The sequence below is a fragment of the Polaribacter sp. OB-PA-B3 genome, from assembly GCF_054589375.1.
The window spans coordinates 1-115343 of the sequence record NZ_BAAIIX010000005.1 but is presented as its reverse complement, the minus strand read 5'-3'; the positions used below and the strand labels follow the sequence as shown (position 1 = coordinate 115343).

108 protein-coding genes and 1 pseudogene (1 of these 109 running past the window's edge) are annotated in these 115343 nt (G+C 28.9%); 51 read left to right on the top strand and 58 right to left on the bottom strand.

Annotated features, from left to right (window positions below; translation table 11 throughout):
* Both bshC and rlmF read left to right on the top strand, forming a co-directional pair.
* On the top strand, window positions 1-826 hold the 3' portion of the coding sequence (gene bshC, locus ACYPV9_RS10635) for a bacillithiol biosynthesis cysteine-adding enzyme BshC (protein WP_459743579.1). 767 nt of this gene lie to the left of the window's left edge; only the last 826 of its 1593 coding nucleotides appear in the window; its start codon lies off the left edge, out of view; the stop codon is at window positions 824-826.
* Between the two features lie 70 nt (window positions 827-896).
* The gene (gene rlmF, locus ACYPV9_RS10630) at window positions 897-1754 is read left to right on the top strand and encodes a 23S rRNA (adenine(1618)-N(6))-methyltransferase RlmF (RefSeq protein WP_459743577.1); all 858 of its coding nucleotides are present in this window, start codon (window positions 897-899) and stop codon (window positions 1752-1754) included.
* 11 nt (window positions 1755-1765) lie between these two features.
* Here the strand turns inward: rlmF and ACYPV9_RS10625 are convergent, their stop codons facing one another.
* From ACYPV9_RS10625 to argS, 4 genes are all read right to left on the bottom strand, one after another.
* Entirely contained in the window at window positions 1766-2365 is a 600-nt protein-coding gene (locus ACYPV9_RS10625; RefSeq protein WP_459743575.1) for a hypothetical protein, read from the bottom strand.
* 107 nt (window positions 2366-2472) lie between these two features.
* Window positions 2473-2847, bottom strand: coding sequence for a LysM peptidoglycan-binding domain-containing protein (locus ACYPV9_RS10620; RefSeq protein ID WP_299061440.1), 375 nt, complete (start codon window positions 2845-2847; stop codon window positions 2473-2475).
* Between the two features lie 122 nt (window positions 2848-2969).
* Window positions 2970-4358, bottom strand: coding sequence for a dihydrolipoyl dehydrogenase (gene lpdA / locus ACYPV9_RS10615; RefSeq protein ID WP_459743573.1), 1389 nt, complete (start codon window positions 4356-4358; stop codon window positions 2970-2972).
* A 130-nt stretch (window positions 4359-4488) separates the two neighbouring features.
* On the bottom strand, window positions 4489-6264 hold the full coding sequence (gene argS / locus ACYPV9_RS10610) for an arginine--tRNA ligase (protein ID WP_459743571.1): 1776 nt from the start codon (window positions 6262-6264) through the stop codon (window positions 4489-4491).
* Window positions 6265-6351: 87 nt separating this feature from the next.
* Between argS and ACYPV9_RS10605 the strand changes: the two genes are divergently transcribed.
* Together ACYPV9_RS10605 and ACYPV9_RS10600 are read left to right on the top strand one after the other, a co-directional pair.
* Window positions 6352-6876 (top strand): YkgJ family cysteine cluster protein, encoded by a 525-nt coding sequence (locus ACYPV9_RS10605; RefSeq protein ID WP_079738533.1) that lies wholly within the window; start codon window positions 6352-6354, stop codon window positions 6874-6876.
* Between the two features lie 60 nt (window positions 6877-6936).
* A complete protein-coding gene (locus ACYPV9_RS10600) occupies window positions 6937-7767 on the top strand; it encodes a sterol desaturase family protein (RefSeq protein WP_299061428.1) in 831 nt (276 codons plus the stop codon).
* Window positions 7768-7792: 25 nt separating this feature from the next.
* Here ACYPV9_RS10600 and ACYPV9_RS10595 read toward each other — a convergent pair whose 3' ends face one another.
* Entirely contained in the window at window positions 7793-9052 is a 1260-nt protein-coding gene (locus ACYPV9_RS10595) for an exo-beta-N-acetylmuramidase NamZ family protein (protein WP_459743568.1), read from the bottom strand.
* Window positions 9053-9056: 4 nt separating this feature from the next.
* On the opposite strand from ACYPV9_RS10595, the gene ACYPV9_RS10590 reads away from it, so the two are divergent.
* From ACYPV9_RS10590 to ACYPV9_RS10580, 3 genes are all read left to right on the top strand, one after another.
* The gene (locus ACYPV9_RS10590; RefSeq protein WP_299061798.1) at window positions 9057-10292 is read left to right on the top strand and encodes an ABC transporter permease; all 1236 of its coding nucleotides are present in this window, start codon (window positions 9057-9059) and stop codon (window positions 10290-10292) included.
* A 74-nt stretch (window positions 10293-10366) separates the two neighbouring features.
* On the top strand, window positions 10367-11725 hold the full coding sequence (locus ACYPV9_RS10585; RefSeq protein WP_459743566.1) for a pyridoxal-phosphate dependent enzyme: 1359 nt from the start codon (window positions 10367-10369) through the stop codon (window positions 11723-11725).
* A 226-nt stretch (window positions 11726-11951) separates the two neighbouring features.
* The gene (locus ACYPV9_RS10580; protein ID WP_459743564.1) at window positions 11952-13250 is read left to right on the top strand and encodes a dipeptidase; all 1299 of its coding nucleotides are present in this window, start codon (window positions 11952-11954) and stop codon (window positions 13248-13250) included.
* A gap of 278 nt (window positions 13251-13528) precedes the next feature.
* Here ACYPV9_RS10580 and lipA read toward each other — a convergent pair whose 3' ends face one another.
* From lipA to ACYPV9_RS10555, 5 genes are read right to left on the bottom strand one after another with little or no spacing between them, the layout of a single operon-like run.
* The gene (gene lipA / locus ACYPV9_RS10575; protein WP_299061418.1) at window positions 13529-14398 is read right to left on the bottom strand and encodes a lipoyl synthase; all 870 of its coding nucleotides are present in this window, start codon (window positions 14396-14398) and stop codon (window positions 13529-13531) included.
* A 39-nt stretch (window positions 14399-14437) separates the two neighbouring features.
* The gene (locus ACYPV9_RS10570; protein ID WP_459743561.1) at window positions 14438-15658 is read right to left on the bottom strand and encodes an NRAMP family divalent metal transporter; all 1221 of its coding nucleotides are present in this window, start codon (window positions 15656-15658) and stop codon (window positions 14438-14440) included.
* Between the two features lie 2 nt (window positions 15659-15660).
* Complete coding sequence (locus ACYPV9_RS10565; protein ID WP_299061413.1) at window positions 15661-16224, bottom strand: RNA polymerase sigma factor; 564 nt, start codon at window positions 16222-16224, stop codon at window positions 15661-15663.
* On the bottom strand, window positions 16215-17321 hold the full coding sequence (locus tag ACYPV9_RS10560) for a glycosyltransferase (protein ID WP_459743559.1): 1107 nt from the start codon (window positions 17319-17321) through the stop codon (window positions 16215-16217). The genes ACYPV9_RS10565 and ACYPV9_RS10560 overlap by 10 nt, the downstream gene beginning before the upstream one ends.
* 13 nt (window positions 17322-17334) lie before the next feature.
* On the bottom strand, window positions 17335-17538 hold the full coding sequence (locus ACYPV9_RS10555) for a membrane or secreted protein (protein ID WP_077808957.1): 204 nt from the start codon (window positions 17536-17538) through the stop codon (window positions 17335-17337).
* Window positions 17539-17604: 66 nt separating this feature from the next.
* Between ACYPV9_RS10555 and ACYPV9_RS10550 the strand changes: the two genes are divergently transcribed.
* From ACYPV9_RS10550 to ACYPV9_RS10515, 8 genes are all read left to right on the top strand, one after another.
* A complete protein-coding gene (locus ACYPV9_RS10550) occupies window positions 17605-18207 on the top strand; it encodes an RNA polymerase sigma factor (protein ID WP_299061407.1) in 603 nt (200 codons plus the stop codon).
* A gap of 61 nt (window positions 18208-18268) precedes the next feature.
* Complete coding sequence (locus tag ACYPV9_RS10545; RefSeq protein WP_459743556.1) at window positions 18269-18583, top strand: hypothetical protein; 315 nt, start codon at window positions 18269-18271, stop codon at window positions 18581-18583.
* Between the two features lie 5 nt (window positions 18584-18588).
* Window positions 18589-19074: a hypothetical protein gene (locus tag ACYPV9_RS10540; protein WP_459743554.1), complete on the top strand. Its 486-nt coding sequence runs from the start codon at window positions 18589-18591 to the stop codon at window positions 19072-19074.
* Window positions 19075-19234: 160 nt separating this feature from the next.
* A complete protein-coding gene (locus tag ACYPV9_RS10535; protein ID WP_299061399.1) occupies window positions 19235-19528 on the top strand; it encodes an EF-hand domain-containing protein in 294 nt (97 codons plus the stop codon).
* Window positions 19529-19558: 30 nt separating this feature from the next.
* Complete coding sequence (locus ACYPV9_RS10530) at window positions 19559-20341, top strand: YHYH protein (protein WP_299061397.1); 783 nt, start codon at window positions 19559-19561, stop codon at window positions 20339-20341.
* 12 nt (window positions 20342-20353) lie between these two features.
* Window positions 20354-20977 carry a toxin-antitoxin system YwqK family antitoxin gene (locus tag ACYPV9_RS10525; RefSeq protein WP_459743551.1) on the top strand — a complete coding sequence of 208 codons (624 nt, stop codon included), beginning with the start codon at window positions 20354-20356 and terminating at the stop codon, window positions 20975-20977.
* Window positions 20946-21638 (top strand): SCO family protein, encoded by a 693-nt coding sequence (locus ACYPV9_RS10520; RefSeq protein ID WP_459743549.1) that lies wholly within the window; start codon window positions 20946-20948, stop codon window positions 21636-21638. Before ACYPV9_RS10525 ends, ACYPV9_RS10520 begins: the two co-directional genes overlap by 32 nt.
* A 6-nt stretch (window positions 21639-21644) precedes the next feature.
* On the top strand, window positions 21645-21773 hold the full coding sequence (locus tag ACYPV9_RS10515; RefSeq protein WP_459743547.1) for a hypothetical protein: 129 nt from the start codon (window positions 21645-21647) through the stop codon (window positions 21771-21773).
* 62 nt (window positions 21774-21835) lie between these two features.
* Here ACYPV9_RS10515 and murB read toward each other — a convergent pair whose 3' ends face one another.
* Entirely contained in the window at window positions 21836-22846 is a 1011-nt protein-coding gene (murB, locus tag ACYPV9_RS10510) for a UDP-N-acetylmuramate dehydrogenase (RefSeq protein WP_459743545.1), read from the bottom strand.
* Window positions 22847-24037: a pyridoxal phosphate-dependent aminotransferase gene (locus ACYPV9_RS10505; RefSeq protein WP_299061379.1), complete on the bottom strand. Its 1191-nt coding sequence runs from the start codon at window positions 24035-24037 to the stop codon at window positions 22847-22849.
* A gap of 154 nt (window positions 24038-24191) precedes the next feature.
* Between ACYPV9_RS10505 and ACYPV9_RS10500 the strand changes: the two genes are divergently transcribed.
* On the top strand, window positions 24192-25532 hold the full coding sequence (locus ACYPV9_RS10500; RefSeq protein WP_299061376.1) for an aspartyl protease family protein: 1341 nt from the start codon (window positions 24192-24194) through the stop codon (window positions 25530-25532).
* Here the strand turns inward: ACYPV9_RS10500 and ACYPV9_RS10495 are convergent.
* A complete protein-coding gene (locus ACYPV9_RS10495; protein WP_299061374.1) occupies window positions 25529-25933 on the bottom strand; it encodes a DUF1573 domain-containing protein in 405 nt (134 codons plus the stop codon). The genes ACYPV9_RS10500 and ACYPV9_RS10495 overlap by 4 nt on opposite strands.
* Before the next feature lie 123 nt (window positions 25934-26056).
* Between ACYPV9_RS10495 and ACYPV9_RS10490 the strand changes: the two genes are divergently transcribed.
* On the top strand, window positions 26057-28693 hold the full coding sequence (locus tag ACYPV9_RS10490; RefSeq protein WP_459743542.1) for a valine--tRNA ligase: 2637 nt from the start codon (window positions 26057-26059) through the stop codon (window positions 28691-28693).
* A 156-nt stretch (window positions 28694-28849) separates the two neighbouring features.
* Window positions 28850-29719, top strand: a complete 870-nt coding sequence (locus ACYPV9_RS10485; protein WP_299061368.1) for an OmpA family protein — start codon at window positions 28850-28852, stop codon at window positions 29717-29719.
* A 53-nt stretch (window positions 29720-29772) separates the two neighbouring features.
* Here the strand turns inward: ACYPV9_RS10485 and ACYPV9_RS10480 are convergent, their stop codons facing one another.
* Window positions 29773-30222 (bottom strand): DUF4199 domain-containing protein, encoded by a 450-nt coding sequence (locus tag ACYPV9_RS10480; protein WP_299061365.1) that lies wholly within the window; start codon window positions 30220-30222, stop codon window positions 29773-29775.
* 70 nt (window positions 30223-30292) lie between these two features.
* Window positions 30293-30460, bottom strand: coding sequence for a lmo0937 family membrane protein (locus tag ACYPV9_RS10475; RefSeq protein WP_459743539.1), 168 nt, complete (start codon window positions 30458-30460; stop codon window positions 30293-30295).
* Window positions 30461-30562: 102 nt separating this feature from the next.
* Here ACYPV9_RS10475 and kdsB point away from each other — a divergent pair, with 102 nt between their 5' ends.
* From kdsB to ACYPV9_RS10450, 5 genes are all read left to right on the top strand, one after another.
* A complete protein-coding gene (gene kdsB, locus ACYPV9_RS10470) occupies window positions 30563-31294 on the top strand; it encodes a 3-deoxy-manno-octulosonate cytidylyltransferase (protein WP_299061360.1) in 732 nt (243 codons plus the stop codon).
* A 1-nt stretch (window position 31295) separates the two neighbouring features.
* Complete coding sequence (locus tag ACYPV9_RS10465) at window positions 31296-31988, top strand: HAD family hydrolase (RefSeq protein ID WP_299061357.1); 693 nt, start codon at window positions 31296-31298, stop codon at window positions 31986-31988.
* On the top strand, window positions 31985-32611 hold the full coding sequence (locus ACYPV9_RS10460; protein WP_299061354.1) for a chloramphenicol acetyltransferase: 627 nt from the start codon (window positions 31985-31987) through the stop codon (window positions 32609-32611). Before ACYPV9_RS10465 ends, ACYPV9_RS10460 begins: the two co-directional genes overlap by 4 nt.
* 26 nt (window positions 32612-32637) lie before the next feature.
* Complete coding sequence (locus ACYPV9_RS10455) at window positions 32638-32898, top strand: hypothetical protein (protein ID WP_299061351.1); 261 nt, start codon at window positions 32638-32640, stop codon at window positions 32896-32898.
* A 125-nt stretch (window positions 32899-33023) separates the two neighbouring features.
* Window positions 33024-33221, top strand: coding sequence for a hypothetical protein (locus ACYPV9_RS10450; RefSeq protein ID WP_077808976.1), 198 nt, complete (start codon window positions 33024-33026; stop codon window positions 33219-33221).
* Window positions 33222-33269: 48 nt separating this feature from the next.
* On the opposite strand, the gene ACYPV9_RS10445 is transcribed toward ACYPV9_RS10450, so the two are convergent.
* The 4 genes from ACYPV9_RS10445 to ACYPV9_RS10430 are packed head-to-tail and all read right to left on the bottom strand — an operon-like array spanning window position 33270 to window position 36353.
* On the bottom strand, window positions 33270-33725 hold the full coding sequence (locus ACYPV9_RS10445) for a hypothetical protein (RefSeq protein ID WP_299061349.1): 456 nt from the start codon (window positions 33723-33725) through the stop codon (window positions 33270-33272).
* Window positions 33726-33727: 2 nt separating this feature from the next.
* A complete protein-coding gene (locus tag ACYPV9_RS10440; RefSeq protein WP_459743535.1) occupies window positions 33728-34270 on the bottom strand; it encodes a hypothetical protein in 543 nt (180 codons plus the stop codon).
* A 34-nt stretch (window positions 34271-34304) separates the two neighbouring features.
* Window positions 34305-34853 (bottom strand): RNA polymerase sigma factor, encoded by a 549-nt coding sequence (locus tag ACYPV9_RS10435; RefSeq protein ID WP_459743533.1) that lies wholly within the window; start codon window positions 34851-34853, stop codon window positions 34305-34307.
* A 51-nt stretch (window positions 34854-34904) separates the two neighbouring features.
* Window positions 34905-36353, bottom strand: coding sequence for a nicotinate-nucleotide adenylyltransferase (locus ACYPV9_RS10430; RefSeq protein ID WP_077808980.1), 1449 nt, complete (start codon window positions 36351-36353; stop codon window positions 34905-34907).
* 77 nt (window positions 36354-36430) lie between these two features.
* On the opposite strand from ACYPV9_RS10430, the gene ACYPV9_RS10425 reads away from it, so the two are divergent.
* The 5 genes from ACYPV9_RS10425 to ACYPV9_RS10405 all read left to right on the top strand — a co-directional run bounded on the left by ACYPV9_RS10425 (window position 36431) and on the right by ACYPV9_RS10405 (window position 40506).
* Window positions 36431-37213: an MBL fold metallo-hydrolase gene (locus tag ACYPV9_RS10425; RefSeq protein WP_459743530.1), complete on the top strand. Its 783-nt coding sequence runs from the start codon at window positions 36431-36433 to the stop codon at window positions 37211-37213.
* 107 nt (window positions 37214-37320) lie between these two features.
* The gene (locus ACYPV9_RS10420) at window positions 37321-37674 is read left to right on the top strand and encodes a hypothetical protein (protein WP_299061343.1); all 354 of its coding nucleotides are present in this window, start codon (window positions 37321-37323) and stop codon (window positions 37672-37674) included.
* Window positions 37675-38481, top strand: coding sequence for a cell envelope biogenesis protein OmpA (locus ACYPV9_RS10415; protein ID WP_299061340.1), 807 nt, complete (start codon window positions 37675-37677; stop codon window positions 38479-38481).
* A gap of 6 nt (window positions 38482-38487) precedes the next feature.
* Window positions 38488-38973 carry a Rab family GTPase gene (locus tag ACYPV9_RS10410; RefSeq protein ID WP_459743527.1) on the top strand — a complete coding sequence of 162 codons (486 nt, stop codon included), beginning with the start codon at window positions 38488-38490 and terminating at the stop codon, window positions 38971-38973.
* Window positions 38974-38979: 6 nt separating this feature from the next.
* Entirely contained in the window at window positions 38980-40506 is a 1527-nt protein-coding gene (locus ACYPV9_RS10405) for an ATP-binding protein (protein WP_459743525.1), read from the top strand.
* Between the two features lie 2 nt (window positions 40507-40508).
* Here ACYPV9_RS10405 and ACYPV9_RS10400 read toward each other — a convergent pair whose 3' ends face one another.
* On the bottom strand, window positions 40509-41747 hold the full coding sequence (locus ACYPV9_RS10400; protein ID WP_459743523.1) for a DEAD/DEAH box helicase: 1239 nt from the start codon (window positions 41745-41747) through the stop codon (window positions 40509-40511).
* Between the two features lie 124 nt (window positions 41748-41871).
* Here ACYPV9_RS10400 and ACYPV9_RS10395 point away from each other — a divergent pair, with 124 nt between their 5' ends.
* Entirely contained in the window at window positions 41872-42531 is a 660-nt protein-coding gene (locus tag ACYPV9_RS10395; protein ID WP_459743521.1) for a class I SAM-dependent methyltransferase, read from the top strand.
* Here the strand turns inward: ACYPV9_RS10395 and ACYPV9_RS10390 are convergent.
* From ACYPV9_RS10390 to ACYPV9_RS10350, 9 genes are all read right to left on the bottom strand, one after another.
* Window positions 42528-42911, bottom strand: coding sequence for a VOC family protein (locus tag ACYPV9_RS10390; protein WP_459743519.1), 384 nt, complete (start codon window positions 42909-42911; stop codon window positions 42528-42530). The two genes, ACYPV9_RS10395 and ACYPV9_RS10390, sit on opposite strands and share 4 nt — an antisense overlap.
* A 20-nt stretch (window positions 42912-42931) precedes the next feature.
* The gene (locus ACYPV9_RS10385) at window positions 42932-43573 is read right to left on the bottom strand and encodes an alpha/beta hydrolase (RefSeq protein ID WP_459743517.1); all 642 of its coding nucleotides are present in this window, start codon (window positions 43571-43573) and stop codon (window positions 42932-42934) included.
* Window positions 43574-43586: 13 nt separating this feature from the next.
* Window positions 43587-43913 (bottom strand): hypothetical protein, encoded by a 327-nt coding sequence (locus tag ACYPV9_RS10380; protein WP_299061319.1) that lies wholly within the window; start codon window positions 43911-43913, stop codon window positions 43587-43589.
* Complete coding sequence (locus ACYPV9_RS10375; protein WP_459743514.1) at window positions 43913-45172, bottom strand: dihydroorotase; 1260 nt, start codon at window positions 45170-45172, stop codon at window positions 43913-43915. Before ACYPV9_RS10375 ends, ACYPV9_RS10380 begins: the two co-directional genes overlap by 1 nt.
* Window positions 45169-47106, bottom strand: coding sequence for a BatA domain-containing protein (locus ACYPV9_RS10370; protein WP_459743512.1), 1938 nt, complete (start codon window positions 47104-47106; stop codon window positions 45169-45171). Before ACYPV9_RS10370 ends, ACYPV9_RS10375 begins: the two co-directional genes overlap by 4 nt.
* A gap of 78 nt (window positions 47107-47184) precedes the next feature.
* Complete coding sequence (locus tag ACYPV9_RS10365) at window positions 47185-47949, bottom strand: TIGR02757 family protein (protein WP_459743510.1); 765 nt, start codon at window positions 47947-47949, stop codon at window positions 47185-47187.
* Between the two features lies 1 nt (window position 47950).
* The gene (locus ACYPV9_RS10360) at window positions 47951-48496 is read right to left on the bottom strand and encodes a CPBP family intramembrane glutamic endopeptidase (RefSeq protein ID WP_459743508.1); all 546 of its coding nucleotides are present in this window, start codon (window positions 48494-48496) and stop codon (window positions 47951-47953) included.
* A gap of 48 nt (window positions 48497-48544) precedes the next feature.
* On the bottom strand, window positions 48545-49204 hold the full coding sequence (locus tag ACYPV9_RS10355; protein ID WP_459743506.1) for an ABC transporter ATP-binding protein: 660 nt from the start codon (window positions 49202-49204) through the stop codon (window positions 48545-48547).
* Window positions 49205-49302: 98 nt separating this feature from the next.
* The gene (locus tag ACYPV9_RS10350; RefSeq protein ID WP_459743504.1) at window positions 49303-51792 is read right to left on the bottom strand and encodes a DUF5916 domain-containing protein; all 2490 of its coding nucleotides are present in this window, start codon (window positions 51790-51792) and stop codon (window positions 49303-49305) included.
* 227 nt (window positions 51793-52019) lie between these two features.
* On the opposite strand from ACYPV9_RS10350, the gene sucC (ACYPV9_RS10345) reads away from it, so the two are divergent.
* From sucC (ACYPV9_RS10345) to ACYPV9_RS10330, 4 genes and pseudogenes are all read left to right on the top strand, one after another.
* Window positions 52020-53216 carry an ADP-forming succinate--CoA ligase subunit beta gene (gene sucC / locus ACYPV9_RS10345; protein ID WP_459743502.1) on the top strand — a complete coding sequence of 399 codons (1197 nt, stop codon included), beginning with the start codon at window positions 52020-52022 and terminating at the stop codon, window positions 53214-53216.
* A 319-nt stretch (window positions 53217-53535) separates the two neighbouring features.
* Window positions 53536-54441, top strand: a complete 906-nt coding sequence (locus tag ACYPV9_RS10340) for a hypothetical protein (protein WP_299061296.1) — start codon at window positions 53536-53538, stop codon at window positions 54439-54441.
* Window positions 54442-54656: 215 nt separating this feature from the next.
* Window positions 54657-54832: pseudogene (sucC, locus tag ACYPV9_RS10335) on the top strand (succinate--CoA ligase subunit beta); the annotation flags it as partial.
* Window positions 54833-54943: 111 nt separating this feature from the next.
* On the top strand, window positions 54944-55408 hold the full coding sequence (locus ACYPV9_RS10330) for a hypothetical protein (RefSeq protein WP_459743500.1): 465 nt from the start codon (window positions 54944-54946) through the stop codon (window positions 55406-55408).
* 82 nt (window positions 55409-55490) lie between these two features.
* On the opposite strand, the gene ACYPV9_RS10325 is transcribed toward ACYPV9_RS10330, so the two are convergent.
* The 6 genes from ACYPV9_RS10325 to ACYPV9_RS10300 form a co-directional block, all read right to left on the bottom strand.
* Complete coding sequence (locus ACYPV9_RS10325; RefSeq protein ID WP_459743498.1) at window positions 55491-56720, bottom strand: porin family protein; 1230 nt, start codon at window positions 56718-56720, stop codon at window positions 55491-55493.
* A gap of 23 nt (window positions 56721-56743) precedes the next feature.
* The gene (uvrB, locus tag ACYPV9_RS10320; protein ID WP_459743496.1) at window positions 56744-58732 is read right to left on the bottom strand and encodes an excinuclease ABC subunit UvrB; all 1989 of its coding nucleotides are present in this window, start codon (window positions 58730-58732) and stop codon (window positions 56744-56746) included.
* A gap of 30 nt (window positions 58733-58762) precedes the next feature.
* On the bottom strand, window positions 58763-61663 hold the full coding sequence (locus ACYPV9_RS10315; RefSeq protein ID WP_459743494.1) for a T9SS type B sorting domain-containing protein: 2901 nt from the start codon (window positions 61661-61663) through the stop codon (window positions 58763-58765).
* Window positions 61664-61706: 43 nt separating this feature from the next.
* Window positions 61707-62552 (bottom strand): ABC transporter permease, encoded by an 846-nt coding sequence (locus ACYPV9_RS10310; RefSeq protein WP_459743492.1) that lies wholly within the window; start codon window positions 62550-62552, stop codon window positions 61707-61709.
* Window positions 62553-62611: 59 nt separating this feature from the next.
* Window positions 62612-63511 (bottom strand): ABC transporter ATP-binding protein, encoded by a 900-nt coding sequence (locus ACYPV9_RS10305; RefSeq protein ID WP_299061281.1) that lies wholly within the window; start codon window positions 63509-63511, stop codon window positions 62612-62614.
* 123 nt (window positions 63512-63634) lie between these two features.
* Window positions 63635-64126, bottom strand: coding sequence for an IS1096 element passenger TnpR family protein (locus ACYPV9_RS10300; protein ID WP_299061276.1), 492 nt, complete (start codon window positions 64124-64126; stop codon window positions 63635-63637).
* 71 nt (window positions 64127-64197) lie between these two features.
* Between ACYPV9_RS10300 and ACYPV9_RS10295 the strand changes: the two genes are divergently transcribed.
* Window positions 64198-64620, top strand: a complete 423-nt coding sequence (locus ACYPV9_RS10295; RefSeq protein WP_299061274.1) for a PaaI family thioesterase — start codon at window positions 64198-64200, stop codon at window positions 64618-64620.
* 7 nt (window positions 64621-64627) lie between these two features.
* Window positions 64628-65695 (top strand): chorismate-binding protein, encoded by a 1068-nt coding sequence (locus tag ACYPV9_RS10290; RefSeq protein ID WP_459743489.1) that lies wholly within the window; start codon window positions 64628-64630, stop codon window positions 65693-65695.
* A gap of 170 nt (window positions 65696-65865) precedes the next feature.
* On the opposite strand, the gene ACYPV9_RS10285 is transcribed toward ACYPV9_RS10290, so the two are convergent.
* Complete coding sequence (locus ACYPV9_RS10285; RefSeq protein WP_459743487.1) at window positions 65866-66234, bottom strand: PUR family DNA/RNA-binding protein; 369 nt, start codon at window positions 66232-66234, stop codon at window positions 65866-65868.
* Window positions 66235-66311: 77 nt separating this feature from the next.
* Complete coding sequence (locus ACYPV9_RS10280) at window positions 66312-68066, bottom strand: ABC transporter ATP-binding protein (protein WP_459743485.1); 1755 nt, start codon at window positions 68064-68066, stop codon at window positions 66312-66314.
* Between the two features lie 270 nt (window positions 68067-68336).
* Here ACYPV9_RS10280 and nusB point away from each other — a divergent pair, with 270 nt between their 5' ends.
* The 8 genes from nusB (at window position 68337) to ACYPV9_RS10240 (ending at window position 74828) form a co-directional block, all read left to right on the top strand.
* Window positions 68337-69275, top strand: a complete 939-nt coding sequence (gene nusB, locus ACYPV9_RS10275) for a transcription antitermination factor NusB (protein WP_299061265.1) — start codon at window positions 68337-68339, stop codon at window positions 69273-69275.
* A 50-nt stretch (window positions 69276-69325) separates the two neighbouring features.
* Window positions 69326-69787, top strand: a complete 462-nt coding sequence (locus tag ACYPV9_RS10270; protein ID WP_077809009.1) for a DUF1573 domain-containing protein — start codon at window positions 69326-69328, stop codon at window positions 69785-69787.
* A 5-nt stretch (window positions 69788-69792) separates the two neighbouring features.
* The gene (gene yajC, locus ACYPV9_RS10265) at window positions 69793-70110 is read left to right on the top strand and encodes a preprotein translocase subunit YajC (RefSeq protein ID WP_459743482.1); all 318 of its coding nucleotides are present in this window, start codon (window positions 69793-69795) and stop codon (window positions 70108-70110) included.
* A 104-nt stretch (window positions 70111-70214) separates the two neighbouring features.
* Window positions 70215-71153, top strand: a complete 939-nt coding sequence (locus ACYPV9_RS10260; protein ID WP_299061255.1) for a YbbR-like domain-containing protein — start codon at window positions 70215-70217, stop codon at window positions 71151-71153.
* Between the two features lies 1 nt (window position 71154).
* Window positions 71155-71751, top strand: coding sequence for a dephospho-CoA kinase (gene coaE / locus ACYPV9_RS10255; RefSeq protein WP_459743480.1), 597 nt, complete (start codon window positions 71155-71157; stop codon window positions 71749-71751).
* Between the two features lie 103 nt (window positions 71752-71854).
* A complete protein-coding gene (locus ACYPV9_RS10250) occupies window positions 71855-73423 on the top strand; it encodes a sensor histidine kinase (protein WP_299061251.1) in 1569 nt (522 codons plus the stop codon).
* Window positions 73424-73438: 15 nt separating this feature from the next.
* Complete coding sequence (locus tag ACYPV9_RS10245; protein ID WP_299061248.1) at window positions 73439-74140, top strand: response regulator transcription factor; 702 nt, start codon at window positions 73439-73441, stop codon at window positions 74138-74140.
* Window positions 74141-74210: 70 nt separating this feature from the next.
* Window positions 74211-74828 (top strand): L-threonylcarbamoyladenylate synthase, encoded by a 618-nt coding sequence (locus ACYPV9_RS10240; RefSeq protein ID WP_459743477.1) that lies wholly within the window; start codon window positions 74211-74213, stop codon window positions 74826-74828.
* A 2-nt stretch (window positions 74829-74830) separates the two neighbouring features.
* Here the strand turns inward: ACYPV9_RS10240 and ACYPV9_RS10235 are convergent, their stop codons facing one another.
* Both ACYPV9_RS10235 and ACYPV9_RS10230 read right to left on the bottom strand, forming a co-directional pair.
* Window positions 74831-75829: a glycosyltransferase family 2 protein gene (locus ACYPV9_RS10235; RefSeq protein ID WP_299061242.1), complete on the bottom strand. Its 999-nt coding sequence runs from the start codon at window positions 75827-75829 to the stop codon at window positions 74831-74833.
* A 69-nt stretch (window positions 75830-75898) separates the two neighbouring features.
* Window positions 75899-76342, bottom strand: coding sequence for a type I restriction enzyme HsdR N-terminal domain-containing protein (locus ACYPV9_RS10230; RefSeq protein WP_459743760.1), 444 nt, complete (start codon window positions 76340-76342; stop codon window positions 75899-75901).
* A gap of 26 nt (window positions 76343-76368) precedes the next feature.
* On the opposite strand from ACYPV9_RS10230, the gene ACYPV9_RS10225 reads away from it, so the two are divergent.
* The 3 genes from ACYPV9_RS10225 to ACYPV9_RS10215 are packed head-to-tail and all read left to right on the top strand — an operon-like array spanning window position 76369 to window position 78325.
* Complete coding sequence (locus ACYPV9_RS10225) at window positions 76369-76857, top strand: AAA family ATPase (protein ID WP_459743475.1); 489 nt, start codon at window positions 76369-76371, stop codon at window positions 76855-76857.
* Window positions 76858-77859: a DNA polymerase III subunit delta gene (holA, locus tag ACYPV9_RS10220; RefSeq protein WP_459743473.1), complete on the top strand. Its 1002-nt coding sequence runs from the start codon at window positions 76858-76860 to the stop codon at window positions 77857-77859.
* Between the two features lie 13 nt (window positions 77860-77872).
* Window positions 77873-78325: a DUF1569 domain-containing protein gene (locus ACYPV9_RS10215; protein ID WP_299061233.1), complete on the top strand. Its 453-nt coding sequence runs from the start codon at window positions 77873-77875 to the stop codon at window positions 78323-78325.
* A gap of 49 nt (window positions 78326-78374) precedes the next feature.
* On the opposite strand, the gene ACYPV9_RS10210 is transcribed toward ACYPV9_RS10215, so the two are convergent.
* From ACYPV9_RS10210 to ACYPV9_RS10185, 6 genes are all read right to left on the bottom strand, one after another.
* Window positions 78375-80150 carry an AMP-dependent synthetase/ligase gene (locus ACYPV9_RS10210; RefSeq protein WP_459743470.1) on the bottom strand — a complete coding sequence of 592 codons (1776 nt, stop codon included), beginning with the start codon at window positions 80148-80150 and terminating at the stop codon, window positions 78375-78377.
* A gap of 358 nt (window positions 80151-80508) precedes the next feature.
* Window positions 80509-81303, bottom strand: coding sequence for a pentapeptide repeat-containing protein (locus ACYPV9_RS10205; RefSeq protein WP_459743468.1), 795 nt, complete (start codon window positions 81301-81303; stop codon window positions 80509-80511).
* 213 nt (window positions 81304-81516) lie between these two features.
* Window positions 81517-82344 (bottom strand): helix-turn-helix domain-containing protein, encoded by an 828-nt coding sequence (locus ACYPV9_RS10200; RefSeq protein ID WP_459743466.1) that lies wholly within the window; start codon window positions 82342-82344, stop codon window positions 81517-81519.
* Window positions 82345-82401: 57 nt separating this feature from the next.
* A complete protein-coding gene (gene purL / locus ACYPV9_RS10195) occupies window positions 82402-86079 on the bottom strand; it encodes a phosphoribosylformylglycinamidine synthase (protein WP_459743464.1) in 3678 nt (1225 codons plus the stop codon).
* Window positions 86080-86240: 161 nt separating this feature from the next.
* Window positions 86241-88445: an endonuclease gene (locus ACYPV9_RS10190; RefSeq protein WP_459743462.1), complete on the bottom strand. Its 2205-nt coding sequence runs from the start codon at window positions 88443-88445 to the stop codon at window positions 86241-86243.
* Window positions 88446-88514: 69 nt separating this feature from the next.
* Window positions 88515-89732 (bottom strand): RsmB/NOP family class I SAM-dependent RNA methyltransferase, encoded by a 1218-nt coding sequence (locus tag ACYPV9_RS10185; protein WP_299061217.1) that lies wholly within the window; start codon window positions 89730-89732, stop codon window positions 88515-88517.
* Between the two features lie 564 nt (window positions 89733-90296).
* Between ACYPV9_RS10185 and ACYPV9_RS10180 the strand changes: the two genes are divergently transcribed.
* Window positions 90297-93386: a hypothetical protein gene (locus ACYPV9_RS10180; RefSeq protein WP_459743460.1), complete on the top strand. Its 3090-nt coding sequence runs from the start codon at window positions 90297-90299 to the stop codon at window positions 93384-93386.
* A 68-nt stretch (window positions 93387-93454) separates the two neighbouring features.
* Window positions 93455-95551 carry an ATP-dependent DNA helicase RecG gene (gene recG, locus ACYPV9_RS10175; protein ID WP_459743458.1) on the top strand — a complete coding sequence of 699 codons (2097 nt, stop codon included), beginning with the start codon at window positions 93455-93457 and terminating at the stop codon, window positions 95549-95551.
* Between the two features lie 16 nt (window positions 95552-95567).
* Here the strand turns inward: recG and ACYPV9_RS10170 are convergent, their stop codons facing one another.
* The 11 genes from ACYPV9_RS10170 to ACYPV9_RS10120 all read right to left on the bottom strand — a co-directional run bounded on the left by ACYPV9_RS10170 (window position 95568) and on the right by ACYPV9_RS10120 (window position 105180).
* Window positions 95568-96359, bottom strand: a complete 792-nt coding sequence (locus ACYPV9_RS10170; RefSeq protein ID WP_299061211.1) for an anti-sigma factor — start codon at window positions 96357-96359, stop codon at window positions 95568-95570.
* Between the two features lie 2 nt (window positions 96360-96361).
* The gene (locus tag ACYPV9_RS10165; protein WP_077809030.1) at window positions 96362-96892 is read right to left on the bottom strand and encodes an RNA polymerase sigma factor; all 531 of its coding nucleotides are present in this window, start codon (window positions 96890-96892) and stop codon (window positions 96362-96364) included.
* 148 nt (window positions 96893-97040) lie between these two features.
* A complete protein-coding gene (locus tag ACYPV9_RS10160) occupies window positions 97041-98285 on the bottom strand; it encodes a hypothetical protein (RefSeq protein ID WP_459743455.1) in 1245 nt (414 codons plus the stop codon).
* 3 nt (window positions 98286-98288) lie between these two features.
* Window positions 98289-98612 (bottom strand): hypothetical protein, encoded by a 324-nt coding sequence (locus tag ACYPV9_RS10155; protein WP_459743453.1) that lies wholly within the window; start codon window positions 98610-98612, stop codon window positions 98289-98291.
* A complete protein-coding gene (locus ACYPV9_RS10150; RefSeq protein WP_459743451.1) occupies window positions 98575-98892 on the bottom strand; it encodes a hypothetical protein in 318 nt (105 codons plus the stop codon). Before ACYPV9_RS10150 ends, ACYPV9_RS10155 begins: the two co-directional genes overlap by 38 nt.
* A gap of 97 nt (window positions 98893-98989) precedes the next feature.
* Window positions 98990-100084: a 3'-5' exonuclease gene (locus tag ACYPV9_RS10145; RefSeq protein ID WP_459743449.1), complete on the bottom strand. Its 1095-nt coding sequence runs from the start codon at window positions 100082-100084 to the stop codon at window positions 98990-98992.
* A gap of 24 nt (window positions 100085-100108) precedes the next feature.
* Window positions 100109-100777 (bottom strand): YggS family pyridoxal phosphate-dependent enzyme, encoded by a 669-nt coding sequence (locus ACYPV9_RS10140; RefSeq protein ID WP_299061203.1) that lies wholly within the window; start codon window positions 100775-100777, stop codon window positions 100109-100111.
* A gap of 3 nt (window positions 100778-100780) precedes the next feature.
* On the bottom strand, window positions 100781-102019 hold the full coding sequence (locus ACYPV9_RS10135) for a DUF1015 domain-containing protein (protein ID WP_299061200.1): 1239 nt from the start codon (window positions 102017-102019) through the stop codon (window positions 100781-100783).
* Between the two features lie 3 nt (window positions 102020-102022).
* On the bottom strand, window positions 102023-102973 hold the full coding sequence (locus ACYPV9_RS10130) for a D-2-hydroxyacid dehydrogenase (RefSeq protein ID WP_459743446.1): 951 nt from the start codon (window positions 102971-102973) through the stop codon (window positions 102023-102025).
* Between the two features lie 53 nt (window positions 102974-103026).
* A complete protein-coding gene (gene serC / locus ACYPV9_RS10125; protein ID WP_459743444.1) occupies window positions 103027-104094 on the bottom strand; it encodes a 3-phosphoserine/phosphohydroxythreonine transaminase in 1068 nt (355 codons plus the stop codon).
* A 24-nt stretch (window positions 104095-104118) separates the two neighbouring features.
* Complete coding sequence (locus ACYPV9_RS10120) at window positions 104119-105180, bottom strand: acyl-CoA reductase (protein ID WP_459743442.1); 1062 nt, start codon at window positions 105178-105180, stop codon at window positions 104119-104121.
* 69 nt (window positions 105181-105249) lie between these two features.
* Here ACYPV9_RS10120 and ACYPV9_RS10115 point away from each other — a divergent pair, with 69 nt between their 5' ends.
* On the top strand, window positions 105250-105600 hold the full coding sequence (locus ACYPV9_RS10115) for a 4Fe-4S dicluster domain-containing protein (RefSeq protein ID WP_299061191.1): 351 nt from the start codon (window positions 105250-105252) through the stop codon (window positions 105598-105600).
* A 51-nt stretch (window positions 105601-105651) separates the two neighbouring features.
* On the opposite strand, the gene ACYPV9_RS10110 is transcribed toward ACYPV9_RS10115, so the two are convergent.
* Complete coding sequence (locus ACYPV9_RS10110; protein WP_459743440.1) at window positions 105652-107154, bottom strand: carboxypeptidase-like regulatory domain-containing protein; 1503 nt, start codon at window positions 107152-107154, stop codon at window positions 105652-105654.
* Window positions 107155-107304: 150 nt separating this feature from the next.
* Between ACYPV9_RS10110 and ychF the strand changes: the two genes are divergently transcribed.
* Window positions 107305-108396 (top strand): redox-regulated ATPase YchF, encoded by a 1092-nt coding sequence (ychF, locus tag ACYPV9_RS10105; RefSeq protein ID WP_299061185.1) that lies wholly within the window; start codon window positions 107305-107307, stop codon window positions 108394-108396.
* A 41-nt stretch (window positions 108397-108437) separates the two neighbouring features.
* Here ychF and ACYPV9_RS10100 read toward each other — a convergent pair whose 3' ends face one another.
* Window positions 108438-109013 carry an aspartyl/asparaginyl beta-hydroxylase domain-containing protein gene (locus tag ACYPV9_RS10100; protein WP_299061182.1) on the bottom strand — a complete coding sequence of 192 codons (576 nt, stop codon included), beginning with the start codon at window positions 109011-109013 and terminating at the stop codon, window positions 108438-108440.
* A 455-nt stretch (window positions 109014-109468) separates the two neighbouring features.
* Here ACYPV9_RS10100 and ACYPV9_RS10095 point away from each other — a divergent pair.
* A partial coding sequence (locus ACYPV9_RS10095; RefSeq protein WP_459743437.1) for a beta strand repeat-containing protein occupies window positions 109469-115343 on the top strand: 5875 nt, incomplete at its 3' end.

The window sequence follows — 115343 nt, the reverse complement described above, 5'->3', positions numbered from 1 at the left end:
TTCGAAAACAATAGAAAAATTAGAAGAAAATTATAAAATACAAGTTAACCCTAGAGAGATTAATTTATTTTATTTAGGTGATAATTTTAGAGAACGTATCGTTTTTGAAGATGGAATTTATAAGGTAAACAACACAGAAATTACATTTACTAAATCAGAAATTCTAAAAGAAGTAGAACAAAACCCGAGTGCATTTTCACCAAATGTAATTATGAGACCTTTATATCAAGAAGTTATTTTACCAAATATTTGTTATTTGGGTGGTGGAGGTGAAATGGCATATTGGTTCGAATTGAAAAAATATTTTAAGAAGGTAAATGTTCCTTTTCCTATTTTATTATTAAGAAATTCTGTACAAGTTATTTCAGAAAAACAACAGCGTAAATTAGATAAATTAGATATTTCTATTGAAGAACTTTTTTTAGATCAGCATGAATTATTATCCAAAAAAGTAATTCAAAATGCAGATTTAGAAGTAAATTTTAATGAAAAAATAAATTATTTAGAGCAACAATTTAAAGAGTTAAAAGTTGTAGCAGAAAAAACGGATGTTACTTTTATTAATGCTGTAAAAGCACAAGAAAAGAAACAAATTAAAGGTTTAGAAAATTTGCAAAAAAGGTTGATAAGAGCAGAAAAAAGAAGACAAAAAGATTTAGTAGATCGAATAACTTTTCTTCAAAATGAAATTTTACCAAATCAAAGTTTAGAAGAAAGACAGCGAAATTTTTCTGAATATTATTTAGAATATGGCAAAGAATTTATAATAGCATTAAAAAAATCTTTAAAACCTTTAGACTTACAATTTACAGTTTTAGAACTTTAATTTAGTATGAAATTTATAGTTCTAAAAGTAAGGCATAAAACTATTAGTTGTTTTAAAAATATCGATATTTATGAGTAAAGAAAAAGGTTTACATCCTAGAAATAAATTTAATACAGGTTATAATTTTGATGTACTTGTTCAAAATAATCCTAATTTAAAGGAGTTTGTAGCAACTAATAATTATGGGAATTTAAGTATTGATTTTTCAAATCCGAAGGCTGTAAAAGAACTTAATAAAGCACTTTTGTTTTCTTATAAAGATTTGTCTGTTTGGGATTTTCCAGATGAAAACTTATGTCCGCCAATTCCTGGTCGTTTAGATTACATTCATCATTTATCTGATTTGCTTTCATCCGAAGAAAATATTAAAATATTAGATATCGGAACGGGAGCAACTTGTATTTATCCTATTTTAGGTGTAGCAGAATATAATTGGACATTTATTGGCTCTGATATTGATTTAGATTCTTTAGACTATGCACAAGATATTATTTACGATAATAAGTTAGAAGAGAAGATAACTTTACGTCAGCAATTTAACGAGCAAAATATTTTAAAAGGAATTATTGAAGATGAGGATTATTTTACAGCAACAATGTGCAATCCTCCTTTTTATAAATCTGCAGAAGAAGCACAAGGTGCAAACCGAAGAAAAACTAAGAATTTAGGAAATAATGCAGTTAGAAATTTTTCTGGTAATAATAACGAACTTTGGTATGTTGGCGGAGAAAAAGCTTTTTTACACAATTATTTATATGAAAGTTCTTTATTTAAAACCAAAAGTAAATGGTTTACAAGCTTAGTTTCTAAAAAAGAAAATATTGATAGTTTAGAGAAGTCTTCTAAAAAATTGGGTGCGGTTGAGTTTAAGGTAATACCAATGAATCAAGGTAATAAGGTAACTAGAATTGCTTGTTGGCGGTTTTAATTAAAGCTTGTTTAATTGTAAACTAAATCTTTAATATTATATTTTTTACATAAATAGTGTAATATTGTATACACCAACATATGTACAAATACCAAGCATAAAAAAGCGTATAACGGAACTCCGAAAAGTTGATAAGGCCAATAATAGGTCCAAACTCCTAACTGAATCGTAATTACTTCACCGAAAGCAGGAAGTATTAAAGCTAAAATTAGCGCTAAAACAATTTTATTTTTTTGGCTTTTGTTTTTAAGTAACGGAATTAATTTCAATTCTAATTTGTACAAAAAATAGAAAGCATACATCCAAGCAAAAGGTAACCAAAGCGGCAATTCTCTGCTAACTTCATGATATTCCCAATAACCATTTGCAACGCCCCAAGTTTCACCAACAATACCACCAAAACAAGTTAAAAGCATTCCTATAAGTAGCAACCAATTTTTATGGTTAGGCTTAATAATTTCTTTATAAACATTGTGCGTAAGTTTTGCTATTAAAATTAAGGCAATTATTAAGTCGTATTCTTTTAAATAACCAATAAAAACACCTGCAATTATTAGTTTTAAAATACCTTTAATAACTTCAATAAAAAACTTTTTTTTGTCTGTAATCATGTGCATAATAAAATGTAAATGTACAGTATTTGTTAAGTTGTTTAAACTTATTTCATAAAAAAACCGAAGCTATTAACTTCGGTTCGAATATATTTTGTGATACTATTTTATAAATTAGGAATTACTAATTCTTGACCAGGATGAATTACATCTGGACTCTTTAAGATATTAGTATTTGCTTCAAAAATAGCAGTATATTTAGATGATTTACCATAATATTGCTTTGCGATTTTACCAAGAGTCTCTCCACTTTTTACAGTATGGCTTGCAAAGATAGAAGTATCTTCTACAGAAATATCTGCCATAATATCTGTAGGGTTTTCACCACCAACTTTCTTTATTTCATCCCAAAGTAAATTTTTTTCATATTGGTTTTTTGCAGTACCTACAACATGTAATACGCCGTTTTCTTCTTTTACATCTCCATTTTTAATTGCTAATTCTTCTCCTAGATTTAATACACTTTGATATTTTGCTCTCATTTTAATTTTTTGATTTTTAATTATAGCCTAAATGTACAAAAAAACCAAAGCTAAAAGCTTTGGTTTTTCGATTAAACTACAAATTTTATAGTTAAATGATAATAATGTATAAGTGATTAACTTTATAAATGTATTACTTCGTCATAAGCATCTGCAACAGCTTCCATAACAGCTTCACTCATTGTTGGGTGAGGGTGAATTGCTTTTAAAACTTCATGACCAGTAGTCTCTAATTTTCTACCAAGTACAGCTTCTGCAATCATATCAGTAACACCAGCACCAATCATGTGGCAACCTAACCATTCACCATATTTTGCATCAAAAATTACTTTTACAAAACCATCTGGTGTACCAGCAGCTTTCGCTTTTCCTGACGCTGAAAATGGAAATTTACCAACTTTAAGCTCGTAACCAGCTTCTTTAGCTTTTGCTTCTGTCATACCAACAGATGCAATTTCTGGAGTTGCGTACGTACAACCAGGTACGTTACCGTAATCGATAGCTTCTGTATGTAAACCTGCTAATTTCTCAACACAAGTAATTCCTTCTGCAGAAGCAACGTGCGCCAAAGCTTGTCCAGGAACAACATCTCCAATTGCATAATAACCAGGTATGTTAGTTTGGTAAAAATCATTTACTAAGATTTTATCTCTATCAACAATAATACCTACATCTTCTAAACCAATGTTTTCGATGTTAGATTTAATTCCAACCGCAGATAATAAAATATCTGCTTTTAAAGTTTCTTCTCCTTTTTTAGTTTTTACAGTTGCAACAACACCATCACCAGAAGTATCAACAGACTCTACAGAAGAATTTGTCATTACTTTAATTCCAGATTTTTTAACAGAACGTTCAAATTGTTTAGAAATGTCGATATCTTCTACAGGAACTAAGTTTGGTTGAAACTCTACAATAGTAACTTCTGTTCCCATTGAGTTGTAAAAATGAGCAAACTCAACACCAATTGCACCAGAACCTACAACAATCATAGATTTTGGTTGCGTTGGCAACGTCATTGCTTGTCTATAACCAATTACTTTTTTACCATCTTGAGGTAAGTTTGGTAATTCTCTAGAACGTGCACCAGTTGCAATAATAATATTGTCTGCACTATATTCTGTTACAGTACCATCTTCTGCAGTTACATCAACTTTTTTACCAGTTTTAATTTTACCGAAACCATTAATAATATCAATTTTGTTTTTCTTCATTAAAAAAGCAACACCTTTGCTCATTCCGTCTGCAACACCACGACTTCTTTTAATTACAGCGTCAAAATCTTTATCAATTGCTTCTGCTTTTAAACCATATTCATCAACATGCTTTAAGTAATCATAAACTTGAGCAGACTTTAATAAGGCTTTTGTTGGGATACATCCCCAATTTAAACAAATTCCACCTAAGCTTTCTTTTTCTACAATGGCAACTTTAAAGCCTAATTGAGAAGCTCTAATTCCCGTAACATATCCTCCAGGTCCACTTCCAATAATTATGATGTCGTATTTCATTTTTTTAATATTTACTAGTTGTTTGTTTTATTTTGGGCGTTTTAACAGGCTTTCCGTTATATCTTTTTTATCGTACCTCAAAAAAAGGATGCCACTTCAATCCTTAACGCGTGCTAATTTACTAACTTTTTTACATTCTTTCAGGAACCTGAATTCCTAATAAAGAAAATGCCGATTTTATAGTTTCTGCTACTTTTTTAGATAATTGAACTCTAAATGTTTTTTTATCTAAATCTTGCTCTCCTAAAATGTGTACATTTTGATAAAAAGAATTAAACTCCTTCACCAAATCATATGTATAATTAGCAATAATTGCTGGCGAATAATTAGCAGCAGCTTGCTGTATAGTTTCTGGATATAATTCTAATTGTTTTAATAATTCTTTTTCCTTTTCATGTAAATCTACAGTTACAGGTTTCGAATAATCAAAATTTGCTTTTCTAATTATAGACTGAATTCTGGCATATGTATATTGAATAAAAGGACCAGTATTTCCTTGAAAATCTACAGAAGACTTCGGGTCGAATAAAATTCTCTTTTTAGGATCTACTTTTAATATGAAATATTTTAAAGCGCCTAAACCAATCGTTTTATACAACTCTTCTTTTTCTTCATCAGAATACCCTTCTAACTTGCCTAGTTCTTCAGAAATAGCTCTCGCAGTATCTGTCATTTCTATCATTAATTCATCAGCATCTACAACAGTTCCTTCTCTAGATTTCATTTTACCAGAGGGTAAATCTACCATTCCGTAACTTAAATGATGTAATTGTTTTGCCCAATCGAAACCTAGTTTCTTTAAGATTAAGAATAAAACCTGAAAATGGTAATCTTGCTCGTTACCAACTGTATAAACCATACCGCCAACATCTTCATAGTCTTTAACACGTTGTATGGCTGTACCAATATCTTGTGTCATGTAAACCGCTGTTCCGTCAGAACGTAAAACAATTTTTTCGTCTAAACCATCATCAGTTAAATCACACCAAACAGAACCATCTTCTTTTCTAAAGAAAACACCTTTTTCTAAGCCTTGTGCAACTACATCTTTCCCTAATAAATAAGTGTTACTTTCATAATAAAGATTATCAAAGTTAACTCCCATGTTTTTATAAGTAACATCAAAACCAGCGTAAACCCAAGCATTCATGGTTTCCCATAAAGCAACAACATCTTTATCCCCAGCTTCCCATTTTAAAAGCATTTGTTGTGCTTCTAAAAATAACGGAGCTTCTTTTTTGGCCTCATCTTCAGTTTTGCCAGCAGCCATTAAATCTGCAATCTCTTTTTTATATTCTTGATCGAATTTTACATAATAATTACCAACTAATTTATCCCCTTTTAAACCTGTAGATTCAGGAGTTTCTCCGTTTCCGAATTTTTCCCAAGCCAGCATCGATTTACAGATATGAATTCCTCTATCGTTAATTATCTGCGTTTTATAAACTTTCTTACCAGAAGCTTTTATAATTTCTGCAACAGAATATCCTAATAAATTATTACGAACATGGCCTAAGTGAAGAGGTTTGTTTGTATTTGGAGAAGAATATTCTACCATAATAGCTTTCTCATTAGCCTTTGGCGATTCTAAACCATAAGAAGTGTTTTCTAATATTGCATTAAAAAAGTTTGTGTAAAAAGAATCGTCTATAACTAAATTTAAAAATCCTTTTACAACATTAAAATTGGTTATTTCAGTAACGTTTTCTACTAGATATCTACCTAAATCTTCTCCTATTTGTACCGGATTTCCTTTTTTGTAACGTAGCAACGGAAAAACAACTACTGTAATGTCTCCTTCAAATTCTTTTCTTGTTGCTTGAAATTCTACAGACGGAATTTCGATATTATATAATGCTAAGAAACCTTCTTTAACTTTAGTTTCTATGGTGTTTTGAATATTCATTTATTAATAAAATTGAAATACAAAATTAAGGATTTTTATTTGTTTTTCTGAGTGATTTTTCCCGAAGAATAATTGTAATTTTGTAACATGGAAAAAATGCTGAAACAACTCCCAAAATTAGCCAAAGAAGCAAAAAAAGAAAACGAAAAATATTTTGCGAGATTAAAGAAACGAACGCCAAAAAGATTAGATTATTTAATGCAAGAATTGCACGATAAAGAGTTTGAAAAGACAGACTGTTTAACTTGTGGTAATTGTTGCAAAACTACCAGCCCAATTTTTACGGATGTTGACATAGAACGAATTGCCAAATATCTAAAAATGAAGGTGGCAGCATTTACATCACAGTATTTAGAAAGAGATGAAGATGATTTTATGGTTTTAAAATCTGCGCCTTGTACTTTTTTTGATGAAAGTGATAATACATGTTTTATTTATAGTGTAAGGCCTAAGGCATGCGCAGAATATCCACATACAAATCGTAAAAAGTTTATCGGTATAACAGATTTAACCATTGCCAACACAGCAATTTGTCCTGCAACTTATAATATTGTAGAAAACTTAAAAAAACGTTTGCCTTTAGAAGGTAATAAGAAAATTAAAAGATCTTAAACTCTTTAAACATCAAAACTTGCATAATTTATTTTGACTATTTTAGTAGAAAATAAATTTATGCAAACTATTTTTACTTATTTTGAAACAATACCATCTTCTCATAGAAGTTTAATTCTAGTTTCTGGTATTACTTTTTTTTGGCTTTTAGAAGGTGCATTGCCATTATTTAATTTCAATTACAAAAAATGGAAACATGCGATACCAAACTTGTTTTTTACTTTTACAACAATAATTATAAATTTTTCGTTGGCATTTTTATTGCTTAAAACTGCAGATTGGGTAACTGTAAATAATTTCGGACTTATTAATTGGTTGCCAGAAATGCCACTTTGGTTATATGTTACTTTAGGAATATTATTTTTAGATTTTTTTGGCGCTTATTTAGCTCATTTTGTAGAACACAAAGTTGCTGTTTTATGGATGGTCCATTTAGTGCATCATACAGATCATAGTGTAGATACTACAACAGCCAATAGACATCATCCAATAGAAAGTGTTATTCGTTTTATTTTTACTTTATTGGGTGTTTTTGTTATTGGTACGCCAATAGCTATTGTGTTTATGTATCAATCAATGTCTTTAGTTTTTACTCAATTTACACACGCAAATATTAAAATGTCGTCAAAATTAGATACTTTTTTAAGTTATTTTATAGTTTCTCCTGATATGCATAAAGTGCATCATCATTATAAATTGCCTTATACAGATTCTAATTACGGAAACATCTTTTCTATTTGGGACAGAATTTTTGGTACTTATATGAAATTTGATAGAGATAAAATTGTGTATGGTGTAGATACTTTTCCGGATGCAATAAAAAACTCTTCGTTAAAAGAATTGTTAAAACAGCCTTTTCAAGGTTATAGAAAACCAACTGGGGTTGAATAAGTAAATTAGATTAGTAGTAGTTTAATTATTTGTAAATTAAATACTTATATCTAATAACTTTAAAATTCTCCAAATCTGCTTCCCAAGTTTTTCTAATTTCCTCAACAGATAAACCTAGTTCTAATTGTTGTTGTAGTTTTTTTGTGCCTGCATGAATTGTAAAAGTATTACCAAAGAATTTTTCTGTTTTTGGTGTTTTTTTATATGCATCTATTAAAAAAGATAAATCTATTTTATTTAAAAACGGTATTTCTTCTAAATTGACTCCGTTACAAAGTTTATCTTTATATTTTGGATATTTGGCTCCAAAATTAGCTACTGGTACATAGCTAAAATCACTTTTAGGAAAAAAAGGAGCACCATATCTTTGAAACTGAAACTCTGTTCCACGTCCGGCATTTATGGTTGTTCCTTCAAAAAAGCCTAAACTAGGGTATAAGTTTATACTTTTGTCATTAGGTAAATTAGGAGAAGGCCTAATAGCTATAGAATACTTAGAATTATGTATGTAATTTTTATTCGGAATAACTTTTAAATCGCATTGTATTCCGTTAATTAACCATTTTTCTCCATTAATCATTTGTCCGTATTCGCCAATTGTCATTCCATAAACAACAGGTACAGGATGTTTACCAACAAAACTGCTATGTTCCATTTCTAAAACAGGGCCATCTATGTAATGTCCGTTAGGATTTGGTCTATCTAAAATTATAACAGGTATTTGAGCTTCAGCACAAGCCTCCATAACATAATGCAATGTAGAAATGTAAGTGTAAAAACGCACACCAACATCTTGAATATCGAAAACAACAACATCTATATTTTCTAATTGTTTTGCAGAAGGTTTTTTACTTTTACCGTATAAAGACACAATTGGCAAACCTGTTTTGGTGTCTAAACCATCTTTAATTACTTCTGCAGCATCTGCTTTTCCTCTAAAACCGTGTTCTGGTGCAAATACTTTTTTTACATTTATATCTTTATAATTGTGTAGAAAATCTACTAAATGTTGTGTTACTTTTTTAGAACCCATAACATTTGGAGCAATTTCGGCTCTTTGCAATACGTTTAAAACAGAAGTTTGATTTGCCACAATGGCCACGTTTTTTCCTTTTAAAAGATTTAAATATAATTCGGTTCTTTCTGCACCTGTTTTAATTTCAGAAATAGTTTTGATCTCACTATTCTGAATAACTTTAGTTTTCTGAGCACAAGAAATCAGGTTAAAATTCAGTAAAAGAACTAAGAATAAATATGTACTTTTGAAAGGTTTAAAATCTGTCATCAATTTGAATTACGAGTTATATATAGCCAAACGTATTATTACAGGGAAAAAGTATAAAAATAGCATTTCATCCCCAATAATAAAAATTGCAATTGCAGCAATTGCGTTAGGAATCATTATTATGTTAATTGCAGTGGCAACAGCTGCAGGTTTACAAACAAAAATTCGCGATAAAATGGCTGGTTTTAAAGGTCATGTGCAGATTGTAAATTATGACAATAATAATTCTGACGTTTCAACAACGCCAATAGATATTGAACAAGAATTTTACCCGAAATTTAAAAATATCGAAGGTATAAAAAACGTACAAGTTTTTGCAAGTAAAGGCGGTCTTTTAAGAACAGATACAGCTTTTGAAGGTGTTGTTTTTAAAGGAGTATCTTCTGATTATGATTGGTCTATATTTAACGAATATTTAGTAGAAGGTAAACTGCCAGATTTTACGTTGCCAAGAACAAAAGGCGTTTTATTATCCCAAACAATAGTAAATAGACTTCAATTAAAATTAAATGATACTATTTCTGCATCATTTTTAAAAACGCTGCAAAACAAACTACCATCTAATAGAAAATACCATATTGTAGGTATTTACAATTCTGGTTTTATGCAGTTTGATCAAAATATGATGATTGGAGATATTAGAGAGGTTCAGAAATTAAATAAATGGACAGAAAACCAAGTTGGTGGTTTCGAAGTCGTTTTAAATAGTTTTGATAATATTGAAGAAAAAGGTGAAGAAATTTATAGCGAAGTAAGTTTAACACTTAATGCAAAAACTATAATAGATTCGTATCCAGCTGTATTCGATTGGATTAAACTATTCGACAATAATGTGTGGTTTATTATTGCAATAATGATATTAATTGCAGGTATAAATATGATTACAGCTTTACTTGTATTAATATTAGAGCGCGTGCAAATGATTGGTATTTTAAAAGCTTTAGGAAGTAGTAATTCTAGTATAAGAAAGATTTTTTTATACAATGCATCTTATTTAATTTTAAAAGGTCTTTTTTGGGGGAATTTAATTGGTTTATCAATTATTGGTATGCAGCATTTTTTTAAACTAATTACATTAAATCCAGAAACTTACTATGTTTCTATTATGCCAGTTCATATAAGTGTTGGTGCAGTTTTAGCATTAAATATTGGCACATTAATTTTATGTTTTTTAATGTTGATCATTCCTTCATACATCATCACAAAAATAAATCCTTCGAAATCTATAAAGTTCGCTTAAAAATTAGGTTAAGGTTTCTTAAAACATACTTTTAGGCATAAAAATATTTTATCTTTGCATTAGAAATTTAAGAAATGAAATACGCAAAGAATATATTAGAAACTATTGGTAACACACCACTAGTTCAATTAAACAGTGTTACAAAAGAAATAGACGCCTTAGTTTTAGCAAAAGTAGAAACCTTTAATCCTGGTAACTCTGTTAAAGATAGAATGGCTTTAAAGATGATTGAGGATGCGGAAGCAGATGGACGTTTAAAACCAGGCGGAACAATAATAGAAGGTACTTCTGGTAACACAGGTATGGGATTAGCTTTAGCAGCAATTATAAAAGGTTACAAATGTATTTTTGTGATTTCTGATAAACAATCTAAAGAAAAAATGGATATTTTACGTGCAGTTGGTGCAGAAGTTATAGTATGTCCAACCAATGTAGAACCAGAAGACCCAAGATCTTATTATTCAGTTTCTAAAAGATTAGGAACAGAGACACCAAATTCTTGGTATGTAAATCAGTACGATAATCCTAGTAATGCAACAGCACATTACGAGCAAACTGGACCAGAAATTTGGGAACAAACTGATGGAAAGATAACTCATTTTGTAGTTGGTGTTGGTACCGGAGGAACTATTTCTGGTACAGCTAAATATTTAAAAGAGAAAAACCCGAATATTAAAATTTGGGGTATAGATACTTATGGTTCTGTATTTAAAAAATATCATGAAACTGGTATTTTTGATGAGAATGAAATTTATCCTTATATAACAGAAGGTATTGGTGAAGATATTTTGCCTAAAAATGTAGACTTTTCATTAATTGATGGTTTTACAAAAGTAACCGATAAAGACGCTGCTGTTTACACTAGAAAAATAGCAAAAGAAGAAGGTATTTTTGTCGGAAACTCTGCAGGATCTGCAATTAAAGGGATGTTACAATTAAAAGAGCATTTTACAAAAGATGATGTTGTAGTTGTTTTATTTCACGATCATGGTAGTAGATATGTAGGTAAAATGTTTAATGATGATTGGATGCGAGAAAGAGGTTTCTTAGAAGATGAAATTAAAACTGCTGCAGATTTAATTAAAAATCATTCGGATAAACCATTGGTTACTGCACAAACAGAAGAGTTAGTTTCTCATGCAATTGAAAGAATGCGAGGTTTTAAAATTTCTCAAATTCCTGTTAAAGATGTAAATGGTTTTGTAGGGTCTATAGATGAATCTGTTTTATTACATAATTTTATTTCAGATAAAGATATTGCAGATAAACCTATTAAAGATATTATGGGTAAATCTTATCCTATTGTTCAAAAATCTGCAAAATTAGAGGAGATTTCTAAATTGATAAATAAAGAGAATCAAGCAGTATTAGTAGCGTTAGAAAATGGGAATCATCATATCATTACAAAGTATGATATTATAAGTGCTATCTAAAATAGTATCAACATTTATTAAAAAGAGCTTTCTAATTAGAAAGCTTTTTTTTTTTTGATAATATTTAAAAAATTAGGTTTTTAAACAGTTTTATTGAGTTATTTATGTTTAAAGTTAAATTTTACTGATTATAAATTAATGGAAGTAGTTTTTTGTAGAAAAATTAACATATGTTTTTTTGAAGAATTATCTATCTTTAAACACTAACTAACTTAATTCAATAAAAATGAAAAATTTAAAATTCTTATTTATTCTTGCAGCAATAGTTGCTTGCAAAGAAAATAAAAAAGAGGAAACTAAAACTGATGATATGTTGTCTAAAGCTACAGAAATCCATAAAAAAGTAATGACTTTAGATACACATGTTGATATAAATGTAGCCAACTTTACAGATTCTATAAATTATACTCAAAAATTAAAAAACCAAGTAAACTTGCCAAATATGGAAGAAGGAGGTTTAGATGTTGCATTTTTTATTGTGTATACAGGTCAAGGAGATTTAACAGAAGAAGGTTATGATAAAGCATATAAAAATGCAATGAGTAAGTTCAACGCAATTCATAAATTAACCAAAGAAATTGCTCCAGAAAGAATTGGTTTAGCTGTAAATTCTAAAGAAGCTAGAGAAATTTATGCATCAGGAAAAAAGGTAGCTATGATTGGTGTAGAAAATGCTTATCCTTTGGGTACAGATGTTTCTAGGGTAAAAGAATTTTACGATTTGGGTGCAAGATACATGAGTCTTTCTCATAATGGTCATAGTCAATTATGTGATTCTAATACCGGAGAAAAAGACAATGTTTGGTTGCACAATGGTGTAAGCGATTTAGGAAAAGAAGTAATTAAAGAAATGAACAAATGGGGAATTATGATTGATGTTTCTCATCCTTCAAAAAAATCAATGAAAGATATGATTGCTTTATCTAAAGCACCAATTATTGCTTCTCACTCTTCTGCAAGAGCATTATGTAATCATAGCAGAAATTTAGATGATGAACAATTACAATGGATGAAAGAGAATGGAGGAGTTGTGCAAACAGTTGCTTTTAGTTCTTATGTAAATACAGAAAAAGATAAAATTTATAAAGAAGAATTAAATAAAGTAATAAAAGAATTAGCGGTAGCAAAAGGAGAAGAAATGATGACTTGGGCAGAGGCAAGAAAATTAAGTTCAGAAAAAAGAGATGCTTTTATTGCTACTTACAGAAAATTATCTGCAGAAGCAAAAGAGAAAATGAAGTCTTCTGATGTTACACCAGTAAATGTTTCAGATTTTGTAGATCATATAGATTACTTAATAAGTAAAATAGGAATTGATCACGTAGGTATTAGTTCAGATTTTGACGGTGGAGGAGGAGTTAATGGTTGGAATGATGCTTCTGAAACTTTAAATGTAACTTTAGAGTTGGTAAAAAGAGGCTATACAGAAGCACAAATAGCGCAATTATGGAACGGAAATTTACTAAGAGTTTTAGATGAGGTTGAAAAAGTAGCAAAAGAAATACAAGCTAAACAAACCATATAATTTATTTATTATGTAAACTAAAAAACCATCTCAATAAAGAGATGGTTTTTTTTAACTAACTAATTCAAATAATTTACACAATGAAAACAGTTTACTACGTTGCTTTCATTTATTTAATTGCAACTACTGTGCCAAACTTTAAATAAGTATTTAAAAATGTTAATAAAATGTCATTTTTGTATTTTTGGTAATGAAAAAACGATTCTTTTTAAAGAATCGTTTTAGTTTTTTTGTTATTATTATGAAATAAATAATTATTTGATTAAAGTTCTACTAAATTAATTAGCGTGTTTATGTGCTTTATAAGAAGATCTTACCAATGCACCACTTTCTACAAACATAAAGCCCATTTCTAAACCTAAAGTTTCGTATTTTTTAAACTGTTCTGGCGTAATAAATTCTTTAACAGGTAAATGTTTTTTTGTAGGTTGTAAATACTGTCCAATTGTAATGATGTCGCAATTTACTTCACGCAGATCTTTCATTGTTTGTATTACTTCCTCTTCGGTTTCACCTAAACCAAGCATTAAACCTGTTTTAGTTCTCATTCCGTTTTCTTTTAAATACTTTAAAACACCTAAGCTTCGATCATATTTTGCCTGAATTCTAACTTCTCTAGTTAATCTTCTAACGGTTTCCATGTTATGAGACACAACTTCTGGTGCAACATCTATAATTCGATCTATTTGTTTCGTGTTTCCTTGAAAATCTGGAATTAAAGTTTCTAAAGTTGTCTTAGGGTTTGCTCTTCTAATTGCATCTACAGTTTCTGCCCAAATAATCGAACCTCCATCTTTTAAATCATCTCTATCTACAGATGTTATTACAGCGTGTTTGATACTCATTATTTTTATAGAACGAGCAACTTTTTCTGGTTCATCCCATTCTACAGTTTCTGGTCTTCCGGTTTTTACACCACAAAAGCCACAAGAACGTGTGCAAATATTACCTAAAATCATAAAAGTTGCAGTTCCTTCTCCCCAACATTCTCCCATGTTTGGACAACTACCACTTGTGCAAATTGTATTTAATTTATATTTATCAACTAAACCTCTTAGTTCTGTATATTTTTTACCAACAGGTAATTTTACACGAAGCCATTTTGGTTTTTTTGGTCTTTCTGGTACTATTACAGATTCTATTGCCATTTCTATTGAATTTGAATTGCAAATTTACGAAGAAAAGATTTAAATACTCGTTAAAAACCAAATACTAAAACCTATTAAAAAAGCAAAACCGATAAAACTTAAAATCTTTAAAACCAAACCGGGTCTGTGTTCTTTTGGAGTATGATTACTAGTTATTAATTTATAGTTTAAAATAGCGTAAAAAGGAGCTGTTAAAAACGAAAGTATGGTAGCAATTTTAACTAGTAATCCCATATTATCCATAAAAAAATGTAAAATCAAAAAAGTACCTATAAATAAGAAGATTATCCAAAACCAATAACCAAGTTTAAACTTTTTATTAAATAGAAGTTTAGATGTTCTATCCATGGCTCTAGGTGATGCATCTAATGTTGTTATGGTTGTGCTAAACATAGTTGTAAAAGCAGCTATAGCAATAAAAATGTAAGAAAACTCTCCGAGGTTTTTTGTGTATAATTCAATTAATTGAGTTGCGAATACACCTCCTTTGTTAGAAAATGTTGTTCCGGATTTATACATAACCAAAGCACCTAAAAGTACGAAACAAATTCCTAAAAATAGCGCACTGATATAGCCAACATTAAAATCGAAAACAGCATCTTTTTTCTTAGTTTTCATAAAAGAAGTTTCATCTTTTTCTACAGACCAAATCGAATGCCAAATAGATACGTCTAAAGGTGCTGGCATCCAACCTAAAAAAGCAATTAAAAATGTAAGTTCTACTGCGCCAGAAGGTATAATTTGTGTTACATCAAAAGCTTCTTTTGTGTTGTAAATAGCTACACATACTGCAATAATGGTACTAAAAGTAAGAATTACAATAATGTATTTCATAACATTATCTAGCAACTTATACTTACCAATAAGTAAGAAAATTATACTTATTAGCATTAAAAAAGTAGACCATAAAACTAAATTATCTGAAATTCCGAATAATTGAGAAGCCAAACCAGCGGTAACAATTGTAACAGCTGCTTGTATGGTAAACATAGTTGTAAAGTTGATAATGTAATATGCAACTAAAATACCTTTACCTAATTTTTTGTAACCTTCTAAAAGTGTTTCACCTGTTGCTGCTGCATATCTTGGTCCGAATTGAAAAAACGGATATTTAAAAATATGTACTAAAAATAGTGCCCAAATTAAACCAAAACCAAATTCTGCACCTGCTCTAGTAGATTGTACTAAATGAGAAACACCAATGGCAGCTCCTGCAAATAGTAAACCGGGTCCTAAAGATTGTAAAAATGATCTTTTCACACTTAAGATTTCTTAATAATTTCTGCCAAAAGTTTTTTTGCACGCAAAAGTTTAACTTTTACATTATTCATTGGTTCGTTAATTTGTATAGAGATTTCTTTATAACTTAATTCCTGAAAATAACGTAATTGTATAACTTCTTGATATTTAGGTTTTAATTGCTTGATGTCTCGTAAAAGATTTGCTAAATTTTGTTCTCTAATAATTTTGTCTTCTGGGGTTGGGTTTTCATCAGCAACTAAATATACCTTATCTTCTTGTTCTTTAGAGGTTTCTGTAATTATAGAGCTGTTTTTTTTACGAAGTAGATCTATGTGTATATTTTTAGAAATAGTAATTAACCAAGTCTTAAAAATATACTTTTCATCAAAAGATTTTATTTTATCAAAAGCTTTAGAAAACGTTTGTATTGCAATATCTTCTGCATCATTTTCACTCTTTGTCCTTTTTAATAAAAAATTAAAAACATCAGACCAATATAGATTTAGTAAAAAACTAAAAGCAGATTGATCTCCGTTTTTAGCTTTTAAAATATTTGCTTCTAATTTTTTAATATCTATTTCCAATGATTTGGTTTTGATAACAAGTTAGCTATAAAAATACTAAATTGAAAGAATAATAAACCAATTTCTAAAAAAGGAAGGAAATAAATTATTTGCGGCTCGTTTAATTTTTTTGCTGATAGACCAATTACTAAGAATTGAACAAAGTAATAAGAAAGTAAAATAGATAAAATAAGAATCCAGTTAGGAAATAAAATAAGTAGAATTACTCCACTCGCAAATAAAGATACTTTGGATATAAAAAAAAGGCTTAATAAAAATTGATGTTTTTTCTTATAATAATTTGCTGTAGAAATATGCCTTCTTTTTTGCTGAAACCATTTTTTAAAACTAGTTGGTGCTAAAGATTCTGTAAAACTATTTTTAGTAATACAGATTTTGGTGTTTTCTTTATTTGCCGCATCTTGAATAAATAAATCGTCATCACCAGAATTAATATGCATGTGTTTTATGAATCCTTTTACTTTAAAAAATTCTGCTTTAGTATAAGCTAAATTTCTACCAACCGCCATGTATGGTGTTTTTAGTTTAGCATAACTTAGGTATTGTATAGCAGTTAATAGAGTTTCGAAGCGAACAAATAAATTTACAAGAGATTTTTCTTTCTTATACTTGCCATATCCTATAACAATAGTTTTTGTATCGTTAAAATTCTTAGACATTTCTGTAATCCAGTTTTTAGAAACCGGTTTACAATCTGCATCAATAAATAATAAATGCTCGTAATTTGCCGCTTTAATACCAAGTGTTAAAGCATATTTTTTATTTCCCCAAAAAGCTTCAATATTTTCGACTTCTATACATTTAATTCTCTCATCTTTTTTTTGAAATTCTTCCATTATTTCAGAAGTAGTATCAGAAGATGCATCATTAATAAGTACAACCTCAAAATTAGAATATGTTTGTTCTAAAATTGATGGTAAAAATTTTTGAAGGTTTTTTGCTTCGTTTTTAGCACAAATTATAACAGAAACAGGTATTTCTTTAATAGTATTTGTTTGTTCTCTATCTTTAAAAAGAAAAGAAGTAAAAAATAAATAATATACAATTTGAAGTACTGCAAAAACTACAAAACTGTAGAATAGTACAGATATAATCATTTAAAGAATTAGATTAGTTATGTTGAGGTTCTGCACAATCTGCATATTGTTCAGGCGTTTTTCCGCAAAAGCCACAAGATTCACCAGATTTATTTAACATTGGGTTTTGGCTAGCACATGTACCTGCGAATTTACCATCTTTTTTTGCCCAAATTTTAATTGCAATTCCTGCAACACCAAGTCCTAATAAAGCTAAAGTAATAAGTAATAATTTCATAAATAATATTTCTAATGCAAAGATACAAAATCTTACTATTTCCTTTAGCTTATTAACATTTTTTGTATGTTTACTTTTTCAGAAACTAATTTGGAAGAACAAGACTTTATAAAGTTACTTATTAAAGGCAATCAAACTGCATTTAGTCAACTTATTGACCAATTTCAGCAGAAGGTTTTTGGCACTTGTATTTCTTTTGTACCCAATAAAGAAGATGCAGAAGATATTGTACAAGAAGTTTTTTTAGAAGTTTTTAAATCGATTTCTAAATTTAAAGGAGATTCTAAATTATCTACTTGGATTTATAAAATTGCCACAAATAAATGTTTGGAATTTATCAGAAAAAAGAACGCTAAAAAACGTTTTGCTTTTTTACAAACTATTTTAGGAAATGAAATTCCTGTAGATAAAACCAGCTATTTTACAGAAATTAATCATCCAGGAATTATTTTAGAGAATAAAGAAAAATCTGATATTATTTTTAGAGCGATAAATACTTTGTCAGAAAGCCAAAGAGTTGTTTTTACGTTGGCAAAAATAGATGGTAAAAGCTATCAAGAAATTGTCGAAATTACGGGTAAAACGTTATCGTCTGTAGAATCTACAATGTTTAGAGCAAAGAAAGCATTACAAGAAAAATTAGAAAATTTTTATAAAGCAGAAAATTAGTGCAAGTTTTTTTTAAGACTTGCATCTAAATACATATGTAAGTTCGTAAAATTTAAGTGAATTGGAAAATAAAGAACACATAAAAAATAAGGTTAAAGACACATTTAATGTTTTAGAAAGCATTAATAAGGTAGAAGTAAACCCTTTTTTGAAGCATAAAATATTACAAAAGTTAAATAATGTTGAGGAAAAGAAAAAAGAAATTAATTGGTTTACTCCAAAATTACAATTGGCGGCTCTTGTAATTGTATTGCTTATGAATGCAATTGCAATTTATTATGTTTTTAGTAGTACTGAAGTAACAATAACATCCGATATTAATAGCTTTGCACAAGAATATTCTTTACAAGAAACATCTAATTCACTATTAAATTAAAAGAAATGAAAACAAAATTATTACCAATTCTTTTAGGTCTTTTATTAATTATGAATGGAGTTTTAATCTATCTATTGATTAAAAAACCGCATGAAAACAGAAGACCAAATCCAAACAGATCTTTTTTAACGGAACAATTACAGTTTTCTGATAATCAGAAAGAACAATTTATAAGTTTAGATAAAATCCATAGAAGTTTTATGCAAGAAATAGATAAAGAAATAAGGCAAGAAAAAGAGGTGCTATTTAGTTCTTATTCTGATAAAAATATAAATCCAGAAAATAATATTGCAAAAATAGGGACTTTAGAAGCTAAAAAGGAAGCAGAAATACATCGTTTTTTCTCTGCTGTTAGAAAATTATGCAAAGAAAATCAAGTTGATATGTTCGATGAAATTATTAAACAAGCATTAAAAGGAGGAGAAAGAAGACAGCCAAATGATAGGAGAATGCCTCCACCAAGAGATCGAAAAGTTCATCCGCCAAGATAATTTTAATATTTAAAACTCATTAGCAAAAAACCTTATTTCTTGTTAGAAATAAGGTTTTTTGTTAAAGTAAAGTTAAAGAAAATTTTATGAAACAAGTTTTTTTTAAAGCTTGCATCTAAACTCTTATAGACTAAAAACAATTTTAAAAATTAAATTATTTATGAAACGTTACAAAATTATTTTAGGAGCATTAATAGCTGTATCAAGTATAATTATTTCTTGCAAATCTTCAGAAGAAACTTCTAAAGGAATAAGACGAGGAGAAAGAAAAAGTATCTCTGCAATCTTTTCAGAAATGGATGTAAATAATGATGGGAAATTATCTAAAAACGAAACAAAAGGACCCTTAGCGAAAGATTTCTCTAAAATAGACACTAATAATGATGGTTTCATTTCTAAAGAAGAATTAGAAAATGCACCAAAACCAGAAAGAAATAGAAGACCAAGAAACTAAAAATAGATGTATCAACTAAAATTAAACCCAATGAAAAATTTAAAAAACATATTATTTTCAACATTCATAATACTAATTGTATTTTCATGTTCTAAAGATGAAGTTACTAATGAAGTAGTAGATGATGAAGAAACTATTGAAGTAGGAATAACAGAATTAAGTAGTGCTTTTGAAGCCTTTAATTCAGATGCAGTTACGGTAACTTTATCAGATGATGGAACAGAAATAGATATCGAAACAACAGGTTTTCCAAACCATAAATCTATTTATTGGGAAACAACAAATGCGCTTTATGAAGATGAGCCAAATGTTAAAAAAACTACTCAAGATACTTATATAGGTGGAGGAAGAGGAGAAGCATCAAGCTTTACTGTAGATGCAACACCAAATTTAACAGGTAATACAGTTGCAACAGAATTAGGTACTATTGGTATTGCAGTAAGTGGATCTGCTATTTTTAATGATCAAGAAGGGTCAGGTGATTTAGATGGTGCAGCAGCGAGTTTAGATTGGGCAGGAGCTCATAAAGGTCCAGGAGTATATCACTATCATTTAGAACCTAGGCCATTTTCTAACGATGACGATAAGTTAGTAGGTATTTTGCTAGATGGTGTTTTTATCTATGGAAGAAAGTGTAGTACAACAGGAACATACCCTACAGATTTAGACGCTTCTGGAGGTCATACAACAACAACAATATATGATACTACTCCTATTTATCATTATCATATTATTAATGAAGTGTATCCTGCTGCTAATTATGCTTATGAACCAGCATATGTTCTTTTTGCAGGACCATTTCAAGGATACTAAAATTTAGAAAGTATGAAATCAATTTTTTTCTTAATAATTATTTCCTTTACTTTTTTTGGTTGTAAAAAAAATATATCAAACAAAACTGCAGATATATCAATTACAAAAGAACAGTCTATTGTTATAGATACTGTTGAAGTGTTAAAAAAAGAATTGATACTTAATGGAAATAAAGGAAAATGGTATTACAAAGGAAAACCATTTAACGGTTATTCTTTAAAATTTTATCCTAACGGAGTTTTAGAAGAAAAATGGGGGTTTTACAACGGCAAAAGAGAAGGTATTGCAAAACGTTGGACTAGAAACGAAAAACTTCAAGTTGAATCATTTTACAAGCATAATCGTTTAGTTGGTACTTATAAAACTTGGTGGGAAAATGGTGTGTTGTCAAGCGAATCTTTTTACGAAAACGGGTTAAAACAAGGTGTTGAAAAAGAATGGTTTTCTAATGGACAACTGTCTAAATTAAGAAATTTTTTAGATGGAAAAGAAAATGGTTTTCAAAAAGCTTGGTTAGAAAATGGGAAATTATATGTTAATTATGAAGCTAAAAATGGACGTATTTTTGGTATGAGAAGAGCAAATTCATGTTATAAATTAGAAGATGAAATTATTATCAGAAAGAAAAAATTATAGAATTTTATTGCTGTTTTTACTTGTTATTACAACAAGTTGTAAGAAACAGATAAAAAAAGAGAATAGTAAAGTTGTTGAGACTAGCAGGGTCGAGTATTTGCCTTTTTATAAAGACGAATCCTTTACACCTCTATGGTTAAAACCTGGTAGCAAAGAGGAAAAGGAGTTTCATAAAATTCCAGATTTTAAGTTAATTAATCAATTAGGAGACACAGTAACTCAAAAAACATTTGAAGGTAAAATTTACGTAACCGATTTCTTTTTTGCTACGTGTCCTGGGATTTGCCCAAAAATGACAGAGAACATGCTCTATGTTCAAGATGCATTTAAGAACGATTCAGAGGTCTTAATTTTATCTCATTCTGTAACTCCAAGTATAGATAATGTTGAAGTTCTTAAAAATTATGCTGTAAATAATGGCATAATAGATAATAAATGGCATTTAGTTACTGGCGACAAGCAAGAAATTTACAATTTAGGTAGAAACCATTATTTTGTAGAAAATGATTTAGGAGAGGAAAAAAGTATCGACGACTTTTTGCACACAGAAAACTTTTTACTGATCGATAAAAACAAACATATTAGAGGAATTTACAACGGTTTAAGAAAAAGTTCGGTAAGACAATTAATTACAGATATTGAAGCTCTTAAAAAGGAATAAAATAAAATGATAAATAGAATTTTAACAATAATATTTCTTGGTGTTTTATGCTTTAGTTCTAATAGTACAGATGGAAACGTTAACCATGCTCATAAAAAAGAATTACAAAATGTACCAAGACCCAATAGAAGATAGTAAATTAAGTTTGATTTAAATTAAGTAAAAGTCTCGTTAAATATATTTTGATGAGATTTTTTTTATGCGATAACATTCACTTCAATTTCCAGAGGAATTCCGAAATTAGAAAGCACTGTTTCTTGTATTTTTTTAGCAAGCTTATAAATTTCTATCCCAGAAGCATTTCCATAATTTACTAAAACCAAGGCTTGTTTTTCGTGAACACCAGCGTCACCAAAGCGTTTACCTTTAAAACCACTTTGTTCTACCAACCAACCTGCGGGTACTTTAATTTCAGTTTTAGAAACTGTGTAACTTGGTACATTTGGGTTTTCTTTCTTAAGCTCTAAAAATTGTTCTTTAGAAATTACAGGGTTTTTAAAGAAACTACCACTATTTCCAATTTCTTTTGGGTCTGGAAGTTTAGATTTTCTAATCGCAATTACGGCATCGGAAACATCTTTTAAACTTGGTGAATCTATATTTTTTGATTTAAGCTCAGTTTCAATTGCTCCATAAGAAGTGTTTAAAGTGTGCTTGTTTTTTGTTAGTTTAAAACTAACTGCAACAATAATATACTTACCTTTTTCTTCATTTTTAAAAATTGAATTTCTGTAACCAAAATCACAAACTTCATTAGAAAAACTAACTAGTTTTCCTGTTTCAATTTCTAAGGCTTCAACTTTAGTAATAACATCTTTAACTTCCACACCATATGCACCAATATTTTGAATTGGGCATGTGCCAACATTACCAGGAATTAAAGATAAATTTTCTATGCCACCAAAATCATTATTAATTGTCCATAAGACAAATTCGTGCCAATTTTCTCCGGCATTTACAGTTAAATAAACATTATTTTCGTCTTCTCTATCAATAGAAATTCCTTTAAAATCTATATGAATAACTAGTTTTTCAATATCTTTAGTAAGTAACATATTGCTACCTCCAGAAATTAAAAAAATATCTTTTTCTTGCTTTAAAATTTGTTGTAATAAGTAAACAGAATCTACAGATATAAAGCGTTTGGCATTTACAGAAATGCCAAACGTATTAAACTTTTTTAAGGATATGTTTTGTTGAATATTCAACTAGTTTTGGTATTGTTTTAATGCTGCTGCTAAAATTTCTACAGACTTTTTTAAATCGTCTTCGTTTAAAACATAAGCAATTCTTACTTGATTTTTTCCTTCGCCAGCAGTTGAATAAAATCCGCTTGCAGGTGCAACCATTACTGTTTCGTTATTATGATTAAAACTCTCAAGAATCCATTGTGCAAAATGATCAGAATCTTTTACTGGCAATTCTGCAACACAATAAAAAGCTCCTTTTGGGTTTGCAACTTTTACACCATCAATTTTTTGTAATTCAGAAATTAAGATATTTCTTCTAGAAACATATTCTTCTTTTACGTTATCAAAATAAGATTGTGGCGTGTCTAATGCCGCTTCACTTGCAATTAATGCGTATGTTGGTGGGCTTAATCTTGCTTGGGCAAATTTTACTGCCGTTTTTATAAATTCATCATTTTTTGATACAATACAACCTATTCTTGCACCACACATACTATATCTTTTAGAAACAGAATCTATAACAATTGCATTATTTTCTAAACCTTCGATAGAAAGCACAGAAGTATGATTTAATCCATCATAGGTAAATTCTCTATACACTTCATCAGCAATTAAAAATAAATCGTGTTTTAAAACAATTTCTTTTAATTTCTTAATTTCTTCTTCAGAATATAAATAACCTGTTGGGTTACCTGGATTACAAATTAAAATAGCCTTTGTTTTAGCTGTAATCAGTTTTTCGAAATCTTCTATTTTTGGTAGTGCAAAATTATCATCTATACTAGAGATAACGGGTACAACACTTACTCCAGAAGCGGTAGAAAAACCATTGTAATTTGCATAAAATGGTTCTGGAATAATAATTTCGTCTCCTGGATCTGTAATACTTCCAATTGTAAATAATAAAGCTTCTGAACCACCTGTTGTAACTACTATATTGCTAGAGTTAACAGGTATATTGTTCTTTACATAATAGTTTGCTAATTTATTTCTATATTCTTCAGAACCTTCAGACCTTGCGTAAGAAAGTGTTTCTATAGTATTGTTTTTAACAGCGTCTAAAGCTATTTGAGGTGTTTTAATATCTGGTTGACCAATATTTAAATGAAAAACCTTAACTCCTCTTTTCTTAGCATCTTCTGCATATGGTACCAATTTTCTAATTGGCGATTCTGGCATTTGTATTCCTTTATTAGATATTGAAGGCATAATATATTGTTGTAATTTTTATCAATGCAAATTTGCAAAATATATTTTATATTAAGAATTATATTATTGAAAGTTTAAGGCTAAATTTTAGTTAAAAAAAGAATAATCAGCAAAAAAAATGTTGTATTTTTATAAATACCTAAACTAAAATAATTTGAATAATAATTCGCTTTTAATAATTTTTCTTTTGTTTTTTTTGAGTTTTACGTGTCAATCTCAAAACGGCTTTCGGTTTAAAAATTCGTCTCAAAAAAAACAACGTCTTTCTTTTGAGTTGATAAATAACCTTGTTGTAATTCCTGTATATATCAATAATAAAAAAATGAGTTTTATTCTTGATACTGGTGTAAATAAAACCATAATTTTTAATCTTTCTAAAAATGATAGCATTGGTTTGTTAAACCCAGAAAAAGTATCATTGAAAGGTTTGGGTGATGGCGAATCTGTAGAAGCCATTATTTCTAGAAATAACAAATTACAGGTTAAAGATGCTTTTGGTAATAATGAAGCCGTATATGTTATTTTAAAAGATTTTTTTGATTTATCTAGTAAAATGGGCACTACAATACATGGTATAATTGGTTATAACTTATTAAAAGACTTTGTTGTAAAAATAAATTACAAAACTAAAAAAATAGACTTTTATAAACCAGAGTCTTTTAAATATAAAAAATGCAAGAAGTGCGAAGTTTTACCAATACAGTTTTATAGAAAAAAACCATTTGTAGAAGTTAATGTGCAATTAGATACGGTAAACAATGTTCAAACACCTGTTAAAATGTTAGTTGATTCTGGTGGAAGTGATGCATTATGGCTTTTCGAAAATTCTAAAGCAGCAATAAAAACACCTTTAAAATATTTTAATGATTTGTTAGGAGAAGGCTTAAGCGGTTCTATTTATGGGAATAGAAGTAGAATACCGAAATTAATTATTGGTAACTATGAAATAGAAAGGCCAACAGTTTCTTTTTTAGATACACTTTCTACGCAAAATGCTAGAAAATTAAAAGAAAGAAACGGAAGTATTGGTGGTAATATTCTAAAAAGATTTAAAGTTTGGATAGATTATCCAAATAAAAAAATAACGCTTAGAAAAAATGCTTCATTTAAAAATGATTTTAATTATAATATGAGCGGTTTAGATATTGTTTATAATGGTAAACAGCTAGTTAAAGAAGAGGTTATTAAACCTGTTTCAGATTCTTTTAATAATGATATTCAAACAAACAATACAATTTCTTTTGTGGCTAATTATACATATAAATTTAAACCTTCTTATATTATTAAAAATGTTGTAAAAAACTCGCCAGCAGATAGGGCAGGTTTGCAAGCGGGTGATATTCTTTCAAGTATTAATAGAAAACCGGTTCACTCATATAAACTAAATGAAATTGTAAGTAAAATGCAAGAAAGAGTTAATAAAAAAATAATAATTACTATTCTAAGGTATGGTTCTAAACAAACATTTGAATTTCGATTAGAAAAAAGAATTTAACTTCCAGAAAGCATACTTTTTTCCTTTTCTAAAAATTCTTGTTTATCTACAAAACCTCTAATTTTTAAAGTTTTTCTAGCTGTTTTAGCATTAGAAAAAATTGTTATTTGTTTAGAGAAACCACCAACCCTTTTCGTATCGTAAGCAACTTTAATTTCTCCTTTTTCACCAGGCATAATTGGTTTTTCTGGTTTTTTTGGCACTGTACAACCGCAAGAAGATTGTATGTTCTTAATAATTAAGGGTGCATCACCAATATTTGTAAATATAAAAACGCGCTCTCCGTTAGAACCTTTACTAACTTTACCATAGTTAATAGACTCAGTTTCAAACTTAAATTCTTGTGAGTTTATAGAAAAAGAGACAAATAAAAATAAGACAAAGGTTGTTAAAAGTTTCATATTTAATATTTTAAAGTGTAAAATTAAGCTTAATAATTTGTTTTAAAAAATCAACCACTAATTTTCTCTACAAAATAGATAATTGTATTTTTGTAAATTATATATCAAAAAGGATACCAAAGTATGACAATTCCATCTAAATACGATGCAAAACAAGTAGAAGATAAATGGTACGATTACTGGATGAAAAATAATTATTTTCATTCAACGCCAGATGAAAGAGAGCCTTACACAATTGTGATTCCGCCACCAAACGTAACGGGAGTATTACATATGGGGCACATGCTAAATAATACGATACAAGATGTTTTAATTAGACGTGCACGTTTATTAGGCAAAAATGCTTGTTGGGTACCTGGTACAGATCATGCATCTATTGCAACAGAAGCAAAAGTTGTTGCTAAATTAAAAGAGCAAGGAATTAAAAAAAGCGATTTAACTCGTGAAGAATTCTTACAACACGCTTTTGATTGGAAAGATGAATATGGCGGAATTATTTTAGAACAATTAAAGAAGTTAGGTGCTTCTTGTGATTGGGAAAGAACTGCTTTTACAATGGATCCAGAGATGTCTGAATCTGTTATTAAAGTTTTTGTTGATTTATATAACAAAGGTTTAATTTACAGAGGTTACAGAATGGTAAACTGGGATCCAGAAGCCAAAACTACACTTTCTGATGAAGAAGTAATACACGAAGAAAGACAAGGAAATCTTTATTATTTAGAATATAAAATAGAAGGTTCTACTGATACTTTAACAATAGCAACCACAAGGCCAGAAACTATTTTTGGAGATACAGCAATTTGTATCAACCCAAATGATGAGCGTTTTACGCATTTAAAAGGTAAAAAAGCAATTGTGCCACTTTGCGGAAGAATTATTCCGATTATAGAAGATGAATATGTAGATTTAGAATTTGGTACTGGTTGTTTAAAAGTTACACCTGCACACGATGAAAATGATAAGAATTTAGGAGATAAACATAATTTAGAAGTTATCGATATTTTTAATGACGATGCCTCTTTAAACTCTTTCGGATTACATTATCAAGGTAAAGATAGATTTGTTGTTCGTAAAGAAATTGCTAAAGAATTATCAGAAAAAGGAATTTTAGTAAAAACAGAAGTTCATACAAACAAAGTTGGTACATCAGAAAGAACAAAAGCGGTTATCGAACCTAGATTGTCAGATCAATGGTTTTTAAAGATGGAAGAATTGGCTAAACCTGCAATTAAAGCGGTTTTAGGTGATGATACTGATATCAACTTATATCCGAAGAAATTCGAAAATACTTACCGTCATTGGATGGAAAATGTGCGAGATTGGAATATTTCTCGTCAACTTTGGTGGGGACAACAAATTCCTGCTTTTTTCTACGGAGACGGAAAAGAAGATTTTGTTGTAGCAGAAAACATTGAAGATGCTTTAGTTTTAGCTAAAGAAAAGACAGGAAATGCTTCGTTGTCGGTGTCAGATTTAAAACAAGATGAAGATGCTTTAGATACTTGGTTTTCTTCTTGGTTATGGCCAATGTCTGTTTTCGACGGAATTAGAAATCCAGAGAACGAAGAAATTAAATATTATTATCCAACAAACGATTTAGTTACTGGGCCAGATATTTTATTTTTCTGGGTTGCTAGAATGATTGTTGCGGGGTATGAATATAAAGATGAAAAACCCTTTAATAACGTATACTTAACTGGTTTAGTTAGAGATAAACAAAGACGTAAAATGTCTAAATCTCTAGGGAACTCGCCTGATGCACTTAAACTAATTGATGATTATGGTGCAGACGGAGTAAGAGTTGGACTTTTATTAAGTTCTGCTGCTGGTAACGACTTAATGTTTGATGAAGATCTATGTCAGCAAGGAAAAGGATTTGCAAACAAAATTTGGAATGCTTTTCGTTTGATAAAAGGTTGGGAAGTAGACGCAAGTTTACCACAGCCAAAAACTTCTCAAATTGGTTTAATTTGGTACGAAGCTAAGTTTCAGAAAACGTTGGCAGAAATAGAAGATCATTTTTCTAAATACAGATTGTCTGATGCTTTAATGGCAATTTACAAGTTAATAAACGATGATTTTTCTTCATGGTTATTAGAAATTGTAAAACCTGCATATCAGCAACCAATTGACAAAACAACGTTTGATGCAATTATAGAAGTTTTAGAAAATAACTTAAAAGTATTGCATCCGTTTATGCCATTTTTAACAGAAGAAATATGGCAACATATTACAGAAAGATCATCTGAAGAAGCATTGGTAATTGCTAAATATCCTCTAATTAAAGAATTTGATACGCAAATAATTACCAATTTCGATTTTGCTACAGATGTAGTTTCAGGAATTAGAACAATTAGAAAAGACAAGAACATTTCATTTAAAGATGCTGTAGAATTATTTGTAATTGATAATGATAAAAGCTCTAAAGAATTTGATGCAGTTATTCAGAAATTAACAAATACATCAGCAATAAATTATGTTTCAGAAAAAGTAGAGGGTGCTTCATTTAGAGTAAAATCTAACGAATATTTTGTGCCAATTTCTATAGAAAATATAGATGTAGAAGCCGAAATTAAAAAGCTAGAAGCCGAATTAAAAAGAGCAGAAGGTTTCTTGTTCGGTATAAACAAAAAGCTTTCTAACGAACGTTTTGTGGCAAATGCACCAGAACAAGTAATTACTTTAGAACGTAAAAAAGAAGCAGATACTATAGCTAAAATAGAAACTATAAAAAGTAGCTTAAGTTCGCTTAAATAACACTTACATACATTTTAATTTTTCTAAAAAACCATAATATTAAGTTATTATGGTTTTTTTAACATTTTAAGTTAAAAAGTTATAAAATACAATTAGAGTTATACTAATTCGAAAAATTGTTGGTTTAAAGGATAACTATTAATAAAACTTAAAATTATGAAAAAACTTATTATTCCAGTTGTTGCGTTGTCTTTATTGGCAACATCATGTGTGTCTAAAAAGAAATACGCTGCTTTAGAAAGTCAATACATAGACACGAAAGGAAATCTTCAAAAAACTACACTAGAAAAAGAAGCTTTAGAAGGTAGGTTTGCTAAAATTGAAAAAAGAGTTGCGAATTATAATGATAAAATTAACTCTTTAAAAAGTGACAATGTTACTTTAAAAAACGATAATGACATTAAATTAGATATGGTTGGCAAAGCTGCCGTAATTTCTAATAAGACTAGAGAAAGAATGAGAGAAACGCTTGCAAAAGTAGATGCAGCAGATTTAGCCGAAGCTAAGACTCTAAAAGATTCTTTAAACTTAGCGATATCTTATAATTTAAAGAATAAGATGAACACTTCTGACCTTAGCAACACAGATGATATAAATATAGATATTGATCAAACAGTTGTTATGATTTCTGTATCAGATAAATTATTATTTAACACGGCAAGTTATAGAGTAAAAAAAGGTGCTTACAGTTTAATAGAGAAGTTAGCTAATGTTATTAAATCTGAACCAAGTATGGATGTGATGATAGAAGGTCATACAGACTCTAGAACTATTAACAATGCTTCTGTGCAAGATAATTGGGATTTGAGTGTTAAAAGATCTACATCTATTGTAAGATTGTTAGAAAATAAATACAATGTAGATGGTAGTAGGTTAATTGCATCTGGTAGAGGTTCTACAATGCCTTTAGTAGAAAATAGTACAAGAGAAAACAGAGCAAAAAATAGGAGAACTAGAATTGTAATTCTGCCAAATTTAGATAAGTTTTTTGCAATGATAGCTACAGATGAAGCATTAGCAGAATAACATTTTAAAATAATATATTCCCCAAAAAAAAAACTCCCAACTGGGAGTTTTTTTTATTTGTTTAAATTCTCTTTATCGTGGTTTTTGTAAAACTGCATTATAATAAAAGAACCTATAAATGATGATGCCATACCTTCGATTAATAAAGTAATTACTACTTCTGGCAACGTTAAATTACCACCAATTAAAAAAGAGTTGTTCATTACTGTAAGAAAATCAGGATTTATAAATTGTACATAAATTACGACACCAACAATAGAAAGAATTACGGCAATAACAGAAGTTCTAATACCAATACCTAAATTGGTTGTGTACTTAGTTTCGTTATTTTTATATACACTTTCTTTAATAGCTAAGTATATACCAAATAATACAAAAGCTAAATTTAAAAATCTTAAATATGGGTTTTCTTCTAATCCAACTAATTTACATAGTAGAAAAAATCCACCAATTAAAAATGTAATTAGCAATGCGTTTTTAATAATAATTTTATCTGTTGTCATCTTATCTTGTTTTTATATTCATAATTTCTTCTGAAACTCTTACTTAATTTTTATAATATATAAAGAGACATTACAGTGGTTTTCTACCAGAAATAATATTATACAGAATTACAATAACTGCAATTACTAATAATGTATGTATTAAACTGCTAGTTGCAATTTCTGGTACAATACCTAAAACACCTAATGCCCAAATAATAATAAAAATTACGGCTACAAGCCACAAAATACTTCTCATGATAATTAATTTTTTTTGTTCACTCAAAATTATAAAAATTGTATAGTGTAGTTTAACGCTATCCATTTAAATATTATCTTTGATGCATATAAAAAGCTATTTATGAAAGTAATTGCAATGATTCCTGCACGTTATAGTGCTTCTCGATTTCCGGGTAAATTAATGAAAGATTTAGGTGGTAAAACGGTAATTTTAAGAACATATGAAGCTGCTTTAAATACAAATTTATTTGACGAGGTTTATGTTGTAACAGATTCAGATATAATTAAAGAAAGTATTACTAACGCTAACGGTAACGTAATTATGAGTAAAAAAGAGCACGAATGTGGCTCTGATAGAATTGCAGAAGCTGTAGAGTTTTTAGATGCAGATATTGTGATAAATGTGCAAGGCGACGAACCTTTTATTGATAAACTATCACTAGAGAAATTAGTAGATGTATTTAAGAAAGATTTAAAAAAAGAAATAGATTTGGCCTCTCTTAAAGTAGAAATTACTAATAAAGAGGATATCGAAAATCCAAATAACGTTAAAGTTATTACAGATGTAAATAATTTGGCTATTTATTTTTCTAGAAGTGTTATACCATATCATCGAGATAAAAATATCAACGTTAAATATTATAAACATAAAGGTGTTTATGCTTTTAGAAAACAAGCTTTATTAGATTTTTACAACACACCAATGACGCCTTTAGAAGCATCAGAAAAAATTGAAGCTATTAGATATCAAGAAATTGGAAAAAAAATAAAAATGGTAGAAACTTCTGTAGAAGCGGTTGGTATAGATACACCAGAAGATTTAGAAAAAGCTAAAAAATACTTAAACCTGTAATATGTTTAAAAATATTAAAGTTATTGCTTTTGATGCGGATGATACTTTATGGGTAAACGAAACTTATTTTAGAGAAGCAGAAGAAACTTTTGCTGAATTAATATCTAAATACGAAACTAAAAATAAAATAGATCAAGAGCTTTTTAAAACAGAAATTAAAAATCTTGAAATTTATGGTTACGGAATAAAAGGCTTCGTTTTATCTATGGTAGAATGTGCATTAGAATTATCTAATTATAAATTGCCACAAAAATCCATAGAAAAAATATTGAATATTGGTAAAGAAATGCTGGCGCAACCTATTGAATTATTAGACGGAGTAGAAGAGGTTTTAAGTAATTTACAAGGTAAGTATAAATTGATAGTTGCAACAAAAGGAGATTTATTAGATCAAGAGAAAAAATTAGAAAAATCTAATCTTCTAAAATATTTTCATCATATTGAAGTGATGAGCGATAAAAAAGAGAAAGATTATTTAAAATTGATAAAACATTTAGAAATTGAACCATCAGAATTATTAATGATTGGTAATTCTTTAAAGTCTGATGTTTTGCCACTAGTTGCTCTAGGTGCATCTGCAATTCATATACCTTTTCACACAACTTGGGCGCATGAAGAAGTTACAACAGAAGAGGCAAATGATGCAAGCTACAAAACAATCTCTAAAATTACAGACATACAAAAGTTTTTATGAAGTATTTAGATATAGATTCTTGGAATAGGAAACAACATTATCAACACTTTAAGAGTTTAGAAGATCCTTTTTTTTCGGTAACAGTAAATGTTGATGTTACAAATACCTTAAAATTGTCTAAAGAAAAAAAAGCTTCTTTTTTTGCAATGTATTTGCACGCATGTTTAGTCGCGTTAAATTCTATTGAAAATTTTAAATATAGAATTCAAGAAGATAAAATTGCTATTCATGATGTAATAAATGCATCCGCAACAATAGCTAGAGAAGATCATACATTTGGTTTTTCTTATATTTATTTTGATAAAAAATTTGATAATTTTAATGAAAATTTTCAAAAGGAAAAGGAAAGAATTTTAAATTCACAAGAATTGTTTCCTCCAATAAATTCAGATGATTGTATCTACTGTTCTGCGTTGCCTTGGTTTTCTTTTACAAGTCAAAAAGAACCAGTTTCTGGGGTTAAAAATGAAAGCATTCCTAAATTAGCATTTGGTAAAACATTCTCAGAAAATAATCAAATAAAAATGCCGGTTGCTATTTCTGTAAATCATGCTTTGGTAGATGGTTATCATATTGGTTTATTTTTTGAAGAATTTCAGAGTCAATTAGATAAAAACAATTAACTTTGCATCTTTAAAATAAATAAATTATGGCAAGCATAAAAAACTTAAAAAAAGATATTAACTATACTTTAGGAGATATTATTGGATACGCTTCTGAAAAAGTTGATCTTAAAGGAGAGAATAAAGAAGTAGAGGCAGTTATAGATGAAACTATAAACACTTTCGACGATTTAATTGGAAAAATTAACGCTAAAGGTGTAGAAAACAAAAAAGCACATTACAAGCAAGTAAGTGCAGAGTTAGAAACAAGAGCTAACGAATTAATTGCTAAAATAAATAAGATTTAATCTTAAAATATTTTTAGATATTTTTTAACAACCATCAACATTTATGTTGGTGGTTTTTTTATTAAATTTGGTTAGTTATACTAAAAATGAATTATTAACGTTAAAACTTTAAATATTATTAAATTATGGCTAGAGCAATGTTTGAATATACGAAAACGGTTTTAAAAAAAGTTAGCTTTAATTCAGATCTTTTTTGTAAAGAATTACAAAAAAGTTTAGACAGACTATTACCGTACGAAATTAACGAACTTGTAATTTGGTTAAGAGGTTTTACAGCAAATAAACCAGAACTACTTATATGTATGAATTTACTTAAGAAATAAAAAAAAGAGGCTTTAAAGCCTCTTTTTTTTATAAAGTTTTTACTTTTACTATTCGTTTTTACTTCTTCCTCTGCCATATTTTCTCATTAGCTTTTTAGCAAACTCCCTTTCAGAAATATGTAGCTTCATAATTTTTCTATAAGATAAAAACTTAGAAACCTTTGTGTTAAAATCTTCTTTTTCTGAGGCCATTTTATTCTCTAGCTCAAGTCTTAATAAAACTAATTTTTTTGCATCAGACTCTTCTAATTTATTTAAATCACCAGCTTCTTTTATCTTTTTCTTATACTCTAAACGACCTTTACTTCTAAGAAAATCTATGTTTTCTTCGTGTTTGTTGTATAAAGGCCAAAATTTTTCTGCCTCACTAGAGGTAAGTTGTAATTCTTGTGTTAAATAAGCTGTTTTTAAAGCTTTAATTTTTTTTCTACTTTCTTTTGTATGCTGTGCCATACTGCTAAAAGAAGTAAGTACTATTGTTAAAAGTAAGATGTATTTTTTCATTATTAATAGTTTTCGTTTAATAAAGATGTGTTGTCAGAATCTATAATATAGTTTTCTATGTCTGTATTGTTTAAACTTGCAAATGCAAAGTCATTTTCATTATTTACTTCATTATGAATTAAGGTTGCAAAATCTTCATCAGAAATATCACTAGCATTTTCAATTACCCAATTTTCTATATCTACTTCTGCTAAAGAGTCAAAATTGATTTCATCAGTTTTAAAATTATTATAAAAATTGATGCTTAAAAATAAGGCCACACAAGCAGCTGCTGCAACTGGTATAAACTTAATAATTCTATCCTTTAAAGAGATTACTTTACCTTTTTTAGGGGTATTTACTTTGTTTAAGATTGAATCTTCTAATGCATCAAAATAATTGTTAGGTATAGAAAAACCGTTTTCTTTCGGAAATTTTTCTTCTTTAAGAAAGGCAGAGAATTTATCTTCTGCATTCTCAAAATAATTTTTGGGAGCAGATAAACCAGTATTTTTTTTAATTACTGATTTTAAAAAATCTTCGCTATTTTTAATGTTGTTTTCCATAATTATTATTTAGACACAATTTTTTACAAAAGGTTTAATCTGTTTGATTTTTTATATAGCTTTCTATTTTTTTAACTGCATGAAAATAAGAAGATTTAAGAGCTCCAACAGAGGTTTCTAAAATTTCCGACATTTCATTATATTTTATTTCATCAAAATATTTCATGTTGAATACAAGTTGCTGCTTTTGTGGTAGCGTAGCAATTGCTTTTTGAAGTATAATCTGAATTTCATCACCAGAAAAATACACATCGCTTTCTAAACTAGATGCTAATTGTTCGTGCATTTCAGAAATATCTACATTTCTGTCTTTTGCACGTTTATTAATAAATGTTATAGACTCGTTTGTGGCAATTCTGTACATCCAAGAAAACAACTTACTTTCTTGGTTAAATTTATCGATGTTTTTGTAAACCTTTATAAATGTGTTTTGTAAAACGTCGTCTGCATCATCATGCGAAACTACAATTTTACGAATATGCCAATACAAGCGTTCTTTGTAGAGTTTTATTAATTCTCTAAAAGCAGCTTCTCTAGTGGCAACATTTTTAAGTTGTTCTATTAAAACAATTTCGTCTTTCAATTGGGTTGTTTTTTAGTAAGACAAAATTTTATACAAAAGGTTTAATCTAGCTTATTTATCTATTCTAGATCTAGAGTAACCAAACAACCTTTTTTGCTTAATTATTTCTGGTATTCCTTCTGGTAACATTTCTTCCCATCCTTTTTTACCGTCTAAAATCATTTTTAAAACAGTACGAGAAAAAATATCTAAAATTTCTTTATCAAAGTCATCAATATCTACAACTTTACCATTGTGCTTAAAGAATTTAAATAATTCTTTCATTCTTGGGTGCACTTTTAAATTCTCGCTGGTAATGTATTCTCCTGATGCTTGATCGTGATATGGATACATGTAAACTTTTAAATCTCTATAGAAAAGTTTACCGAATGCTTCTAAAATTCCACCACTTAAATTTCTGTAGTATTTCTCATCAAAAATTTGAATTAAGTTTTGAACTCCCATAGTTAACCCCATTCTTTCTTTGGTAAATTCGCTAAAGTATTCTACCAATTTAAAGTATTGCTGAAAACTAGTAATCATTACATTTTGGCCTAATGAACAAAGTAGTTCTGCTCTGTCTAAAAAGTCTCTTTCGTTAATTTTACCTTCTGCACTTAAATTACTTAAGGTAATTTCGAAAATAACTTGTGTTTTACTTTCTTCAACTTTATTTTCTTCGAAGAAAAGTTTTTTCGACTTCTCAAACATATCCATATTTACCTTAGTAACCGGTCTAAAACTACCTCTTAAGGCTAAAATATTCTTTTTGTATAATACTTGTGCTGGTAATAAATTGTTTCCGTCGGGGCCAAACATTACTGCATTTGTCATACCGTTTTTAAGTAGCTGTAAACTCATTAAGCGATTATCAACATACATAAATCGAGGTCCAGAGAAATTAATCATATCAATTTCTAATTGATCGTTACTTAAGTTATGGTAAAAAGATTTTACCAATTCCTTCGGATTATCATTTAAGTAAAAAGCACCATAAATTAAGTTTACACCTAAAATACCTAAAGTTTCTTGCTGTAAACGAGCATCTGTTTCTTTAAAACGTAAGTGCAAAATAATTTCATTATAACCTTCTAAAGGATCTAATTGAAAACGGATTCCGACCCAACCATGACCTTTAAATTTCTTTGCAAAATCTATAGTTGTTACAGTGTTTGCATAACTAAAAAATAATTTATCTGGATGTTTAGATCTACTTAATCGATCTTCCATTAAATCGATTTCGTGACGTAACATTTTCTTTAAACGAGGTTGCGTAACATAACGTTTATCTTCTTCGATACCATAAATAGCATCAGAAAAATCTTTATCATATGCACTCATTGCTTTTGCAATTGTACCAGAAGCTGCACCAGATCTAAAAAAATTACGCGCTGTTTCTTGACCTGCTCCTATTTCGGCAAAAGTACCGTAAATATCAGAGTTTAAGTTAATTCTAAGCGCTTTGCTTTTAGTTGTTGGTACACTACTTATTTCTTGATCTCCTTTTAAAGAAATTGCCATAAATTCGTTTTTAATTATCGCAACAAATGTACTAAATAAGTGTGTAATCAGTAAATTTTTATCTTATTTTTGTTAAAATGAAAACTAATAAAAAACTGTTAAATATAACTTTTTTAGGGACAGGTACATCGCAAGGTATACCAATGATAGCAAGCAATGATCCTGTTTGTTTGTCTAATGATGTTAAAGATAAGCGCTTACGATCTTCTGTGTTGATTACCTCGGATGAAAAATCTTATGTAATTGATTGTGGTCCAGATTTTAGACAACAAATGCTTAGAGAGAATGTGCAATTGATAGAAGGAGTTTTATTTACCCACGAACACGCAGATCATACGGCAGGTTTAGATGATTTAAGACCTTTTTGTTATAAAATAGGAGAGATGCCTATCTTTTTAAATAAAAGAACACTAGAAAGTTTAGAACAGCGTTTTCAATATATATTTTCTAAAGAAAATAGATATCCTGGTGCACCAAGTGTGCAACCAAATATTGTTGATAATGAAAGTTTTAGATTAGGTGATTTAACCGTAACACCAATACAGGTTTTACATGGTAGTTTACCTATTTTAGGTTATAAAATAGAGAATATTGCTTATTTAACGGATGTAAAAACTATCGAAAAATCAGAATTAGATAAACTTAAAAATTTAGATATTTTAATAGTAAATGCTTTACGTTTAGATGCGCATCCTACTCACTTTAATTTAGAAGAAGCTTTAGATTTTGTAAGAAAAATAAAACCCAAAAAAACTTTTTTTACACATATAAGCCACAAATTAGGTTTTCATGAAGAAGTTTCTAAAAACTTACCACCAAATGTTCATTTGGCATACGATGGTTTAAAAATTACAAGTTAGATTTAAAATAATTATATTTTAACGTATATTTGTTAATGTAGGCAATAAAAGTGAAGAAATTTACTTTGTTTAACAAGCAGAATAAATCAACGCAATTAATAATATAGATGGAAAACAAGTCAGAGAATAGCAAAGCAACTAAAGCTAATCAAGTAGAAGATAGTAGAATTGCAGCAGTAAGAGACTTAATTTTTGGTGAAAATATTCAGCAATACAATTCTGAGTTTGAAGATGTTTTTAACAGAATTAAAGCATTAAAAGACGAAACACAAAAAAACTTAGGAGAATCTGTAGCTAATTTAGAGAATAAATTAGCAGACTTAGAGAGTTTAATGGATCATAAATTTCAAGATTTAAATGAAGATTTAGATAAGAAATTAGCAGATTTAGATGATGAAAAAGCAGATAGAAAAAAATTAGGAAAAGCTTTAGAAAAAATTGCATTGATGTTGCAAGAATAGATGAAAGAAGAAACTGTAGATAACAAGAAAGACAATCGTTTTGAGTTGCTCAGAGAACTTTTATTAGAAGAAGATAGAGATAAGTTTACTGATCTAAGTAATAGAATTTTAGAAAAAGAAAGTTTATCAGAAAAGGTAACCCCTTTAGTCGATGAAAAAATTGAAGATCTTCGTAAAAACTTTCCAGCTTATTTTGGAAGTACCATTACAGAAACAATAAAAGTACAAATTAGAGACTCGCAAGATGAAGTTGTAGAAGCTCTATACCCAATTATGGGTAAACTAATTAAGAAAGCTATTGTTAGTGAAATAACAAAGTTGTCTGACAGTATTAACAAAACTATTACAGAAAAATTCTCTATGAAAGAAATCTTAAAAAGATTTTTTAAAGGGAAAAAAAGTGATGCAGATGATGTGTTGCAAGAAGTTTTTGAGCCAATAATAGAAGAAGTTTTTGTTATAGAAAAAGATTCAGGTTTACTTGCTGGAAATTTTACAAGAGGTAATATTGCAGATAAAGATATGGTTTCTGGCATGTTAACAGCAATTAAGTCATTTGCAGAAGAAGCTTTTTCTAAAGAAGATCAAAACTTAGAAGATATTAGATTCGATAGTTTTCAACTTACAATAAAAAACTTTAAATCCATTTATATAGCAATTGCAACTTCGGGAGTTATTAATAATGAATTTAGAGAAGTTTTGGCTGATAATGTAAATAATTTGGCAGAAATTATTTTAAGAGACAGAGATTATTTATCAGACGAAGTTAAACTGAATGTATTAATAGAAAGACATTTAATAGATTAACAATAAATGATTGCTAAAAAAGTTTTATTAGTTGGTAATTTTGGTGTTGGTAAAACATCTTTAATTCGACGTTTTGTTTTAAATCAATTCTCAGAAGACTACATAAGTACTATTGGTGTTAGGGTTAGTTCTAAAATTGTGTCCTACGAAAATCAAGAAATTAAACTTTTAATTTGGGATGTTGCAGGTACAAGTGAAGATGAAAAAATACCCAAAGCTTATTTTTTAGGTGCAAAAGCAGCTATGTATGTTTTCGATTTAAGCAGAGAAGAAACGTATTTAAAATTAGATGAATACGTAAGTAATGTAAAAGAATTATCTGGTTTAAAAGAAATAACCATTGTAGGTAATAAAAAAGATTTGCTTACAGAAGATGAGTTGTTAACAGTTAAAAGTAAACTTGCTTTAGATATAGATTTAATTACAAGTGCAAAAGAAAATGAAAATGTAGAGAACGCATTCTTAAAATTAGCAGCAAATTCATTAAAATAAATACACTTGATACCAGCAAAAATAGAAGATGTTTTTATACAAATTACCACCAATATTACTGGTGATATTTTAAATATCGCTGCTGGTAAATTTGCAGTTTCAGAATTTCATTTAAACCAAAGTATTTTTAATGTCTGTCCTTTTTTAGAAGGAACATTAGAAGCTTTAGGAGAAAATACTCCATTTCTGTTAGAAGGAATGGTTATCAATATAGATAATCAAGAATTTAATGTCGATTTAGAGTTGTTTAATAAAAATGAGGTTGTAACAGTTTTAATTCACAACAGAACAAATGTCTACAAATACGTCGATCAATTAAATCAAAATCGAAATGATATTTTCTTTGTGAAAAGAGAACTGGCAGAAAAAAATAGTGAGTTAGAAAGATTACGAAAAATTGCTGACAAGGCAAACGAAGAAAAATCTCGATTTTTAGCAATGATGAGTCATGAAATCAGAAATCCTTTAAATGTTATTTTAGGTTATTCTGAAATGATTTCTAATGAAACTATAAATAATAGCGTTAAAGAGTATGCCAACCTTTTGTCTTTGTCAGGTAAAAATCTTAAAGTAATAGTAAATGATATACTAGATTTATCTAGAATAGAGGCAGGAAAACTAGATTTGGTAAATGCGCAATTAAACATTCATGAAATTGCTAAAAATGCCATTGATAATTACAGGTTTCAGAATAAAAATCCAAATGTTACTTTAGTTGTAGAGGTTAATAAAAATGTACCAAAAATTTTGATAGGTGACGATGTTCGGATCAATCAAATCTTATCCAACTTATTATCAAATGCTTTAAAGTTTACAGAAAAAGGAGTAATTTCGTTAAAGTTAAATGTAGATTCGGATGAAAAAGATAAAGTTATTTTAAATTTCCTTATAGAAGATTCTGGTAGAGGAATGACGGCAGAACAAGCCTCTAAGATTTTTAATGAATATCAGCAAAATAATAAAGATGATAATCGTGTTTATGGTGGCGCTGGTCTTGGTTTGTCTATTGTTAAAAAGTTACTTTTGGCAATGGCCGGAGAAATCTCTGTGATAAGCAAACTTAATTCTGGTACAATTTTTAAGGTAAAAATCCCATTTACAAAATCACAGAAAAATAAGCATTCTCAAAATGAAATTTTAGAGAAAGTTCAAAATTTAGATATTTCAGGAAAAAGAGTATTAGTTGCAGATGACGATGTGTTAAATCAATCAATTGTTTCTCATATTTTAAAATCTGAAAACGTGGCTTTAACTTTAGCAAAAGATGGTTTTGAGGCTTTAGAAATGTTAAAAAACACCATATTTGATATCGTTTTATTAGATATACATATGCCTAATATTACAGGCGAAAAACTAGTTCAAATGTCTAACGAATTTGCAAATGATAACTCTAATATTCCTTTTTTAGCGCTAACAGCAAATACCACAGAAGAAGATATTTTACGTTATAAAAGTATTGGTTTTAAAGATGTAATTGGTAAACCTTATACAGCAAAACAGTTTAAAGAGCAGATTTATAAAGCTTTAATTTAAAATTAATACCAGCGTTTTTTCTTCTTTTTAGAAGCTTCCGATTTTCTACCTTTTTTATTTTTACTAATTGTATTAGGTTGTTTTTTTGTATGTTTTGGTTTGTTGATTACATATGGATGATCGGTAACCACTTTTATAGGTCTTTCGATTAAATTTTCTATTAATTTTATATAACCATTTTCGTCTGGAGAACAAAATGAAAATGCTATTCCAGATTTACCAGCTCTACCAGTTCTACCAATTCTATGTACATAAGTTTCTGGTACATTTGGCATGTCAAAATTAATAATACAATCAACATTTGTAATATCAATTCCCCTAGAAGCAACGTCTGTTGCTATTAAAATATGTGCTTTTTTATTTTTAAAATCTTCAATAGCTTTATTCCTATTTGCTTGAGTTTTATCACCATGAATACTTACAACCTTATATTCGTTTTTTAATAGAGAATTTTCTAGTTTGTCAACGCCAAATTTTGTGCGTCTAAAAATAATAATTCTTCCGTTTATTGTATTTCTTAATAGGTTTAAACAAAGGTCTGTTTTGTTTTTCTTTGGAAGATAATACAGTAATTGCCCAATATTTTTAGATGTTGTTTCTTCAGGATGTATTTCTACTTTAATTGGGTTTTTTAAGGTAGAATTTGCTAATTCAACTATTTTTTCTGGCATAGTTGCAGAAAATAGTAGAGTTTGTTTTTTCTTAGGACAAAGGTTTTCAATCTTTTTGATATCATTAATAAAACCCATGTCTAGCATTAAATCTGCTTCGTCTAAAACAAAAATTTCAACACTACTCAAATCTATATTTCCTTGTATTTGCAAGTCAATTAATCTACCAGGAGTTGCAATTAATATATCTATACCAGTAGCTAGTTTTGTTTTCTGCGGATCTAAAGAAACTCCACCATAAACAGCAGTAGCAGTAATATCTGTGTATTTACCAAAACTTTCAAAATTCTCTAGAATTTGTATCGCTAACTCTCTTGTAGGTGTTAGAATAATAGATTTTATTTTCTTTTTTTCAGTTTCTAAATTTTTTTGGTCTTTAGTGATGAGTTCTAAAATTGGCAATGCAAATGCGGCTGTTTTACCTGTACCTGTATTTGCCGAAACGATTACATTTTTCTTATCTAAAATTAACGGAATAGCTTTTTCTTGAACTAAGGTTGCGGTATGAAACCTTTCTTCTGAAACTGCCTTTAAAATTGAATTATTAAGTGAAAATTTAGAAAATTGCATGTAATATTTTTTTTGCAAAGGTAGCTTAAAAGAAAATATATTTTTATCATTTTACTTTAATAGTATTTTTAAATAGTATAAATATGCAATTAGAATTAATTTCAAATACTTATTATAATTTAAAATGAATAAAAAATATAAACAACCATGGCCAACAAAAGCAGCTATGGCTCAGGTTTATGACAAGAACCTTTGGGGGAAAGGGGAGGATTTGTTTTATTCTGGTGAAGGTTCTCATTTAAAATATATTGTAAAACCTTATGTTGATAATGTTCGTTTTTTTCTAAAATCATTTAAATTACCTGTTTCTGTGTGCGATTTAGGTTGCGGAGATTTTAATATAGGTAAACATCTTGTAGATTTTACGTCTGAATATATTGCCGTAGATATAGTAGACAATTTAATTAATTATAATAAAGAAAAATTTAAATTCAAAAATTTAAGTTTTTTATCTTTGGATATCGCCAAGGATGATTTGCCAAAAGCAGATTGTGTATTTATTAGGCAAGTTCTACAGCATTTATCTAATAAGGAGGTAGAAGCTGTAGTTAAAAAGTTATACAGATATAAATATATAATTTTAACGGAGCATTTGCCAGTAGAAGATTTTGAACCTAATATAGATATTATTTCTGGTCAAGGAATTCGGTTGAAAAAGAAGAGTGGAATAAATTTATTAGCACCACCGTTTAATTTAGAGGTAAAATCAGAAAAGCAATTAGTTTCCGTAAATTTAAATGATAATAAAGGTGTGTTAGTTACAACTTTATATCAACTATTTTAAACATCATTATTTATTTCGATCCAATAACCATCAGGATCTTGAAAATAAATTTGTTTTATGCCGTCTTTTCTTAAATAATCTTTTGTAGGTGTGTCTTTCCAATCAGAATATTCAATATTTAAATCATTTAAATGTGAAATAAAAGAACCAAATTGTGCTGTAGACAAAGCAAAATGAACTGCTTTGTTTGTTTTTACCTCTAAATTTGGTCTTGGAATTATATGTAATTGTTTACCTTCATTTAAAGAAAGCCATCTCGTTTTAGAGTTAGATGCAGTGTTTTTAATTTCTTTTAAACTTAGAACTTTTTGATAAAATTCTATAGATGTAGTAACATTTTGTACCGAAATCGCAATGTGATTAAAAATAAAAGTGTGCATAAAATTTTTAGTTAGATAAATTACAAGCGATCTTCAATCCATTTTTTAAAACTAAAAAAGTTTTGAGGAGCAACACCATGACCTACGTTGTATTCAGAATAAACATTGTTAAAACCTAAATTATCTAAAAAGGGTTTCGATTTTCTAGCCCATTCTACTGGTAAAACTTGGTCTACAGAACCATGAGAGCAATAGTAGTCCGTTTTAATTTCAGAAGAAATTGTTTCTGGCAATAACTCTGTATTTATATATCCGCTTAAAGCAATAACGTGTTGTACTTTATTAGGGAAAAAGAAACTTAAAGAGTAACTTAAAATAGCACCTTGACTAAAACCTAATAAAAATGTTTTCTGCGGATTAGTGTTGTATTTTAATTTAATTTCATCGATAAAAACAGCAATTTTGTCTATTGATTCTTTAGCTTCTTTTAAATCAGAAAATTTACCATTTTTATCATCAAAATTAATAGAATACCAAGCGTAACCACCAAATCCCATAGATAAAGGTGCTTGCGCACTAACAATTAGTAAATTATCTGGTAACTCGTTGGCAAAAGAAAATAAATCTTGTTCGTTACTTCCGTAACCGTGCAGTAAAATTAAAAGAGAAGGATTTTTTATGTTAGTTTTTGGTTCTCTAACAACGTAGTGTAAATTACTCATTTGGTCAACTTTTTTAAATATTTTGAAACCATTCTTGAAACTTATCACCAATAAAAGGTACAAGTTTTTCTTCTCCTTTAATAGCGCCAATTAGAGAAATCACCCAAAAAATAAAAAGGATAAAACCAAGTATTGCGCCAGCAGTAGCGCCAACAAATTCATATACAATCCATCCATTAAAAGCCTGAATTAAGTTTAAACCTAAACTTTGTCTAATGTAAAAACTTGTAAAAAAGTTTTTATTGTTGTTGTTTACAAAGAAAGCAATTAATAATCCTATTATCCATAAATGGCTAACAATAGCCATTGTTTTTCCTTCTTTTACTGTATAATTTTCCATTATTTGTTTAAAATTAGTTGGTTGTTAGAAAAGACTCCGTATACTTTTCCCGTTAAATTTTTATTTAAAAAAGCACTGTTTTTAGAGGTTGATAAAATTAAATCTTTAGTAAATATATTTTTCTCTTCTGGATTAAAAAATGAGAGGTCTGCCGTTTCTCCTATAGCAATAGAAGTTGGTTTAATTCCGAAAATTTTTCTTGGTTTCGAAGTGATGTTTTCAATAAAGTCTGTGATGTTTAAAACTAAATTTAAAGCACCAAATAAACTTTCTAAACCAATTGTGCCATCTTTAGCTTCACTAAATTCTACTTTTTTATGTTCGATATCAATAGGATTGTGGTCGGAGGTTATAGTATCTATAATTCCGGTTTTTATTCCTTTTTGTAAAGCTTTGCAGTCTTGTTTGGTTCTTAACGGCGGATTCGTTTTAAAGTTACTATCAAAACCATGTAATTCGTCATCAGAAAGTACTAAATGATGCGCGGAGACACTACAAGTAACCTGCAGGCCTTTCTTTTTTGCTTCTTTTATTAATTGCAACGATTTTGCTGTTGAAATTGTAGGAATATGAAGTTTACCGCCAGTATATTCCAATAAAAATAAATCTCTTGCAATTTGTAACTCTTCTGCTAATGCCGGAATTCCTTTCAACCCTAATTTAGTACTGTTTATACCTTCGTTTGCAATACCTTCTCCTGCAATGGCTATGTTTTTAGGAAAACTTAAAACCATACCATCAAAATTTTGAGCATATAATAATGCCACTTTCATTAGATTATCATTAGCTATCGGTTTTTTGTAATCACCAAACGCAATTGCACCAGATTGTTGCATGTCATATAATTCTGCCATTTCAATACCTTTACTCTTAGCAGTTAAAGCAGCAATAGGATATAATTTAGTTGCAGAACCTTTTGCTTTATTAATTAAAAACTCTACGGAAGATTTAGTATCTATGACAGGATTTGAATTGGCGTTAACTGCAACTGCAGTAAAACCACTTTTTGCCGCAACTTTTAAACCATTTTCTATGGTTTCTCTTTCTTCGAATCCAGGTTCTCCAAAAGAAACACTTGTGTCAAACCATCCGCAAGAAATATGCAAATTATCCTCATTTACAATAGTGTAATCGTCTTTAGAATTAATAGTGTCTTCTATTTCTTTGATAACTCCGTTTTCGATTAAAACATCCTTTTTTTGATTATGAAAAGAACTCGAAGCATCAATAATCGTTGCCGATTTTATAAGCGTAATCATGGTTTATAAAATTTTAGAATAAAAATTTCTAATAACAAAGATACAATTGCCAAGGCTAAAAACCATTTCCAAAGCCATTGAACTTCGTTATTTTTATTAATTTCTGTAAAAACATCTTTAATAGATTTAGAAGTATTGATGTTTTTTAATTCTTTTAAATCATTAAGATTTAAAAATTGTAAAGAACTTTCTTCTTTAGGATAATTAAAAGCAAGTTCTTTAATTATAGAATCTTGTTTTTTTATTTGATAAAAACCAGCTTCTTGTGGTTGTTCTGTAGTGTTGATGATCACTTTATTTTGATAAGCTCGCTGTAAAGGTATAAAAGAAGATTTGTCGTTTGAAATTGATAAAATTTCATCTTTACCTGCTTTCGTCTGAACTTCAATTTTATTTTCTTTATCTAAAATATATGCTAATTCTGGATATGAAAAACTAAATTTTGCAATGTTGTAAAATATTGGGACAACCAACGGAGAATTTGTGAAGTTACTACTATTTTTATCAAGGGAGCTAGCAACAAAATAAATGTTTTTATTAACAAATTTAGCTATAAACGGACTGTTGTTTTCGAATGAAATTATCGAAGAAATATTTCCAGAAATAGGGTGGTGGTTGTTTACTGATGGATATTGAAAATTAGAAATATTTTTTGAAAAAACATTTTCGAATATTGGGTGTTTAAAATTAATCGATGTTATTTTTAATGTGTCTTTTTTTACATTTCTAATCTCGCCAATTTTTAAGCTTTTTAGAAATAGATTATAAGAAGAGGTGTCAGTATTTTTATTTGGAATGATGACAAGGTTTCCTCCGTTTTTTAGAAAATCTTCTAAACTATTTTTTAGAATTTCTGGTATTTCTTTTAACTCGTTTAAGACAATTAATTGCTGATTTTTTAGCTCATTATAATTTACATTTTGTAATGATTTTTCTGAAAAATTAAATTCATTTTTAGTATAAATTTTATGCAAGAAGTTAGCGCTATTTCCAATAGAAAGAATATTGGTTTTTTGCGGGTTATTTAGTGAGAAATAATAGGTGTTGTCAAAACTAAAAGTATCGTTAAAAGTGATGGTTATTTTTCCAGAAAAAATTAAAGAATTTTTTACTGTGAAAGAAATTGTTTTTTTTGTGTTTTCTAGAATAGGGAAGGTTTGCTTACTTATTAGAATTTCTTTGTTAAAAATTGCAATTGGTATATTGTTTTGAGTGACACCAGAATTATTGATAACAACATTTACTGTAAAGTTTTCACTATTCTTATTATTGATAAAAACACTGTCTATAGAAATATTATTTTTTTTGCTAGATTGTAGTTGAATTAACGATATTTCTTGTGTTACATTTGTAAACTCATTTTTGTAAGTATTCTGAAAATCAGAAATTAAAATGTTTTTATTTAAAGTGTTTGTTTTATTTTTATTGTTTAGATTTAATTTTAATAAAACGTTCTTTATATCTGTGATTTTTGATGTTTTTTCTACTTTTAAAAGTACATTTTTTAATTCGTTACTACTAATGTTTTCATAAAAATTAGTGTTGGTTAATAAACTGTAAGAACTTTTATTGTCAGAACTTTCAATAATTTCTTGTGCTGCAATTTTTAGTAAATCGCCTTTTTCTCCTTTAGTATTTGTACTTAAAGAATTGTCTAAGTAGATAAAATTATGCTGTTTTTTGTCAATATTTTTATTACTAAAATATGGTTGCGAAAAAGCAATAACTATCGCGCTAAATAATAGCAGTCTAGTAGCTAATATAAGCCATTTTTTTATGCGTGAACTTTTGCGTGTTTGTTGCTGAATTTTTTGAAGAAAAGCAACATTTGAAAATGATATTTTAACGAATTTTTGTAACTGAAAAAGATGTACAATTATGGGGATAATTAGTAGTGCTAAAAAATATAAAATTTCAGGGTTTTTAAATTGCATCTATACAGTAAATATTCATTTTTAAAAATATAAATTTATTACAAAAATTACGATTAAAAAACTCTTGTTAATTACTAATTAAAACTTTTCGAAAACACCTAAACCAAACAATGCAAAATCGTATTTTACAGGATCTAATTTGTCTAGTTTTCTTAAATTTTTGTCTAATTCTGCTACCGCTTTCCAATCGTTTTGTTTTCTTAAAAGAAGTTTTAATTTTCTTGCAACATTGCCAGAATGTACATCTAAAGGGCAAGATAAATTGGCAGGTTTATGGGTTTTCCAAAGTCCGAAATCTACTCCGGTTTTATCGTTTCTAACCATCCATCTTAAAAACATATTTATACGTTTTGCTGCAGAGTTTTTTAATGGATCTGAAATGTGTTTTAAAGTTCTATTTTGGTGTTCAATTTCGAAAAAAACTTGCTTAAAATGATGAATTGAATTTTGGTATGTATTCGAATGATCATTAATTTTTAAGACGTTTTCTAAGCCATCATGATTTATATAAATGTTTTGTAAAGACTTTATAAATTGTGTTAAATCAATATGATTAAAAGTTCTGTGCACAAAACTTTCTAAACCTTTTAAATCGTTATTTGTATGGTTTAAAATAAAATCATGAGGCGCATTATCTAGCATTTCCATCATTTTATTCGCATTACGAATAATCATGGTTCTATTTCCCCAAGATATAATTGCTGTTAAAAAACCTGCAATTTCAATATCTTCCTTTTTACTAAATAAGTGAGGTATCTGTATTGGGTCTGTTTCAATAAAATTAGGATTGTTATATAATATAACCTTTTCGTCTAAAAACTCTTTCAGTTCTTTTTTGTTCATATTATTCGAATACAAATCCTATAACCATTAATATACTATTGTAGCTACCGTGTAATAACATAGACCAAATTAAGCCAAATTTAACTCTTATATAACCAAAATATGTACCTAATATGATTTGTGGTAAAACTAATAAAGGGGCTGCGATTAAAACATTTGTTGTGATTTCGAAATTAGAGATATGAACCAAGCCGAATAAAACTGCAAAAACGTAAAAAGCAATTTTAAAAGATGTAGGTTTTTTAAAAGTTGTTATTGGTGCTCTAAATATTAATTCTTCTATTACAGGAGCTACAATTCCGCCAGTTAATAATATTTGAAATAAGCTTAAGTTTTTAAACATCTCGTCAATCTTATGATTGTCCATGTTTACAAAACCTATTTCATCTAAAATTACAAAAATTGGTGATATTACTAATCCTGTAGCAATACTTATTACTAATAAATGTAAAAATATTTTAAATCGATATTTTGTGTCTGTATTTGTGTCTTCAAGATTAATAGGGTTTTTAATGTAGTCGATTAAGTTTAAAAAAGTTTCTTTCATATTATGGTTTACTACATTAGTGTTTCTATAAAGTTATATGTTACAAAATTAAATGATCTTACCGTCTTTCATGGTTAATTTTCTGTCTGCCATTTCTGCTAAATCTTCGTTATGCGTTATCAAAACAAAAGTTTGACCAAATTCATCTCTTAATTTAAAGAATAACTCGTGCAAATTTTTGGCAGATTCACTGTCTAGATTTCCACTTGGTTCATCAGCTAAAATTACTGAAGGATTATTAATTAAAGCTCTTGCAACTGCAACTCTTTGCTGTTCTCCACCAGAAAGTTCGCTAGGTTTATGGTTTACTCGATGGTCTAAACCTAAAAAAGATAAAATTTCTAAAGCTTTGGTTTCTGTTTCTTTTTTAGACTTATTTCCTATAAACGCAGGAATACACACATTTTCTAGTGCTGTAAACTCTGGTAAAAGTTGATGAAATTGAAAAATGAAACCAATATGATTGTTTCTAAATGATGAAAGTTCTTTATCTGATAGGTTTTTTAAAGAAATATCATTTATTGATAATTCGAAATCTTGCTCTTTTAGAGGTTTGTCTAAAGTACCTAAAATTTGAAGTAGAGTGGTTTTACCAGCACCAGAAGGACCAACAATTGCCACAATTTCTCCTTTTTTTACATGTAAATTTACTCCTTTTAAAACTTCAACATCATCATAATATTTATGAATATTTTTTCCAACTATCATATTTCTTCAAATTTAAAACGAATGTATAAAAAAGAAATCAGAAACACTTACGGGCGTTTCTGATTTCAAATTCAAATCTTAAATAATATTGTAACTAATTAGCTAAAAATATTTTTTATACGATTGTAGTCGATAAAATATACAAACCTTACAGATAATGTGTGTTGTTGTGGTTGATCGAATAAATTATCTAAGTTTTTGAAGAATTTTAAGCCAGAATTGTTATTCGAATCAAAGATAGAATTTCTGTAAAATACTATCAATTGACTTCCTGGTGCAAATTGCCAGAAGTAGTTTAAATCTAAGTTCCAACTGTTAAAATTTAAATCGTTTGTAGTATAATTATTATTAACAACTAAACTTCCATCACTATTTAAATTATAAAAACTGTTGTATGCAACATCACTCCAATAATGTCTAAAGCTTAAAGATAAAGAAGAATTTGTACTAAAACTATATTTACCGGAAATGGTATTTGTATAACTTTTTCTATCTCTTTGACCAAAAACAACATCATTATTAACTTGATCTACATAACCTTGATCGTTTTTGGTTTTATTGTAGTTTAATCTATATTGTAGTGAAAATTGATTTGTAAATCTATAACGCGGACTAATGCTTACACCGTAAGATTGCTGCGGGTGATTGGTGAAATTTGTGAAATATCCGTTGGCATTAAGTTCTAATTTTTTTTGAGAGTTTGTAGAAATCCAACCATTTACATTCATTCTTTCTGGTCTTAGAAAGTAAACTCCGCTAGTTGTACCCTGTCTTGGTTCAAAGTAATCTCTATTTTTAGAACCATAGTTTAAATTACCACCAAAAGTAAAACGTTTTTTAGTTTGTGCACTTGCGTTAAAACCAGCTTCGTAGCCAGTATAAGCACCAGAAAAATGCTGAAAATTAACTTGATTGTAAAAGTTAAAGCTGTAATTGTTAAATTTCTTAGTTGGTTGTAAAGTTCTCCAACCTGCACTTCCGTAAATTGCTTGTTGGTCATTAGAAAATAAAATTCCTAAGTCATTCGGATTAAAATCTTTGTTCTCAAAATTATAACCTATTTCCCAGTTCCAATGCCCAGAGTTATAACCAAAGCTATTATCAAAAGTATAACCTGTGTTTGGATTGTTGATGTCATCAGAAATATTACTCATTTTAAAAGAACCATCTGCATTGTATTTGCTGTCTTTAGTTTCTATGTGCCAATCTAAAGCTGTTACATTGGCATCTCTAAATCTACCATCTCTAGTTACATTTGTATTGATTAAAGTAACAGTAGAGTTTTGGTTAAACTGTTGATCTAATACCATAATGTTGTAGTTAGAAAATGGATTTATAGTTTCTTTTCTAGTGGTAACGGTGCTTGTAGTTGTTCCGCCAGACATCTGTTCTGTTGTTGTTCTAATTGTTGCTTCTGTAGTTTCTGTTATTGCATTAAAAAAGCCAATACCAAGACCGCTTTTAGTTCTTCCAGAAATTTTAATAGCGTTTAACATGGTAACTTTACCAGGATAATCAATTATTTTCTCGTTAACGCGTTTGCCGTTTGTATCAAAATTTTCTTGCTCTATTAAGTTTGATGCTATATTAAATTGATCTATTGGTCTACCGCCAACTCTTCTAGAATAAAATAAGTTTCCTTTATTAAAAAGTTCTGTACCTTCTGTAAAAAATTGTCTTTGTTCTGTAAATTGTTGTTCGAATGGACCCAAATTTAATTCAACATTATCAAAACCTACCTGACTAAAGTCTGGAATTAAAGTAGCGTCTAAAGTAAAATTATCTGTTAAACCATATTTTAGGTCCATACCAACACTGTAGTCATACTCTGTTTCACCATCAAAACTAACAGAGGTTGCAGAAGCGTATGGATACAAATTTAATCTAGTTGGGGGAGTTATATTTTTAAAACCTTCTATTAAACCATCATATTGAGTCCATCTTCCAACAGAATTATCAATATGCGTCCAAGTATGTTGTTCGTTTAATTTTTCTAATCTTCTATGAAAATTAAATCCCCAAGATTGTACAGGTCTGTTTGCAAATCGTATTGCTCTATAGGGAAGCTTAATTTCTACATTCCAGCCTTTATCTGTTATTTTTGTAGCACTTTCCCAAACGGCACTCCAATTAAAGTCTTCATTACCGTTAGATACTTTTGCATCTCCTTGATTACCGGTGACTTGAACTATAAATTCAAATGGATTTTGACCATCATCATTAGGATTAATTGTAACTAAGAAAAAATCTGCTTGACTAAAATTATCTCTAACGGCAAACTCTTGTGGTATACTCTTTGGATCTGGATCTAGTAAATTTGCAGATATATAAACAGCTTCATCATCATAAACAACTTTTACAAATGTTTGGTATTCAGAAGAAACTAATTTACCATTGTCCGGTCTAAAAATCACAAAATCAGATAAAATTTCTGCGTCTTGCCATGCTTCATCTTCTAATAATCCGTCAATTTTTGGAGCTTTTGAAACTCTTTGTGTAGTAACTGTCTTTCTGTTTTTGTTGTTTTGAGCTTGTGTAATTAAGACACAAAATAAAGCTAATTTAACTAATAAAATTCTTTTAAACATTTGATTTTGGTTGATTTACGTTTAAATACAAAGTGAAAGTATCTAACCTTTAGAGACTCGTTTCATAAAATTGTGTTAATTATAGTAAAGACTTTACTTTTTTAGAAGTGTTACAAATAAGATGTGTTAAAATAATCTTAAAGAAATATATAGATATTTTTTATTTAAAAGGTTGCAGTTATAACCAATGAATTTGTATTTTTGTTTCTGTTAAAAACATTCACAAAATGAACTTACACGAATATCAAGGTAAAGAAATATTAAATAGTTTTGGAGTTAGAATTCAAAGAGGAATTGTTGCAAATACTCCAGCAGAAGCAGTTGCAGCTGCAAAAAAACTAACTGAAGAAACAGGTACAGGTTGGCACGTAATTAAAGCTCAAGTTCACGCAGGTGGTCGTGGTAAAGGTGGAGGTGTTAAGTTGGCAAAAAACTTAGACGAGGTTAAAAGTATTTCTGATGATATTTTAGGAATGATGTTAATTACGCCTCAAACTTCTGCAGAAGGGAAGTTAGTTAACCAAGTTTTGGTTGCAGAAGACGTATATTATCCAGGTGATGAAGAGCCAGATGAATATTACATGTCTGTTTTATTAAACAGAGCAACAGGTAAAAACATGATTATGTATTCTACAGAAGGTGGAATGGATATAGAAACTGTTGCAGAAGAAACTCCGCACTTAATTTTTACAGAAGAAATAGATCCTTTATTAGGTTTAATGCCTTTTCAAGCGCGTAAAGTTGCTTTTAATTTAGGTTTATCTGGTGTTGCATTTAAAGAAATGACAAAATTTGTTACTGCTTTATATACAGCTTACATCAAATCAGATTCTTCTATGTTTGAAATCAATCCTGTATTAAAAACATCGGATTCTAAAATTATGGCAGTTGATGCTAAAGTATCTTTAGATGAAAATGCATTATATAGACATAAAGATTATGCAGCAATGCGTGATTTAAGAGAAGAAAACCCTATTGAAGTAGAGGCGAAAGCTGCTGGTTTAAACTATGTAGATTTAGACGGAAACGTTGGTTGTATGGTAAACGGAGCTGGTTTAGCAATGGGAACTATGGACTTAATTAAAGAGTCTGGTGGTGAACCGGCAAACTTTTTAGATGTTGGTGGTACTGCAGATGCTGCAAGAGTAGAAACTGCATTTGGTATCATTTTAAAAGATGACAACGTAAAAGCTATTTTGGTAAATATTTTTGGTGGTATTGTTCGTTGTGACAGAGTAGCACAAGGTGTTGTTGATGCTTACAAAAATATGGGAGATAAAATTACTGTGCCAATTATTTGTAGATTACAAGGTACAAATGCTAAAGAAGCAAAAGAATTAATTGATAATTCTGGTATGGAAATTATTTCTGCAACAGAATTTCAAGAAGCAGCTGATAAGGTTCAAGAAGTTTTAGAAGCTTAATTCTTAATAAAATATATTTAGTTAAAACGTCTCAATTTTATTGAGACGTTTTTTTTTCGAGTAAATTATAAAATTCATAAATAAGATTACTTTAATAATTTTATTATAATGATTAAATTAATAAAAGTTATTTAAAGCATTGTCAAGTAATTACTTATGTGTTTTTTTAACTTCTAAAGATCATAAAAAAAATATATTTCATGTTAGTGCAGGATAGTTGGAATCTAAATGTAGATTATTTTCATCTTTTAACTAACCAAATTAATATAATATGAAAAATTCTAACATTAAAGTTAAAGTACTAGCTTTAGCATTATCATTGGGAGTATTTACTTCTTGTGAGCAAGAGAATGAAAACATCTTCTTAGATGAAGAAAATTTAAAATTAGAAGAAGTTAATGAAGTAGACTTTCAAGCTCGTCAAGGTAGAGATTGTCAAACTAATGATTTAAATTTTGTTATACCGAATGTCTACTCAGATAAAAATGCTGGTATAAGTAAATTTGTTGATGATAGAAGTTGTTCCTATGATTATGGTCAATCTGGTAACTTTGGAGTTTATCAATTAAATAGTGGAAATAGAAATGGAAGTTTACAAACTAGGATAGAGCGAACTACAGGAACTATAGGTTATTCTAACGGAGCGTCTTTAACTGTTAGTGGTACAGTAAAAATCCTTAATTCAGGTATTAAGAATATGTCGAGCTCTCCTTATGCTCCTTCTGATATGAGAGATGAAAATGGAACTTATATTGCACAAGTAAAAGGAAAACACACAGGTGGTGGTGGATCACCTGATCCAGCCATCATGTTATTTATTGCTAAACCAGCGAGGTATAACAGAGGGTCGATTAATAATGGTGGTGCAGTTTGGCTTGATTCAAGTGGTTATCCTGGAATGTATCATATTTATGCTGAGCTTATTAGGAAAAGAGGAGGCTCTGGACCTAATGGGAGAAGATTAATATATATTACTAGTGTTTATCGAGATAGTGAATTTAGTTTCAACGTCACTTCTAGGTTTACTTCTAACAATAATCATTATATAGATTATAATATTAATGGTTCTTCTAATTCTCATAAAATATCTAGACAAACTGTAAATGGTCATCCTTCAAATCCAGTAGATACAAAAATAAGAATGGGAGCATATAGATGTAAAGGAGGATATGCTGATATTAGATGGAAAAATAATTTATGGACTAACAAACCTAAAAATAGATAGTAAAAAAATCTTTAATTATATTTTGTTTAAAATATAATTAAAATTACTTCTTCAATAAAAACTACTCGCTTGAGTAGTTTTTTTGTTTTATATCTTAATCATTTAAATAAATAAAATTGTTTTTCAATATATTTTTAGAGTTTGAAGTTTTATTGATTTGAAATTAAGGGGTTATCTTATAAGCTGTAAGAGCAGAAACTATATTGAGTATCTAACGTTTTGACAGAGTAGCAAAGGTTGTTGTTGATGCTTACAAAAATATGGGAGATAAAATTATTGTGCAATTATTTGTGGATTACAAGGTACAAATGCTAAAGAAGCAAAAGAATTAATTGACAAATCTGGTATGGAAATTATTTTTGCTACAAAATTTAAAGAAGCAGCTGATTAGGTTCAAGAAGTTTTATAAGCTTAATTCTTTTAAAAAAATATTTTAAGTTAAAACGTATTAATAAAATAGAAACGTTTTTTTATTTCATATTTTAAATTGTATTTTTAAACTATGGTATTTAAAATAAGATTATTTGTTATTATTTTGATGCTGTTTTTTGTGAAAACAGCAACATTGCAAGCCAATGATTTATATTTGATAAATAATGCTTCTATAGAATCTTTTCAGGATAATACAGTTCTAATTAAAAAAATTAAAGCTAAAATTGATGCTTTAAGTAAAAGAAGAGTCAAGCTAAAAGAATTAAAAAAATGGTCTAATTCTCAAGAGAAAAAATATAATTTGCAATTGAGTAAGCTTAACAATAGTTTAAAAAAGCTGGGTGAAGAATCTGAAATAACTTTAAATGTAGAGCAAATTGTTGCTAAGCTTCAAAAGCAATTGAAGTATTTAAATAATGCAAGAGTTAATAGTGTTGCAAAAAATAAATTCACTCAAAAAGACGATTCTATTTACAAAAGAAAAGCTGGGAAATTAATTGATAGTATTTTAAGGTTAAGAAGAAGTGTTGAATAAAAATAAGTAAAAGTTATTTCATTTTTTATAAAACTAAACAATAATTAATATTGCTTAGTTTTATAATTAGTTATTTTATTTATTAAAATAGTGAATAGCCTACAATAAAAGAAAATGTTTTGTATTCTGAACTTCTTGCAGTGTAGTTAGATAGTAAATCTCTGCTAGATTGATATCTTAATTCCATGATATACTTATCTTTAAATTTATAACCAAAACCTAATCCATAATTTAAATTGCTTTTTATTTCAAGAGGTGTATTAATTGTAGAATTATCTTGTCTTTTTGATTCGATAGTTGATTTAGAACTATTATCAAAAATTATTGAAGCGTTAACGTAAATCTTAGAATTTTCGTTTAAGAAAAAATAATGCCTTAAACTAACTGGCAATTCAACAGAACTATAATCTACATTTGTTATTATTTTGCCACCAGAAACACTATTAGAACCATTTGATACTTCACTTTCAAAACTTTGATAAGTTGGCTCAATTGCTATTGCCCATTTATTTTTATTAAATGGTAGAATAAATTCTACTTCAACTCCAAACCCAAATCCAAGTTTACTTCCCAAATCTACTTCATTATTTGAATTATTTGATGAAATTCTTGTAACTAAAGAAGAATAATTTACTCTCGGTCTGATATTTAAATTAAATAAATCTCTTTTAACTTTTTCGTTATAATTAATTACTGATCTATCATTGTTGCAATTATTATATTCAATAAAATAATCTATTAATTCTTTTTGTTCATAATCTAACTTTTCAATTTTACTCATTTTAAAATTTGAACACTTTAGATTATTCCAAATTTGTTGTTTAAATCTGTTGTTTTCAGCTAGTTTACTACCAACTTTATAGGTTTTATAAATTAGTAGTTCAATTTTTGAATTATTCTTACTATAAAAATATCTTTTTAAACTTTTATTTAGATATTGGTATAAAGTAGTTTCGCCTTCTACTAATACTTTTAAAAATAGTGTTTCCTTTTCTAGAATAGCTCTTTTATTCTTACTTAAGTTTTCAATATTTTCACTAGATTTATCAATATCTACGGTACTTCTAACATATTTAGAAATGTTATTTACGCTAAATTCTTTAATTGAATAAATTGATAAATTTTGAGCGTCACTATTTTCGGAGTTTTTGAAAATTATTTCCGTAGGATTGTCTCTCCAGTCTATATTTTTTATTAAACCATTAATTCTTTGGTTATCATTATTGATGTAATACCCTTTCTCGAAAGTTATCTGAGAAAAAGAACTAAAACTGATGATTGATAATAATACAATTAAAATTTTTCCTTTCATTTTTATTTTTTTAGTAAACATAATTATTTACTTTCTTTTAATGCTTTTATTTCATCACGTAATTTTGCAGCAACAATAAAATCTAAATTTTTGGCGGCAGCTTCCATTTCTTTTCTTTTATCTCGAATTCTTTTTTCTATTTCCTCTTTAGGTAAATACTGTAAGTCTTGCTCTGCTGCAACTTGTTTTGCATTGTCATAATGATAACTTGAAACTGCAGATTTAGATAAAGTATCGTCTATTTTTTTGTTTATTTGAGTAGGAGTAATATTGTTTTTAGTGTTATAAGCTATTTGTTTTTCTCTTCTTCTATTAGTTTCATCAATAGTTTTTTGCATACTTTTAGTAATCTTATCCGCATACATTATCGCTAATCCATTTACATTTCTTGCAGCTCTACCAACGGTTTGTGTTAAAGATTTTACATTCCTTAAAAATCCTTCTTTATCTGCATCTAGAATAGCAACTAAAGAAACTTCTGGTAAATCTAATCCTTCTCTTAGTAAATTAACGCCAATAAGAACATCAAATAAACCTTTACGTAAGTCTTGCATAATTTCAACACGCTCGAGTGTGTCTACATCAGAATGTATGTATCTACACCTAATGCTAACTCTGGTAAGATATTTTGTTAATTCTTCTGCCATTCTTTTAGTTAGAGTTGTAACAAGTGTTCGTTCGTCTTTTTCAACCCTTAATTGAATTTCTTCGATTAAATCATCTATTTGATTTAAACTTGGTCTTACTTCTATTGGTGGATCTAATAATCCGGTTGGTCTTATAATTTGTTCAACAAAAACTCCTTCTGTTTTTTGAAGTTCATAATCTGCAGGTGTTGCAGAGACAAAAATTGTTTGATTTTGAATCGCCTCAAATTCTTCAAATTTTAAAGGTCTATTGTCCATTGCGGCAGGCAATCGAAATCCGTATTCGACTAAATTTTCTTTTCTACTTCTATCGCCGCCATACATTGCATGTGTTTGTGGAACAGTAACATGGCTTTCATCAATCACCATTAAATAATCATTCGGAAAATAGTCTAGAAGGCAGAAGGGTCTTGTACCTGGTTCTCTACCATCTAAGTATCTCGAGTAATTTTCGATACCAGAACAATAGCCTAATTCTCGAATCATTTCTAAATCGAATTCTGTTCTTTCTTTTATGCGTTTTGCTTCTAAGTGCTTACCAATTTCATTAAAAAAATCTACCTGTTTCATCATATCTTCTTGAATCTGATGAATGGCATTTTGTAAAACATCCGGAGAAGTAACAAATAAGTTTGCAGGATAAATACTTAATTCTTCAAAAGAGTTTATAACAGAATTACTTTCTAAATCGAAAAGTTCAATTTCCTCAATCTCATCACCAAAAAAATGAATTCTATATCCATTATCACCGTAAGAAGGATAAATGGTTACAACGTCTCCTTTAACTTTAAATGTACCGCTTTTAATTTCGTGTTCTGTTCTAGAATATAAACTTTGTACTAATTGATGTAAAAATTTTGTTCTAGAAATTTGTTGACCTACCTGAATAGGAATTACATTTTTCTTAAATTCCGTAGGATTACCAATACCGTATAAACAAGATACAGAAGCAACAACTAAGACATCTCTTCTACCAGAAAGTAGGGAAGAAGTGGTGCTTAATCTTAACCGCTCAATATCTTCATTTATAGATAAATCTTTTTCTATATAAGTACCGGTTACAGGAATATATGCTTCAGGTTGATAATAATCATAATAAGAAACAAAATATTCTACAGCATTATCAGGAAAAAATTGTTTAAACTCAGAATATAATTGTGCCGCTAAAGTTTTGTTATGAGCCAAAACCAATGTTGGTTTTTTAACTTCTTTTACAACATTTGCTACTGTAAACGTTTTACCAGAACCTGTTACACCTAATAGCGTTTGAAATTTCTCGCCAGCATTAACACTTTCTGATAATTCTTTTATTGCTTGTGGTTGATCTCCGGTAGGAGAAAAGTTTGAAACTAATTTAAAATCCATGATGTAAAAATACGGATACTAAATGAGAATTTATTTTCTTAATAACGAAAAGTGACCAGTTTGTTTTCTAATATTTCCGTTTACATCTTTTAGAACGGCGTTGTACCAATAATCATTTGTGGGTAAAAGTTTACCATTGTAAGTTCCGTTCCAACCATTTTCTGTTTTCAAGTCTATAATTTTAAGAACTTTACCAAATCTATCAAATATTTGTAAATCAACATCCGTATAAAAATTATTATCAATTCCAGAAATGTTCCAAGTATCATTTACTCCATCTCCATTCGGTGTAAAATGTCTTTGAAAATAAATAAATGAAATTTCATTTGTATTTACAATTCCGCATTCATTTCTATCTCTAATGTAAATTTTATTGAGACCAGTTGGTACATTGGTAAAAGTATACGATAAATTATTATCACCTTTTTTAAAGTCGGATAAAGAGTTAGTATTTAAGGCGTATTCATAATCACCCAAACCTTCTACATTTATAGTGATAGTATTATTAAATCCTTCATCTTGATTATCAATATATTTTATTGAAATATTTTCTGCGATGCTAGATTCTTGAACAGAAAATATTTTGTAACCGGTAGTTTCTATATCATCTTCATTTCCGGGTTCATTAGGATAATACCTATTAATTAAAACTTTATAAATACCACCTTTGTTAATGATTAATGTTGAATTTGTTTCATTTGGAATCTCTATAGAGTTTAAAAACCATTTGTAATTATCTATAGAGTTACCTGTGTCTGAAGAAATATTTTTAGTTTCTAAAACAGGAGAATTGTTAGGGAAGTTTAAACAGATGATATTAGGATTAATTACATTTAATGGTTCTGGAAGTTTGTTAACAAATAAGTTAAATTCTGCGATACCTTCACAAGTATTACCTTTAGAAATTCTTAAATAAATTTTAGTGCCATTACTGTATCTGTTTGCCGTGTAAGGTGCTGTTATTTCGTTAGTTTCTTTAGCTGCATCTTCTGAAGTTAAATAGTATTTAAATTGATATTCACTTCTATTAAAAACACCAGAAGAATTAGAAATTACTTTATCTATTTTCTCATCTAGATTAAAAGTTGCGTCGTTAGACCCTTTACTAAAGTTAGTTATATCTGTAGAGGCGTTATTTTCTGCTTTGTAAATGTTTTTAAGTTGATTAAAGCCAGAAGTTGTTGGTGTAACTTTTAATTCTATTTGCCCAAATACAGAGCAACCAGTTGTATTATTGGTTACTTTTACTTTTAAAATATGTGAATTTGTAATTGCAGCTTTTCTATTAATATAACCAACTTTATTATTTATAAGCGTATCATCTAATTCAAAGAATTCAACAGAAACATCTGCAGCATTGTTTGATAATTCCATTTCTTTAGCTTCTAGATTGAAAAAAGTTTTTCCGTCTAAAGAATTAGTATCATAATCACATTGATTATAGATTATTGAATTATTAATTGTCGGAATCGATTGAAACGCTACTTCTACAGAACTATTGTATGTTTTTTCGTTACCACAACTATCTGTAGATTTTATTTCTAAATTATATTTTCCAGAACCGTAGTTTGTATCTGTAAGTTCTAAAATTCTTGTGGTTACTTTAATTGATGAATCTCCTTCTTTTGTCCAAAGATAATTGTAGGTACCTAAAGAAACTTCTTCTAGTTTTGGTTCTAATTTTAAACTTTGATTAACACAAACATTCTGTATATTATTACTTAATACAATGGAAGGGTCGTTTACATCTACAATATCAACAGGTTTAAAAAAAGATTGTATAAACGGAGGTAAACCTTGAGTAGCTCTACCTGTGCCTAAGTCGATTCCATTATTTATATAAATAATTTCACTAGCATCATCATCTGGGTTTTCAATAACACCAAGAAAAGGGTTTCCGGGTATTGAATTATATATTTTTCCGTTAGGACCTAATTGTAAACCACTTCGATATCCTGTTTGCGAACTAATTAAAGCCTTAGAGCCAGCTACATCTGCTTTTGTTAAATCGAATTGGTAAATGTTGTTTTCATTGTTGAAAGTTGATACATACAATTTATTTGATTGTTGCGAAAATTCTACGCCATAAGGTGCTCCTTCGGTATTAGGTTCTGTTAGTCTTTTTATATTTCTGCTTACTACACCTGTGTTAATATCAAAATCTAAAAGTACTAAGCTACCACCTCCAAATGAACCAAACCCTTCATTATAATCTGCCATTGCAATTTTAGAGCCGTCTGGAGATACTTTTAAATAACCTCTTTTATCAGTTAAGTTGTAAAAAACGCGACTAATAACAGGATTATTATTATTAACACCTGTACTTGTAATTTCATAGGCAAAAAAATGATTTTCTACTACCGATAATACCCAAATAGAACCACAGCTTCCTTGAACTGCAGTAACTTTTTCTGACCAAGAATAAGATAAGTCTTCACCAGTGTAAGGGTTTGTATCTAAACTCACAGGACCTGATATTACTTCACCTAAACCACCGTTTAAAGACAAATCTATTGTGTAAAAGTTAAAACCAGGGTTAACTGGATATGAAGCGTTACCAACAAAATTAGTACCAACAGTAAAAAGATAATAAAGGTTTTTGTTAGTTGGGTTTGGAACAAACAAAGCAGACTGCGTACTAGAAGGGTTTCCTTCTAAAGAAGTAGCTAATCTGCCATCTGTAAAAGTCATTATTTCATGATTCGAGTTGTAAAGAGTTATTCCGTCTGAATAAAATAATAAATCACCATCTGAATTTGAAATTGAAGAACATCCCTCATCTGTACTTAATTTACCATTACTTAAAGCTCTAGGTTCTCCTGTACTAAAATCTAAACCTGCATTTTCTCCAAAATACCAAAAATTAGCTTCTTTTTGAGAATAAATGTTTAGAACAAAAATTAATAAAATAAATGTAAATAAATTCCTCATTTGATGTAATTACTATGAAATCATCAAATATATTTAAAATGTACTACAAATCTCTCTTTTTTAACAGTGTAAACGATAAATAAATAAAGATAAACGTCCAAACTGAAGCAATTAATATGGCAGAAAAATCTACAGCGTAACTTTTTGTGAAAGTTTCTCCTATTTGGTTTGCTACAGATCTAACAGCACCTAATCTTGTAAAAGGTTCTTTTATTAGGTTTGCCATAGACTCGAAAGGTAAAAACTGCATTACGCTATCTACTTTTTCACTTGTATTATCAGAGTCTTTAAATGTCCAGAATAAATATCCTTTAAACATACTTTCTACAAATAACCAAACAACCATTGCACCAACAGCAAATGCTGATCTTTTTACTAAAATTCCGAAGAATAAACCCATTGAAAAGAATGCTACTAACTTTATAAAAAAAGCAAATAAATATTCTAAACCCGAAGATATAATTGTTAATTCGTTATAATCAGAATAAAATAAACCTAAAATTAAAGACACAAAAAATACAAATACGGTAGAAACTAAGGCAAATACAATTACCGTATAGAATTTAGATAAAATAAATTCTTTTTTACTTAAACCGTCTATTAAGTTTTGTTTTAAAGTTTTGTAGCTGTACTCATTGGCCATCATAGAAACAATAACTAAGAGTAAAAAAAACTTTAAAATTGCTGCAATGTAGGTGTTAAAATGCCATATGTATGGGAAATTAAAAATTCCTATTTCTGCCAAATGAAATTTTATAGGACCAATATCAAATTTTATGGCAGCAATTAATGCAATACAAGTTAAAAGGCCGAAATAGATAAGTGAAAGTACTTTACTGGCTTTATTATGTTTTAATTTATGAAACTCTATAGTTAATAATCTTAACATGATATTAGGTGTTTTTTTGAAAGTTGAATTTTGTTTTATAGGTTAGCTAAAACAAAGAGTTAGTTGTTGTTTGTTAAATCTAAAAATTGCTGTTCTAAACTTGGCTTACGCTTTACTAAATGACTTAAAGTTATTCCTCTTTCGAATAGAAAAGTATTAAGTGTTGTTGCAGAAATAGCATCGTTTAATGTAGCGATAATAGTTTCATGCTCTTTTGTTACTTTATTTATAGAAGGATGATTTTCTAGTTCTAAAAGTAATTTGGCTTCGTTTTCTTCAACTTTTAATTCAAATAAACCTTTAGAGGCAGTCATTTCATCAACTCTACCACTGTAAAGTTTTACTCCTTTTCTAATAACTACAACATGAGAACAAACTTTTTCTACTTCGTCAAGTAAATGAGAAGCCAATAATATGGTTGTACCGGTACTAGCAATTTTATTGATTATTTGTCTAATTTCATGAATTCCTTGTGGATCTAGACCATTGGTTGGTTCGTCTAAGATTAAAATTTCTGGATCATTTAACAAAGCAGATGCAATTGCTAAACGTTGTTTCATTCCTAATGAAAACGTTTTAAACTTACTATTTCTTCTCTCAAAAAGATTTACCGTTTTAAGTTTTTCATCTATTTTATCTGTTGATATACCTTTAATAGTACAAATCAATTTTAAGTTTTGTACAGCCGTCATGTATGGGTAAAAGTTAGGTCTCTCTATAATTGCACCAACTTTTTTTAAGGCTTCGTGTGTAGATAATTTTCCGTCGAACCAAGAAAACTCACCAGAAGTTCTATTAACTACATTTAAAATAATTCCTAAAGTGGTAGATTTTCCACTTCCGTTAGGACCTAAAATTCCGTAAACATTTCCTTTTTTAATATCAAAAGAAAGGTTGTTTACTGCGTGTACGGTTCCGTATTTTTTATCGAGGTTTTTTAAAGATAAGATAGTTTCCAAAAAAGTTGAATTTAGTCGGTTATGTATGTAAGACGACTAATTTACAATTTTGTTACTTAAAATAAAGTTATTTTTGTAAGTTGTTTATTATGAGTATTTTGTGGGGTTATGGACGAAGAAATATTAATATTCGTTAAAGTCAAAATCATCAAAAGGATCAAAATGATCTTCATCTTCATCAAATTCCGATTCTAATTTATCAGCCACAAATTCTTTTTCTGGCGCTTCTTTTGGAATCTCTCCAACAGATAATATCGTTTGAGGTAAATCTTGTTTTTCATCCGTAGAAATGTCAACAACATCAACATAAAAAGTCCACATATTCAAAAAGTCGTAAACATAAATTAGCTTGTCATTAACATTTGGAAGTGTGTCTTTTAAAACACATGTTTGCATAGAAATTCCTTCTCCAGCTTCAGCCATGTTAAATAACGGAATTTCTTCTCCTTGATTCCATTCATCATCCGTTCTGTAAAAAGACGCCATTTCTTGCCCTTCAAAACCGAAAGATTTAGCAATTGTAAAATGTAAATCTTCTAAATTAAAAGAATTGTTTACAATTATTGTTCTTAAAATGTCTTCTTTAGTGTCTAAAATTACGCGTATTTTGTACATAGAATGGTTTAACTTTTCAGTTGCAAAAATACAATTTTTTATACGTATTTTTACATAATTAATAATTGATTATGGACAAAACAAGTATTTTAAAAGCATTTAACGAGCGTTCTCGAAACACGTTAATGGAAACTCTTGATATTGAATATGTTGCTGTTGGAGCCGATTTTTTAACAGCTAAAATGCCGGTTAATTCTAGCGTACATCAACCTTACGGGCAACTTCATGGTGGTGCTACTGCTGCGTTAGCAGAAAGTGTTGGTAGTGCTGCTTCTAACTTTTTTATTGATAACAAAACACAGTTTATTAACGGAATTCAATTGTCTATAAATCATATAAAAAGTAAAAGAGAAGGTATGGTTTATGCAACAGCTAAAAATATTCACAAAGGTAAAACCACACATCTTTGGGAAGTAAGAATTGTTGATGAAAATGATGCCTTAATTTCAGTAGCAAAAATGACAAACATAGTTTTAGATATTCGTAAAAAATAATTTCAATTTGAATAATTTACTCGATACAATTGCTAAACATTTTTCTAATAATTTGCCTTTTGTTGCATATAGAAAACCGAATAAAAATGTGGTTACAGCTTTTTTACAAAAGGATAATAGTTTAGATTTTACATCAGAATTTACCGAATCTGGTTTTGTTTTTGCTCCTTATAAAAAAGAAGAAAAGGCAATTTTATTTTCTGATAAGAAAGCTTTAATTATTTCTGAAAATATAGATACACAAGAAAAACCTCTAAGAGATAATATAACAACTAGTTTAGTTGATTCTGATAGGGAAAAACACATAAATATTGTAGATAAAGCAGTAGAAACTATAAAAACTAGTAATTTACAAAAGGTTGTTATTTCTAGAGAAGAACTCGTGAAATTAAAACCTGTAAACATTTTAGAAATCTATAAAATATTGTTATCAACCTATCAAAATGCATTTGTTTATGTTTGGTTTCACCCAGAAATTGGTTTATGGTTTGGCGCTACACCAGAAACATTACTAAACTTAAAAGGATCTCATTTTAAAACGATGTCTTTAGCAGGCACTCAAGTAAATACCAACAAAAAAGACATTATTTGGAAGTCTAAAGAATTAGAAGAGCAGCAATTGGTTACTAATTTTATAGAAACACAATTACAACCAATTTCTAATAATTTAATTATTGATAAAACAGAAACAATTAACGCGGGAAGTCTTTTGCACTTGAGAACTAAGGTATCAGGAATTCTAAGCAGAAAATCTAATTTAGAAGAATTAATTAGAGCTTTACATCCAACACCGGCGGTTTGTGGTTTACCTCGAAATTTAGCTAGTTATTTTATAGATTCTAATGAAGGTTATAGCAGAACATATTACACAGGTTTTTTAGGTGAATTAAACTTTAATATTACTAAATCTGAAATTAGAGAAACAGCTTTGTTTGTTAATTTAAGATGCATGAAAATTAAAGAAAATACAGCTTATATTTATGTTGGTGGCGGTATTACAAAAGATAGTATTGCAGAAAAAGAGTGGGAGGAAACAGTTTCGAAATCTAAAACTATGAAACGAGTTTTAAACTAAGAATAAAGAAAATAAAAAAACCGCAAATAGTAAGTTTGCGGTTTTTTAATTTTTGTGTAAAAATTGAATTTGAATTGAAATTGTATATAATGTAACTAGAGAAATGAAACTCTAATTTTATTAATTATTTCATTTGAGTTGCTAAATTTAAACAAATTATTTGGATATATTTATATATCGTCAAAAGAAATGTCTGTAAAACTTTCTGGCGAAACAGTTTCTTCTGTAACAGTTTTAGATTCTTCTTTCTTAAAGTCTTTTTGATGACGTTCGCTTATTACTTCATCACCTTTTTCGTTTATGATATAATCTGTAGCTTTTTTAAGCATTTCATGAAAATCTGTAAAATCTTCTTTATATAAATAAATTTTGTGTTTTTGATAATGAAAAGTTCCATCATCATGAGTAAACTTCTTACTTTCTGTTACGGTTAAATAATAATCGTCTGCTTTTGTTGCTCTTACATCAAAAAAATACGTTCTTCTTCCAGCTCTTAATACTTGTGAAAAAATTTCTTCCTGTTCAACTCTCTCTGCCATGATCTTTTAAATAGTAGTTATTTAGTTTATTATTAGTAACAAATCTAATAAAATATTTTACTTAGCAATGTTAAAGATTAATTTTCTTTTTCTAAAAGTTGTTGTTCATACAATTCTTTATAATAACCATTTTGTGTTATCAGTTGATTATGAGTACCTTTTTGGCTAATCTTGCCTTTATCTAATACTATAATTTTATCGGCGTTTTTAGCCGAAGAAACTCTGTGACTTATGATAAAAGTTGTCTTGTTTTTAGAAACTCTTTTTAAATTTGTTAGTATTTTTTCTTCAGTTTCGGTGTCTACAGCAGACAAACAGTCATCAAAAATTAAAATTTTAGGATTTTTTATAATTGCTCTGGCAATAGAAACTCTTTGCTTTTGCCCTCCAGATAATGTTACTCCTCTTTCTCCTAAAACGGTGTCATACTTGTTAGGGAAATCGATAATGTTTTTATGCACATCAGCATCTTTTGCAGCCTGAATAATTTCTTCTTCTGTAGCGTCTTCTTTTCCGAATTTAATATTGTTTCCAATACTTTCAGAAAACAAAAACGGATCTTGAGGTACAAAACCAATTTGATTTCTTACATCATTAAGGTTTGCTTTTTCGATAGGTTTGTCATCAACCAAAATTAAACCATCTTTAGTATCATATAACCTTGCTATAAGCTCTATAATAGTAGATTTTCCTGAGCCAGTTTTTCCTAGAATAGCAATGGTTTCACCAGGTTCTGCAGTAAAATTAATATTTTTTAATGCAGTTATATTTGTGTCTTCGTATGTAAATGTTACGTCTTTAAATTCTACCTTACCATTTAAAACTGTTGGTTTTGTATTGTTATTCTGAATTTCTGGTACTTGTTCTAAGAACTCGTTAATTCTAACTTGTGATGCCTCTGCTTGTTGTATCATAGAAGTTACCCAACCAATTACTGCTACAGGCCAAGTTAAAATATTTACATAAAGCATAAATTCTATAATGGTACCAATTTGAATTTCATCGTTTATATATTGCTGCCCACCAACGTAAATTACTATAATGTTACTTAAACCAATAAGAAGAACCATTAGTGGAAAAAAAAGAGCATTGGCTTGTTGTAAATGAATGTTTTTCTCTTTGCTTTTATCGGCAATTTCATCAAAATCTTTAATAATAGATTTTTCTATTCCGTAAGATTTTACCACACCAATTCCAGAGAAAAACTCTTGATTAAATGTGGTTAATTTTGATAAATATTCTTGTACGATGCTACTTCTTTTATGAATAACCTTACTTAAAACAAAGATAGAAATAGATAAAACCGGAAAAGGTATTAAAGTATACATGGTTAGTTTTACATCAATATTTATCATTTGAGTAAAACCAACTACTAATAACACAATCATATTCATGCTATACATTACCGCGGGCCCAACGTACATTCTTACTTTAGAAACATCTTCAGAAATTCTATTCATTAAATCTCCGGTTCTATTTTTTTTGTAAAAATTTAAAGATAAGCGTTGGTACTGTTGATAGATTTCATTTTTTAAATCGAACTCGATTAATCTAGAAGTTACAATAATGGTTTGCCTCATTAAAAAAGTAAAAAAACCAGCTAAAATTGCAACTCCAATAATTATTAAAACATTAATTAAAAGCTGGTGTTTTACAAGTTCAATATCTGTAATTGTTCCGTTTTGATAATCTTCTACAATATTTAAAGAATCACCAACAATTTGCGGAACTTTAAGCGCAAGTAATTTAGATAAAATGGTTATTAATATACCAATTAGTAATCGCCATTTATACTTTAAAAAGTACTTATTTATATATTTTAGAGCTTTCAATTTTAATATGAAGTTTTTAAAGATAAAAGTACAACCTTACTTATTTAAATAATGTTAAAAGAAATACAAATAAGACGTACTTTTTATTGAAGTACGAAGATACATTATTATAAATAATTTATTGCTTTTTTTACCTTTGGGATATTGATAATTTAAATTGAAAAAAGAAATTAAAATAGATGCCTATTTAGAAGTAAAATAATATTATTTTTGTGGCTCGTTAAAAACAAAAACCATCGTGTTTTATTTCATAAAAGTTCTTTAGAAAAAATGATTAACAGAAGACATATTCGAGTTAAAGTAATGCAATCTGTATACGCAATGATGCAGTCTCATAATGATGATATCATTAGAGAAGAAAAATTCTTAAAACACAGTGTTTTAAAAATGTTTGATTTATATGTATTAAACATGCAGCTGTTAGTAGAAGTACAAAAATTAGCTGCTAAAAAAATTGCACTTTCTAAAAAGAAAATTCTTGCTACAGAAGCAGATTTAAAACCCAACACAAAATTTATAGACAATAAGGTAATTAACACAATTGCCGAAAGTGTAAGTTTAGAAGGTTATTTAGAATTAAATAACTTAAAGCAATGGCAAGAAAATGATGAATATGTTAAAATTATTTTCGAAGAACTTCAAAACAGTAATTTATACAAAAAATATATTGCTACAGAAGAAGATTCTTTTAAGCTAGATAAAGCTTTTGTTATCGATTTCTTTAAAGAAATTATAGCACCAAATGAGAAGTTAGCAGATTTTTATGAAGATGAAATGATTTCTTGGGTAGATGATATTCCTTTTGTAAACACTTGGGTTGTAAAATCTTTAAGCAAACAAAAAGCAAACGGGTTGTTTGTATTAGGTTCTTTATACAAAGATAAAGATGATGAAGAATTTGTGTCTAAACTTTTTAAAAAAACCGTTTTAAAACAAACAGAATATAAACAAATTATTGAAGATAAAACCCCGAATTGGGAATCTGATAGAATTGCAGAAATAGACATGATTCTTATTCAAATGGCTATTGCAGAGTTTTTTAACTTTCCATCTATACCAACTAGAGTTTCAATTAATGAGTATATAGAAATATCTAAAGACTATTCTACAGCAAAAAGTAGTTATTTTATAAACGGAGTTTTAGATAAAATATCTAAAGAGTTTATAGCTAACAACAAAATTGTTAAAATAGGAAGAGGTCTTATATAAAGTATACAATCACAAATTATTTTATTATTTTTACAAAAAATAGATTTACAATGAAAAAAATATCATTCTTATTCGCATTTTTAATAGCATCAACCTTTATGGTTTCTTGCGATAGCGGAAGTGCAACAACAAAAATTAATAAAGCAAATTTAGACAATGCAAAATCTAGAGATGCAGAAATTAAAAAAGGAGTAGCTACAATCTCTTTAGATAAAAAAGAGTACGATTTTGGTACTGTAAACGAAGGAGACATTGTAGAAACTGTATTTAAAGTAACGAACTCTGGTAAAACAGATTTGGTAATTACAAATGCAACAGGTTCTTGTGGTTGTACTGTTCCTGTATGGCCAAAAGCACCAATTAAACCAGGAGAAACAGGTGAAGTTGCTGTTAAATTTAACACAAATGGTAAACCAAACAGACAAATGAAAACTGTAACTTTAACTACAAATACAGAATCTGGTAGAGAAGTTTTAACCTTAAGAGGTTCTGTTACACCTAAAGCTAAATAATTATAATGTTTAACACAATTTTATTACAATTAGATTCTGGTAGTTTGGCTAGTATGTTACCATTTGCTGCAATGATTTTAGTCTTATATTTTTTTATGATAAGACCACAAATGAATCGTCAGAAAAAAGAAAAAGCTTTTCAAGCAGAAATTAAAACTGGTACAAAAGTGATTACTTCTAGTGGTATACACGGTAAAATTACTGATGTAAATAATACAGATAATACAATAACAATAGAAACCGGAGCAGGAAAAATTAAATTCGAACGTTCTGCAATTTCTATGGAATTAAGTAAAAAATACACAGCACCTGCAAAAAAATAGTTTTACTTAACAAATATCTTAAAGTGAGTATTGTCTTAATTAGATAATACTCACTTTTTTGTTTGTAGGCTTTTGTGTAGATTGCATTATTAAAAAATTATTTATTGAAGACAACAAAGAAAATACCAAAAACATTTATTGGTTTCCTTCTAGTTTCATTACTAATATGGATTCTAATTACTTTTTCTAAAGAGTATAACACATCTATTGTTTTTCCGGTTGAATACAGTAATATTTCTCAGAATAAAATATTACAAGAAGCACCAATTAAAGAAATAGAAGTTTTAGTAAAAGCCAATGGTTTTAAAATTCTTAGAACAAGGTTTAATACTAAAAAAATTATAATCAATGCAAGCTCGTTAATAAAAAAACAAGGTTCTAAACATTTTCTACTCTTAAACAATCAGCAAAAAAATATTGCTAAACAATTGCCCTCTGGTGTAGAATTAAAAGAAATAGCCAAAGACACTATATATTTAGATGTTGGTAGCTTGGTATCTAAAAAAGTTGCTGTTAAACCTAATTTAAAATTAAATTTTAGTGTTGGTTATGATCTTTCGGAAACAATTAAAATAACGCCAGATAGTCTTGTGGTTTCTGGGCCAGAGGTTTTATTGTCAGAATTAAATAACATAGAACTTTCTACGCTAGACTTAAAGGACTTAAAAGCTGATTTTACAAATAAAGTTGCAGTAAAACCTTTGGAAAACTATAAGAATTTAAAATTTAAAACTAAAGAAATTACTATATCTGGTAAGATAGAAAAATTTACCGAAGGTTCTTTAAATATTAAATATAAGATAATAAATGTACCAGAAGGAGTTGTAATAAATACATTGTCTAAAGAAGTAGAATTTACTTTTGTTGTTGGCCTTTCTAATTTTAATAAAATTAACGAAAATGTTATTAAGATTGAATGTGATTTTAGTATGACAACTAATAATAATTTAGGTTATTTAATACCCAAGTTAGTGCAAAAACCATCAGAAATTAAAAGTTATAAAATAACACCAAAAAAAATAGATTTTTTAATTCAGAAATAAGATGATAATTGGTTTAACAGGAGGTATCGGAAGTGGTAAATCTACAGTATTAAAGATGTTTAACGAGTTTTCTAATGTTGCAATTTATGTTGCCGATATAGAAGCTAAACAGTTAATGAATACTTCTAAAGTTATTAAAGAAAAACTTATAATAGCATTTGGTGAAGAAGTGTTTAAAAATGCTGTTTTAAATCGTGAGTTTTTAGCAAATATTGTTTTTAAGAATAAGCATAAATTAAAAGTTTTAAATAATATTGTGCATCCAGTAGTAAAAAATCATTTCAAAACATTTGTTGCAGAAAACGCCGACAAAGATTATATAGTATATGAAAGCGCCATTTTATTCGAAAATAATACTGAAAATCAATTCGATTTTATAATTACTGTTTTTACTGATTTAGAAGAACGAATCAACAGAATAATAAAAAGAGATAATACTACAAGAAAAGAGGTTTTAAATAGGATAAATAGTCAATGGCAAGACAATAAAAAATTACTTTTATCTAACTATGTTATTGATAATTATAGTTTTAAAAATAGTATGATTAGGGTAAAAGAAATTCATAATATTTTAACAAAAAAACATCCGTCAATTTAAGTAACCCTATCAGTTTTGTTAAATAAGTCTTAAAGTTCCAATAAAACAGTTAATTTAGGTTAAAATCGATAATTACAACTTTTGAAAGTAGTAAATTTGATTTATGCGTAAAAAGATGTTTATTCTTATTGTTGTTTTAATGAGTATTTCCTTGATAGGAATTATTGCTGTACAACTTTATTGGATTAATAATGCTTTAGAAAGTAAACAAGCACAATTTAAAAATGATGTGCAGAAATCTTTAGGGGCAGCTACCGAAAGAATTAACGAGCAAGAGATTTCTACTTTTCAAAAAAAAATTAACGAAATAATTTCAAAAGAAGGTTTAGCAGGTACTGCGGAATTAAAACAACATTTAATTCAACAAATAGATACTTCTACAAATATTAAAATTACTGTTGGTGGTACTTTTTTAGAAGAAAACTTTAAGTTAACCTCAGATTTTTTAAACCACGATTCGATAATTTATAAAAGAGTTACAGGTAGAACAGATTTCTCTAAATTATCATTAATTAAAAGTCCGGATGAATTATTTCCAAAGTTAGATGAACAAAGGTTTTCTTTTACAAGAAGATATACAGAATTCGATAGGTTGCAAACTTTAGAAGTTCTAAATTTTGTGAATAGTAAAAAACTAATTCACGAACGTTTAAGTAACAAAGATTTAAATAATATAATTAAGGAAGAACTTGTTAAAAGAAACATTGTTCTAGATTTTAAATATGGCGTTTATGGTTCTGATGGTTTGGCTACCAAATTAAAATCTGGGTATTATACAATAGATACAAAAGACAGTTTTAAATACCCGTTATTTTTTGATCCTTTAGGAAATACAACATACAATTTGCATGTAAATTTTCCTGATAAAGACGACCATATTTTAGCAGGAATTTCTAATATTTTACTGCTTTCGTTGTTTTTTATATTTATTATAATTATTGCTTTTTCAAGTTCATTGTATCAATTAATTCGTCAGAAAAAAATATCAGAAATAAAAACGGATTTTATTAACAACATGACGCATGAATTTAAAACACCAATTGCAACAATCAATTTGGCATTAGATTCTATTAAAAATCCAAAAATTTTAGGAGACGATTCTAAGGTTTTGCGCTATGTACAAATGATTCGTGATGAAAATAAAAGAATGCACTCTCAGGTAGAAAATGTATTAAGAATATCTAGGTTAGAAAAAAATCAGATAGATTTAAGTAAGGAAACTATAGACTTGCACGACATTATAGAAGACGCAATTACACATGTTAGTTTGCTAATAGAAGATCGAAAAGGAAAAATTTCTACTCATTTTAAAGCAATTGTATCAGAATTACCAGGAAATCAATTTCATTTAACCAATGTAGTTGTAAACATGTTAGAAAACGCAATTAAATATTCTGAAGGAGCGCCGATTATAGACGTTTATACAGAAAGTACAAGTAAGTTTTTTGTGTTTAAAATTAAAGATTCTGGTATTGGAATGAGTAAAAATGTTCAGAAACAAGTTTTTACAAAATTTTATAGAGAACAAAAAGGAAATATTCACGACGTTAAAGGCCATGGTTTAGGTTTGGCTTACGTAAAAGAAATAGTAGAGAAACACCACGGAACAGTTTTTGTGGAAAGTGAGAAAGGAAAGGGTAGCATATTTACAGTAAAATTACCTTTAATTTAAAAGAAAGAAATAATAATGGGAAGTAAAAAAATTTTATTAGTTGAAGATGATCCAAATTTTGGAACAGTTCTAAAAGATTATTTAGCATTAAACGATTATAACGTTACACATGCAAAAGATGGTATAGAAGGTTTAATTATGTTTAAAAACAGCGATTACGATTTATGTATTTTAGATGTAATGATGCCTCGTAAAGATGGTTTTTCTTTAGCACAAGATATTAGAGTAACAAATAAAGAAGTGCCAATTATTTTCTTAACAGCTAAAACTCTTAAAGAAGATGTTTTAAAAGGTTATGCTGTTGGGGCAGATGATTATTTAAATAAACCTTTTGATTCTGAAGTTTTATTACATAAAATTAAAGCAATTTTACAAAGAAAAGAAACAGATAATTCTACAGAAAACGAGCAGTTTGAATTTACAATCGGTAATTTCTTTTTCAATTCTAAATTACGTCATTTATCTATTGGTAAAGATGGTGAAGCTGTAAAATTATCGCCTAAAGAGAGTAAGTTGTTACGCATGTTAGCGCTTCATAAAAATGATTTAATGCCAAGAGAATTAGCATTAACAAAAATATGGAGAGATGATAACTATTTTACTTCTAGAAGTATGGATGTTTATATTGCAAAACTTAGAAAATACTTAAAATTAGACGAAAAAGTAGAAATTTTAAATATTCACGGAGAAGGATTTAGATTGGTAGATAAATCTTAATTTCTAAAACCCTTCCCAAATAAAATAACTCAGTTTGTATTTCAAGCTGAGTTTTTTGTATTTTTATATTATGGCAGAATTTATAAGAATTTATAACGAAAACCCAAACCCAAAAGAAATTGCTAAAGTTGTAAAGGTTTTACAAGCTGGTGGTTTGGTTATATATCCTACAGATACGGTTTATGGTTTAGGGTGTGATATCACAAAACCAAAAGCTTTAGAAAAAATAGCGCAAATAAAAAATATTAAGTTAGAAAAAGCTAACTGGTCTTTTATATGTAACGATTTAAGCCATTTGTCTGATTACGTTAAACAAATTGATTCTACGACGTTTAAAATACTTAAAAGGGCTTTGCCAGGACCTTATACGTTTATTTTGCCAGGAAGTAAAAACTTACCAAAAGTATTTAAAAAGAAAAAGACGGTTGGTATTAGAATTCCAAATAATTCTATCATTAGAACCTTAGTGCAAGAACTTGGCAACCCAATTGTATCTACATCTATTAGAGATGATGATGATGTTTTAGAGTATACCACAGATCCTGAGTTAATTTTTGAAAAATGGCAAAATTTAGTTGATGTTGTTATTGATGGTGGTTATGGCGGTAATGAAGCATCTACAGTGATCGATTTAACAGAAGAACCAGAAGTAATTAGAGAAGGAAAAGGGAGTTTAGATATTCTTTAAACCTATTTTAAGTTTTCAAATCTTCTTCTACCTAAAATAAAATGTTGCCAAACAACACTTGTGTGTAAATTATAGTTCTGTTTTTTTTGTAATAACTTTCTCTTTTGTAAATATTTGTAAAAATTTTTATAGAAACTAAAATGCGCTTTTATCACAGCAAAGGTATGTATTGGTCTTAACTCTAATAAAAACTTTAATCCCGCAATTCCGTCTAAAATTAATCTAGAAAAAATTACAAATAGAAACCACTTTTTAGGTACATTTTTTACAACATTTAATAAGCTATTTCTAAAGTTTAAAAATGTTTTATGCGGATTCGTTTCTTGTAAAGTTGCTCCGCCAACATGATAAACAGTAGACGCGCCAACATATTTTACTTTATAACCAATATTTTGAGTTCGCCAGCATAAATCTATTTCTTCTTGATGCGCAAAATAGTCTTCATCAAAACCACCAAGTTTATGATAAACATTTGCTCTAATAAACAAACAAGCGCCAGAAGCCCAAAAAATTTCTGAAGTATCATCAAATTGATTTTGGTCTGTTTCTAAAGAATTAAAAATTCTTCCTCTACAATAAGGGTAGCCATATAAATCTATAAATCCGCCTGCAGCACCTGCATATTCAAATTTAGTTTTATTTTTAAAATCTAATAATTTTGGTTGAATAATAGCTGTTTCATCATCGTTTTTAAAAACAGTTAATACAGGTTTTAACCAATTTTTAGTTACTTCAACATCAGAATTTAATAAACAATAAATATCTGCATCAATAGCTTGTAGAGAATCGTTATAACCTTTTGCATAACCGCCATTGGTTGGGTTTTTAATAATTTTTACCGACGGATAATTTTCTTTGATAAAAGAAATAGAACTATCTGTAGAAGCATTATCGGCTACATAAACTTCGGCTTCATTTAAGCTAAAATTAACTACTGATGGTAAAAACTGTTCTAATAGTTTTTTACCATTCCAATTTAATATGACGATTGCTGTTTTCAAGGGTGCAAATTTACGTTATAAATCTTATTTATAGCTATTAGAAAATTGTTAATTCCAATAAGATAATAACTAAATATAATCTGGAATATCTTTTAAGAAAATATAAGTTTCATTTTCAAAATCCATTTTGCAATAAAAATGCTGTAAACCGTTGGTTACAATTAAATAATTTGCTTTTAATTTTAAATTATATCTCGCAATTTGATCAAATGTAGCTTGTGTAATTTTTATTGATGGTGCTTTACATTCTACAATTATATCTGGTTCGCCTTTCGCATTAAAAATTAAAATATCTGTTCTTTTTTTTCTATTATTAATAGTTAATTGTTTTTCCAGAGCAATTAAAGAGTTCGGATATTTTTTTACATGTAATAAATATGCCAAATAGTGTTGTCTTACCCATTCTTCTGGTGTAAGTACCAAGAATTTTTTTCTTAAAATATCAAAAATAAGCATCTTATTTTCGTTACTTTTGAGTCGGAAATTGTAGTTTGGTAAGTTCAGTTTTTGCATCAATCAAAAGTAATTAAAAAACAGTTATGATACATTTATTAGTTGGTAATACTGGTGCAGGTAAATCTACATACGCTAGTCAATTAAAAAAAGAAACTTCTGGTATTATTTTTACTTTAGATAAATGGAATAAAGTTTTATTTTTTCCGGATAAGAAAGATATAGATGGTTTAGATTGGTTTTTAGAAAGAATTGATAGGGCAGAAGTTATCATAGAAGATTTGATATTACAGTTAGAAAATAGTGGTGTAGATAGTATTTTAGATGTAGGACTTTCTAAATTTTTACACAGAGAAAAATATAGAAAATTTGCCAACGATAATAATATTAATGTTCAATTTCATTTTTTAGATATTTCAAAAGAAATTAGAAAAGAAAGAGTTTTAAAAAGAAATTTCGAAAAAGGATCAACTTTTGAATTTGAAGTAAGTGATGCTAATTTCGAATTTATGGAAAACTGGTTTGAAACTCCAACAGAACAAGAATTACATAATGCAATAATTATAAAAGAATAAATGAACGAAGTTAAAGCTATTGTATCAGACATTAAAAGCGGTACCATAAAACCCATTTATTTTTTAATGGGAGAAGAGCCCTATTATATTGATAAGATTTCTGATTATATCGAAGAACATGTATTAGATGAAGCAGAAAAAGGGTTTAATCAGCAGGTAATGTATGGTAGAGATGCTAGTGTAGAAGATATTGTTTCTGCGGCTAAACGGTACCCAATGATGGCCGAAAGACAAGTTTTAATTGTTAAAGAAGCACAAGATTTAAGCAGAAATATAGAAAAGTTAGTTTCTTATGCCGAAAATCCGCAGCCAACAACAGTTTTAGTTTTAAACTATAAATATAAAAAGTTAGATAAACGTAAAAAATTACATAAAGCTATAGCGAAAACAGGTGTTATTTTCGAGAGTAAAAAATTGTACGACAATCAGGTTTCGGATTGGATTCGTAGAGTTTTAAGCGGAAAAAAATATCAAATTGAACCTAAAGCCTCTTTAATGTTGGTTGAATTTTTAGGAACTGATTTAAGTAAAATTTCGAATGAATTAGAAAAATTAATGCTTGTTTTACCAGAAGCAACTATTATAAACGATAAGCATATTGAAGAAAATATCGGAATTTCTAAAGATTTCAATAATTTTGAGTTAAGAAAGGCAGTAGGAGAGAAGGATATTGTAAAAGCAAATCGAATTATTAATTATTTTGCAGAAAACCCAAAAAGTAATCCTTTAGTAATGACTATTTCTTTGTTAAACGGTTATTTTACACAATTACTCTCTTTTCATGGGTTAAAGGATAAATCAAAAAGCTCTGTGGCTAAAGCAATTGGTGTAAATCCGTATTTTGTAGATGAATATTTTTTAGCAGCTAGAAATTATCCTATGAGAAAAGTAGCACAAGTTATTGCAATGTTAAGAGAAGCAGATGTTAAAAGTAAAGGTGTAGGAGCAAATCAAACAAGTCATGATATTTTAAAAGAATTATTATTTAAAATTTTACATTAAAAATTAGTAAAAAATGAAAAATATTTTTGAAAAAGAGGTAAGTAATCAAGTTATTGAAAGAATTAATAATTTAACGGCATCTACCCAACCTAATTGGGGTAAAATGTCTGTATCACAAATGTTAGCGCATTGTAATGTTACTTATGAAATGGTTTATACCGATAAGCATCCTAAGCCAAATGCTTTTATGAAATTTATGTTAAAATTGTTTGTTAAAAATGCAGTTGTATCTACAAAACCATATGCTAAAAATGGTAAAACAGCACCTCAATTTATAATTGATGAAGAAAAGAATTTTGATCAAGAAAAAATAATATTGATAAATTACATCAACAAAACACAAGAATTAGGAGCTAAACATTTTGAAGGTAAAGAATCTCATTCTTTTGGGAAACTAACTTCACAAGAATGGAACAATTCTTTTTATAAACATTTAGATCATCATTTAACTCAATTCGGAGTTTAAACTTAAAATTAGAAATAAAAAAACCGAGCTTTTTGCTCGGTTTTTTTATTTACGGTCTATATATTTTCTCGTATAAATCTTTATAAATTTCTTTAATTATTGCCCTTTTCATTTTCATTGTTGGTGTTAAGTGACCGCCATCAATAGACCAAACATCTTTTGTAAGTTCGAAACGTTTAATGCGTTCCCATTTGCCAAAATGTTCGTTACATTTATCGACTTCTCTTTGTATTCTACTAACAACTATTTCAGAATTAATAATTTCTTCATTGGTTTTTCCAATAGACAAACCTTTTTTATCAATCCAGTCTTTAATAAACTCAAAATTTGGTTGAATAATTGCTGCAGGCATTTTTTCTCCTTCACCAACAACCATTATCTGTTCTATAAATAAAGATTGTTTTAATTCTCCTTCTAATAATGGTGGTACAACATATTTACCACCAGAAGTTTTAAACATTTCTTTAGTTCTTCCGGTAATTTTTAAGAATCCATCTTTATCAATTTCTCCCTTATCACCTGTATGAAAATAACCATCTTTTAAAACTTCAGAAGTTTTTTTAGGATCTTTATAATATCCTAACATTACATTTGGTCCTTTTACTAAAATCTCTCCGTTTTCGGCAATTTTTACTTCAACTTTACTAATAGTTTTACCGACGGTTCCAATTTTAAATCCTTTTTTACGTTGGTCGTTTACAGAGATTACTGGTGATGTTTCGGTTAATCCGTAACCTTCCATAATTGGCATTTTTGCTGCAGCAAAAACTCTGGTAAGCCTTGGTTGCAATGCTGCACTACCAGAAACCATTATTTTTAAATTTCCGCCTAAGGCAGCTTGCCATTTAGAAAATATTAATTTTCTTGCTAAACTTAATTGTTTTTCATACCACCAACCATTTGCACCGTCTGGCTCGAATTTCAAACCAAGGTTAACAGCCCAAAAGAAAAGTCCTTTTTTTATTCCAGATAGAGCTTCACCTTTTAAAATAATTTTATCGTAAATTTTCTCGTACAAACGTGGTACCGCAGTCATTACATTTGGTTTGATTTCTTGTGCGTTTTCAGAAAGTTTTTCTATGGATTCTGCAAAATAAATAGAGACACCACAATATTGGTATAGGTACAAAATCATTCTTTCGAAAATATGGCAAACAGGTAAAAAGCTTAATCCTATATCTTTACCGTCATCTAAAGGTACACGTTCTTTAGCAGCTAAAACATTAGAAACTATGTTATCATGAGAAAGCATTACTCCTTTTGGTCTACCTGTTGTTCCAGAAGTATAAATAAGGGTTGCTAAGTCTGTTGGTTTTACAGCTTTTTTTCTTTCTTCGACTTCAAGTTGGTTACTTATATCTTTTCCAAGCTCTAAAACGTCTTTCCAAGATTTTTCTGTAGTAATATCATTAAAAGTAAATACACCTTTTAATTTTGTATTTTCTTTAATTTTATTAAGTTTTTCCAAAACTTCTTCGTCAGAAACAAAACAATATATTGCTTCTGAGTGATTTAAAACGTATTCATAATCTTCTTTACTAATTGTAGGGTAAATAGGTACATTCTGAGCTCCTGTTTGTAAAATTCCAATATCACAGATGTTCCACTCTGTTCTATTGTTTGTTGAAATAACTGCAATTTTATCGTTAGGTTGAACTCCTAGTTTTAATAATCCTCTACTTAATTTATTTGCTTGGTCTATATATTCTTGCGTAGATATACTATCCCACTTATTTTTAAACTTTGTTGAAAACGATTTGTTTAAATTATATGTTTCTAATTGATAATAAGGGATGTCAAACAACCTGGTAATTTCTATCGGCATAAGTTCTATTTTGTTAAATGCAAATTAGGGAAATTACTGCTATTTAACAAATACTTATTTTAATAGATTATAAATTATTAAATCTTTATTTTTATCCTAATATTATTTTTGATAATATAGAATTAACGTGTGTTTTTTAGTAATTAAAGTTTGAAATGTTAAGATATTTAACTGCTTAATTTTTAAAAGTTTGCGTTTATTAGCCTTGTTTTTTAAAAAAAAATATGTAAAATGAAAAACCTAGCTTTTTAAAATAAAAAGCTAGGTTTAGTTGGTTTTGGTTAGCCCCTAATCTAACCATATTTCCATTACGGTGCAATTTACAAAGTTTAAAAAAACTGCGTATACGTATAAATACCTATTTATTGTTTATTAAATATTTATTTAAATTTTTTCCATTTATTTTAGTGTATTTAGAATCAATTTCATAATTAACTTCCATGCCTGTAATATCAAAATCACCAGAAACCTTCATGTATTTTATATTTAAATCCTCATTAAATTGAGTATTCTTAAAAGAAACTCCGTTTTTAAATTGAGTATACTTAAATGTTGCAGAATCTTTAAACGTTGCATTTGCAAAACTTACATTTCTACTAAATTTAGCATATTTAAATGTGGCGATTTCATTAAATCTTGTTTTAGAAAAATTACTGTTTTTGTAAAATTTTGCATATTTAAAAGTATTATCATCATTAAAAGTTGAGTAAGAAAAATCTGAATCTTCTTCAAAATTTGAATATTTAAACATTGCTTTTCTGGTAAACTTACAGTTTTTAAAAATTACTTCATCTTCAAAACTAGCAGTAAAAGTATAGCCAGAATCTTCTGTGGGTATATATGCTAAAACATCATTATTAAATGTACAGTTTATAAATGAAACCTTAACATCTATTAACTTTTTAATTTCATTGGTATTATTGTTATTAGAATTCCAGTTAAACCAACTACTTTTTTTTCTTTTTGGTAATTTTTCTAGAGCCTCATCCATAAAAGTTAAATCTAAAACACCAACAATTGTGGCATTTTCGATTGCAATGTTTTTACCTTCTTTAATGTCTTTTAAAATATCAGTTGCTTCTATTTTTTTTTGACAAAAAACCGAATTATTAATGCTTACCATTAAAATTATAAGAGTAATTATTTTTTTCATGTTGTTAAGTTTTAATGTTTTTATTTAATGACATTCTAATACTTTATTTGTGACAGTTTAATCTAAAAAATAAAAAAAGACCGAGAATAAAACCCGGTCTTTTGCCTAAAACTAAAATACTAAAATAAATTTCACATCATTATATATAAATATTAGCCCCCCAATATTCATTGATGAAAATCTAATATAAATATACAAAGAGCTTGTATAGTTTTATTGTAAATAATCGTATTTGGTATTTCTAAAAATTTCTTTGATTAATAGAAACTCGTCTTTAAAGTAATCTTTTAATGATTTTGAAGTAAATAATTTGAAGTCTTTAGCAAAGTGAGATTCGTCATAATAGTCATACATATAAATTAAATCTTTTAAATTAATTTTTTTACTTTCATATTGTTTCATTAATTTCTTAAATCTATGAATTCTTATGTATTTAGAAGGTGTTAAGCCTACGATCTTTTTAAAATTTGTTTCTAAAGTTTTTTGACCAAATGGTAAATCTTCTAAGATTTCATTTACAGAAATCATACCTTCTTTTAGGTGAATTTTTTTTACAAGTTCATCTATTATTAAAGTGTTTTTGTTTTCTGTTAAATTTAACGTTAAAAGGTAATCTTCGAGTTTGTTAAATATTTTTTTATAATCATCTGCTTTAGTTAAAAAAATGCTATCAAATTTTTTTGCTATTTCTTGATTAATCTCGTTAAAAGACTTGTATTTATTTGTAAGACAAGAAGCATCGATGTTGGTTAACTTATGTAATGTTGTAGGATTAAAATTCATACCACATACAATACCTTCTTTATATAAGTTAAATTGATATGACTTACTAAATTGACCATAAACAGTAAGTTTATGTAAATCTGTAACGTCATTCACAAGTGTAATTTTTTGACCTTTATTATAAAAATAAGCCAAACCAGAAAAGTTTAAAGGTGGTATTATAGCTTCTAATTGTACGTCTTTTTTTTGATAATCGATTAAAAAAAACTCCTCGATTAAATGAGAAGTTTTTGTAACATCAAAATAAGTTAGCTTCATAGAATTTTATTTATAATTTTAAAAATAAAAAAAAAATCCTATAAAGCTATTTTTAATTTATTTTTTATTGATTATCCAGTTTTTTGCATTTACAAAAGCTTCTAGCCAAGGTGTAACATCATCTTTTCTATTTGTAGGATAATTTGCCCAATTCCATTGAAAAGTAGAGCGTTCTATATGTGGCATTGTTACTAAATGTCTACCAGTTTTATCACACATCATCGCGGTATTAAAATCAGAGCCATTTGGGTTATTTGGGTAACCTTTGTAACCATATTTTGCTACAATATTATAATTATCTTCGGTTTCTGGTAAGTTAAATTTACCTTCACCATGAGAAATCCATACACCTAATTCAGTACCTGCTAAACTAGACAACATTACAGAGTTGTTTTCTTGAATTTTTACTGATGTAAAAGAGCTTTCATGCTTGTTAGAATCGTTATGTACTAATTTTCCATGAACTTTATGTTCTGGATTAATCAAGTCTAATTCCATCCATAATTGCGCACCATTACAAATACCAACAGATAAAGTATCTTCTCTTTTAAAGAAGTTTTTTAGAGCGGTATTAGCTTTTTCGTTGTATTTAAAAGCACCTGCCCAACCTTTTGCAGAACCTAAAACATCAGAATTAGAAAAACCACCAACAGCACCAATAAACTGTATATCTTCAAGTGTTTCTCGGCCAGAAATTAAATCTGTCATGTGTACATCTTTTACATCAAAACCGGCTAAATACATGGCATTTGCCATTTCACGTTCTGAGTTAGATCCTTTTTCTCTAATAATTGCAGCTTTAGGTTTCTCAGATCCTATTTTTGGTAATTTACCTGTAAAGTTTTCTGGGAATTTATAAGTTAATGGCTGATTTTTATAATTATCAAATCTGTCTTGAGCTAAATTGTTTGCTGTTTGTTTTTGATCTAATAAAAAAGAAGTTTTATACCAAACATCTCTTAATTCAGCAACGTCAAAAGAAAAGTTATCTGTATTATTTTTAATGTTTACAGTACCCGAATTATTTGCAGTACCAATTTTAAATACAGCAATACCTTTTTCTTCTAATTCTTCTTTTACTGTAGCATCTGCTTGAAATACAATTCCGGCATTTTCCGAGAACAATACTTTTATAGAATCTTCTTCATTTAAATCAGAAATATCAAAGTTTGCACCTAAATTTACATCAGCAAAACACATTTCTAATAAAGTTGTTATAAACCCGCCAGAAGCAATATCGTGACCTGCTTTAATCTTATCAGCTTTAATTAAATTCTGAATTGCATTGAACGTCTTTTTTACATAAGAAGAATTTGTAACATCAGGTGTTTCGTTACCAATAGCGTTTAAAGCTTGGTTAAAAGAACTACCACCTAATTTATATTCGTCTTGAGATATATTGATGTAATAAATATTTCCTCCGTCGACTTGTAAAACAGGTTCAACAACTTTAGAAATTTCATTACAATTTCCTGCAGCAGAAATAATAACGGTTCCGGGTGAAATCACATCTCCATCAGGATATTTCTGTTTCATCGACAAAGAATCTTTACCAGTTGGTACGTTGATACCTAAATCTACAGAAAACTCTGAAACGGCTTTTACAGCTTTGTATAAACGAGCATCTTCACCTTCATTTTTACAAGGCCACATCCAATTTGCAGATAAAGAAATAGAGTTTAAATTATCTTTTAAAGGTGCCCAAATAATATTTGTTAATGATTCTGTTATTGCATTTCTACTTCCTGCTTCTGGATTAATTAAAGCAGAAATAGGAGCGTGGCCAATAGAAGTTGCTACACCTTCTTTACCATTATAATCTAGTGCCATTACACCAACGTTGTTTAACGGTATTTGTAACGGACCAACACATTGTTGTTTGGCAACTTTACCACCAACACATCTATCTACTTTATTTGTTAACCAATCTTTACAAGCAACAGCTTCTAACTGTAAAACTTGTTCTAAGTAAATTTTTAAATTCTTAGTTTTATAACGCGGGTTTTTATATTTTCTGATAACAGTTTTATCTGTCATTATAGTTTTTGGTGATGAACCAAACATGTCTTCTAAAGCTAAATCCATTGGTTTTTCGCCAGTAGTTTTAGATTCAAAAGTAAATCTATTGTTACCAGTAACATCACCAACAGTATACATTGGCGATCGTTCTCTTTCTGCTATTTTTTGAAGGGTTTCTGTGTGTTTTTCTGCAATAACTAAACCCATTCTTTCTTGAGATTCGTTACCAATAATTTCTTTTGCCGATAAAGTTGGATCACCTACAGGTAATTTATCCAAATCGATTTTACCACCAGTATCTTCTACTAATTCAGACAAGCAATTTAAGTGTCCGCCCGCACCATGATCATGAATTGAAACGATAAAGTTTTCATCACTTTCTACCATTCCTCGTACTGCATTCGCAGCACGTTTTTGCATTTCCGGATTCGAACGTTGCACAGCATTCAATTCAATTCCTGATGCAAATTCTCCGGTGTCTGCAGATGAAACTGCAGCGCCACCCATTCCAATTCTGTAGTTTTCACCACCAAGAATTACAATTTTATCACCCTCTTTAGGTGTGTCTTTTAATGCTTGCGCTGCTTTTCCGTATCCAATGCCCCCAGCTTGCATAATTACTTTATCGAAGCCTAATCTTCTTGCATCAGCATCACTAGAAGCAGCATTTTCCTTATGTTCAAAAGTTAAAACAGAACCTGTAATTAATGGTTGCCCAAATTTGTTACCAAAATCAGATGCTCCGTTAGATGCTTTGATTAAAATATCCATTGGAGTTTGGTATAACCAATCTCTAGCAGTAAATTTTTGTTCCCAAGGTCTATCTTCTTCCAATCTAGAGTATGAAGTCATGTAAACTGCTGTTCCTGCTAAAGGTAAAGAACCTTTTCCGCCAGCAAGTCTATCTCTAATTTCTCCTCCAGAACCTGTTGCGGCTCCGTTAAAAGGTTCTACAGTTGTTGGGAAGTTATGTGTTTCTGCTTTTAATGAAATTACAGAATCAAATTCTTGTGTTTGATAAAAATCAGGCTTATCAGCCGTTTTAGGAGCAAACTGTTCTACTTTTGGTCCTTTTATAAAAGCTACATTGTCTTTGTATGCAGAAACAATATCGTTAGGATTTTGTTTTGATGTCTCTTTAATTAATTTAAAAAGAGAAGTTGGCATTTCTTCACCATCAATAACAAAAGTTCCGTTAAAAATTTTATGACGACAGTGTTCTGAGTTTACTTGAGAAAACCCAAAAACTTCAGAATCTGTTAATTTTCTATCTATTTTTTTGGCAACACCTTCAAGATATTGAACTTCTTCATCACTCAAAGACAATCCTTCTTGAGTGTTGTAAGCTGCAATATCATCAATTTCTATAATTGCTTCTGGTTGAATATCAATTGAAAATGAGTCTTGATTTAAACTTTTAAATTTTTCTGAAATCATAGGATCAAAATCAGAAAAACTTTCTGAAACAGCCGTAAATTCTTCTATTCTAATAACGTCAGAAATACCCATATTTTGAGTGATTTCTACGGCATTTGTACTCCAAGGTGTAATCATTGCTGCTCTAGGGCCAACAAAAAAAGCATCTATTGATGCCTCATTTATTTTTGGTTGATCGGCAAAAAGCCAAGTCAATTTTGCAATTGTTTCTGTTGTTAATTCTTTTGTTGTTTGAACAGCGAATACTTTACTGTTTTTGTTTCCAAAGAAATGAATCATTATTGTGTTGTGTTAGCGTTTGTTGTAAATGACAAATTTACTTTTTTTCAACTTAATTTTAACTATTTATTTACGCGAAATTATATAGTTTTTCAAGAGGTTTTTAACAAAAAAAAAGACGACTAAAAATAGTCGTCTTTTAATTTTTACTATGTAATTTCTTACTGTTTGATAAACTTTTTAGTTATCGATTGGTTTTGTGTATTTAATTTTAACAAATACATTCCTTTAGATAATTTAGATACGTTTATAGAACTGTTTACGTTTTCTATAATTTCTGATTGTACCAATTTACCTAAAACGTTATAAATATTTATGGTTGCTTTTTCGTTAATATTAAAAAATAACTTGTTTCCTGTAACAGGGTTTGGATACATTTTGAAACCATTTAAAGTTTCTGAGTCTGTACTTAGCGTTACAGTATGACTTCCAATTCCGTTAAAAGTGTTTTGCGGAAAAGCTGTCCATTCACCAGCTTTATCAAATGTGGTGTTTGGTGCTGTTATATCTCCATTTCTTCTAAGCGTTACGTTAGCTGCAAATTTTGCACCATTGCCAAAAACACCAATTATATCAATTAATACATCATCTTTAAATAAAGCCACTGCATCATCACCATTAAAGTTTACTGGTTGACCATAGTTTGTGTTTTGGTTATTAGGTTGCACTAAATCTACTTGCCCATTTTGATTAGATGCAGAATATGGTTGTAATTCTGGAGCAGAGTTGTCACCATTACCAATAACAAATACATCACCAGGAACAATACTTTTTACAGATCCTTTATCTAAAGCTAAAGGTGTAGTCCAAACACCAGCCCCATTTCTTTCTAACTTTAAAACATATCCTTCAAGATCTACTGTGCTACCTGTTAAGTTAACAATTTCTATTGCTTTGTTAGTACCTCCATCTCCTTCAACATATTCAGAAATAAATAATTCTGATGCAGTACCTCCAGATGAACCGTCTGTAGTTGTTGCGCTAACAGCTGTAGATTTTGCAGACATATTGTTGTCTTTGTCTTTAGCTAATACAGATACACTATAAGTAGTAGAAGTTGCTAAATTTATAATTGTATAATTTGTGTCTGTTGTATTTGCATGAAAAGTATCATCTAAATAAACGTCATAACTTGCAACGGCATTGTTATCTGTAGATGCAGACCAATTTACCTTAAAAGAACTGTCTGTAACATTTGTAATTGTAACATTTGCAGGTACTGAAGGAGCTGTTGTGTCTGATAATGTTTGTCCTGTTACTATATCACTTGCTTCTGATCTGTTAATTTGATCTTTAGCAACAATTTTAAAGCTATAAGACGTACCTGCTTCTAAATCTGTAATAGACGCGTTTGTAGTAGTTGTTTGTTTTGTTAAAACATCATTTACATAAACATCGTAACCAGTAACACCAACATCATCTGTAGAGGCTGTCCAGTTTAAATCGATAGACGTTAAAGTTATGTTACTTAAAATTACATTTGTAGGTTTTGTAGGTGCCTGTGTATCACTACTTGTATAAATTCCCCAAGTGTCTTGAGCAGCATCTCCACCCCAAATTCTAGTAGCTAAATATGGATTGTCTATAAACGGATTTCTATTACCTTGTGCATAAGTATTAGAAGTATTTTCATGAAATGTGTTACGAGCTTTTTCAAAATCAGAAACCGGATCTTCTACATTCCATTGTAAGAATAAATCAATCATGTCATCTGGTGTAAATTGATTGCTACCAACACCTACAGCTGTAGGTAAACATTGATCTCCGTAACGAAGATACATATACATAATAATTCTTGCAACATCACCTTTCCACTCATCACCAGGATACCAACCTCTTGTATTTGCTCCTTCTGGACCATTATATGTTACACTAGAACGAGAAGAGTTACCAGTACCTAAAGCAAATTTATAATTATTTCTTTCTGAATTTCTGTTTTTATCAGCTGGTCTTAAGTTGTGAGCATCTGTACCAGGACCTGGATTATTTGTTACTAAACTTGGGCTTGCAAGAGATTTAGAAAAAACATGTTCTCTGTTCCAAACAAAGTTCTCGCCATTTCCTCTATCTTGTAAAGAGTTATCTCTAGTTCTATCATTTGTAATATCTTGGTCAGTTCCATTTTCCCAACCATAAATTAAAACAACTTTAGATGCATCTACATCTTTGTCTGTAACTTTAGAAGCTTCCCAAACACCAGGAGTGTATGTTAACAAGTTAGTATGTGTACTAATAATTTTTGTAGCTAAAGCATCTTTTAAATCTGTACCAGATAATTGTAAATTAACATCACTATAATAAGCTTCTTGACAGAAAGAAATTAAAGAGGTTAAAGTAAGAATACTAAAAAGTAATTTTTTCATCATATGTATTTATTAAAAATTAAAAAATAGATATTTCTTTTTCTGCAATAAAAACTTAATACTAGCAATATATTAAGCTTGTTTTTTTTCTAAAAGCGCCATATAAAATCCGTCGAAACCAGAAATATGAGCTAATACTTTTTTATCTTTTACAAAAGTAAAGTCTTTTCCTGCTTCTGATGTTAAGAAATTATTAACTTGATCTTGATTTTCTGAAGGAAGAATTGAACAAGTGGCGTACACCATTTTTCCGCCTGGTTTAACCATTTTAGAATATTGTTGTAAAACGTCTTGTTGCACTTTTTTAATATTATCTATAAATTCTGGTTGCAATTTCCATTTAGAGTCTGGGTTTCTTCTAATAACACCTAGTCCAGAACATGGGGCATCAATTAAAACTCTGTCTGCTTTACCATGTAATTTTTTTATAGGCTTTGTAGAGTCGATAACTCTTAAATCTATATTATGTGCTTTATTTCTTTTTGCTCTTACTTTTAGTTTACGCAATTTACTTTCGTAAATATCCATAGCAATAACTTGTCCTTTATTTTCCATTAAGGCAGATAAGTGCAATGTTTTACCACCAGCACCAGCGCAAGTATCTACTACTTTCATACCGGGTTTTACATCTAAATAAGCGGCTACTAATTGAGAAGAAGCATCTTGAACTTCAAAAAAACCATTATGAAAAGCTTCCGTTTTAAATACATTGGCTCTTTCTGGTAACACCAACGCATCTGGATGATTTGGTACAAATTCTGTAATTACGTTTTCTGCGCGTAATTTTTTTTGAAGTAATTCTTTAGAAATGTTTAAAGTATTAGTTCTTAAAATAACTTTTGCTTGTTGGTTTAGTGCGGCAATTTCTTTGGTCCAAATTTCATTTCCTAATTCTTTTTCGCATAATTCATCCATCCAATCTGGTATAGATTCTCTAAATTTTCTTGTTTTAGAAAGTTCTGCAAAACGACCTTTTATTCTTCTTTCTGGCACATCTCCAATTTGGTTCCAGTCAGGTAAAGCAATTCCTCTTAAAATACACCAAACAGAAAAAAGTCTCCAAATATTATCTCTATCATAAGGTACTTTAACTTCTGCAATTTCGGCGTAAAGTCTATTCCATCTTACAATGTCGTAAATTGTTTCTGCAACAAATTTACGGTCTCTTGCGCCCCAACGTTTATCTCTCTTTAAGGCTTTTTCTACAGCTTTGTCTGCATAAACACCTTCGTTAAATATGTCTCTAATACTGTCTATTACAGCAAAAGTTAAATTTCTATGTAGTCTCATTTTATAATTTTGTACAAGGCAACAAAGTTACAAATATCTATTACTAGATTCTAATGTTAACATTAATATTATTTTAAATTAAAATAGGCTTAATAAATAAGATTTGGTTTATTTATTAATTTGCATTATATTTATATACAGTTTATTATGTTTTTAATTTCAAAAAAATGAAAACGAAAAACTAAAGTTTTTTAGAAGTGAACTGTCATTTTTACAAATAGCAAATTTTGTTTAATTCTTAATCCTCCATATAGATGAAAAGCATAGCATGTAACATTTTAACAAATTGTAGTAATAGTTTGTTGAATTCTTCAATTTTAAATCCGGAAACGAAAAATAAAATTTTCAAAGGGTTCTCTAATGTATTAGAAGAATCTAACACCTAACTTTATTTAGATTTTTCTGATTAATTAACCATTTCTATTTCAATAGAAAACTACCAACTTTTTTAATTGTTTTTTTATAAAGACTCTTATACAATCATTTTGTTTAGTGCATAAAGCGCTATAAAATGTTTTCCCTGTTAATTAAAATCTTACCGAATAATTTTTAAAAATTCTCGTTATGATAAGAGAGATTGTTAAATTTTTGCTCGCATTTTTTTTAATTACAAACGCTACATTCGTTTTTTCTTTTACAGAAAGCTCTAATGTATTAAATGAAAATGCGACTTCTACAAATAAAATAAACACTGCAGTTAATGATATTAGTTTACTGCCTAAAAATACAATTGTACCTTTAATAAATGATGCTGTAAATTTTACATCATTAACTGTTACAGGTACTCAATTTTGCCCTATCATTGGAAGTTGTGTAGATGACTGGACAGGAAATGGAGCAAACGTAATTGATAGTGATACTGATAATTTTTCTAGAGCATCAATTTTATTAGGTGGCGATGCTGAGGTTTTATCAATTACATACCCTACAGAAGATATTCCTGCTGGTTCATATGCTGGTTTTAGAATTAGAAATGCATCACTATTAAGTTTATTAGGCAACGATACAGCTATTAGAACAAGAGATGAAAATGGGAATATTGTAGATACTTTTAATTTAGATGGCAGTTTAATATCGGCTTTAGATTTTAGCAGTGCCACTAACGTAGGTTTTGTAACTACGGGTAATTTTAGAACAATAGAAATTGTATTCGGAGGAGATTTACTTAAAACAGGTAGTTTAGATGTATTCTACCCATTTATAAAACTCTATCAAGAAAATGCAACCTCTTTAACTTGTAATGATGTAAATACAATTACGAATCCAGATTTTCCTGTAGAAGTTGCAGATGCAGGAGTAACAGGTGTTAATGTTTCTTTATTAGGTGATGTTATACAAAACCCAGAATTTTTAATCGATTCAGACTTAACAAATCACGCAACTTTAAATGCAGGTTTGGTTGGTGTTGGTGTTTTAGCTACATCATATTTATCAATACAAAAACAAGCAGATTTTTCAACAGGTGTTGTAACTCCTTTTACATCAAATACCTATGCAGGTTTTAATATAACTTCGGCTAATTTGTTAACTGCAGATGTAATAGGTAATATCACATTATCAACTTATTTAAATGATGTTTTTCAAGAAGATAATTCTAATTACAATGCTTTAGTAAACGTACCATTATTAAGTTTAGATACTCAAAATGTAGGTTTTGTTACTACCAAGCCTTACGACGAAATTAGAATAACGGTATCACAACCAATTGGTGTAAATTTAGGTGAAATTAAAGTAAACTACCCTGTTGTAAAAAAATATTGTGTTAGCAACACATTTGATTGTAATGAGCAAGTTTCTTGGGTTAATTCTAATCATCCGGTAGAAATCTCTACTGTAAATAGCAATGGTTTAGTGGCTGCTGGCGGAACAGTAGATAATATCGACAATATTATAAATTCAGACACTACAGATTACGCAGAAATAGATTTAAGTGTTGGTGTAATTTCTAGTTTAGAAATTGGGGTTTATGATGTTTTACAAGAATATTCAGAACCTCAGTTTGTTGGTTTCGAAATTGAAACGGCCACTTTATTAGATATAAACCTTTTAAATAATATTTCATTAACTACGTACTTAAATGGGGTTGCAACTGGTGATAGTGTTAGTGGTGCAAGTATACTTTTAAGTGCACCACTTTTAGTGGGTTTGAATAAGCAAACAATTGGTATGGTTACTTCTAATACTTTTGATGAAGTTAGGTTAGAGTTTAACACAACCGTAGGTGTAAATCTAGGTGTTTTTAGAATTTATAATTCTACAATAAAAAAGTTGTGTACTAAAGAATTAGCCTGTAGCCAAACGTATTACTTAAATTCACCAGAATTTTCTACCTATGTAGATTACGCAAAATCTGGCGTTTCTGGTTTAGTTTGTGTTGGGTGTAATGTTTCTAATACAGATGCGGTATTGTCTACGTCAAATACAGATTTTGCATCAATAAATATTACAGCAGGTGTTGCTGCAACTGGTAGTTTGGCAGTTAGAGACGCTACCAATGCTTATCCAGCAAATTCTACTACGGGTTTTGTAGTAAAATCAAACTCTTCAATTGTAGAAGTTTCTTTGTTTGATAGTATAACTATAGAAACTTTAGACCAAAATGGTAATGTTCTTGAATCCGCTTCGGGCTCAGATTTAATCGATCTAACAGTTTTAATAAATCTCTTAGGAGGTACACCTAACGGAATTTATAATTTAGGTTTTGAAACTACACAGAAATATTACGGAATTCAAATTACTGTTTCAAAATTAGTAGATGTAAATACAAATTTAGATTTAACAGATAATAACGATTTAGATATTTATGGTGCTTTTGTAGACACGCGAGGCGCTACAGGGGCTGGTTTTGAGTTTTGTTTAGATACAGATAAAGATACAGTTCTTGATGTTAGTGATTTAGATGATGATAATGATGGTATTATTGATGTTGAAGAAAATGGTGGTATAAATCCTATTTTAGATTCAGACGGAGACACTATTCTAGATTACAAAGATTCTGATACTCCTGGTTTTATAGATTCTAATTCTGATGGAGTAGATGATAGATTTGATTTAGACTTAGACGGAATTATAGATCAGCACGATACAGATGCAGATGGAGATGGATGCCCAGACGCAATAGAAGCTACTGGTAATTATGTCTTTGAGGATTTGGTAAATAATAATTTTGGTACAATTGCAGAAACATCTGCAGAAGCTAATTTAGGTTTACCTCTTTTAAATGGAGTGTTGGTTGCGCAAAATATATCTCCGGCAGTTCGAAATAGTATAGATAATACTTCTTGTTTTATAGATTTATCTATTATTAAAACCGTAGAGAATCCGGTTGTTAAACTTGGCGGAACGGTAATTTTTAATATTACGATTACAAATAACGGAGGTTTGATTGCAAATAATGTTGTTGTAAAAGATCTTTTACCTGAAGGATTAACTTATAATGAAAGTTCTTCTTCTATTCCAAACAATACTATTTATAATCCAGAAACTGGTTTATGGAGTTTTGGAACAGTTAAAATAAAACAAGGAGAATCGTTTACCTTAAAATTAGCAACTAATATTTTAGAAAAAGGTGTGTTAAAGATTAATAAGGCAGAAGTTTTTACATTTAATAATGCCCAAAATGAATTCGATTCTATAGCAAATTCTGAAGATTAAATAATACGAAAAATTCTATATCAGTTTTAAAGGATAATCTGTATTTTCGTTATTTATAAAAATTAATTTTGAATTTAGATTATCCAATAACTTATATCAAAGGTGTTAGTGTACAAAGAGCAGCTCTTTTGTATACAGAATTGGGTATTAAAACTTGCAATGATTTACTTAATTTTTATCCTTTTAGATATATAGATAAAACTGCATTTTACGCAATTAAAGATTTACAACCAAGTACAGCAGAAGTACAAATTGTTGGTAAGATTACAAGAGTAAAATCTGTAGCTCAAAAAAGAGGAAGTAGGTTAGTAGCAACATTTCAAGACGCCACTGGTACCATGGAATTGGTTTGGTTTAAAGGGCAAAAATGGATTAAAGATTCTTTAAAAATTAACGAGCCATACGTGGTTTACGGTAAATTAAACCATTATAATGGTAATTTTAGTATTCCACACCCAGATTTAGAATTGGTTAAAGATTATAAAAAAAAGTTGCAAAGTAAAATGCAACCTGTTTATCATTCCACAGAAAAATTAGTTAACTCTGGTGTTTCTAATAAAATGATTCGAGGTTATGTGCAAAATTTAATTCAGCAATCGTTTGAAGTAATTACTGAAAGCTTATCTAAAGATATTTTAGAAGAATATAAGTTAATGCCTAAAAGAGAGGCGCTTTTAAATGCTCATTTTCCTAAAAATCAAGAAAGTTTAGCCAAAGCACAAAGCAGGTTAAAATTTGAAGAGCTATTTTTTATTCAATTACAATTAGTAAGAAAAAAGCTAATTAATAAAACAAAAATTAAAGGTTTTATATTTGAAAATGTAGGACCAATTTTTAATAATTTTTATTCAGAAAAACTTCCTTTTGATTTAACAAATGCACAAAAAAGAGTTTTAAAAGAAATTAGAAAAGATGTTGCCTCTGCTGCACATATGAATAGACTTTTGCAAGGTGATGTTGGTTCTGGTAAAACAATTGTAGCCATTTTATCGATGCTTTTAGCCATCGATAACGGTTATCAAGCAACCATAATGGCACCAACAGAAATTTTAGCAAATCAACATTTTACAGCTGTATCAGAATTATTAGAAGGCTTAAATGTAAAGGTAGATATATTAACAGGCTCTGTAAAAACAAAGAAAAGAAGAGAAATTCATCAAAATTTAGAAGATGGCACTTTACATATTTTGGTTGGTACACATGCTCTGTTAGAAGATAAAGTGGTTTTTAAAAACCTAGGAATTGCAATTATTGATGAGCAACACAGATTCGGAGTAAAGCAAAGAGCTAAATTATGGGCAAAAAACACATTACCACCTCATATCTTAGTGATGACGGCGACACCAATTCCTAGAACTTTGGCAATGTCAGTTTATGGTGATTTAGATATATCTGTAATCGATGAATTGCCTCCTGGAAGAAAAGAAGTAAAAACTGTTCATAGATTTGATAGCAATCGGTTGTCTGTTTTTAAATTTATGAAAGATGAAATAGATAAAGGCAGACAGGTTTATTTAGTGTATCCTTTAATAGAAGAATCCGAAGCAATGGATTATAAAGATTTAATGGATGGTTATGAAAGTGTTGCAAGAGAATTTCCATCACCAAAATACCAAATAAGTATTGTGCATGGTAAGATGAAGCCTGCTGATAAGGAATTTGAAATGCAACGTTTTGTTAAAGGTGAAACACAAATTATGGTAGCAACAACAGTTATAGAGGTTGGTGTAAATGTGCCTAATGCAAGTGTTATGATTATCGAAAGTTCCGAAAGATTCGGACTTTCGCAATTACACCAATTAAGAGGAAGAGTAGGTAGAGGGGCAGATCAAAGTTATTGTATTTTACTATCTAGTTATAAATTATCTGAAGAAGCTAAAACACGTCTAAAAACAATGGTAGATACCACCGATGGGTTTAAAATTGCCGAAGTAGATTTAAAATTGAGGGGACCAGGCAATATTATGGGAACACAACAAAGTGGTGTTTTAAATCTAAAAATAGCAGATGTAGTTAAAGATTCTAAAATTTTGGTTGCCGCTAGAAACACGGCTATTTCTATTTTACAAGATGATAGTAATTTATCGAAAGAAGAAAACTTACCAATAAAACAAGCATATATAAAAATGACCAAATCATCTAAGATTTGGTCAAATATAAGCTAAACTTTTAGTTTATTTTTTATGGTGTAGAAGCTACCACGGCACCTAAAGCATATAATTGCTCTAATGTTGGAGATTCGCTACCACCTTCATCTTCTAGAGTAATACCAAATGCTTCAGATTCATTTGCATTTTCAATAGTAAAAATCTTATTAGCATCTGCTGTAAAAGTATCTATTGTACCTAAACTTGTAGGTGTTAAAGGACTCATTTTTAAAGACCAAACCTGGTAAACTTTCCCTTTTGGTGGTTCTGGTAGTCCTTTAGCATCTAAATAAATACTTTTAGTTTTCTTATCCCAATATACTTTAGCGTAAGAATCCGGAGAAACTTTTTGTCCGTCTAATGGTACTGATATAATTTCTTTATCTCTAAATACTGTAATTAGTTTTTCTGCTTCTGCTAAACTATTAGAAGCTTTCTCTATTTGTTCTTCAAGTTGTACTTTTTCTGATGCAACTTGTTCTTGTAATTTGCTGTTTTTAGAAATAGACCAAATTAATGTGCTACCTAAAAGAACTGCAGCAGCCCAACCAGTAAACTGTGTCCAGTTAGTTTTACGTTCTGCAATCTTAATTACTTTTGTGTCGTTACTATTTATACCCTTTAAAATATCTGTAAATAAATAAGTTGAATCTTTTTTTGCAGCAGCAGTTAACTTTACAATAGCATTTTCTATTGATATAACTTCGGCCAAAAGTTCTGGGCTTTTTTTAACTGCATTGTGCACTTCCTCATTCTCTTTTTCAGAGAGAGAACCTGCTACATACAGTTCTAAAATTCCTGATTCTATGTATTTTTGTATATCCATTTTTAAACGCCTACCATTGTTCTTAATTCTGCAATACAATTTCTATTGCGTGTTTTTATTGTACCAAGTGGTATGTCTAGTTCTTCAGAAGCTTCTTTTTGTGTGTAGCCCTTAAAGAATAATAATTCTATTACAGATTTACATTTATCGCCAAGGTTTTTTACAAACTCTTTAATTCCTATGGCATCTGTAGAATTGTTTAGATTATCACTTGTTTCTAATATATCTACGAAAAAATCTGAGTTAAGGTTTTGTTTAGACTGCTTAAACTTCTTAGAACGAGTATAATCTATAGCGGCATTTCTTGCTATATTTAAAATCCAAGTAAAAAATCTACCTTTTTTAGAGGAGTAAGAATCAGATTTGTTCCAAGCTTTTATAAAAACATCTTGTGTTATTTCTTGGGCAACATCATCATTCTTTACGATTGTATTAACAACACCAGAAATACTATTACAATACATATTGTACAGTTTTTCATAGGCTTTTACATCCTTTTGTTGAAAATCTAAAACTAGTTTATCTAAATTCATAATTGCTATTAGGTGCTAATCTATTAAATTTAATTGATAATTTAACAAATATTAACATTTTAAAAAGAATGATACTTTATCCTTAATTGAATTTTTTAAATGTAACTGTTTGTTAGGTAGTTGTATAAGTTGATTGTTTCTTGAAGTTTTAAACTTTATTTTTTTCTAATAAAATAAATGAGTTTTCGGCAATAATAATTTGTTTGAAATATTCTTTTAAAGCAAAATATTCTGTACTTGTATATGTTTTTCTATTAATGCTAAAACTAACATATAATGTTATTGTATTTTCTTCAATTTTAGATCTAATAATAAATGTACCACCTTTATTAGGTAATGCAATCGCTTTGTTTTTTGGTAGTTGAGATACTTTATATTCTTTAGGTATTGTAAGATTTAAAGAAAAAGTACTTTTAAAAGGATGTGCAAAATCTACAGGATAATTTCTTTCTTTTAATTTAAACGGATTTATATTAATTCTATCAAAAATAAAAGGATTAATTCTAGCCGTATTTCCTAAATTTTCATTCATAAAGATTTTAACTTTAAAAACTTCTGTTATCGGTTTTTCAATTAAATCTTTAGATACAACTTTATAGTCTTCTACTTCTAGATCAACGTGTTTAGACTCTACTTCTTCTAAGTATGATTCTTCTGATATATTTGCTAGCTTTTTTCTTTGTTTATGTGCGTAATATCCTGTTTTTCGGATAAATAAGTTTCCAGTAAATTCGCCATCTGTATTTAAGGTAAGTTTACTATTTATATTTCTATTAGAACTAACCGTAAGTTCTAATTGAGGCCAATTACCTTCTTTTTCATAGTTTATAACTCTTGCTTCTCCGTTTAAAGTTCTTATCGGAACCAAACCAAATGGTAAAAATTTATCAGTTGCGTCTAAATAATAATCTTTACCATCGATGTTAATTTTTACAATTACATAGTTATAATCATAAATAACAGGATGTAATTTTGTTGGAATACCATTATTTCTTGTAGATAGCACAACTAAATTTGCATTTATATCTGCTGCCGTTAAACTATTGTAAAGTGATATGTTTATTTCGCCAACATTGCCGGATTTTTCATTAAAAGCTTTTTTAACTTTTGCGTCTTCATTGGTCCAATTTTTATCATTCCATGTATAATGATTTTGAATAAACTTGTAAAGTTCTTTTGCTTTTTCAAGTTCATTTTCTATCGAGAATAAATTTTCGGGTAAATTTTTTTTAAAAAAACTTTTCTTTGAAGTTTGATTGTTAAAAAATTGAGCTTTTAACTTTTTGTCTGCTTTTTTCCAGGTAGTTGTGTAGCTTGTTTTATCACCTCTAACATCAGTATACGAGATTAAATCGAAAGTAATTCTTGCCAAATAATTTTTCTTACTTAGCATATATTATTCTTTTTTAAAGGCTGGTACGTTATACATTCCAAAAGAATATATTATACATGCTCCTTCGCCAACACCGTCTATATAAATACATTTCTTTTTTATAGACGGATTATCTTTGTCTAAATTTAAATAACCAATTAATCGAACATGGTATTTGTAGTTTCCTAAAACAGCTGCGTCAAATTCACTTTTAATTTTTGGTATTTCAGATTGAAAAGTCCAATCGTCTATACCTAAATAAGGTGACAAAACGCTGTATTTATATTCGATAACACTACCTTCTTTAATTTTAGAAAGTGTAAACTTTTTTAGTTTTCCAGTTTTCATTATTTTGAATTGTAAAAATATCTTTATCCATAAGATTATTTTTTACAATTCTAGAATCTTCATTGATATTGTATGTAACTGCTTTTAAATCAACTATTCTTTCTTTTTTGTATAAATCGATACTAATATTCGCTAGGTCAAAGGCAGATTTATTTAAAATTTTAATTCTGTAATAGTAATCTGTTCTAGTGTTGTAATCGTTATCAGGATCTAAATAAACATTGGCATGTTCATATAAAACTACAGCAGCGGCAGTAGAATCTTTGTCATAAATAGACATTTTTAATTCTTTAAGTGTAGTTTTACCTAGTTTGGTAGATTTTTTTGCTTATGCAATGTTAACAGATGTGTAAGTAAGTAATAGTAGTAATAAAAGTTTAATTTTTTTCATTTGAAAGTCTAACAATTTTTTTTACTGAGCTTGTGTTTAAGTAATTCTTAACAATAGTTTTGGCTAGGTCTTTATCATCAATAGGTGTTAAAACCGATTTTAAGATATCTAATCGATTTTCTTGATAAGCTAAATTTGTGTATCCGTAACCAAAAACTTCTTTGTTTTCTATAAGTATAACAGCGTGCTCTTCGACTTCTCTTCCTTTTTCATAAATTAAAAAATCTTCGTTGTTAAACTCGTGCAGGTTTTGTTTTCTTTTTTTTCTGAAATTAAATTTTGGTGAAATGATATCTAATTCGATATAATATTTAAGTCTAGTAAATAAATCGTTGCCTGTTTTTTCAAAAGAAATTGCTGTAGCTCTATCTTGAATTTTTAAAGCTCTACGTGTTTGTTTTAAAAATAGCTTATTTACTTCTGCTTTTACATTTTTACCACGTCCTAAAAAGATAACTTTACCTTTAGAGTCATGAATGTAAAATAAACCCTGTTCTTTTGGCACAGAATCTATAAGTTTTTGTAATCTTTCTTTTTCAACTCTTTTGTCGTGATATTTCACAGAATTTTGAATGATAGATTTGTCGGTGTCTTTTTCTAATAAAAGTTTAAAAAGCTGTACTGTTGCCAATGCATCACCAGAAGCTCTGTGTCTATCAGTCATTGGTATGCCTAAAGCTTTAGTTAATTTACCTAAGCTATAAGAAGGTTGGTCTAATATTAATTTCTGACTTAATTCTACTGTACAAAGTGTATTTCTATTAAAATCATAGCCAAGTCGATCAAACTCGGTACTTAAAATTCTATAATCAAAAGCTGCATTATGAGCTACTAATGTACAATCTTTAGTGATTTCTATAATTCTTTTTGCAACCTCGTAAAATTTGGGTGCATTTTGTAGCATTTTGTTGTTTATACCTGTTAGTTTTACAACAAATTTTTGAATTTCTTTTTCTGGATTAACAAGACTAATAAATTGATCTACAACCGAGTGTCCGTCAAATTTGTAGATAGCAATTTCTGTAATGCCTTCTTCATTAAATTTTCCACCTGTTGTTTCAATGTCTAGTATAACGTACAAATTCTATATCTTTTAAGCAATTAATTAGTTGTAGTTTCGGTTACCAAAAATAGAACTTCCTACTCTAATCATTGTACTACCACAATCTATTGCCAAATTATAATCTCCACTCATTCCCATAGAAAGGGTTTCTAATTTGCAGTTTTCTTTAACTGTAGCTGTTTTATGTTTGTCAAAAAAGTTTTTTAATGATAAAAATTCTTCTTCTAATTGTTTTTTATTTTCTGTAAAAGTAGCCATTCCCATGAAACCTACAATTTTAATATTTTTTAAATTTTCTAATTCTTCAGAAATTAATATTTTTTCGATATCATTAAAAGACAAACCAAATTTAGTTTCTTCCTTTGCTATTTTGGCTTGTAAAAGGCAATTAATTACTCTATTATTCTTTTTAGCTTGTTTATCTATTTCTTTAAGTGTCTTAAATTTATCTACACCATGAATTAAATCTACAAAACTAGCCATATATTTAACTTTATTACTTTGTAAATGACCAATCATGTGCCATTTTATATCTTTTGGTAAAATTTCGAATTTGTTTACCATTTCTTGAATTTTATTTTCACCAAAAATACGTTGTCCAGCATCATACGCTTCTTGCAAATCTTCTACTGGTTTTGTTTTAGATACAGCAACTAAAGTTACAGAATTTGGTAAACTTTCTTTTATTTGATTTAGGTTTTCTGTAATCATGTATTAAAATTCGTAAATAGTTAAAGCACTTCTTAATTTGGGTTCTATATATGTGGTTTTTGGCGGCATCAATAAACCTGCATCTACAATTTCTTTTAATTCTGATATAGTTGTAGGTAACATGCCAAAAGAAACTTTAAACTCTCCAGAATCTACTTTTGTTTTTAATTCTAAACTATCAGATTTATCTTGTGAATATACTATTTTAGAATCATTTCTAATATCTTCTATGCCTAAAATTGGTTTTAAAACGGTAGTATATAATATTTGAGCATCTAATTTACTTAAAGAATCTGTAAAGTTATACAAAGATTTTCGCAAGTATAAAGCATAAAATTCACCATTTAAATACATGCTAAAATGATGCTTTTCTTTAGGTTTATACAGCTCTTGCTTTCTGTTTTCTATTCTAAAAATAGTGTCTAATTCTATTAAAAACTCATGCGGAGTAAGACCGTTTAAATCTTTAATAAATCGATTAAATTCGTAAATACTTAACTGACTTTCTGGTAGTAAATAACTCATAAAAAAATTATAAGCTTCTTTACCTGTATGATTTGGATTTTCTTTTGCTAGTCGATCTGCCAATAAACAAGAAGATGTTGATCGATGATGACCGTCTGCAATGTACAAAGTATCAACTTCTTTAAAAGCTTGTTCTATTTTTGAAACATCATCTTTATTATTAACAACCCATAAAAGGTGCGAAGTTTTATCTGTTGATGAAAATTCGTATTCTGCTCTTTCTATTGTGTATTTTTTTATTATTGATGAAATATCATCATTGTCTGGATATGTTAAAAGCACTGGTTCCGCGTTAAAACCAGTGTTTTTTAAATAGTTTTCGAATAATAATTCTCTTTCCTTTAGAGTTCCTTCGTGTTTTTTTATAACATTGTTATGATAATCTTCAACCGAAGTGGCAGAAATTATTCCGCAGAAAGAATTTGTAGCTGTGTTTTTTTGATAAATATAGAAACCAGGTAATTCATCTTGAAAGAAAATATCATCTTCTTTAAATTCTAAATATCTGTTATGTACCAACTTAAAGCGTAATTCTCCTGTAATATCTTGTTTATGATATTTATAACCAGGATTAATAACGTGTAAAAATGTATACGGGTTAAAAGCTAATTTAGAATTTAGCATTTCTGGTGTATACACTTCATAAGATTTAGAAGAAACCAAAGCTGCTTTATCTCTTTTAGCTCTTACCGCTTTAAAAGGTTTAACAATTGCCATATTTTATCTTAAAAGTGCAATAATTTGAGATGCTAATTCTGTACCAATTCTTTCTTGTGCATCTATACTTTCTGTACCAATATTTGGTGACAATGAAATCTCTGGATTCATTAATAATTGTACTGCAGGTGTAGGCTCTGTTTCAAAAACATCTAAACCAGCAAATTGTACTTTACCACTTTCTATTGCTTTTACTAAATCTACTTCATGTAAAATACCGCCTTTTGCAGTATTTATAATTCCTACACCATCTTTCATTTTTTCAATTTCTACACCGCTAATAATGTACTCTTCTTGTGCAGGTGCATGTAGCGTAATAAAATCAGATGCTTCTAAAACATCGTCTTTATCTATAGTTTCGATATTAATTGTAACTTTTTGACCGTTGAAAAAATCTATAGAAATTGGTGCTCCTGTAATTCTATCATCCGAAGCAATTACATTCATGCCCAAAGCCAAAGCAATTTTAGCAACAGCTTGTCCTGTTTTTTCAAAACCGATAATTCCCAATGTTTTTCCGCGTAATTCTATACCGCTTGCATAAGCTTTCTTCAAATCTTTAAATCGAGTATCACCTTCTAAAGGCATTTCTCTATTAGAAGAATGTAAAAATCTTGCCATACCAAATAAATGCGCAAAAACTAATTCTGCTACAGCATTTGCTGTTGCGTTTGGTGTATTTATAACGTGTAAACCATTATCTTCTGCAAATTCTACATCTACATTATCGGTATTTATACCACTAATACCAATTAATTTAATACTTGGGCAAGCTTCTATTAACTCTTGTCTTACTTGCGTATTATTTTTAACCAATATTGCATCAATATTATTATCGTTTATAAAATTTTCTAATTGATTTTGTGCAACTTTAGTAGTTAATACTTCAAAACCTCCTTTTTCTAAAGCGTCTATTCCGCTGTTAGAAATTCCGTCATTTGCTAATATTTTCATTCTTTTATTTCAGTCTGTTCAAAATTTATAATTAAATAAGAACGGTTTGTATTTTATTTTTGATTTCTTTCAAATTCTTGCATTACATCTACCAGAACCTGCACACTAAATAAAGGTAAGGCGTTGTACATACTTGCTCTATAACCACCAACACTTCTGTGTCCGTTTAGGCCGTTTATACCAGCATCTTTCCACATTTTATCAAAAGATTCTTTTAAAGAATCATCTGTTATGTTAAAAGTAGCATTCATAATACTTCTATCTTCTTTAGCTACAATTCCTTCAAAAAACGGATTTCTATCAATTTCTGAATATAATAAATCGGCTTTTTTAGCATTTACTTTTTCAATAAATGGAATTCCGCCTAAATCTTTAAGCCACTGCAAAGTTAACATAGAAACATAAACAGCAAAAACAGAAGGTGTATTAAACATGCTATCTTTATCTATATGAATTTGATAATTTAACATCGATGGAATGTGTCTTTCTACTTTTCCTAAAATATCTTCTTTAATAACAACTAAAGTAGCACCAGCTGGCCCCATATTTTTTTGAGCACCTGCATAAATTAAATCAAACTTTTCGAAATCTAATTGTCTAGAAAAAATATCTGAACTCATATCACAAACCAATGGGATATTTGTTTCTGGGAAAGTTTTCATTTGAGTACCAGCAACAGTATTATTACTTGTACAATGAAAATAATCTGCATCTTCTGGTATGCTATAATTTTTAGGGATGTAAGAAAATCCTTTATCTTTAGAAGAAGCAACTTCTACTAATTCACCAAAAGCTTTGGCTTCTTTTATTGCTTTATCAGACCAAGTACCAGTATTTAAATATGCCGCTTTTTTGTTTAATAAATTATAAGCAACCATTAAAAACTCTAAACTTGCACCACCTTGTAAAAACAAGGCTTTGTAACCTTTATTTTCTAAACCCAATAATTCTAGTGCTAAAGATCTAGCTTTTTCTATAACGTTTACAAAAGATTCGCTTCTATGAGAAATTTCAATTAAAGATAAATTGTCATCGTTAAAATTTAAAATTGCTTCCGATGCTTTTTTAAGAACTTCTTCGGGTAAAATACAAGGTCCTGCGCTAAAATTGTGCTTTTTCATTTTATAGTTGGTTGTGTTGTTGTTTTATATTTTAGATAAGAATTCTAATGTATTAATTCCGTCTGCATAATCCCATAATTTAGGATTTTGGGTTTCGCCAAAAGCAATTTCATTTTCTATAAAATTGTTGGCCACAATACATTGAATTTTTTCTTTATCTTGATGTAATTTTATTTTTAAATCTATTGCATTGTCATAATATTCGTAAAATATTGTGGCAATAGGAGAAGCGTAGCTTTCATCTTCTTTAATCATTAAAAAACCATTTTCTAATAAATCAAATTCGCTCATTAAATAAACGGCTTTATTATAATCATAATTATTGGCATATTTTGCATTGCCTATAATATCTTTTTTAGCGTACATTCCTGTAAAAAATGCATCAAAATTATAATCTTTTGGTACATATAGTTTAGAAACGCTTCTACAACCTAAACCAAAGTATTGAAAAACATCATTAGATAATTTAATAAAATCCTCTTCGGTTTCTTTACCAGTTATAACCGCTACAGAATTTCTACTTTTTCTAATGATATTTGGTTTGTTTTTAAAATAGTACTCAAAATAACGAGCGGTGTTATCACTACCAGTAGCAATTACTGCGTCAAAATTTTCTAATTTTTGTTCTGTAAAAGAGATGTTTCCTTTAAAACTAGGGTTTACATATTCTAAGTATTTAGCTAAAAAAGGTAATAAATGTTTGTCGTTAGAAGACTGTTTAACTAAAACAGCGTTACCTGATATTAAAACAGATAAAAAATCATGAAAACCAACCAAAGGAATATTACCTGCCATTACGATTGCCACAGTTTTAGTGGCGGAATTATTTATCGAATTTTTAGAAATCCATTCTTCTAAGTTGTTTTTTGTTAGTGCATTAGACCAACTCTCTAAAGAAAATAAAATATTATCTTTAGTAAACCAAGAGTTGTTTTCTTGAGCTAATTTTATTTGATGCTTGAAACCATCAAAAAAAAGATCGTTAAATTGTACACTTTCTTTTTTTGCTATTTTTTCTTGAGAAAACTGACTTAAAAATGCTCCTAATTCAACAAAAGCAGTAATTCTATTTTGAATACTATCCATTTATTTTGGTTGTAACTATTTTTGGCGTTATTTTTGCAATTGCAAAGGTACAAAACAGAAAAGAAAATTATGGCAATTATAATAACAGATGAATGTATAAATTGTGGTGCTTGTGAACCAGAATGTCCTAACACAGCAATTTATGAAGGCGCAGACGATTGGAAATATTCTGACGGAACAGATTTATCGGGAAGCGCAGTGTTACCAAATGGTAAGACAATAAATGCAGATGAAGATCAAGAACCAGTTTCTGATGAAGTTTACTATATAGTAGCAGATAAATGTACAGAATGTAAAGGTTTTCATGAAGAACCACAATGTGCAGCAGTTTGTCCTGTAGATTGTTGTGTACCAGATGATGATAATGTAGAAACGGAAGAAGAATTATTAGCAAAACAAAAGTTTTTGCATAACGATTAATCTTTTTTAAAATATAAAATTTAAAATCCTGAGTTTATTATTCAGGATTTTTTATTGATTTTTATCTAAATAATTTATTAGAAGTTGCCTGTTTTGCCATGGTAATTCAAGATATTTTTCTTTAGAAATATATGTTGATTTTTTTTTGAAATCTTCTTTACGATAAGTTATCAAGTTGTCTTTAAGAATTTTTTTTGGTTCGTTTAGCAATACCTCTGTAATATCATTAAGGTTAATTTCTACTTTAATGTTAAATTTTATTTTTTCTTTATTTTTAGAGTTTTCAATAAATTTTATAGGCCTATTTATGTATGCATAATTTTTTATTTCTTGTTTTAGATAAGAAGTGTAAACGTTACCATTTTTGTCTTTTTCATAGAATAGAGTAGTGGCGTCTTCGTTTTCTGAATATTTAATACCCAATAACCATTTTAAATTTAGATGCTCACCTCGTTTTCCGTTTGCAAACTTGTAAATTACTTTTTTGATTATAAAATTGGATGGATTGATAAAAATTTTCCCAGAATACTTTGCTTTTGATTTTTTTGGTTTAAATGAAATAACATACATATTGATATCATTTATAGTTTCATTTTCTTCTAAGGATTGATTGTAGAATTTTGTATTTAAAAAGTTGGTTTCGTCATCATTTATAAAAAAAGCACCTTTTTTTTCTATCACTCTTTTGTTATTTGTTATTCTAAAATCGCCAAAAGAATTGTCATTTTTTAAAGAATCGGTTTTTTTAGAAACCTCTTTAAAAGACAGGGAATCTTCAACTTTAAACAGGCCTGTTTTAACTTTATATGTTTTATTTTTATCTAAATGAGTTAAAACTATATTCTGAATTTTATCTTGAAGATTATTTAAAGTTACACCGTTAGATAAACCTTTTTTTCGATATCCTTCGACTTTATCAACCTTAATTATAGATACTTTTGTATTCGTTTTTTTTGGTTTTACGTTTTGTGTAGATATTGTACCGTAAAATTGTTTAGAAAATTCTGGATTGATACTTTTTAAATTTTTAGAGAAATTTTCAAATTCTATTTGAGCTAATTTTCTTTTTTGTCTATTTAGTAGAGAACTAGATTCTAAATCTAATTCTAATTTTTTAAAATTCATTTGCTGATTTTCATAAACATAAATATTTTGTTTACTCGCAGAAGTAATATAATTTTTCTGCATGCTGTCTAAAGTTTTTTGTATTAAGTTTTCTAAGGATATTTTATCAAATTTTAACCTTATTTCTGCTAATTGATTTATACTTTCTAATAAATAAACGTTGTAATTTTGGTCGGTTAATTCATTAATAGTCAATGTAACAGGTTGATATCCTAAAGAAGAGAAGGTGATTTTTGTGGCATTTTTAAGCTGTAAATTATAAATGCCAAATTTATTAGTTGCTGTACCAGTTTTATGATTTGTTACAATTGCAACTCTATCTATTGGTTTATTATATGTTTTAGAGAATACAAATCCAGAAATTTCTTGTGCGTTTGAAGAAATATTTACAATTAAAATTGTTAAAAATAGATGTAATTTTATTTTCATAGATTGAATTTATTTCTAAAAATATCATTTTTTATTATTGCAAAATAAAACCTTAAAAAGTTTAACAAAGTATTATATTTGCACTCTCAAAAATTTATGAAAGATTAACAAAAATTAAGTTAAATCTTTCTTTTATTAAATTTATTACACATGAAAGCCGGAATTGTAGGATTACCAAACGTAGGAAAATCAACCTTATTTAATTGTTTATCTAATGCAAAAGCGCAAAGTGCTAACTTTCCTTTTTGTACAATAGAACCTAATTTAGGTGTAGTAAATGTACCAGATAAAAGAATAGAAAAGTTAGAAGAACTTGTGAATCCAGAGCGTGTTTTACCAGCTACAGTAGAAATAGTTGATATTGCAGGTTTGGTAAAAGGAGCAAGTAAAGGAGAGGGTTTAGGAAATCAATTCTTGGCAAATATTAGAGAAACAGATGCAATTTTACACGTTTTGCGTTGTTTTGATAATGATAATATTATTCATGTAGATAATTCTATAGATCCTGTTAGAGACAAAGAAACAATTGATATCGAATTACAATTAAAAGATTTAGAAACAGTTCAAAAAAGACTAGAAAGAGTAAAAAGAACTGCTAAAACTGGTAATAAAGAAGCGCAAGCAGAATTGGTTGTTTTATTAAAGATAGAAGAAACGTTATTACAAGGTACTTCTGTTAGAGCTTTAGATTTTTCTGAAAAAGAAATAGAATTTGTACAATCTTTGCAGTTTATTACAGCAAAACCTGTGTTATATGTTTGTAATGTAGATGAGGGTTCTGCCGTTTCTGGTAACGAATATGTAGAAAAGGTAAAAGAAGCTGTAAAAGAAGAAGATGCAGAAGTAATTGTTTTAGCAGTTGGTACAGAAGCAGATATTACAGAATTAGATGATTACGAAGAAAGACAAATGTTTTTAGCTGATATTGGTTTAGAAGAAGCAGGTGTTTCTAGATTAGTTCGTTCTGCTTATAAACTATTAAACCTACAAACGTACTTTACCGCAGGTGTTAAAGAAGTTAGAGCATGGACAATTCCTATTGGTTCTACAGCACCACAAGCTGCAGGAGTAATTCATACAGATTTTGAAAAAGGTTTTATTAGAGCAGAAACAATTTCTTATGAAGATTATGTTACTTATGGTAGCGAAGCTAAAGTGAAAGAAGCTGGTAAAATGAGAGTAGAAGGTAAAGATTATATTGTAAAAGATGGTGATGTTATGCACTTTAGATTTAACGTATAATTACTTTTTTAAATAAAATTTTTAAAAATCTCAATAAGAAATTATTGGGATTTTTTTATTAGATTTTTTAACCAATCATTCGGTATCATATCTATTGTTAAATTTATTCGCTCTTCATTACAATTATTAGTAATTTGATGGGGTTTTGTCAAATCTAAATACCAACATTCGCCAGGTTTCATTTTTACAGGAGTTTTGTTTAGATTAAAAATCATTTTATCATTATTTAAAATAGGTATTGTAATTCTAATAACAGATTTTTCTACAGTAAGTCCTAAAGTTGGGTCTGTGTGTTCTTTTACTTCAGCATAAGGTGCAAGTCTTAATAACCTTACTAAAGTTACTGTTGTGTTTTTTTGAAATTTTTCTATAATACTTTTTAAGTACGGAGATTTTTCTAATGAATCTGTATTTAACCATTTTGTCCAAGATCCATCTGCGTAGTCTTTTGCTGGTGTCGGAAAAGGTATAGACGAATCTACTATATGGGCTGGAGCTCGTAATTGAATTACATTATAATAAACAAAATTTTCATTACATAATTTTTTTGCTTCTTGAATTAGTTTTTCGGTATTAAAAGTTAAAGGAAGTAGAACTCTGTCATTATTAATAATCATAAAAAGAATATAAAATTTATTTATTTTACTAAAGTAATTACTACAATAAAGTTAAAAGCTAGTATAAATACCTGTTTTTATATGAAGCAGAGTTTCTATTTATATACATAAACGTTACATATATATCATATTAATTTTATAGCTATAAACGTATTAATTAAAAAAGTAATTCTTTATAATATCAAGATTTATTGATTGATGTTCTTAAAAGATTAAGATGCTTGAAATTTATTTTAAAAAAATGCTTTTTTAAAAACCATACCATAAAGTTTATCGTATATGTTAAAAATACTAACAGTTGTAAATAGTTAATTAATAGAATTATATATTTTTTTATTAACATAGTTTTATAAAAAAATTAACATAAAACCTATTAGGTAAAACTACATTTACATACTTAAATTTTCTTATAAAATATGTACAACATTTTTAATAAGACGATATTGTTTGGGGGAATGATACGTTTTAAAAAAATTATTTTAATTACAATTGCATTTATATCTATAACTACTTACTCACAGTCAACTTCGGTTGATGCAGATGGAGATGGTGTTTTAAATTTACAAGACATAGACGATGACAATGATGGTATTTTAGATTATATCGAAGATGCTCAATGTGCTGTTTTTTATGAAGATTTTGGCACTGGCACATATCCTGGTAACAAGTTGCCTGCAGGTTATACAACATATAATTATAGAGGTGATATAGCTCCATTTTCAGGCTTTCCAAATGCATTAAATGATGGTGATTATGCGATTGCAAACTTAATAAATCAACCAGAAGGTAGTTGGCAAGAGAATATTAGCGATCATACAACTGGTAGCGGTTTTATGATGGTTGTAAATGCTAATTTTACAATTGGCGACTTTTACAGTAGAACGGTAACAGTTTCCAAAAATGCTACGTATAATTTTTCTGCATGGTTAATTAACGCAAACAGTATAACTAACGAGCAGTATTGTACCAATAATGAAGGTGGTTTAATTTTAGCAAATGTAAAATACGAAATTAGAGATTTAGATAATTCTGGTAATGTAATTGCATCTTTTGATACAGGAGATATTCCCAGAACAGGCAAGTGGAATAATTACAACTTCGAATTTAATTCTGGTAATGCAACAAATTTAGAAATTGTTTTAATAAATAATCAGGTTGGTGGTTGTGGTAACGATTTAGCTTTAGATGATATTTCTTTAACATTAACTTCTTTACCAAACGGAACAACTCCATGTGATTTTGATGGTGATGGAATACCAAATAGTAGGGATTTAGATTCTGATAATGACGGGATTTTTGATATTATAGAAGCAGGAGGTGTAGATGTTAATAACGATGGTCTTGTTGATAATAATTCAGATTTAGATAATGATGGTTTGTTCGATGTTTATGATGAATCTTGTATTGAAGAAAGCACTACAACAACAGGTTTTGCAAACGGTGTTACTGCATCGCAATATTTTAACAATACTAATAATGCCATCGGAAATCCCGGAAATACTTTTGCATCAGGCCCAAATAGTTGGCCAGGAGGGAATCCGTTTTTTATGGTACTAAGATTTCCAGAAACCTTAACCAAAGGCACAGAGGTAACAATTTATTTAGCGCAAACAGCTCCAAGTAGTAACAATGAAGTTAGATTTAGAGAGTCAGATGCTGCGGGTGTTACACCATCAAACTCTAATTATCAAAATAATTTGTTAAACGGAAGTGCAAGGGTAGGTTACAAATATATAATTAATGCAAATACAAACCATATCAAAGTACAAACGTATGCTTATAATATGGTTGTGTATGGTGCCGAATATTCCAAAACAACTAATTCTACTGTAGACTGTTCAGGATCTAGACTTGTTCCTATAGAAACAACACTTGGTGTTCCAAATTATTTAAACAGAGATTCAGACGGTGATGGTTGCCCGGATACTTTAGAAGCTGGTTTTACAGATCAAGATAAAGATGGTGTAGTAGATGGTGGTGCTATTAATCCCAACGGAACAGTTTCTGGGAGTGATGGTTATTCTGGTACAAATTCAGCAGTAACAAATGCGAATGTTAGTAATGCTTGTCCTCCCTTAGATTCAGACGGAGATGGTATTCCCGATAATGTAGATTTAGATGATGATAACGATGGTATTTTAGATGTTGTTGAGTGTAGTTTATCTGCAGAGCCTTTATCAACAACAACTAGTCTTGATGTTAACGGTAGTTTTAATCAAAACTATATAGATAATAGCAATTCAGGTACACCTTATGTAGGTAACGTAAACAGAGCAAGATTTACACCAAGTCCTTGGGTAAATGTAAATACATCCGATTTGTCAACAGATCAACAAATTTCATTTACACTTAATTATCAACAAAGATCAGATTTAACAATTTCAAACGGAAGATCTTCTGATTTTCAATCTTCGCCATCAGGTGGTTCTTTTATGGGCTTTAGAAGCTCAGAAGGTATATATACGCCACTTAATATAGTAGATCCAAACGAGGAATATACAATAAAACTAGATTATACAGAATATCCAGAAACCAACGGATTCGAAGGGCAAGCTTCGTCTGTAAATATTGTTGTAAGGTTAAACAGTAATTCTTCAACCTCAGGCACTTTAATAAGTTATATTAATAATCTTACAACCACTGGTGGTACAGCTGGTACTTGGGAAGAAAGAAGTTACACATTTATACCGAGTAATTTAGGTATTACAAGCCCTGGTAATTATAATTTATTTGTGGGTTCAAATAATTCTGCATCAAATTATTGGGCATTTGTAGATGGTATTTCTGTGAATGCAGTTTCTTATTTGTCTTGTGCAGATACAGACGGTGACGGTATCCCAAATAGTTTAGACTTAGATTCGGATAACGACGGAATTCCTGATATTGTTGAGGCTGGAGGAGTAGATACCGATGGTAATGGGAAAATTGATAATATAAATCTTGATGGAACTATAATTAATGACACCAATAATAACGGACTAGATGATTTATACGATGTTGATAACGGAGGTAATTTAATACCTAATTTAGATACTGACGGAGATGGTATTCCAAATAGACAAGATTTAGATTCAGATAATGATGGTATACCAGATATTGTAGAGGCAGGAGGAACAGATACAAACGGAGATGGTAAAGCAGATAATTTTGTTGATATTGATAATGATGGTTTTAATGATATAGTTGATGGAGATGTTGGTCAAGATGGTGTTTCAGAAAATATTAGCAATGCTTTAATAACAACTGGTGCAGACACAAATAACGATGGTAAACCTAATTCTTATACTAAAGGAGATACAGATGGCGATGGTATAAATGATTATTTAGATTTAGATTCAGATAACGATGGTATTGCTGATGTTATTGAAGCTGGAGGAGAAGATACAGACAGAGACGGAAAAGCAGATAGCTTTATAGATACAGATAATGATGGTTTTAATGATCTTGTTGATGGTGATCCTACAAGTGCTTTAGCAAATGGTAATGATGCGCCAGGTACAAATATCAATAACGTTTTAATTGTTACAGGTGCCGATGTTGATAATAACGGAAAGCCAAACACATACCCAAATGCAGATTCAGATAATGACGGAAAACCAAATCATATAGACATAGATTCAGATAATGATGGTATTACTGATAATATAGAAGGGCAAACCACTAGTGGTTACATTGCACCTACAGGGTCAGGTATTATAGAAGATTTAAACAAAAATGGTGTAGATGATGTATATGAAAACGGAGCTATTATTGGTTTAAATCCAACAAATACAGATATTTTAGACAAACCAGATTATTTAGATACAGATTCAGATAATGATGGAATTTTAGATATAGCAGAGAATGGCAATACCAATAATATTTTATCTGGTATAGATACTGATAATGATGGTTTAGACGATAATTTTGATAATATTAACGATTCTGCAATAAGTGGTTCTACAGTCAATAACGGTATAAATTCACCAAATGCTGGCAACCTTGGTGATGAAGATGGAGATATTAATGCTGGTGGAGATGTAGATTATAGAGACATTAAAGATACAGATAACGATGGTGTTCCAGATTCAGTTGACTTAGATGATGATAATGACGGAATATTAGACGTAGATGAAGGTTGTGAAAATTTAATTACTAACGGTAATTTTGAAAACCAAGACTTTTCTGATGCAAGTATATTTCCAGGAGGTTTTACAGCAGCAGCAGGTACATTTATTGGTACAACTTACAATACAAACACATTAGAAGGTTGGAATTATACACAAAATTTAGATGGATGGGTCGGAGGCCAAAGCCCATCTTGGGGACCAAGTGTAGTATTTGCTAATGCTTACCAAGGAACACAATATTTAGATGTAGTAGGTAATAATAATGTAACTTCGGGTATAAGTAATATACTTTCTCAAACAATTAACACTACTATTGGTAAAACCTATACACTTTCTTTCTTTTGGGGAGAAGATGTCGGCCATGGCACAGGGCAAGACGTTACCCTTGATGTTAAAGTTTTAGATGCATCAAATACTAGTATAATTAACCAGACTTTAGTAGCTACAGCAGAAGGAAATGTAGGCGGAATTATTGGCCCTAAAAAGTGGTATGTTTTTTCTCAAAAATTTGTAGCTACAACTACTCAAACTACATTACAATTTCAAGCGACACCTCCTTCTAACGGATCACTTGGGGCAGGGGCTGCTTTAGATTTTGTAAGTATTTCTGCATGTGAAGACACAGATAGTGATGGTATTCCAAATAGCTTAGACCTAGATTCTGATAATGACGGAATTCCTGATTTAGTTGAAGCAGGTGGAGAAGATGTCGACGGAAATGGAACTATAGATGATGTAAACTCTAACGGAACTTTAGTAAACGATTTAGATAATGATGGCTTAGATGATCGTTATGATTCAGATAGTGGAGCAAATAACGTCGCTATAACAAATCCTGATACAGACGGAGATGGGATTAAAGATTACTTAGATTTAGATTCCGATAATGACGGAATTACTGATGTTGTCGAAGCTGGTGGAACTGATACTAATAGAGATGGAAAAGCAGATGATTTTACTGATTCAGATAATGACGGATTTAATGACCTTGTAGATGGTGATGTTGGTCAAGATGGTACTTCAGAAAATACTGCAAATGCATTAATAATTACAGGGCAAGATACCGATAATAATGGTAAGCCAAACTCTTATGTTTTAGGAGATGCTGATAATGACGGCAAACTAAACTTTATTGATATTGATGCAGATAATGACGGTATACCAGATAACGTAGAAGGACAACCTTCAACAGGGTATATCGCACCAAGTGGAGTTGGAACTTCTATTACTGATGTTAATAAAAATGGTGTAGACGATAATTATGAAAATGAGGCTATTATAGGTTTAATCCCAGAAAATACAGATGGTTTAGACACTCCAGATTATTTAGATACAGATGCAGATAACGACGGTATCTTTGACGTCAATGAAAACGGAGATGTAGATACTTTCTCAGCAACAGATACAGACGGTGATGGGTTAGTTGATGTTTTTGATGATAACGATGATTCTGGAATAGCTGGCTCAACAGTAAATGACGGTTTAAATCCATCTGCAACTACAATAACTAATGAAAGTTCATTAGAAGATGCATTTAAAGATACTGATGGAGATTTTAATCCTGGGAATGGCGATCTTGATTATAGAGACGCTCCAATTGATGATTTAATGATTACACAAGTATACCAGTTTGAAAGTGAGCGTTGGATAGAAATAACCAATATCAGTAATTCAAATACTATTGCAGCCAATCTTGTGAATGTACAACTATATTTAAATAAAACAGGAGATCAAACAGGGGTAACACCAGATGCTACACTTACAGTTAGTTCTGTGATTTTACCAGGTCAATCTGTACTAATTACAAATTCAGAAAACAATATTTCTAATACAACAGCGGCAGCACCAACTGCAAGTGCAATAATTATACAAGATAATGCATTAACAAATATTGAAGGTGGAGACGATACCATTACAGTATCAAAAACTGCAGATGACAGCTCATGGTCAAACCGAATTGATGTTGCTTCAGAATTTACTAATAAAACATCGTATGTAAGAATAGATGAAACACTACAACCAAATGTAAATTATACAGAAAGTGAGTGGGTTGTTTTTATAGATGATGCGTTAGATCCTTATAATTTCTTAATTGACTCTGCAGAGAGACATCCACATGATCCGTTAATTTCGGAGATTGAAAGCTCAAACTCAGAAGCAAATACCTTGTTAGGATTGCATAGAATAGAGAAAACAACAAGAACTGGTGGTAACTGGAATA

Excerpts from the sequence above, each read along its gene's own strand:
- ACYPV9_RS10445 (WP_299061349.1), bottom strand. The coding sequence starts at position 33,725 with ATGAAAAAATACATCTTACTTTTAACAATAGTACTTACTTCTTTTAGC.
- ACYPV9_RS10440 (WP_459743535.1), bottom strand. The coding sequence starts at position 34,270 with ATGGAAAACAACATTAAAAATAGCGAAGATTTTTTAAAATCAGTAATT.
- ACYPV9_RS10160 (WP_459743455.1), bottom strand. The coding sequence starts at position 98,285 with ATGCTAAGTAAGAAAAATTATTTGGCAAGAATTACTTTCGATTTAATC.
- argS (WP_459743571.1), bottom strand. The coding sequence starts at position 6,264 with ATGAATATTCAAAACACCATAGAAACTAAAGTTAAAGAAGGTTTCTTA.
- ACYPV9_RS10600 (WP_299061428.1), top strand. The coding sequence starts at position 6,937 with ATGCAAACTATTTTTACTTATTTTGAAACAATACCATCTTCTCATAGA.
- ACYPV9_RS10475 (WP_459743539.1), bottom strand. The coding sequence starts at position 30,460 with ATGAGAAGTATTTTGTGGCTTGTAGCCGTAATTTTTATTATTATTTGG.
- serC (WP_459743444.1), bottom strand. The coding sequence starts at position 104,094 with ATGAAAAAGCACAATTTTAGCGCAGGACCTTGTATTTTACCCGAAGAA.
- ACYPV9_RS10245 (WP_299061248.1), top strand. The coding sequence starts at position 73,439 with ATGGGAAGTAAAAAAATTTTATTAGTTGAAGATGATCCAAATTTTGGA.
- ACYPV9_RS10465 (WP_299061357.1), top strand. The coding sequence starts at position 31,296 with ATGTTTAAAAATATTAAAGTTATTGCTTTTGATGCGGATGATACTTTA.
- ACYPV9_RS10185 (WP_299061217.1), bottom strand. The coding sequence starts at position 89,732 with ATGAGACTACATAGAAATTTAACTTTTGCTGTAATAGACAGTATTAGA.
- ACYPV9_RS10120 (WP_459743442.1), bottom strand. The coding sequence starts at position 105,180 with ATGGATAGTATTCAAAATAGAATTACTGCTTTTGTTGAATTAGGAGCA.
- ACYPV9_RS10420 (WP_299061343.1), top strand. The coding sequence starts at position 37,321 with ATGGAAAACAAGTCAGAGAATAGCAAAGCAACTAAAGCTAATCAAGTA.
- rlmF (WP_459743577.1), top strand. The coding sequence starts at position 897 with ATGAGTAAAGAAAAAGGTTTACATCCTAGAAATAAATTTAATACAGGT.
- ACYPV9_RS10395 (WP_459743521.1), top strand. The coding sequence starts at position 41,872 with ATGAATAAAAAATATAAACAACCATGGCCAACAAAAGCAGCTATGGCT.
- ACYPV9_RS10430 (WP_077808980.1), bottom strand. The coding sequence starts at position 36,353 with ATGGCAATTTCTTTAAAAGGAGATCAAGAAATAAGTAGTGTACCAACA.
- ACYPV9_RS10515 (WP_459743547.1), top strand. The coding sequence starts at position 21,645 with ATGATAAATAGAATTTTAACAATAATATTTCTTGGTGTTTTATGCTTT.
- ACYPV9_RS10350 (WP_459743504.1), bottom strand. The coding sequence starts at position 51,792 with ATGTTTAAAAGAATTTTATTAGTTAAATTAGCTTTATTTTGTGTCTTA.
- ACYPV9_RS10300 (WP_299061276.1), bottom strand. The coding sequence starts at position 64,126 with ATGTACAAAATACGCGTAATTTTAGACACTAAAGAAGACATTTTAAGA.
- ACYPV9_RS10360 (WP_459743508.1), bottom strand. The coding sequence starts at position 48,496 with ATGAAAGAAACTTTTTTAAACTTAATCGACTACATTAAAAACCCTATT.
- ACYPV9_RS10605 (WP_079738533.1), top strand. The coding sequence starts at position 6,352 with ATGGAAAAAATGCTGAAACAACTCCCAAAATTAGCCAAAGAAGCAAAA.
- ACYPV9_RS10555 (WP_077808957.1), bottom strand. The coding sequence starts at position 17,538 with ATGAAATTATTACTTATTACTTTAGCTTTATTAGGACTTGGTGTTGCA.
- ACYPV9_RS10285 (WP_459743487.1), bottom strand. The coding sequence starts at position 66,234 with ATGGCAGAGAGAGTTGAACAGGAAGAAATTTTTTCACAAGTATTAAGA.
- holA (WP_459743473.1), top strand. The coding sequence starts at position 76,858 with ATGAACGAAGTTAAAGCTATTGTATCAGACATTAAAAGCGGTACCATA.
- ACYPV9_RS10385 (WP_459743517.1), bottom strand. The coding sequence starts at position 43,573 with ATGAGTAATTTACACTACGTTGTTAGAGAACCAAAAACTAACATAAAA.
- ACYPV9_RS10315 (WP_459743494.1), bottom strand. The coding sequence starts at position 61,663 with ATGAGGAATTTATTTACATTTATTTTATTAATTTTTGTTCTAAACATT.
- ACYPV9_RS10380 (WP_299061319.1), bottom strand. The coding sequence starts at position 43,913 with ATGGAAAATTATACAGTAAAAGAAGGAAAAACAATGGCTATTGTTAGC.
- ACYPV9_RS10390 (WP_459743519.1), bottom strand. The coding sequence starts at position 42,911 with ATGCACACTTTTATTTTTAATCACATTGCGATTTCGGTACAAAATGTT.
- ACYPV9_RS10450 (WP_077808976.1), top strand. The coding sequence starts at position 33,024 with ATGGCTAGAGCAATGTTTGAATATACGAAAACGGTTTTAAAAAAAGTT.
- ACYPV9_RS10485 (WP_299061368.1), top strand. The coding sequence starts at position 28,850 with ATGAAAAAACTTATTATTCCAGTTGTTGCGTTGTCTTTATTGGCAACA.
- sucC (WP_459743502.1), top strand. The coding sequence starts at position 52,020 with ATGAACTTACACGAATATCAAGGTAAAGAAATATTAAATAGTTTTGGA.
- ACYPV9_RS10550 (WP_299061407.1), top strand. The coding sequence starts at position 17,605 with ATGTTTACTTTTTCAGAAACTAATTTGGAAGAACAAGACTTTATAAAG.
- ACYPV9_RS10150 (WP_459743451.1), bottom strand. The coding sequence starts at position 98,892 with ATGTCTATTTATGACAAAGATTCTACTGCCGCTGCTGTAGTTTTATAT.
- ACYPV9_RS10595 (WP_459743568.1), bottom strand. The coding sequence starts at position 9,052 with ATGACAGATTTTAAACCTTTCAAAAGTACATATTTATTCTTAGTTCTT.
- uvrB (WP_459743496.1), bottom strand. The coding sequence starts at position 58,732 with ATGGATTTTAAATTAGTTTCAAACTTTTCTCCTACCGGAGATCAACCA.
- ACYPV9_RS10140 (WP_299061203.1), bottom strand. The coding sequence starts at position 100,777 with ATGATTACAGAAAACCTAAATCAAATAAAAGAAAGTTTACCAAATTCT.
- ACYPV9_RS10505 (WP_299061379.1), bottom strand. The coding sequence starts at position 24,037 with ATGCCTTCAATATCTAATAAAGGAATACAAATGCCAGAATCGCCAATT.
- ACYPV9_RS10410 (WP_459743527.1), top strand. The coding sequence starts at position 38,488 with ATGATTGCTAAAAAAGTTTTATTAGTTGGTAATTTTGGTGTTGGTAAA.
- ACYPV9_RS10370 (WP_459743512.1), bottom strand. The coding sequence starts at position 47,106 with ATGCAATTTAAAAACCCTGAAATTTTATATTTTTTAGCACTACTAATT.
- ACYPV9_RS10460 (WP_299061354.1), top strand. The coding sequence starts at position 31,985 with ATGAAGTATTTAGATATAGATTCTTGGAATAGGAAACAACATTATCAA.
- ACYPV9_RS10540 (WP_459743554.1), top strand. The coding sequence starts at position 18,589 with ATGAAAACAAAATTATTACCAATTCTTTTAGGTCTTTTATTAATTATG.
- ACYPV9_RS10215 (WP_299061233.1), top strand. The coding sequence starts at position 77,873 with ATGAAAAATATTTTTGAAAAAGAGGTAAGTAATCAAGTTATTGAAAGA.
- ACYPV9_RS10230 (WP_459743760.1), bottom strand. The coding sequence starts at position 76,342 with ATGCAAAAACTGAACTTACCAAACTACAATTTCCGACTCAAAAGTAAC.
- ACYPV9_RS10375 (WP_459743514.1), bottom strand. The coding sequence starts at position 45,172 with ATGATTACGCTTATAAAATCGGCAACGATTATTGATGCTTCGAGTTCT.
- ACYPV9_RS10400 (WP_459743523.1), bottom strand. The coding sequence starts at position 41,747 with ATGCAATTTTCTAAATTTTCACTTAATAATTCAATTTTAAAGGCAGTT.
- ACYPV9_RS10225 (WP_459743475.1), top strand. The coding sequence starts at position 76,369 with ATGATACATTTATTAGTTGGTAATACTGGTGCAGGTAAATCTACATAC.
- ACYPV9_RS10210 (WP_459743470.1), bottom strand. The coding sequence starts at position 80,150 with ATGCCGATAGAAATTACCAGGTTGTTTGACATCCCTTATTATCAATTA.
- ACYPV9_RS10115 (WP_299061191.1), top strand. The coding sequence starts at position 105,250 with ATGGCAATTATAATAACAGATGAATGTATAAATTGTGGTGCTTGTGAA.
- ACYPV9_RS10535 (WP_299061399.1), top strand. The coding sequence starts at position 19,235 with ATGAAACGTTACAAAATTATTTTAGGAGCATTAATAGCTGTATCAAGT.
- kdsB (WP_299061360.1), top strand. The coding sequence starts at position 30,563 with ATGAAAGTAATTGCAATGATTCCTGCACGTTATAGTGCTTCTCGATTT.
- ACYPV9_RS10560 (WP_459743559.1), bottom strand. The coding sequence starts at position 17,321 with ATGATTATATCTGTACTATTCTACAGTTTTGTAGTTTTTGCAGTACTT.
- ACYPV9_RS10325 (WP_459743498.1), bottom strand. The coding sequence starts at position 56,720 with ATGAAAGGAAAAATTTTAATTGTATTATTATCAATCATCAGTTTTAGT.
- ACYPV9_RS10240 (WP_459743477.1), top strand. The coding sequence starts at position 74,211 with ATGGCAGAATTTATAAGAATTTATAACGAAAACCCAAACCCAAAAGAA.
- ACYPV9_RS10130 (WP_459743446.1), bottom strand. The coding sequence starts at position 102,973 with ATGAAAATATTAGCAAATGACGGAATTTCTAACAGCGGAATAGACGCT.
- ACYPV9_RS10455 (WP_299061351.1), top strand. The coding sequence starts at position 32,638 with ATGGCAAGCATAAAAAACTTAAAAAAAGATATTAACTATACTTTAGGA.
- lipA (WP_299061418.1), bottom strand. The coding sequence starts at position 14,398 with ATGGCAATAGAATCTGTAATAGTACCAGAAAGACCAAAAAAACCAAAA.
- ACYPV9_RS10270 (WP_077809009.1), top strand. The coding sequence starts at position 69,326 with ATGAAAAAAATATCATTCTTATTCGCATTTTTAATAGCATCAACCTTT.
- ACYPV9_RS10330 (WP_459743500.1), top strand. The coding sequence starts at position 54,944 with ATGGTATTTAAAATAAGATTATTTGTTATTATTTTGATGCTGTTTTTT.
- ACYPV9_RS10135 (WP_299061200.1), bottom strand. The coding sequence starts at position 102,019 with ATGGCAATTGTTAAACCTTTTAAAGCGGTAAGAGCTAAAAGAGATAAA.
- ychF (WP_299061185.1), top strand. The coding sequence starts at position 107,305 with ATGAAAGCCGGAATTGTAGGATTACCAAACGTAGGAAAATCAACCTTA.
- ACYPV9_RS10110 (WP_459743440.1), bottom strand. The coding sequence starts at position 107,154 with ATGAAAATAAAATTACATCTATTTTTAACAATTTTAATTGTAAATATT.
- coaE (WP_459743480.1), top strand. The coding sequence starts at position 71,155 with ATGATAATTGGTTTAACAGGAGGTATCGGAAGTGGTAAATCTACAGTA.
- ACYPV9_RS10525 (WP_459743551.1), top strand. The coding sequence starts at position 20,354 with ATGAAATCAATTTTTTTCTTAATAATTATTTCCTTTACTTTTTTTGGT.
- ACYPV9_RS10250 (WP_299061251.1), top strand. The coding sequence starts at position 71,855 with ATGCGTAAAAAGATGTTTATTCTTATTGTTGTTTTAATGAGTATTTCC.
- ACYPV9_RS10580 (WP_459743564.1), top strand. The coding sequence starts at position 11,952 with ATGAAAAATTTAAAATTCTTATTTATTCTTGCAGCAATAGTTGCTTGC.
- nusB (WP_299061265.1), top strand. The coding sequence starts at position 68,337 with ATGATTAACAGAAGACATATTCGAGTTAAAGTAATGCAATCTGTATAC.
- lpdA (WP_459743573.1), bottom strand. The coding sequence starts at position 4,358 with ATGAAATACGACATCATAATTATTGGAAGTGGACCTGGAGGATATGTT.
- ACYPV9_RS10620 (WP_299061440.1), bottom strand. The coding sequence starts at position 2,847 with ATGAGAGCAAAATATCAAAGTGTATTAAATCTAGGAGAAGAATTAGCA.
- ACYPV9_RS10205 (WP_459743468.1), bottom strand. The coding sequence starts at position 81,303 with ATGAAAAAAATAATTACTCTTATAATTTTAATGGTAAGCATTAATAAT.
- ACYPV9_RS10190 (WP_459743462.1), bottom strand. The coding sequence starts at position 88,445 with ATGATGAAAAAATTACTTTTTAGTATTCTTACTTTAACCTCTTTAATT.
- ACYPV9_RS10170 (WP_299061211.1), bottom strand. The coding sequence starts at position 96,359 with ATGGATATACAAAAATACATAGAATCAGGAATTTTAGAACTGTATGTA.
- ACYPV9_RS10425 (WP_459743530.1), top strand. The coding sequence starts at position 36,431 with ATGAAAACTAATAAAAAACTGTTAAATATAACTTTTTTAGGGACAGGT.
- ACYPV9_RS10585 (WP_459743566.1), top strand. The coding sequence starts at position 10,367 with ATGAAATACGCAAAGAATATATTAGAAACTATTGGTAACACACCACTA.
- ACYPV9_RS10365 (WP_459743510.1), bottom strand. The coding sequence starts at position 47,949 with ATGAACAAAAAAGAACTGAAAGAGTTTTTAGACGAAAAGGTTATATTA.
- yajC (WP_459743482.1), top strand. The coding sequence starts at position 69,793 with ATGTTTAACACAATTTTATTACAATTAGATTCTGGTAGTTTGGCTAGT.
- ACYPV9_RS10180 (WP_459743460.1), top strand. The coding sequence starts at position 90,297 with ATGATAAGAGAGATTGTTAAATTTTTGCTCGCATTTTTTTTAATTACA.
- ACYPV9_RS10200 (WP_459743466.1), bottom strand. The coding sequence starts at position 82,344 with ATGAAGCTAACTTATTTTGATGTTACAAAAACTTCTCATTTAATCGAG.
- purL (WP_459743464.1), bottom strand. The coding sequence starts at position 86,079 with ATGATTCATTTCTTTGGAAACAAAAACAGTAAAGTATTCGCTGTTCAA.
- ACYPV9_RS10415 (WP_299061340.1), top strand. The coding sequence starts at position 37,675 with ATGAAAGAAGAAACTGTAGATAACAAGAAAGACAATCGTTTTGAGTTG.
- ACYPV9_RS10520 (WP_459743549.1), top strand. The coding sequence starts at position 20,946 with ATGAAATTATTATCAGAAAGAAAAAATTATAGAATTTTATTGCTGTTT.
- ACYPV9_RS10155 (WP_459743453.1), bottom strand. The coding sequence starts at position 98,612 with ATGAAAACTGGAAAACTAAAAAAGTTTACACTTTCTAAAATTAAAGAA.
- ACYPV9_RS10295 (WP_299061274.1), top strand. The coding sequence starts at position 64,198 with ATGGACAAAACAAGTATTTTAAAAGCATTTAACGAGCGTTCTCGAAAC.
- ACYPV9_RS10355 (WP_459743506.1), bottom strand. The coding sequence starts at position 49,204 with ATGATAGTTGGAAAAAATATTCATAAATATTATGATGATGTTGAAGTT.
- ACYPV9_RS10495 (WP_299061374.1), bottom strand. The coding sequence starts at position 25,933 with ATGAAACTTTTAACAACCTTTGTCTTATTTTTATTTGTCTCTTTTTCT.
- ACYPV9_RS10625 (WP_459743575.1), bottom strand. The coding sequence starts at position 2,365 with ATGATTACAGACAAAAAAAAGTTTTTTATTGAAGTTATTAAAGGTATT.
- ACYPV9_RS10530 (WP_299061397.1), top strand. The coding sequence starts at position 19,559 with ATGAAAAATTTAAAAAACATATTATTTTCAACATTCATAATACTAATT.
- ACYPV9_RS10100 (WP_299061182.1), bottom strand. The coding sequence starts at position 109,013 with ATGATTATTAATAATGACAGAGTTCTACTTCCTTTAACTTTTAATACC.
- ACYPV9_RS10165 (WP_077809030.1), bottom strand. The coding sequence starts at position 96,892 with ATGAATTTAGATAAACTAGTTTTAGATTTTCAACAAAAGGATGTAAAA.
- ACYPV9_RS10480 (WP_299061365.1), bottom strand. The coding sequence starts at position 30,222 with ATGACAACAGATAAAATTATTATTAAAAACGCATTGCTAATTACATTT.
- ACYPV9_RS10490 (WP_459743542.1), top strand. The coding sequence starts at position 26,057 with ATGACAATTCCATCTAAATACGATGCAAAACAAGTAGAAGATAAATGG.
- ACYPV9_RS10310 (WP_459743492.1), bottom strand. The coding sequence starts at position 62,552 with ATGTTAAGATTATTAACTATAGAGTTTCATAAATTAAAACATAATAAA.